The 113,146-nt window shown below is 71.0% G+C and carries 104 protein-coding genes; 57 read left to right on the plus strand and 47 right to left on the minus strand.

Features of this window, described 5'->3' with window-relative positions:
- Positions 1–365 precede the first annotated feature (365 nt).
- The 3 genes from ABZU43_RS27965 to ppc all read left to right on the plus strand — a co-directional run bounded on the left by ABZU43_RS27965 (position 366) and on the right by ppc (position 5,449).
- Positions 366–1,301, plus strand: a complete 936-nt coding sequence (locus ABZU43_RS27965; RefSeq protein ID WP_355009426.1) for a cyclase family protein — start codon at positions 366–368, stop codon at positions 1,299–1,301.
- Between the two features lie 179 nt (positions 1,302–1,480).
- Positions 1,481–2,533, plus strand: a complete 1,053-nt coding sequence (locus ABZU43_RS27970) for a hypothetical protein (RefSeq protein WP_355009427.1) — start codon at positions 1,481–1,483, stop codon at positions 2,531–2,533.
- Positions 2,534–2,662: 129 nt separating this feature from the next.
- Positions 2,663–5,449 carry a phosphoenolpyruvate carboxylase gene (gene ppc / locus ABZU43_RS27975; RefSeq protein ID WP_355009428.1) on the plus strand — a complete coding sequence of 929 codons (2,787 nt, stop codon included), beginning with the start codon at positions 2,663–2,665 and terminating at the stop codon, positions 5,447–5,449.
- A 68-nt stretch (positions 5,450–5,517) separates the two neighbouring features.
- On the opposite strand, the gene ABZU43_RS27980 is transcribed toward ppc, so the two are convergent.
- Entirely contained in the window at positions 5,518–6,336 is an 819-nt protein-coding gene (locus ABZU43_RS27980; RefSeq protein WP_355009429.1) for a hypothetical protein, read from the minus strand.
- A gap of 54 nt (positions 6,337–6,390) precedes the next feature.
- On the opposite strand from ABZU43_RS27980, the gene ABZU43_RS27985 reads away from it, so the two are divergent.
- Complete coding sequence (locus tag ABZU43_RS27985) at positions 6,391–7,566, plus strand: DNA recombination protein RmuC (protein WP_355009430.1); 1,176 nt, start codon at positions 6,391–6,393, stop codon at positions 7,564–7,566.
- 137 nt (positions 7,567–7,703) lie between these two features.
- The gene (locus tag ABZU43_RS27990) at positions 7,704–11,000 is read left to right on the plus strand and encodes a S8 family serine peptidase (RefSeq protein ID WP_355009431.1); all 3,297 of its coding nucleotides are present in this window, start codon (positions 7,704–7,706) and stop codon (positions 10,998–11,000) included.
- A 73-nt stretch (positions 11,001–11,073) separates the two neighbouring features.
- Here the strand turns inward: ABZU43_RS27990 and ABZU43_RS27995 are convergent, their stop codons facing one another.
- A complete protein-coding gene (locus tag ABZU43_RS27995) occupies positions 11,074–11,508 on the minus strand; it encodes a hypothetical protein (RefSeq protein WP_112581935.1) in 435 nt (144 codons plus the stop codon).
- 40 nt (positions 11,509–11,548) lie between these two features.
- Positions 11,549–12,535 (minus strand): 4-hydroxy-3-methylbut-2-enyl diphosphate reductase, encoded by a 987-nt coding sequence (locus ABZU43_RS28000; RefSeq protein ID WP_355009432.1) that lies wholly within the window; start codon positions 12,533–12,535, stop codon positions 11,549–11,551.
- A gap of 172 nt (positions 12,536–12,707) precedes the next feature.
- On the opposite strand from ABZU43_RS28000, the gene xseA reads away from it, so the two are divergent.
- Complete coding sequence (xseA, locus tag ABZU43_RS28005; RefSeq protein ID WP_355009507.1) at positions 12,708–13,955, plus strand: exodeoxyribonuclease VII large subunit; 1,248 nt, start codon at positions 12,708–12,710, stop codon at positions 13,953–13,955.
- Positions 13,956–14,000: 45 nt separating this feature from the next.
- A complete protein-coding gene (locus ABZU43_RS28010) occupies positions 14,001–14,222 on the plus strand; it encodes an exodeoxyribonuclease VII small subunit (protein WP_030328827.1) in 222 nt (73 codons plus the stop codon).
- Between the two features lie 43 nt (positions 14,223–14,265).
- On the opposite strand, the gene ABZU43_RS28015 is transcribed toward ABZU43_RS28010, so the two are convergent.
- Positions 14,266–15,111, minus strand: coding sequence for a hypothetical protein (locus tag ABZU43_RS28015; protein WP_355009433.1), 846 nt, complete (start codon positions 15,109–15,111; stop codon positions 14,266–14,268).
- A 206-nt stretch (positions 15,112–15,317) separates the two neighbouring features.
- Complete coding sequence (locus tag ABZU43_RS28020; protein ID WP_355009434.1) at positions 15,318–15,965, minus strand: DUF4245 domain-containing protein; 648 nt, start codon at positions 15,963–15,965, stop codon at positions 15,318–15,320.
- Positions 15,966–16,124: 159 nt separating this feature from the next.
- Here ABZU43_RS28020 and glpX point away from each other — a divergent pair, with 159 nt between their 5' ends.
- The 7 genes from glpX to ABZU43_RS28055 all read left to right on the plus strand — a co-directional run bounded on the left by glpX (position 16,125) and on the right by ABZU43_RS28055 (position 22,996).
- Positions 16,125–17,156, plus strand: coding sequence for a class II fructose-bisphosphatase (gene glpX, locus ABZU43_RS28025; protein WP_238661612.1), 1,032 nt, complete (start codon positions 16,125–16,127; stop codon positions 17,154–17,156).
- A gap of 2 nt (positions 17,157–17,158) precedes the next feature.
- On the plus strand, positions 17,159–18,127 hold the full coding sequence (locus ABZU43_RS28030; protein WP_355009508.1) for a DMT family transporter: 969 nt from the start codon (positions 17,159–17,161) through the stop codon (positions 18,125–18,127).
- A gap of 207 nt (positions 18,128–18,334) precedes the next feature.
- Complete coding sequence (locus ABZU43_RS28035) at positions 18,335–18,631, plus strand: DUF4190 domain-containing protein (protein ID WP_355009435.1); 297 nt, start codon at positions 18,335–18,337, stop codon at positions 18,629–18,631.
- A 369-nt stretch (positions 18,632–19,000) separates the two neighbouring features.
- Complete coding sequence (locus tag ABZU43_RS28040; protein WP_355009436.1) at positions 19,001–19,390, plus strand: hypothetical protein; 390 nt, start codon at positions 19,001–19,003, stop codon at positions 19,388–19,390.
- A 143-nt stretch (positions 19,391–19,533) separates the two neighbouring features.
- The gene (locus tag ABZU43_RS28045) at positions 19,534–21,051 is read left to right on the plus strand and encodes a hypothetical protein (protein ID WP_355009437.1); all 1,518 of its coding nucleotides are present in this window, start codon (positions 19,534–19,536) and stop codon (positions 21,049–21,051) included.
- A gap of 20 nt (positions 21,052–21,071) precedes the next feature.
- On the plus strand, positions 21,072–21,767 hold the full coding sequence (locus tag ABZU43_RS28050) for an ABC transporter ATP-binding protein (protein ID WP_355009438.1): 696 nt from the start codon (positions 21,072–21,074) through the stop codon (positions 21,765–21,767).
- Positions 21,764–22,996 carry an FtsX-like permease family protein gene (locus tag ABZU43_RS28055; RefSeq protein ID WP_355009439.1) on the plus strand — a complete coding sequence of 411 codons (1,233 nt, stop codon included), beginning with the start codon at positions 21,764–21,766 and terminating at the stop codon, positions 22,994–22,996. The genes ABZU43_RS28050 and ABZU43_RS28055 overlap by 4 nt, the downstream gene beginning before the upstream one ends.
- A 113-nt stretch (positions 22,997–23,109) precedes the next feature.
- Here the strand turns inward: ABZU43_RS28055 and ABZU43_RS28060 are convergent, their stop codons facing one another.
- The 6 genes from ABZU43_RS28060 to ABZU43_RS28085 all read right to left on the minus strand — a co-directional run bounded on the left by ABZU43_RS28060 (position 23,110) and on the right by ABZU43_RS28085 (position 28,439).
- Positions 23,110–24,078, minus strand: coding sequence for an NAD(P)/FAD-dependent oxidoreductase (locus ABZU43_RS28060; RefSeq protein WP_355009509.1), 969 nt, complete (start codon positions 24,076–24,078; stop codon positions 23,110–23,112).
- A 106-nt stretch (positions 24,079–24,184) separates the two neighbouring features.
- Entirely contained in the window at positions 24,185–24,838 is a 654-nt protein-coding gene (locus ABZU43_RS28065) for a rhomboid family intramembrane serine protease (RefSeq protein ID WP_355009440.1), read from the minus strand.
- Positions 24,839–24,943: 105 nt separating this feature from the next.
- Positions 24,944–25,621 (minus strand): lytic transglycosylase domain-containing protein, encoded by a 678-nt coding sequence (locus tag ABZU43_RS28070; RefSeq protein ID WP_355009441.1) that lies wholly within the window; start codon positions 25,619–25,621, stop codon positions 24,944–24,946.
- Positions 25,622–25,898: 277 nt separating this feature from the next.
- The gene (locus ABZU43_RS28075; RefSeq protein WP_355009442.1) at positions 25,899–27,314 is read right to left on the minus strand and encodes a PhoH family protein; all 1,416 of its coding nucleotides are present in this window, start codon (positions 27,312–27,314) and stop codon (positions 25,899–25,901) included.
- A gap of 413 nt (positions 27,315–27,727) precedes the next feature.
- Positions 27,728–28,063, minus strand: a complete 336-nt coding sequence (locus ABZU43_RS28080; protein ID WP_355009443.1) for a hypothetical protein — start codon at positions 28,061–28,063, stop codon at positions 27,728–27,730.
- 31 nt (positions 28,064–28,094) lie between these two features.
- Positions 28,095–28,439 (minus strand): hypothetical protein, encoded by a 345-nt coding sequence (locus ABZU43_RS28085; protein WP_110562608.1) that lies wholly within the window; start codon positions 28,437–28,439, stop codon positions 28,095–28,097.
- A 264-nt stretch (positions 28,440–28,703) separates the two neighbouring features.
- Here ABZU43_RS28085 and ABZU43_RS28090 point away from each other — a divergent pair, with 264 nt between their 5' ends.
- The 3 genes from ABZU43_RS28090 (at position 28,704) to otsB (ending at position 30,555) form a co-directional block, all read left to right on the plus strand.
- Positions 28,704–29,147, plus strand: a complete 444-nt coding sequence (locus ABZU43_RS28090) for an XRE family transcriptional regulator (RefSeq protein ID WP_091394342.1) — start codon at positions 28,704–28,706, stop codon at positions 29,145–29,147.
- 162 nt (positions 29,148–29,309) lie between these two features.
- On the plus strand, positions 29,310–29,663 hold the full coding sequence (locus tag ABZU43_RS28095; protein WP_210784414.1) for a hypothetical protein: 354 nt from the start codon (positions 29,310–29,312) through the stop codon (positions 29,661–29,663).
- Between the two features lie 67 nt (positions 29,664–29,730).
- Complete coding sequence (gene otsB, locus ABZU43_RS28100; RefSeq protein WP_355009444.1) at positions 29,731–30,555, plus strand: trehalose-phosphatase; 825 nt, start codon at positions 29,731–29,733, stop codon at positions 30,553–30,555.
- Between the two features lie 42 nt (positions 30,556–30,597).
- Here otsB and ABZU43_RS28105 read toward each other — a convergent pair whose 3' ends face one another.
- From ABZU43_RS28105 to ABZU43_RS28120, 4 genes are all read right to left on the minus strand, one after another.
- Complete coding sequence (locus ABZU43_RS28105) at positions 30,598–31,368, minus strand: isoprenyl transferase (protein ID WP_091394347.1); 771 nt, start codon at positions 31,366–31,368, stop codon at positions 30,598–30,600.
- 31 nt (positions 31,369–31,399) lie between these two features.
- Entirely contained in the window at positions 31,400–32,542 is a 1,143-nt protein-coding gene (locus tag ABZU43_RS28110; RefSeq protein ID WP_355009445.1) for a geranylgeranyl reductase family protein, read from the minus strand.
- Positions 32,543–32,901: 359 nt separating this feature from the next.
- Positions 32,902–33,771 carry a hypothetical protein gene (locus ABZU43_RS28115; protein ID WP_355009446.1) on the minus strand — a complete coding sequence of 290 codons (870 nt, stop codon included), beginning with the start codon at positions 33,769–33,771 and terminating at the stop codon, positions 32,902–32,904.
- Between the two features lie 37 nt (positions 33,772–33,808).
- Positions 33,809–35,653 (minus strand): phosphoenolpyruvate carboxykinase (GTP), encoded by a 1,845-nt coding sequence (locus ABZU43_RS28120; protein ID WP_355009447.1) that lies wholly within the window; start codon positions 35,651–35,653, stop codon positions 33,809–33,811.
- A gap of 427 nt (positions 35,654–36,080) precedes the next feature.
- On the opposite strand from ABZU43_RS28120, the gene ABZU43_RS28125 reads away from it, so the two are divergent.
- From ABZU43_RS28125 to ABZU43_RS28135, 3 genes are all read left to right on the plus strand, one after another.
- Positions 36,081–36,629 (plus strand): GtrA family protein, encoded by a 549-nt coding sequence (locus ABZU43_RS28125; protein ID WP_355009448.1) that lies wholly within the window; start codon positions 36,081–36,083, stop codon positions 36,627–36,629.
- 63 nt (positions 36,630–36,692) lie between these two features.
- Positions 36,693–37,400: a GtrA family protein gene (locus tag ABZU43_RS28130; protein WP_355009510.1), complete on the plus strand. Its 708-nt coding sequence runs from the start codon at positions 36,693–36,695 to the stop codon at positions 37,398–37,400.
- Positions 37,397–38,053, plus strand: coding sequence for a MaoC/PaaZ C-terminal domain-containing protein (locus ABZU43_RS28135; protein ID WP_355009449.1), 657 nt, complete (start codon positions 37,397–37,399; stop codon positions 38,051–38,053). Before ABZU43_RS28130 ends, ABZU43_RS28135 begins: the two co-directional genes overlap by 4 nt.
- 45 nt (positions 38,054–38,098) lie before the next feature.
- On the opposite strand, the gene ABZU43_RS28140 is transcribed toward ABZU43_RS28135, so the two are convergent.
- On the minus strand, positions 38,099–38,671 hold the full coding sequence (locus ABZU43_RS28140) for a PH domain-containing protein (protein WP_355009450.1): 573 nt from the start codon (positions 38,669–38,671) through the stop codon (positions 38,099–38,101).
- 107 nt (positions 38,672–38,778) lie between these two features.
- Positions 38,779–39,654: a biotin--[acetyl-CoA-carboxylase] ligase gene (locus ABZU43_RS28145; RefSeq protein ID WP_355009451.1), complete on the minus strand. Its 876-nt coding sequence runs from the start codon at positions 39,652–39,654 to the stop codon at positions 38,779–38,781.
- 84 nt (positions 39,655–39,738) lie between these two features.
- On the opposite strand from ABZU43_RS28145, the gene ABZU43_RS28150 reads away from it, so the two are divergent.
- Positions 39,739–41,322: an acyl-CoA carboxylase subunit beta gene (locus tag ABZU43_RS28150; RefSeq protein ID WP_355009452.1), complete on the plus strand. Its 1,584-nt coding sequence runs from the start codon at positions 39,739–39,741 to the stop codon at positions 41,320–41,322.
- Between the two features lie 85 nt (positions 41,323–41,407).
- On the opposite strand, the gene ABZU43_RS28155 is transcribed toward ABZU43_RS28150, so the two are convergent.
- From ABZU43_RS28155 to ABZU43_RS28170, 4 genes are all read right to left on the minus strand, one after another.
- Positions 41,408–42,271 (minus strand): hypothetical protein, encoded by an 864-nt coding sequence (locus tag ABZU43_RS28155; RefSeq protein WP_355009453.1) that lies wholly within the window; start codon positions 42,269–42,271, stop codon positions 41,408–41,410.
- Complete coding sequence (locus ABZU43_RS28160; protein WP_355009454.1) at positions 42,264–42,764, minus strand: SigE family RNA polymerase sigma factor; 501 nt, start codon at positions 42,762–42,764, stop codon at positions 42,264–42,266. The genes ABZU43_RS28155 and ABZU43_RS28160 overlap by 8 nt, the downstream gene beginning before the upstream one ends.
- Positions 42,765–42,825: 61 nt before the next feature.
- The gene (locus tag ABZU43_RS28165; protein WP_355009455.1) at positions 42,826–43,809 is read right to left on the minus strand and encodes a 2-dehydropantoate 2-reductase N-terminal domain-containing protein; all 984 of its coding nucleotides are present in this window, start codon (positions 43,807–43,809) and stop codon (positions 42,826–42,828) included.
- A 36-nt stretch (positions 43,810–43,845) separates the two neighbouring features.
- Entirely contained in the window at positions 43,846–44,580 is a 735-nt protein-coding gene (locus ABZU43_RS28170; protein WP_355009456.1) for a M50 family metallopeptidase, read from the minus strand.
- A 101-nt stretch (positions 44,581–44,681) separates the two neighbouring features.
- Here ABZU43_RS28170 and ABZU43_RS28175 point away from each other — a divergent pair, with 101 nt between their 5' ends.
- Together ABZU43_RS28175 and ABZU43_RS28180 are read left to right on the plus strand one after the other, a co-directional pair.
- Positions 44,682–45,233: a Uma2 family endonuclease gene (locus ABZU43_RS28175; protein ID WP_355009457.1), complete on the plus strand. Its 552-nt coding sequence runs from the start codon at positions 44,682–44,684 to the stop codon at positions 45,231–45,233.
- A 126-nt stretch (positions 45,234–45,359) separates the two neighbouring features.
- Entirely contained in the window at positions 45,360–46,112 is a 753-nt protein-coding gene (locus ABZU43_RS28180; protein WP_355009511.1) for a GH25 family lysozyme, read from the plus strand.
- 83 nt (positions 46,113–46,195) lie between these two features.
- Here the strand turns inward: ABZU43_RS28180 and ABZU43_RS28185 are convergent, their stop codons facing one another.
- Together ABZU43_RS28185 and ABZU43_RS28190 are read right to left on the minus strand one after the other, a co-directional pair.
- Complete coding sequence (locus tag ABZU43_RS28185; RefSeq protein ID WP_355009458.1) at positions 46,196–46,423, minus strand: hypothetical protein; 228 nt, start codon at positions 46,421–46,423, stop codon at positions 46,196–46,198.
- Between the two features lie 65 nt (positions 46,424–46,488).
- Positions 46,489–48,516, minus strand: a complete 2,028-nt coding sequence (locus ABZU43_RS28190) for a protein kinase (protein WP_355009459.1) — start codon at positions 48,514–48,516, stop codon at positions 46,489–46,491.
- Between the two features lie 90 nt (positions 48,517–48,606).
- Between ABZU43_RS28190 and ABZU43_RS28195 the strand changes: the two genes are divergently transcribed.
- The 5 genes from ABZU43_RS28195 to ABZU43_RS28215 all read left to right on the plus strand — a co-directional run bounded on the left by ABZU43_RS28195 (position 48,607) and on the right by ABZU43_RS28215 (position 53,360).
- Positions 48,607–48,801 (plus strand): acyl-CoA carboxylase subunit epsilon, encoded by a 195-nt coding sequence (locus ABZU43_RS28195; protein WP_355009460.1) that lies wholly within the window; start codon positions 48,607–48,609, stop codon positions 48,799–48,801.
- Between the two features lie 91 nt (positions 48,802–48,892).
- Entirely contained in the window at positions 48,893–49,351 is a 459-nt protein-coding gene (locus tag ABZU43_RS28200) for a hypothetical protein (RefSeq protein ID WP_124858015.1), read from the plus strand.
- Between the two features lie 1,456 nt (positions 49,352–50,807).
- Positions 50,808–51,890, plus strand: a complete 1,083-nt coding sequence (mycP, locus tag ABZU43_RS28205) for a type VII secretion-associated serine protease mycosin (protein WP_355009512.1) — start codon at positions 50,808–50,810, stop codon at positions 51,888–51,890.
- A gap of 151 nt (positions 51,891–52,041) precedes the next feature.
- Entirely contained in the window at positions 52,042–52,710 is a 669-nt protein-coding gene (locus ABZU43_RS28210; protein ID WP_355009461.1) for a Maf family protein, read from the plus strand.
- Positions 52,707–53,360: an O-methyltransferase gene (locus tag ABZU43_RS28215; RefSeq protein WP_355009462.1), complete on the plus strand. Its 654-nt coding sequence runs from the start codon at positions 52,707–52,709 to the stop codon at positions 53,358–53,360. Before ABZU43_RS28210 ends, ABZU43_RS28215 begins: the two co-directional genes overlap by 4 nt.
- A 66-nt stretch (positions 53,361–53,426) precedes the next feature.
- On the opposite strand, the gene ABZU43_RS28220 is transcribed toward ABZU43_RS28215, so the two are convergent.
- The 3 genes from ABZU43_RS28220 to ABZU43_RS28230 all read right to left on the minus strand — a co-directional run bounded on the left by ABZU43_RS28220 (position 53,427) and on the right by ABZU43_RS28230 (position 55,893).
- Positions 53,427–54,182, minus strand: a complete 756-nt coding sequence (locus ABZU43_RS28220; protein ID WP_355009463.1) for an ABC transporter permease — start codon at positions 54,180–54,182, stop codon at positions 53,427–53,429.
- A gap of 18 nt (positions 54,183–54,200) precedes the next feature.
- Positions 54,201–55,160 carry an ATP-binding cassette domain-containing protein gene (locus ABZU43_RS28225; protein ID WP_355009464.1) on the minus strand — a complete coding sequence of 320 codons (960 nt, stop codon included), beginning with the start codon at positions 55,158–55,160 and terminating at the stop codon, positions 54,201–54,203.
- A 121-nt stretch (positions 55,161–55,281) separates the two neighbouring features.
- Positions 55,282–55,893, minus strand: coding sequence for a PadR family transcriptional regulator (locus ABZU43_RS28230; RefSeq protein ID WP_355009513.1), 612 nt, complete (start codon positions 55,891–55,893; stop codon positions 55,282–55,284).
- Positions 55,894–56,043: 150 nt separating this feature from the next.
- Between ABZU43_RS28230 and ABZU43_RS28235 the strand changes: the two genes are divergently transcribed.
- On the plus strand, positions 56,044–57,795 hold the full coding sequence (locus tag ABZU43_RS28235; protein ID WP_355009465.1) for a biotin carboxylase N-terminal domain-containing protein: 1,752 nt from the start codon (positions 56,044–56,046) through the stop codon (positions 57,793–57,795).
- Positions 57,796–57,811: 16 nt separating this feature from the next.
- On the opposite strand, the gene ABZU43_RS28240 is transcribed toward ABZU43_RS28235, so the two are convergent.
- A complete protein-coding gene (locus ABZU43_RS28240) occupies positions 57,812–58,705 on the minus strand; it encodes a LysR family transcriptional regulator ArgP (protein WP_355009466.1) in 894 nt (297 codons plus the stop codon).
- A gap of 70 nt (positions 58,706–58,775) precedes the next feature.
- Here ABZU43_RS28240 and ABZU43_RS28245 point away from each other — a divergent pair, with 70 nt between their 5' ends.
- Together ABZU43_RS28245 and ABZU43_RS28250 are read left to right on the plus strand one after the other, a co-directional pair.
- Complete coding sequence (locus tag ABZU43_RS28245; RefSeq protein WP_355009467.1) at positions 58,776–59,372, plus strand: LysE/ArgO family amino acid transporter; 597 nt, start codon at positions 58,776–58,778, stop codon at positions 59,370–59,372.
- Positions 59,373–59,527: 155 nt separating this feature from the next.
- Positions 59,528–60,967: a GuaB1 family IMP dehydrogenase-related protein gene (locus tag ABZU43_RS28250; RefSeq protein WP_355009468.1), complete on the plus strand. Its 1,440-nt coding sequence runs from the start codon at positions 59,528–59,530 to the stop codon at positions 60,965–60,967.
- Between the two features lie 124 nt (positions 60,968–61,091).
- Here the strand turns inward: ABZU43_RS28250 and ABZU43_RS28255 are convergent, their stop codons facing one another.
- Positions 61,092–61,652: a TetR/AcrR family transcriptional regulator gene (locus tag ABZU43_RS28255; RefSeq protein ID WP_355009469.1), complete on the minus strand. Its 561-nt coding sequence runs from the start codon at positions 61,650–61,652 to the stop codon at positions 61,092–61,094.
- A gap of 83 nt (positions 61,653–61,735) precedes the next feature.
- Between ABZU43_RS28255 and ABZU43_RS28260 the strand changes: the two genes are divergently transcribed.
- From ABZU43_RS28260 to ABZU43_RS28275, 4 genes are all read left to right on the plus strand, one after another.
- Positions 61,736–62,182: a DoxX family membrane protein gene (locus ABZU43_RS28260; RefSeq protein ID WP_355009470.1), complete on the plus strand. Its 447-nt coding sequence runs from the start codon at positions 61,736–61,738 to the stop codon at positions 62,180–62,182.
- A 25-nt stretch (positions 62,183–62,207) separates the two neighbouring features.
- Complete coding sequence (locus tag ABZU43_RS28265) at positions 62,208–62,690, plus strand: MarR family transcriptional regulator (RefSeq protein WP_355009471.1); 483 nt, start codon at positions 62,208–62,210, stop codon at positions 62,688–62,690.
- Positions 62,684–64,417 (plus strand): ABC transporter ATP-binding protein, encoded by a 1,734-nt coding sequence (locus ABZU43_RS28270; protein ID WP_355009472.1) that lies wholly within the window; start codon positions 62,684–62,686, stop codon positions 64,415–64,417. The genes ABZU43_RS28265 and ABZU43_RS28270 overlap by 7 nt, the downstream gene beginning before the upstream one ends.
- Before the next feature lie 179 nt (positions 64,418–64,596).
- Positions 64,597–66,522, plus strand: coding sequence for an ABC transporter ATP-binding protein (locus ABZU43_RS28275; protein WP_355009514.1), 1,926 nt, complete (start codon positions 64,597–64,599; stop codon positions 66,520–66,522).
- A 39-nt stretch (positions 66,523–66,561) separates the two neighbouring features.
- Here ABZU43_RS28275 and thrS read toward each other — a convergent pair whose 3' ends face one another.
- Positions 66,562–67,779 (minus strand): threonine--tRNA ligase, encoded by a 1,218-nt coding sequence (gene thrS, locus ABZU43_RS28280; protein WP_355009473.1) that lies wholly within the window; start codon positions 67,777–67,779, stop codon positions 66,562–66,564.
- Positions 67,780–68,287: 508 nt separating this feature from the next.
- On the opposite strand from thrS, the gene ABZU43_RS28285 reads away from it, so the two are divergent.
- The 3 genes from ABZU43_RS28285 to ABZU43_RS28295 all read left to right on the plus strand — a co-directional run bounded on the left by ABZU43_RS28285 (position 68,288) and on the right by ABZU43_RS28295 (position 70,284).
- The gene (locus ABZU43_RS28285; protein WP_112732530.1) at positions 68,288–68,917 is read left to right on the plus strand and encodes a DedA family protein; all 630 of its coding nucleotides are present in this window, start codon (positions 68,288–68,290) and stop codon (positions 68,915–68,917) included.
- A 261-nt stretch (positions 68,918–69,178) separates the two neighbouring features.
- Entirely contained in the window at positions 69,179–69,511 is a 333-nt protein-coding gene (locus ABZU43_RS28290) for a helix-turn-helix transcriptional regulator (protein WP_355009474.1), read from the plus strand.
- Between the two features lie 152 nt (positions 69,512–69,663).
- Positions 69,664–70,284: a DUF998 domain-containing protein gene (locus ABZU43_RS28295; protein ID WP_355009475.1), complete on the plus strand. Its 621-nt coding sequence runs from the start codon at positions 69,664–69,666 to the stop codon at positions 70,282–70,284.
- On the opposite strand, the gene ABZU43_RS28300 is transcribed toward ABZU43_RS28295, so the two are convergent.
- The gene (locus ABZU43_RS28300) at positions 70,262–71,665 is read right to left on the minus strand and encodes an NAD(P)H-quinone dehydrogenase (protein WP_355009476.1); all 1,404 of its coding nucleotides are present in this window, start codon (positions 71,663–71,665) and stop codon (positions 70,262–70,264) included. The two genes, ABZU43_RS28295 and ABZU43_RS28300, sit on opposite strands and share 23 nt — an antisense overlap.
- A 106-nt stretch (positions 71,666–71,771) precedes the next feature.
- Here ABZU43_RS28300 and ABZU43_RS28305 point away from each other — a divergent pair, with 106 nt between their 5' ends.
- Positions 71,772–72,227 carry a gamma-glutamylcyclotransferase gene (locus tag ABZU43_RS28305; RefSeq protein ID WP_355009477.1) on the plus strand — a complete coding sequence of 152 codons (456 nt, stop codon included), beginning with the start codon at positions 71,772–71,774 and terminating at the stop codon, positions 72,225–72,227.
- 75 nt (positions 72,228–72,302) lie between these two features.
- On the opposite strand, the gene ABZU43_RS28310 is transcribed toward ABZU43_RS28305, so the two are convergent.
- The 4 genes from ABZU43_RS28310 to ABZU43_RS28325 all read right to left on the minus strand — a co-directional run bounded on the left by ABZU43_RS28310 (position 72,303) and on the right by ABZU43_RS28325 (position 75,784).
- Complete coding sequence (locus tag ABZU43_RS28310; RefSeq protein ID WP_355009478.1) at positions 72,303–73,262, minus strand: GNAT family N-acetyltransferase; 960 nt, start codon at positions 73,260–73,262, stop codon at positions 72,303–72,305.
- A gap of 62 nt (positions 73,263–73,324) precedes the next feature.
- A complete protein-coding gene (locus ABZU43_RS28315; protein ID WP_355009479.1) occupies positions 73,325–74,059 on the minus strand; it encodes a hypothetical protein in 735 nt (244 codons plus the stop codon).
- 104 nt (positions 74,060–74,163) lie between these two features.
- Positions 74,164–75,147: a hypothetical protein gene (locus tag ABZU43_RS28320; protein WP_355009480.1), complete on the minus strand. Its 984-nt coding sequence runs from the start codon at positions 75,145–75,147 to the stop codon at positions 74,164–74,166.
- 4 nt (positions 75,148–75,151) lie between these two features.
- Complete coding sequence (locus tag ABZU43_RS28325) at positions 75,152–75,784, minus strand: MBL fold metallo-hydrolase (RefSeq protein ID WP_355009481.1); 633 nt, start codon at positions 75,782–75,784, stop codon at positions 75,152–75,154.
- Positions 75,785–75,877: 93 nt separating this feature from the next.
- Here ABZU43_RS28325 and ABZU43_RS28330 point away from each other — a divergent pair, with 93 nt between their 5' ends.
- Positions 75,878–76,840 (plus strand): DUF4349 domain-containing protein, encoded by a 963-nt coding sequence (locus ABZU43_RS28330; protein ID WP_355009482.1) that lies wholly within the window; start codon positions 75,878–75,880, stop codon positions 76,838–76,840.
- Here the strand turns inward: ABZU43_RS28330 and ABZU43_RS28335 are convergent.
- Positions 76,797–78,056 carry an amidohydrolase gene (locus ABZU43_RS28335; protein ID WP_355009483.1) on the minus strand — a complete coding sequence of 420 codons (1,260 nt, stop codon included), beginning with the start codon at positions 78,054–78,056 and terminating at the stop codon, positions 76,797–76,799. The two genes, ABZU43_RS28330 and ABZU43_RS28335, sit on opposite strands and share 44 nt — an antisense overlap.
- A 483-nt stretch (positions 78,057–78,539) precedes the next feature.
- On the minus strand, positions 78,540–80,123 hold the full coding sequence (locus tag ABZU43_RS28340) for a methylmalonyl-CoA mutase family protein (protein WP_355009484.1): 1,584 nt from the start codon (positions 80,121–80,123) through the stop codon (positions 78,540–78,542).
- Positions 80,124–80,329: 206 nt separating this feature from the next.
- Between ABZU43_RS28340 and ABZU43_RS28345 the strand changes: the two genes are divergently transcribed.
- Together ABZU43_RS28345 and ABZU43_RS28350 are read left to right on the plus strand one after the other, a co-directional pair.
- Positions 80,330–82,399: a serine/threonine-protein kinase gene (locus ABZU43_RS28345; RefSeq protein WP_355009485.1), complete on the plus strand. Its 2,070-nt coding sequence runs from the start codon at positions 80,330–80,332 to the stop codon at positions 82,397–82,399.
- A 48-nt stretch (positions 82,400–82,447) separates the two neighbouring features.
- Positions 82,448–84,112 (plus strand): phospho-sugar mutase, encoded by a 1,665-nt coding sequence (locus ABZU43_RS28350; protein ID WP_355009486.1) that lies wholly within the window; start codon positions 82,448–82,450, stop codon positions 84,110–84,112.
- Positions 84,113–84,277: 165 nt separating this feature from the next.
- On the opposite strand, the gene ABZU43_RS28355 is transcribed toward ABZU43_RS28350, so the two are convergent.
- Both ABZU43_RS28355 and upp read right to left on the minus strand, forming a co-directional pair.
- Positions 84,278–84,955 carry a GPP34 family phosphoprotein gene (locus ABZU43_RS28355; protein WP_355009487.1) on the minus strand — a complete coding sequence of 226 codons (678 nt, stop codon included), beginning with the start codon at positions 84,953–84,955 and terminating at the stop codon, positions 84,278–84,280.
- Positions 84,956–85,028: 73 nt separating this feature from the next.
- Positions 85,029–85,661, minus strand: a complete 633-nt coding sequence (gene upp / locus ABZU43_RS28360) for a uracil phosphoribosyltransferase (RefSeq protein ID WP_355009488.1) — start codon at positions 85,659–85,661, stop codon at positions 85,029–85,031.
- A gap of 133 nt (positions 85,662–85,794) precedes the next feature.
- Here upp and deoC point away from each other — a divergent pair, with 133 nt between their 5' ends.
- The 10 genes from deoC to ABZU43_RS28410 all read left to right on the plus strand — a co-directional run bounded on the left by deoC (position 85,795) and on the right by ABZU43_RS28410 (position 97,714).
- Entirely contained in the window at positions 85,795–86,754 is a 960-nt protein-coding gene (gene deoC / locus ABZU43_RS28365; RefSeq protein ID WP_355009489.1) for a deoxyribose-phosphate aldolase, read from the plus strand.
- A 6-nt stretch (positions 86,755–86,760) separates the two neighbouring features.
- Positions 86,761–88,191 (plus strand): aldehyde dehydrogenase family protein, encoded by a 1,431-nt coding sequence (locus tag ABZU43_RS28370; protein WP_355009490.1) that lies wholly within the window; start codon positions 86,761–86,763, stop codon positions 88,189–88,191.
- Positions 88,184–89,008: an aldehyde dehydrogenase family protein gene (locus ABZU43_RS28375; RefSeq protein WP_355009491.1), complete on the plus strand. Its 825-nt coding sequence runs from the start codon at positions 88,184–88,186 to the stop codon at positions 89,006–89,008. Before ABZU43_RS28370 ends, ABZU43_RS28375 begins: the two co-directional genes overlap by 8 nt.
- 311 nt (positions 89,009–89,319) lie before the next feature.
- A complete protein-coding gene (locus ABZU43_RS28380; RefSeq protein ID WP_355009492.1) occupies positions 89,320–89,793 on the plus strand; it encodes a BlaI/MecI/CopY family transcriptional regulator in 474 nt (157 codons plus the stop codon).
- Between the two features lie 10 nt (positions 89,794–89,803).
- Positions 89,804–90,709, plus strand: a complete 906-nt coding sequence (locus ABZU43_RS28385) for a M56 family metallopeptidase (RefSeq protein ID WP_355009493.1) — start codon at positions 89,804–89,806, stop codon at positions 90,707–90,709.
- Between the two features lie 446 nt (positions 90,710–91,155).
- Positions 91,156–92,409, plus strand: coding sequence for a cytochrome ubiquinol oxidase subunit I (locus ABZU43_RS28390; protein ID WP_355009494.1), 1,254 nt, complete (start codon positions 91,156–91,158; stop codon positions 92,407–92,409).
- Positions 92,410–92,419: 10 nt separating this feature from the next.
- Complete coding sequence (locus tag ABZU43_RS28395) at positions 92,420–93,427, plus strand: cytochrome d ubiquinol oxidase subunit II (RefSeq protein ID WP_355009495.1); 1,008 nt, start codon at positions 92,420–92,422, stop codon at positions 93,425–93,427.
- A complete protein-coding gene (gene cydD, locus ABZU43_RS28400; RefSeq protein WP_355009496.1) occupies positions 93,424–95,100 on the plus strand; it encodes a thiol reductant ABC exporter subunit CydD in 1,677 nt (558 codons plus the stop codon). Before ABZU43_RS28395 ends, cydD begins: the two co-directional genes overlap by 4 nt.
- Positions 95,097–96,971: a thiol reductant ABC exporter subunit CydC gene (gene cydC, locus ABZU43_RS28405; RefSeq protein ID WP_355009497.1), complete on the plus strand. Its 1,875-nt coding sequence runs from the start codon at positions 95,097–95,099 to the stop codon at positions 96,969–96,971. The genes cydD and cydC overlap by 4 nt, the downstream gene beginning before the upstream one ends.
- A gap of 68 nt (positions 96,972–97,039) precedes the next feature.
- Complete coding sequence (locus tag ABZU43_RS28410; RefSeq protein ID WP_355009498.1) at positions 97,040–97,714, plus strand: permease prefix domain 1-containing protein; 675 nt, start codon at positions 97,040–97,042, stop codon at positions 97,712–97,714.
- 55 nt (positions 97,715–97,769) lie between these two features.
- On the opposite strand, the gene ABZU43_RS28415 is transcribed toward ABZU43_RS28410, so the two are convergent.
- The gene (locus ABZU43_RS28415) at positions 97,770–98,108 is read right to left on the minus strand and encodes a helix-turn-helix transcriptional regulator (protein WP_355009499.1); all 339 of its coding nucleotides are present in this window, start codon (positions 98,106–98,108) and stop codon (positions 97,770–97,772) included.
- A 160-nt stretch (positions 98,109–98,268) separates the two neighbouring features.
- Here ABZU43_RS28415 and ABZU43_RS28420 point away from each other — a divergent pair, with 160 nt between their 5' ends.
- On the plus strand, positions 98,269–99,225 hold the full coding sequence (locus ABZU43_RS28420) for a DNA primase (protein WP_355009500.1): 957 nt from the start codon (positions 98,269–98,271) through the stop codon (positions 99,223–99,225).
- Between the two features lie 39 nt (positions 99,226–99,264).
- On the plus strand, positions 99,265–101,709 hold the full coding sequence (locus ABZU43_RS28425; protein ID WP_355009515.1) for a transposase: 2,445 nt from the start codon (positions 99,265–99,267) through the stop codon (positions 101,707–101,709).
- A 280-nt stretch (positions 101,710–101,989) separates the two neighbouring features.
- Here the strand turns inward: ABZU43_RS28425 and ABZU43_RS28430 are convergent, their stop codons facing one another.
- The 4 genes from ABZU43_RS28430 to ABZU43_RS28445 all read right to left on the minus strand — a co-directional run bounded on the left by ABZU43_RS28430 (position 101,990) and on the right by ABZU43_RS28445 (position 107,112).
- The gene (locus ABZU43_RS28430) at positions 101,990–102,583 is read right to left on the minus strand and encodes an ATP/GTP-binding protein (protein WP_007455465.1); all 594 of its coding nucleotides are present in this window, start codon (positions 102,581–102,583) and stop codon (positions 101,990–101,992) included.
- 1 nt (position 102,584) lies between these two features.
- Positions 102,585–102,959, minus strand: coding sequence for a DUF742 domain-containing protein (locus ABZU43_RS28435; RefSeq protein ID WP_124820399.1), 375 nt, complete (start codon positions 102,957–102,959; stop codon positions 102,585–102,587).
- A gap of 98 nt (positions 102,960–103,057) precedes the next feature.
- A complete protein-coding gene (locus ABZU43_RS28440) occupies positions 103,058–103,462 on the minus strand; it encodes a roadblock/LC7 domain-containing protein (RefSeq protein ID WP_030329023.1) in 405 nt (134 codons plus the stop codon).
- Complete coding sequence (locus ABZU43_RS28445; protein WP_355009501.1) at positions 103,459–107,112, minus strand: nitrate- and nitrite sensing domain-containing protein; 3,654 nt, start codon at positions 107,110–107,112, stop codon at positions 103,459–103,461. The genes ABZU43_RS28440 and ABZU43_RS28445 overlap by 4 nt, the downstream gene beginning before the upstream one ends.
- A gap of 502 nt (positions 107,113–107,614) precedes the next feature.
- Here ABZU43_RS28445 and ABZU43_RS28450 point away from each other — a divergent pair.
- Entirely contained in the window at positions 107,615–107,908 is a 294-nt protein-coding gene (locus ABZU43_RS28450) for a hypothetical protein (protein WP_238690831.1), read from the plus strand.
- A gap of 2 nt (positions 107,909–107,910) precedes the next feature.
- Here the strand turns inward: ABZU43_RS28450 and ABZU43_RS28455 are convergent, their stop codons facing one another.
- Together ABZU43_RS28455 and ABZU43_RS28460 are read right to left on the minus strand one after the other, a co-directional pair.
- Positions 107,911–108,984, minus strand: a complete 1,074-nt coding sequence (locus ABZU43_RS28455; protein ID WP_238680481.1) for an adenosine deaminase — start codon at positions 108,982–108,984, stop codon at positions 107,911–107,913.
- Between the two features lie 52 nt (positions 108,985–109,036).
- Positions 109,037–109,495, minus strand: coding sequence for a PPOX class F420-dependent oxidoreductase (locus ABZU43_RS28460; RefSeq protein ID WP_355009502.1), 459 nt, complete (start codon positions 109,493–109,495; stop codon positions 109,037–109,039).
- 57 nt (positions 109,496–109,552) lie between these two features.
- Between ABZU43_RS28460 and ABZU43_RS28465 the strand changes: the two genes are divergently transcribed.
- Together ABZU43_RS28465 and ABZU43_RS28470 are read left to right on the plus strand one after the other, a co-directional pair.
- Positions 109,553–110,041, plus strand: coding sequence for a MarR family transcriptional regulator (locus ABZU43_RS28465; RefSeq protein ID WP_355009503.1), 489 nt, complete (start codon positions 109,553–109,555; stop codon positions 110,039–110,041).
- Between the two features lies 1 nt (position 110,042).
- Positions 110,043–110,951 (plus strand): putative RNA methyltransferase, encoded by a 909-nt coding sequence (locus ABZU43_RS28470; RefSeq protein WP_355009504.1) that lies wholly within the window; start codon positions 110,043–110,045, stop codon positions 110,949–110,951.
- A gap of 2 nt (positions 110,952–110,953) precedes the next feature.
- Here the strand turns inward: ABZU43_RS28470 and ABZU43_RS28475 are convergent, their stop codons facing one another.
- The gene (locus tag ABZU43_RS28475; RefSeq protein ID WP_355009505.1) at positions 110,954–111,634 is read right to left on the minus strand and encodes a DUF4272 domain-containing protein; all 681 of its coding nucleotides are present in this window, start codon (positions 111,632–111,634) and stop codon (positions 110,954–110,956) included.
- Positions 111,635–111,744: 110 nt separating this feature from the next.
- Positions 111,745–113,025 carry a thymidine phosphorylase gene (locus ABZU43_RS28480; RefSeq protein ID WP_355009506.1) on the minus strand — a complete coding sequence of 427 codons (1,281 nt, stop codon included), beginning with the start codon at positions 113,023–113,025 and terminating at the stop codon, positions 111,745–111,747.
- Positions 113,026–113,146 lie beyond the last annotated feature (121 nt).

The following is a 113,146-nucleotide window of genomic DNA, read 5'->3' on the forward strand; positions in this document are numbered from 1 at the left end:
CGCCCCGCGCCCCGCGCCCCGCGCCCCGCGCCCCGCGCCCCGCGCCCCGCGCCCCGCGCCCCGCGCCCCGCGCCCCGCGCCCCGCGCCCCGCGCCAAGATCGTGCTCGAACCAGGATGTAGTGGCATCAGCGACGCGCCGAGACCACTACATCCTGGATATTGCGCGATCTTGGGTCCGAGTCGGCCTTCTTCTCGACAAGATCCGCTCAACTTCGGGGAACTTGCGGCGTCACAGCGCGCCGAGGCAGCACTTTCCCTGCAATTGAGCGGATCTTCACGGACCCGCCGGACCAGACTGCGGATCCCGCCGGGCCGGACACCCGGCGGCCTGCCGTTGTGTCTCGCGGATCTTGACGGTCGCCGGATGGCGTGGTCGGGTTTCGGAATGGGTGAGCAGTGGCGGGCACAGTTCGACGCGGAGGTGAGCTTCGCCAACGGCGGCGGGCTGCGTACCGAGGGGTTCCGGCTGGACATTCCCGGTCGGGAGATCACCGACGACGAGCTGGCGGCGTTGTTCGTCCGGCACCTCGGGCTGCTGATGGTCGCCGACGTCCGGATCAGCGCCAGGACGATCATCGAGGAGCCGCACAAGGGCGGCCGGGGGGTCGCGGTCGACGGATCCGGCACCGAACGCCGGCTGGTCGAGCTGAGCCACGTGATCCGCGGCGGGATGACCACCCTGCCGGGCTGGCCGGGTCCCCGGATCACCGACTGGCTGACCTTCGCGGCATCCCGCGAGCGGTACGCCCCGGACACCGAGTTCCACGTGGCCCGGATCGAGATGATCGCCAACACCGGCACGTACCTGGACACGCCCGCCCACCGCTGGGCCGGCAGGGACGACCTGACCGCTGTGTCGCTGGACCGTCTCGCCGACCTGCCGGGGGTGGTGGTCCGGGTGCCGGCCGGCATCCGCGCGGTGGACCGGCTGATGCTGGCCCCATACGAGGTGAGCGGCCGGGCGGTGTTGCTGCACACCGGGTGGGACGCGCACTTCGGCACCGAACGGTACGGCGCTCCGGAAGCGCCGTACCTGACCGGCGACGCCGCCCAGGCGCTTGTCGACGCGGGGGCGGCCCTGGTCGGCATCGACTCGATCAACATCGACGACATGAGCCCGACGGCCGCCGGCGTACGCCCCGCGCACAGCGCGCTGCTCGCCGCCGGCATCCCGATCGTGGAGCACCTGACCGGCCTGGATGCGTTGCCGCCGAGCGGGTTCCGGTTCACCGCTGCCCCGCCGATGGTGGCCGGCATGGGCACCTTCCCGGTTCGCGCCTTCGCCGTCGTCAACCCCTGACACCGCCCGCGACCCCTGCCGCAACCTGCGACGCGACCCGCGACCCGCGACCCGCGACCCGCGACGCCTACCGCCACCCGCGACGCCTGCCGCACGGCCAGCGGCGGTCGCGACCGGGCCGCCGGGGCGACGAGTTGGTTCCACCCTGCGGTCCACAAAACGGACCATAGGCTAACAACGTGGACAAGGAATCGCGCGGCACAGCTCGCGACTGGGCGCCGCGCAGCATCGGACTGCTCCTCGGCACCCTCGTACTGGCCACGGCGTTCATCGCGGCCTACGTCGGCGCGTTGCACCAGCCCACACCCCGCGACCTGCCGATCGGCGTCGTCTCCAGCGACCAACGCGCCCAGGCGACGCTCGACGCCGTGCGCGCCCAGACCACCATCCTCAAACCCATCGGGTACGACGACCCGGCCGCCGCCGAGCACGCACTGCTCAGCCGCGCGGTGTACGCCGTACTCAGCACCGGAGAAGACAACGGCCTGCTCCTCACCGTGGCGAGCGCCTCCGGCCCCTCCGCCACCAGCGCGATCAAGGAGGTCCTCGGCACCGCCACCACCCGTACGGGCACCTCGCTCCGGATCGTCGACAAGGTGCCGGTCACCCCGGCCGACCCGCGCGGGGTGGTGCCCTTCTACCTGAACGTCGGGTACGTCCTCGGCGGCTATCTCGCCTCGACGGTGCTCGGGATATCCGCCGGCACCACCCCCCGTACGGCGCGACGAGCCGGACTACGCATCGCCGCCCTGGCGGTCTACAGCGTGCTGCTCGGCATCGCCGGCGCGGTGGTGGTCGGACCCGTTCTGGACATCTGGCACGGCGACGTACCGACGATCGCCGCCATCGGCGCGCTGGCCGTCTTCGCCGCCGCCATGTTCGCCAGCGCCATTCAGGGCTGGCTCGGCGTCGCGGGCACCGCGCTGGTCATCCTGCTGTTGGTGGTGCTCGGCAACCCGGGCTCCGGGGGCATCTACGCGCCCGAGTTCCTGCCCGGGGTGCTGCGCGGCATGCACCGCTGGAACATCCCCGGGCTCGCCAACGACTTGACCAAGGCCGCTGTGTACTTCGACTGGCGGTCGGCCGGCTGGCCGGCTTCCGCCCTCGGGATCTGGGCGGTGCTCGGAGGGCTCGGACTCGTCAGCGCGAGCCTGGTCCGGGGTCGCCGGACCGCCCCCTCCGGCCCTGCAACGACCCGCACGGCCCTCTCGCCGGACCGCGACGGTGGTTGAGATCACCCCGGAAAACACCCTTCCCACGGCAGTGGATCATCAGGGGGCCCTCCAGACATCCGCTGCGCGCGGATACCATCCAGTAAGTCGGACAGCGCTGTCCTTCGTATCCACGTAAGGGAGCGCATCGTGACCGACCAGCACGACCACGACGGCCCGGACGCCGCACTGCGCGCCGACATTCGCCGACTCGGCACCCTGCTCGGCCAGACCCTGGCCCGCCAGGAGGGTCGCCCGCTGCTCGACCTCGTCGAGGAGATCCGCGCCCAGGTCCGCTCCGACGCCCCGGCGGCCGCCCAGCGCCTCGGCGGGCTCGACGTGACCACCGGCACCAAGCTGGCTCGCGCCTTCTCCACCTATTTCCACCTGGCCAACATCACCGAGCAGGTGCACCGGGCACGGGACCTGCGCCGCCGCCGCGCGGTGCAGGGCGGTTGGCTGGACCAGGCCGCCAAGATGATCGCCGAGCGCGGGGTGCCGGCCGAGGAGATCGCCAACGCGGCTCGCCGGCTGGCGGTGCGACCGGTCTTCACCGCGCACCCGACCGAGGCGGCTCGTCGCTCGATCCTGTCCAAGTTGCGGGCGATCGCCGACGAGTTGGACACCGAGACCGCCAACGCGATCCTCTACGGCGCCAGCGACGAGGGCCCGGCCAACCGCCGGCTGGCCGAGTTGTTGGACCTGATGTGGCAGACCGACGAGCTGCGGCTCGACCGGCCGGACCCGACCGACGAGGCCCGCAACGCCATCTACTACCTGCGCGACCTGTACGCCGAGGCCGCCCCGCAGGTGCTCGACGACCTGGCCGACACGTTGCGCACGCTCGGTGTGGAGACCTCACCGACGGCCCGGCCGCTGAGCTTCGGCACCTGGATCGGCGGCGACCGCGACGGCAACCCGTTCGTCACCCCGGCGGTCACCCGCGAGGTGCTGACCATCCAGCACGAGCACGGCATCGCGGCCACCGAGAAGGCGATGGACCACCTGATCAGCGAGGTCTCGGTGTCCCGCCGACTCCGCGGGGTCTCCCTGGACCTCTCCGCCAGCCTCGCCGCCGACCTGGACGCGCTGCCCGAGGTGGCACAGCGCTTCCGCCGGGTCAACGCGGAGGAGCCGTACCGGCTCAAGGCACGCTGCGTGAAGGCGAAGCTCGCCAACACCCGGCTGAGGTTGCGCCAGGGCACCGCACACGTACCGGGCCGGGACTACCGGGGCTCCGCCGAGCTGATCGCCGACCTGGACCTGCTGCGCGCCTCGCTGGCCCGCAACTCCGGGCAGCTCACCGCGGTCGGCCGGCTGGCCTCCACCATCCGTACGGTCTCCGCGTTCGGCCTGCACCTGGCCACCATGGACGTCCGGGAGCACGCCGAGGCGCACCACGCGGTGCTCGCGCAGCTCTACGAGGCGGTCGGCGAGGTCTCCGACTATCCGGCGCTGACCCGGCTGGAACGCACCAAGCTGCTCGCCGACGAGCTGACCGGTCGCCGTCCGTTGTCGACACTGGACACGTCGCTGTCCGAGCCGGCCCGCAAGACGTTCGACGTGTTCAGCACCATCCGGGAGGCACAGGACCGGTTCGGCGCCGAGGTGATCGAGTCGTACATCATCTCGATGACCCTGGGTGTCGACGACGTGCTGGCCGCGGTGGTGCTGGCCCGCGAGGCCGGCCTGGTGGACGTGCACAGCGGGCGGGCCCGGGTCGGGTTCGTGCCGCTCCTGGAGACCCCGGCCGAGCTGAACTCCGGCGGCGAACTCCTCGACGAGTTGCTGTCGCTGCCCGCGTACCGGGCGCTGGTGACGGCCCGGGGTGACGTGCAGGAGGTCATGCTCGGCTACTCCGACTCGAACAAGGAAGCCGGCATCACCACCAGCCAGTGGTCGATCCACCGGGCGCAGCGCGCGCTGCGCGACGTGGCCGCCCGGCACGGTGTGCACCTGCGGCTCTTCCACGGCCGGGGCGGCACTGTCGGGCGCGGCGGCGGGCCGACGCACGAGGCGATCCTGGCGCAGCCGTACGGCACCATGGACGGCGCCATCAAGGTGACCGAGCAGGGCGAGGTGATCTCCGACAAGTACACCCTGCCCTCGCTGGCCCGGGAGAACCTGGAGCTCACCCTCGCCGCTGTGCTCCAGGCGACCCTGCTGCACACCGCACCCCGGCAGCCCGCCGAGATGTTGGAGCGCTGGGACGCGACGATGGACGTGGTCTCCGAGTCGGCGTTCCGGTCCTACCGGTCGCTCGTCGAGGACCCGGACCTGCCCGCGTACTTCTGGGCGTCCACCCCGACCGAGCTGCTCGGCGCGCTGAACATCGGCTCCCGGCCGGCGAAGCGCCCGAACACCGGCGCCGGGCTGTCCGGGTTGCGGGCCATCCCGTGGGTGTTCGGCTGGACGCAGACCCGGCAGATCGTGCCGGGCTGGTTCGGCGTCGGCTCCGGGCTGGCCGCCGCCCGCGAGGCCGGTCTGGCGGACGTGCTGGCCGAGATGCACCGCAACTGGCACTTCTTCCGCACGTTCCTGTCGAACGTCGAGATGATGTTGACCAAGACCGACCTGAGCATCGCCCGCCGGTACGTCGAGACGCTGGTGCCGAAGAAGCTGCACCCGATCTTCGAGCAGATCGAGCAGGAGTACGAGCTGACCAAGCGGGAGGTGCTGGCGGTGACCGCCTCACCGGCCCTGTTGGAGAACTCGCCGGTGCTCCAGCGCACCCTGGCCGTCCGCGACACCTACCTGGAGCCGCTGCACCATCTCCAGGTGGCGCTGCTGCGGCAGTACCGGGAGTCGGGTGCCGCCGGCCGGGCGGTCGCCACCGCACCGGGCGGCCGACGCGCGCCGAGCGACGGCACCGCCCTGGAACGCGCGCTGCTCACCACTGTGAACGGCATCGCGGCCGGGATGCGCAACACCGGCTGATCAAGAGGTACGACAAACGGGCCCCGGTCGTTGCGACCGGGGCCCGTTTCGGTGGGTCTGAGCGACAGTCAGAAGTCGCCGCCGCCGAAGTCCCCGCCCCCGAAGTCGCCACCGCCGAAGCCGCCGCCACCGAAGTCCCCACCGGCGTAGTCGCCGCCGCCGAAGTCGCCGCCCTGGTCGCCGCCGCCGAAGTCCCCGCCCTGGTCGCCGCCGTCGCCCCCCTGGTCGACGCCGTCACCGAAGCCCTCCTGGTAGCCGGCGTCGTAGCCGTACCCGGGGTCGGCGAAGGCGGGCGAGAAGAGCGCGTCAGCGATCAGGATGCCGCCGAGCACACCGGCACCGGCACCCAGCGCCGTCTTCCACCAGGGCGTCGAATACCAGCCGGCGGGCACCGGTCGACCCTGATAACGCCCACCCGGGTAGTAGTAGGGCGTTTCCCGGCCGGGTTGTGGCCCGGCCCGGAAGGTCTGCCCCTGCACATCGACCTCACGCTCCTTGGTGAGCTGCCCCACGCCGCGGGCGGCGGCCAGGGTCGGCACCTCGGGGCCCGGATCGATGCCCAGCGCCGTGCGCGCCGCCCGGATGTACGCCAGACCCTCCAGCGCGGTCTCCCGGGCCAGCCCGAACTGGTGCGGCGTGGACGCCTGTTCCAGCTGGGAGCCCGCCGCGTTGTACCGCTCACCGGCGTCGGCAAGCGCCTGGCGTACCGCCGGGTCGTCGCCGTGCAGGTTCATCAACTGACCGCCGAGGCGCTCGTACCACCGCTGCGCCTCCGCGCGGGCGTCGGCGAGCTCGGTGCGCCGACGGGCACCGGCCTGAGCGCGGACGAGCGCGGCGGCGCCCAGCGCGCCGACCAGCACAACGGCGAGACAGAGCACAAGTTCCATGTCATCGAACGTACCCCCGGTCCGCACGTCGTATCCGTCTGGCAAGCTCCGGTGATGGACGTCTCGACGCTGCTCCTGGTGATCGTGTGCCTCGGCACCGGCGGGGCGGTGGGCTGGCTCGCGGCCCGGTCCCGGTCGGCCGCCGACATCGCCCGACTGGACGCCACCCTGGCCGCCACCCGGGAGGGCGAGGGTCGGCTGGAGCAGTCCATGCGGGCGCTCAGCTACGAGGCCACCGCACAGTCCCAGGAGGCGGTGGCCCGGGCGGTCGCGCCGCTGCACGACACCCTGCGCCGCTACGAGCAGCGGGTGGCCGAGCTGGAGCACGACCGCGTCGACGCGTACGCCGAGCTGCGTGAGCAGGTCCGCTCGATGAACGCGGTCTCCGGTGAGCTGCGTACCGAGACCAAGCAGTTGGTGGCGGCGCTGCGCGCACCGCAGGTGCGGGGCCGCTGGGGCGAGCACCAGTTGCGCCGGATCGTCGAGGCTGCCGGGATGCTGGAGCACTGCGACTTCTCCGAGCAGGTCACCGCCGACAACGACGGGCAGGTTGTCCGCCCCGACCTGGTGGTCCGGCTGCACGGCGGCCGGTCGGTGGTGGTGGACGCCAAGGCCCCGTTCGACGCGTACCTGACGGCCATGGAGGCCCGCGACGAGCGCGGCCGGGACACCCACCTCGACGCACACGCGCGGCACCTGCGGGGGCACGTCGACGCCCTGGCCGCCAAGTCGTACTGGTCGGCGTTCGACAACTCGCCCGAGTTCGTGGTGCTGTTCGTCCCGGCCGATCCGTTCCTCGACGTCGCGCTCCAGCGAGACCCGTCGCTGCTGGAGCACGCCTTCACCCGCAACGTGGTGCTGGCCACGCCGGCCACACTGGTCGCGCTGCTCCGCACCGTGGCCTACTCCTGGCGGCAGGAGGCACTGGCCCGCAACGCGCTCGCCGTGCACACTCTCGCCCGGGAGCTGTACGGCCGGCTCTCCACCCTGGGCGACCACGTGGGCAAGCTCGGGTCCTCGCTGGCCGGTGCGGTGACCGCCTACAACCGGGCGGTCGGCTCGCTGGAGGCCCGGGTGCTGGTCAGCGCCCGCAAGCTCGCCGAGTTGGGCGTGTCGGACGACGAGTTGGCCACCCCGGCCCAGGTCGAGTTGACGCCCCGGCAACCGCAGGCACCCGAGCTGGCCGATCCGGCCGACGACGAGGCCTCGAACCGCTCGCCGATCATGTGACAGTACGTATATCCGCATGTCACGAACTGGTCACAAGGGACTGACCAGTAGTGACAGTGCTCGCCGCTACCACGAAAGATTCTGCTCACCCGAGCGCCCTTCTCTGAAGGGCCCTGTTCTCTGGAGGTAAAGAGAACGTGAGCAGACTCCGAAATATGAGCCGGCGCACCTCAGCCGCGCTCTTCGCGTCGGTCCTGGCGGCGAGCGCCATGACGACGATGGGTGGTGCCGCCACCGCGGCCGCCGCTCCCGCCACCACACCGGACGCTTCCCCGGCCACCGCCGCCGAGACGCTGGGCGCCCACGACGCCAAACTGCTCAGTGAGGCCCGCGCCAAGAAGGCTCCGACCGTCACGTTGATCGTCGCCACCGAGAAGGGTGAGGCGGGGGACGTCGCCGACAGCCTCACCAAGCTCGGCGGCATTGTCAGCCAGCGGCAGGACAGGGTCGGCTTCGTGCTGGCCAAGGTTCCGACCGACCGGGTCCTCAAGGCGGCGCGGCTGCCGGGCGTCTCGGCCGTCGACCTGGACGAGGTCATCCAACTGCCGGACCCGGCCCCGGAGCGCACCGCCACCGGCACCGCCGGCGCGCGGCAGGCCACCGTCGCGGCGCCGGGAGAGACCACCCCGGCCGACAACCCCTACATGCCGACGAACGAGACCGGCGCGGTGGCGTTCACCGCGGCCCACCCCGAGTGGGACGGCCGGGGCGTCACGATCGGCATCATGGACTCCGGTGTGGACCTGGCCCACCCGGCGTTGCAGCAGACGACCACCGGCGAGCGCAAGATCGTCGACTGGGTCACCGCTACCGATCCGTTGGAGGACGGCTCGTGGCGGCGGATGCAGGCCGAGGTCACCGGCCCGTCGTTCACCATCGCCGGCGGCACCTGGACGGCACCGGCCGGCACGTACCGGTTCAACCTGTTCAGTGAGTCGGTCACCACAGCAAGCGACGCCCGGGGTGACGTCAACCGCGACGGCGACACGACCGACACCTGGGGTGTGCTCTTCGACCCGGCCACCAACAACATCCGGGTGGACGCCAACCAGAACCTCAACTTCACCGACGACCCGGTCATGCGGCCGTACAAGGAAAAGTACGACATCGGCTACTTCGGTACCGACAACCCGGCGACCCCGGTCGCCGAGCGGCAGCCCTTCGTCGTCGAGTTCCGCAAGAACGTGAACACCACGCCGATCGGCCTGCCGGGCACCTACGACTACGTCAACATCGGCATCGTCGAGAGCACCCACGGCACCCACGTCGCCGGCATCACCGCCGCCAACGACATGCTCGGCAACGGAGCCTTCGACGGCGCCGCGCCCGGTGCCAAGCTGGTCTCCGCCCGCGCCTGTTCCTGGGGCGGCGGCTGCAGCGCGGCTGCCCTCACCACCGGCATGATCGACCTGGTGGCCAACCGTGGCGTCGACATCGTCAACATGTCGATCGGTGGCCTTCCGGGCCTGAACGACGGCAACAACGCGCGGACGAACCTCTACAACGAACTGATCGAGACGTACGGCGTGCAGTTGGTCATCTCGGCCGGAAACTCCGGCCCGGGTCTCAACACCGTCGGCGACCCGTCGGTGGCCAGCAACGTGATCAGCGTTGCCGCCAACATCAGCAAGGACACCTGGCTGGCCAACTACGGCTCGGTCGTGAAGAAGAAGAACGCCCTGTTCAACTTCTCCTCCCGTGGCCCGCGCGAGGACGGCGGCTTCAAGCCGAACATCGCCGCCCCCGGCTCGGCCATCTCCACCGCACCGACCTGGCAGCTCGGAGCCCCGGTCCCCGAGGCCGGTTACGCGCTGCCCTCGGGCTACGCGATGCTGAACGGCACCTCGATGGCGTCTCCGCAGACCGCCGGCGCCGGCGCGTTGCTGCTCTCGGCGGCCAAGGCCACCGACCGGGGCGTCAGCCCGGCCGCACTGCGGCGGGCGCTGTTCAGCTCCGCCAAGCCGATCGCGGACGTGCCGACGTACGCGCAGGGCTACGGCATGGTCAACGTTCCGGGCGCCTGGCAGTTGCTGCGCCAGGGCGTCGAAACCCGGTCGTACGTCTCCGACGCGCCGGTCTGCAGCCCCCTGGCGGAGCAGCTGACCATTTGGAACGGCGTGAAGTTCGTGCCGAACCCGGGCCGGGGCACCGGCGTCTACAACCGCTGCACCTCGTCCGAGGGCGGCCAGAAGGTCGGCCAGAGCAAGACGTACCCGGTCAAGCTCACCCGCACCAGCGGCCCGGCCGGCACCATCAAGCACACCATCACGCTCCAGGGCAACGACGGCACCTTCAAGGCGCCGAAGACCGTCGCGTTGCCGCTCAACAAGGCCGTCACCATCAGCGTCACCGCCAAGCCGGCCACCGAGGGCGCGCACGGCGCGATCGTGCGGATCGACGACCCGGCCACCAACGTCGTCGACTTCGAGGTGTCCACGGTGGTGGTGGCCTCGAACGACGTGAAGAAGCCCACCTTCTCGTACGCGAACGAGGGCTCGGTCGACCGCAACGGCTTCACGTCGTACTTCGTCACGGTGCCGGAGGGCGCCAAGGCACTCCAGGTGAACCTCTCCGGAATCGCCACCGATTCGCAGACCCGGTTCATCGCGATCAACCCGTTGGGTGTGCCGGTGGAGGCCACCACCAGCACCGTCTGCTACACCAACTTCTCCGACGTCAACGTCTGCAAGCCGCAGGAGCGTGACTACCAGAACCCGCTTCCCGGGGTCTGGGAGATCGAGGTGGAGGCGCGGCGGACGTCCCCGGCGCTGAACAACCCGTTCAAGCTCCAGGCGCGGGTGCAGGGCCTGACGGTCGAGCCGGCGCTGGTCGAGCTGCCCAGTGTCGAGGCCGGCGAGCCGACCCCGGTGAGCTGGACGGTCACCAACGCCTTCGGTCCGGTCTCGGTCAGCGGCCGCAGCGGCGCGCTGACCGGTGTGCGGACCGAGCGTCCGACCATCACCGAGGGCGGCCCCAACCAGGAGTGGACCGTCGAGATCCCGGCGGGTACGTCGACGTTCACCGCCCGGATCGGCAACCCCGCCAACGCGGGCGCCGACCTGGACCTGTTCGTCTACCGGGGTACCACCGAGGTCGGCCGGGCCGCTGACGGCGACTCGGAGGAGGCGGTCACGCTGACCAACCCGGCCGCCGGCACCTACCGCGTCGTGGTGGAGCCGTACGGGGTCGACGGGCCGGGGACCAGCACCGCCTACGACTACTACGACGCGTTCGCGTCCGCGTCGCTGGGCACGATCACCGCTCCGGCCGTCGCGGTGCCGCTGATGCACGGCGAGTCGGCCACCATCACCGGCACGGTGACCGCGGTGGCCGTTCCGGCCGACGGGCGTCAGCTCTCCGGTGAACTGGCGATCGTCACCAGCGAGGGTGCGATCGTGGGTCGCGGCAACGTGTCCATCGGTGCGGTGAACTGATCCGCTCGTAACACCGGCAGGAGCCCGTCCCCACGTTCGGGGGCGGGCTCCCGCATGTCAGGGGTGGAAAGGGTCAGGACCGGTGGGCTGCCGTCACGACGAACGGGGTGCCCTGCTGGCAGGTGGTCATCATGCCGGGCTCCACCCGACCGGTGACCTCGACCCGGGCACCCGGCGTCAGCACCTCACGCGGGCCGCCGAGCAGCAGGTAACCGTCGAGCAGCACGCAGCCGGGCTCCACACCGCCCTGCACGGTGCCGCTCAGGGTGGTGGCCCCGACGCCCGGCGGCGTGCTCGGGCCGCCCGGTTTCGGAGTTTTCAGTCCGGGCGGCACGCTCCGGGTGCCGGTCTCCGGCGAGGGCGTCGGGTCGGGCGTGGGCTGGCTGGTCACCGGCTGTGCTCCCGTCGGTGTGGGGGTGGGTGTGCCGCCCCCGACACCCTGGCCGCCGCAGGCGCTCAGCGCCACGCAGACGGCCAGCGCGGGGACGGCGAGCCGAAGAGTCCTCATGCCGAATCCGACGTACGCCGACCCGAGTTCGTTCCGTGCTTCAGCCGCGCGCCGCGGCGGCCTTCATGTCCCGCCTGAGCTCCTGCGGAAGCGAGAACGTGAGCCGCTCGTTGGCGGTGGTGATCTCCTCGACGTCGGCGAAGCCGCGGGCGGCGAGGTGGACCAGCACCTCCTGGACCAGGTCGTCCGGGACGCTCGCGCCCGAGGTCAGGCCAACCGTGGTGGCCCCCTCCAGCCAGGCGTCGTCGATCTCGTGCGCGAAGTCGACCAGGTGACCGGCGCGGGCGCCGGCGTCCAGGGCGACCTCGACCAGGCGGACCGAGTTGGAGGAGTTCGTCGAGCCGACCACGATCACCACGTCACAGTCGGCGGCGATCTCCTTGATCACGTGCTGCCGGTTGGAGGTGGCGTAGCAGATGTCGTCGCTGGGCGGGGACTGCAACAGCGGCAGCCGCTGCTTGAGGCGGGCCACCGTCTCCAGCGTCTCGTCGACCGAGAGCGTGGTCTGGGAGAGCCAGACCACCTTCTCCGGATCACGTACGGTGATCTTGTCGGCGCCGTCCGGGCCGTCCACCAGCTGGATGTGCGCGGGGGCCTCACCGGCGGTGCCGATGACCTCTTCGTGCCCCTCGTGGCCGATGAGCAGGATGTCGTAGTCCTCGGCCGCGAAGCGCCGCGCCTCGTGGTGCACCTTGGTGACCAGCGGACAGGTCGCGTCGATCGCCTTCAACGAACGCGCCTTGGCCTGCTCGTGGACCTCCGGTGCCACACCGTGCGCGGAGAAGATGACGGTGGCGCCCTCCGGCACCTCCTCGTTCTCCTCGACGAAGATGGCGCCCTGGGCCTCCAGGGTCTGCACCACGTACTTGTTGTGCACGATCTGCTTGCGCACGTAGATCGGAGCGCCGTAGAGCTTCAGCGCCTCCTCCACGGTCTGCACCGCACGGTCGACGCCAGCGCAGTAGCCGCGGGGCTTGGCCAGGAGCACGCGTTTGCCGGTCCGGTGAGTCGCCTGAGCCTCAGTCACCACCCCATCGTACGTGCCACCGCTCCACCCGCCACCGGCCCGCGCCCCGCCCATCCCTGCGTTGATCATGAAGTTATTGCTGTGACACGCCGGCACGGAGGGCAATAACTTCATGATCGACGGGCCAGGCGGGGGAGGTCCGTAGGGTGGGCGGGTGAGCGAGGGCGGGCGGGTGGGAAGCGGCGGGGCCAGCGGCGGGGGCGGCGGCGGGGGCGGCGGGGCGAGCAGCGCTGAGGAGCCTTGGCCGGTACGGGTGGTCAGCCAGAAGGTGGGGGCCTGGATCGCCAAGCTGGGCTGGGTGTGGGTGGACGGGCAGGTGGCGCAGATCAGCCGCCGCCCCGGGGCCAGCACTGTCTTCCTCACCCTGCGTGACCCATCGGCCGATCTGAGCCTGACCGTCACGACCAACCGGGACGTCCTGGACTCCGGCGCGCCGGAGCTACGCGAGGGCGCACGTGTCGTGCTGCACGCCAAGCCCGAGTTCTACGCCGCCCGGGGCACGCTGAGCCTGCGGGCCGACGAGATTCGTCAGGTGGGGCTCGGGGAGCTGCTGGCCCGACTGGAGAAGCTCAAGAAGCTGCTCGCCGCCGAAGGGCTCTTCGACCGCGCCCGCAAGCGTCGACTGCCGTTCCTGCCCGGCCGGATCGGGCTCATCACCGGTCGCGCGTCGGCGGCCGAGCGGGACGTGCTGACAAATGCCCGGCGGCGCTGGCCGGCCGTGGAGTTCCGGACGGTCAACGTGGCCGTGCAGGGCCCGTCCGCGGTGCCACAGATCGTTGACGCGCTCAAGGTGCTGGACGCCGACCCGAGCATCGACGTGATCATCATCGCCCGGGGTGGCGGCGGCATCGAGGACCTGCTGCCCTTCTCCGACGAGGCGCTCTGTCGCGCGGTGTTCGGCTGTCGTACGCCGGTGGTCAGCGCGATCGGCCACGAGACGGACGCGCCGTTGATCGACTATGTCGCCGACGTCCGCGCGTCCACCCCGACCGACGCGGCGAAGCGGGTCGTCCCCGACCTCACCGAGGAGGTACGCCTCATCGGTCAGGCCCGGCACCGCCTCGAACGGGCGGTGCGCAACCTGGTCGACCGGGAGACGCACCGGCTGGACGGGCTGCGTTCCCGACCGGTGCTGGCCCGACCCCAGGTGATGGTGGAGCATCGGGCTACCGAGCTGACCGCGTTGCGTCAGCGGGCCGGCCGCTGCCTGGAGCACCGGCTCGGGGCCGCCGAGGACGACCTGCGGCACACCCTCGCCCGCCTGCGCGCCCTCTCCCCCGCCGCCACCCTCGACCGGGGGTACGCGATCGTGCAGCGCACGGATGGCCACGTGGTCCGCGCGGCGGCGGAGGTCGGAAAGGGCGACCCGCTGCGGGTACGACTGGCCGACGGCGAGCTGGCCGCCACTGTCGATGGCTGAGTGGCGACGCGGCGCGGTGGGGAGTGGTGTGCTGAGATGAACGCGATGACTGATGACACGAAGGCCGGGCCGGATGAGCGGCTCAGTTACGAGCAGGCCCGCGCCGAGCTGGCCTCGGTGGTGGAGCGGCTGGAGGCCGGCGGCACGTCCCTGGAGGAGTCGCTGGCCCTCTGGGAGCGCGGTGAGGCGCTGGCGGTGATCTGTCAACGCTGGCTGGATGGTGCGCGGGCGCGGATCGACGCCGCCCGGCAGGAGCCCGCCTCCTGACCGACCGCCGGTGGGGCGGCCGGAGCCGCCCCACCTCGGCACGTCAGTTGAACAGGCTGTACAGCTCGGCCGGCGCCTCGACGACCTGGTCCGCCGGCGGCTTCTGCGCGGCGGTGGCGGCACCGTAGTCGGAGTACGTCATCTTGATCTCCTGGGCGGTGGTCTGCCCGGCGGCCGGCAACTGCAGCACCAGCTCGCTGAGCCGGCCCTGCGGGTCGACCTTCGCGGTGAACGGAACGGTCTTCGCCTGGGTGCCCAGCGCGGCGATCGTGGCGGCATTCAACGAGCCCGCCTCGGCGGCCTTGGTGACGTCGATGGTGCCGGCGTACGCGCCGGTGCCGGTGCTGCGGACCTCGGTGATGCCCTGGGTGAGCACCGCGCTGCCGGCCGGGTCGACCTTCTCGAAGTCGAAGCCGAGGCTGCGGTTGCCCTTGATCCGGGTCTGGTCGAGGTGCTGGTACTTGCCGAGATTGAGCTGCTTGATGGCGGGCAGGCTGTTGGCGGTGGGGCCGCTCAGCTCCAGCTTGACCCAGCTGTCCGGCTTGAAGTGGATCACATCGAGCTTCATCGCCAGGTCGGACGAGGGGCCGCCGATCGAGATCTTCATCGCCGCGCTCTGGCTCGGCTGGTGCACGAGCCCCTCCGCCGTCGAGCCGGCGCCGGCGAGGGTGAACCGGAAGTTCCCGTTGCTGATCTCCTTGGTGGAGTCGAGCAGGGCCTGCTTGGCGTCGCCCGCGACCGGAGCACCGGACGGGCTCGCGGTCCCGGACGCGCTCACCGTCGGGGAAGGCGTCGATCCGGCGGTGCCGGTTCCGCTGGCGCAGGCGGCCAGTGCGGGCGTGATCAGGGCGGCGGCTACCAGGCCGGCGCCGAGTCGTCGAACAGTCATACGTGTCTCCCAAGGGGGTCACCCGACGACCTGGACGGCGCCGGAAACTCCGGCGACGCAGCAGCACCGTCGGCTGCGTCGCGCGACCCGGGCCGAGCAACGCGCCCGGATCACCCCTTCCTTCTTCCCTGTCGACGCGTCGGACAATCACCCTTCGGGCCTGTTGCCCAGATTCCGCGCCGACGGGGCCATTCCACCGGGTCCGGTCAGCGCAGCGAGCCGGCCAGTTCGCGGAGTTCGTTGTCCCGGGCGTCGCCGACGACGATCACCGTGCGGGTCGGCTCCAGCAGGACCAGCGCCTGCTGATTCCCCCGGGCCGTGTAGAGCTGCCAGGAGCGCCCGGCCAGCTCGGTGGGGCCCTGCGGTTGGCCCTGACTGGTCAGCTCGGCGGGGAGCAGACGGTCCGCCGGGACGCTGCTCTGCAGCAGTTGGACGCCCCGACCCTCCGGCGTGAGGTAGCCGAGTCGCAGGTTCGCACCGCCCTCGACGGTCTGGTAGCGGGCGCTGACCGTCTTCCAGTCGGCGCCGAGCCCCTGCGGCTGGCTCACCGGGAAGACGTTCGCCGAACGTGCCTGCTCGATGGCGGGCGCAGGATCGACTGTGGTGGCCTGGTCGCCGCCGAGGAATCCCCGGTAGAACGCCAGGAGCAGTGCGATCGGGACGAGCAGCACCAGCAGCGAGATCGCCATGTCCTTCGGCGACCGCTCGGACTTGCCGGACACCGCTGGTGGCGGTGGGGTCGGGTCGGTCGCGGCGGGCTCACCACTGCGGCCGGCGGGGGCGTCGGCCGGCGGCTGACCGTCGGGCGGCGTGCTGTCGGCGGGTACGCGGTCGGCAGGCTGTGCGGGTTCCACCCCGTTATCTTCGCAGCCGCCCGACCGGCGGTATCCAGGCCATCACCGCCCCGCGCCGCCGCCCGGTCGGCCATCGTGTGAGGATCAGCGACAAAGCCGGCAGTGGGGGCCTCCCCGTCGCCGGTCGTCCCCGCACCGTCGCGAGGAGGAGTAGCCGTCATGACGAACACCAGGACGCGGATCCCACAGGATCTCGACCGAAACCTTGCCCTCGACCTGGTCCGGGTCACCGAGGCCGCGGCGATGGCCGCCGGCCGTTGGGTCGGTCGGGGCGACAAGGAGGGCGGCGACGGGGCCGCGGTCGACGCGATGCGCAAGCTGATCAACTCGATCCAGATGCGCGGTGTGGTGGTGATCGGCGAGGGCGAGAAGGACAACGCCCCGATGCTCTTCAACGGCGAACACGTCGGCGACGGCACCGGCCCGGAGGTGGACGTCGCCGTCGACCCGGTGGACGGCACCACCCTGATGAGCAAGGGCATGCCGAACGCGGTGGCGGTGCTCGCCGTCTCCGAGCGCGGTGCGATGTTCGACCCCAGCGCCGTGTTCTACATGGAGAAGCTCGCCGTCGGGCCCGCGTACGCCGACGTGATCGACATCAACGCCGGTGTCGCGGAGAACCTGCGCCGGATCGCCAAGGTCAAGGGCACCGACGTCTCCGAGGTGACCGTCTGCGTGCTGGACCGGAGCCGTCACGACGACCTGGTCACGCAGATCCGCCGGACCGGGGCGGGGATCCGGTTCATCTCCGACGGCGACATCGCGGGCTCGATCGCGGCGGCCCGGGGCGAGTCGGACGTCGACGTCCTGATGGGCATCGGCGGCACCCCGGAGGGCATCATCTCCGCGTGCGCGCTGAAGTGCATGGGCGGTGCGATGCAGGCCAAGCTGTGGCCGCGCGACGAGCAGGAGCGGGAGAAGGCGATCGCCGCCGGGCACGACCTGGACCGGGTGCTGGGCACCGATGATCTGGTCACCGGCGACAACTGCTTCTTCGTGGCGACCGGGGTCACCTCGGGCGACCTGCTGCGCGGGGTGCGTTACCGGGCGGGCGGCGCGTACACCCAGTCGATCGTGATGCGCTCGAAGAGCGGCACCATCCGGGTGATCGACTCGTACCATCGGTTGGAGAAGTTGGCGCTCTACTCCGCCGTCGACTTCGATGGTCGTCCGCTGGCCGAGCAGGAGTGACAATCACCGACACGGCGACCCCGCAGACCCTGTCGGCCGCCCGCCGGATCACCGGCGTCGCGCTGGCGTCGGCCTCCGGGGTCGCGGTGGCGGTGCAGTCGCGCATCAACGGCGAGCTGGGGGTACGCCTCGACGACGGTTTCGCCGCCGCCGTGGTCTCGTTCGGCATCGGCCTGCTGGTGCTGCTGGTGCTGGTGCCCGCGACCCCCGGTGGTCGGCGCGGGCTGGTCGCGACGCGGCAGGCCCTGCGGACGGGCTCGCTACGGCCGTGGCAGTGCCTCGGCGGGATGTGCGGGGCCTTCCTGGTGGCCACCCAGGGCCTCACGATCGGCACGTTGGGCGTGGCGGTCTTCACCGTGGCGGTGGTCGCCGGCCAGACCGGCAGCAGCCTCGCCGTGGACCGGGCCGGAATCGGGCCGACCGGCCGGCAGCCGGTCACCCGGCAGCGGCTGGCCGGAGCGGTGCTCACCGTGCTGGCGGTCGGCCTGGCGGTCGGCGACCGTCTTGGCGACCTGGGCGCGCTGGCGCTGGCCCTGCTACCACTGCTCGCCGGGGTGGGTATCGCCTGGCAGCAGGCCGTCAACGGTCGGGTCCGGGCGGCGGCCGACAGTGCGCTGACCGCCACGCTCGTGAACTTCGCCGTCGGCACCGCCACCCTGCTCGTCGCGTTCGCGATCGACATCGCCGTACGCGGCTGGCCCGGCGGTGAGCTGCCGTCTGAGCCGTGGCTCTACCTGGGCGGCCCGATCGGCATCGTGTTCATCGCGATCGCCGCCGCGATCGTGCGCTTCACGGGTGTGCTGCTGCTCGGCCTGGCCACCATCGCCGGGCAGATCGTGGGCGCGGTCCTGCTGGACCTGATCCTCCCCACGGCGGCCTCGCACCCGGGTGTGAACACCCTGCTCGGGGCCGCGCTGACAATGGTGGCGGTGCTGATCGCCGCGCTGGCACCCCCCGTCCGTCGACGGTGATGCCCGAGTGTGACGACCGGGAGCCGACCAGTCAGTGACAGCTTGGCAAGAGCTGACCATTTGAGTGGACTTAGTACGGTCGATCTAAGCTGCAGACAGAGGGTGCTCAACGCGAGAGGCGCGGCCACCTCCAGCCAAGAGGTCCGCCCTACCTGTCGGGGTCGAGCACCAGGCAGCCTGGAATTCGGCTATCTGAAGGGGTTATCCGTGACTCAGCAACCACATTCGCCTGCCCCCAGCGCCCCAGCCCTCACCACACAAGGACGGACCAACCCAACCGCGCTGTCGGCGGCCGTCTTCGCCGCCCTCTCCGTCGTGTTTCTACCGCTGGCCTGGCTACTCGGCGCGGCGGCCGTCCTGACTGCTCGCCGAGCGCGCGCCGAGATCACGCGAACCGGGGATCGTGGCGAATCCCTTGCCACAATTGCGCTGACCACCGGCTGGGCAACTATCGCCATCGTGACGGTCATCTATTCGGGCGTCTTGCTGTCGGCAGTCTTCTAGAGGTCCCCCATCCCTCTAAGGGCCCTCGTGGCACCGACGGCCAGCACAAGCACCACCGACCTCTAGAGACATCGACGCGCAAGGGACTCCAAGCGGCGGTCTCGTCGCCTGACGCAATAGACCGAAGTTAGCCCCAAGTCAACATCATGTTGCGGTTGAGTTACTCCTTGTCGCGTGACGAGCTTATCTCTCACACGGGGGTGTGGTTACGGCGCGGGAACGCCGTAACCACGTGTCCCCCACACCACACCTTGGGAGGAACATGTGAGGGACAGAGGGATTGTATCCAGGCTGTCTAGGTACGGCGTAGCGGCCTCCGCCGTCGCGCTCGCCGTCGTCGGCGGTGCAGCACCAGCTCAGGCTGGCGACATGACGCCCATGGCCAGCGGCAGCGCCTCAACGACGTTCGCCAACGGTGCCAAGCTGACCGGCAACGTCTGGATCGCTACCTGGGCCAGCGGTGGTTGCGCCGACTGGACCAGCTCAGCCGTCATCTCCGGCGGCTCGAACCCGGTTTCGGGCAATGACTGGGTCAAGAACACCACAAAGTTCGACCCGTGGGGTGTTTCCCCGTCGGTCACCGCGTTCGGAAAGAGCGGTGATCCGGTCTCTGCCAGCTGGACGAACAACAACGGGTCCCGCGGTTCGTACCAGTCGGGCAACCTGTGCACCAACTGGCGGACCATCGGCGTCGAAGGTTCAGAGACCGCGCAGGCCTTTTACTACGGCCAGACCAAGACGGTCACCGCGGTCACCTGATTGTGAGCACCACAATCGCTAGTCGACGGAGCCGCAGCCGCTGGCTGCGGCTCCGTTCGCGAAACGCATTGACCTGGTTAATTGTGGCGGCAATTGTCGCCGGTGGAATCGGCCTTTTCGTCATGAGAGGCGATGAGGGGCCCGTGCGGTCGCGCGAGCAACGCGCGTTGATCGACACCCTGCGCACGTTGGTAGCTGAGAACGGGCTGATCATGCGGCCCGGCCTGTCCTCTGACGGCCCTTCGTCGTGGCCGGCCAGCGGGTACGGCTTGGCGGCCATAGCAGCCATCGAGGCAGCCCACCCCCATCCGGCCGTTGGTGGCTCGGCTGAAGTACAACGGTCACTCAAGGAACAGATCGATGAGGAGCCGATCTGGGGGCGCTGGTACGGCGCTCTGGTCGAGAAGAGCACTGGGCAGGTCATCCCTGGGGACTGGGCCACCGGCATCCTGGACGACCCGGTGCTCCCGAAGGACGGAACAGCACAGATCGCTGCCATCGCTGCCATCACCGATGTCGTAGCGGTGAAGTCGCTACCTCTGCCACCGTCGACGGCGGCCAGCTTGGTTGCGCGACTGAAGGCCGCGGCAGCAGCCACTGACGAGTCGTACGCCAAGTGTCGGGCACTGGAGAGCGCGGCGGTGCTCGGCGACAGGACGATCGCCACGACCATCCGCCCCGTCGCCGCGCCCGACCTCGGGCAGCCGATGTCTACCAGGTCGATCGTCGACCTGCACGGAGTGCTGTGCGCCCGGAGCCAGCTCGGGCAGAAGCCGGATGCCAGTCAGTTGGCGCGGATCCGAACTTGGCTTGAACCACACCTGCAGATGACAGTGGCGGGTGCGGAATTCGAGGCGTACTACCTGTCGCAGAGTTGGCTGCTCGCCGGCGGTGAGCCGGCGCGGCTCCAGCCCTTGGCAGCGAGCCTCCGTGCCAGGATCGACCCCGCGACCGGGCTGCTGCGAGGCCACGCCGTGCGACTGGGGACCTTGGAGAACACCTACTTCGCTGCGGTCCTCGCCGAGAGCGTCGACGCGGCAGACGAACTGTTCAGCCAGGACACGATCCGTGCGGTACGGGCGCAAATTCCCGAGCTCCGGAGCCGCGGAAACGGCCTTGACCTGCTGATGTGCGCAGTAATCCTGCGATACTCGGGCCAGGCGGATCGGGCGCTGGAGGATGAGGCCGCTTCCCTTGCCACCCAGAAGCTCGGCGGCAGGGCAGATCGGAGCAGCGTCGTCGTCGCCGCCCGCGTCATGACCTTGCTCCAGCAAATCGGCCGGCAGGCACCCCGGGTCACGGCCAGCCTGTTTCCGGTCAGGGATGCGGAAGACCGCTACCTGTCGTGGACCATGCTTTCCCTTGCGCCTCACCTGAGCAACCCTGACGCTGTCCGCGAACACTTCAAGGCGCAGATGGCCGAGGCCGGCCAGGCGCTGGCCAGCCCGGATCGGCTGATGGCCAAAGAGGTCATCGTCGCCCTCGTCGCCTCTGGGACGTCGGTGAACCGCGACGCGCTGCCGCCGCCTCTTGAACAATGGGCAAGAGCCGTGCGCGGCTGCGATGGGTTCCCCCTGCTCTATCGACCGCTGCTATCCGAGTCGAGATGCACTCTCGAAGCCACGGTGCAATTGCTGGACGCAGGCCTCAGCAAACTTTGACGATTGCGAGACGAGGGAAATTGGTCTACGCCCTAGAGTTGACGAATATTGCGAAAGGCTATGCTCGCGGCGATGAACTGGTGCCGGTCCTGACGGATGTGCACCTCTCGGTGACACCGGGAGAAATCGTTTGGCTGCGAGGGCCGTCCGGAGCAGGCAAGAGCACTCTGCTCAACATTGCTGGACTGCTTGCCGTTCCGGACGCCGGCCGCGTGAGAGTTGCCGGTCAGGACGCCTCAGGAATCAGCAGCCGACAAGCCGCCGCGCTACGGGCAACGAAGCTCGGATTCGTCTTTCAGGAGCACAATCTGTTCGGGCATCTCACCTCCATCGATAACATCATGCTCCCCTCCTTGGACTCCGCACGCGTAGCCCGGTCCAAAGCTATCAGCATGGTGGCGCAGTTGGGGCTCGCGGACAGAGCACATTTTACGGCTAATCGCCTGTCCGGCGGGGAACAGAAACGCATAGCCGTCGCGAGGGCGCTTATCAACAGACCTGCGATCGTGCTCGCAGACGAACCAACTGCCGGCCTCGATTCCGAGGCGATCCACGAGGTGTTGGCGCAGTTCACCAGCGCCGCGAACGACGGCCTGGCGGTGGTAATCGCCTCTCATGACGACGTCGTGTCCGGCATCAGCCAACGTACCGTCGCGCTGAGCGACGGCGTGTTGTCGGAAGCTCGCCCCACACATCTGGACGGGATCGAATCATGAAGATTATCCCGGACTGGCGACTGGCAGGCCAGAACACTCGCCTGACCGTGCGTCGGAGCAAGTCTTTCGGCCTGTTGGTGGCCGCCGGAGTTGCCTTCGCGCTACTCTGCGATGCCCTGGTGGGGCAGGCCGGTGCGGCAGTGGAACATCAGGTCCGCGAGAGCTCGATTATGCGCACGATCGAGGTAAGCAACTTCGGTGTCAGTAAACCTCTACCGCTGACCGCCAACCGAATAGCGGACATATCCCAGATGCCCGGTGTGACGTCGGTTCGGCCGTGGATTCAGGCAGGCTGCCTCGTCACCAGTGCCGATCTTGAGGTTCCCGGCGCGCTCTGGGCCACTCCGCGGATGCCCGCCGGTCAGCCTCCAATCGTCGCGTCGTCCCGGCCTGACCTGATGACACTGACCGGAGACGAAGCCGTGCTGCCCGCTCATCTTGCAGGAGCGGACCTCGAAGGCCTCATTGGTAAACGCGTCACGGTGGAGTACACCCGTCGTGTAGCGGCTGAGGCAGGTGAAGCGGCTTACCTCGACCTGCAGATCGTCGGCGTGTACAACGAAGCGATCGGCGGACGCGACGGCCCCACGGCTATCTACCTGAGTCAGGAGACCGTCCTAGCGATGGCAGCGGCGCGTGAGGGTGTGACGCCGGAGTCGTTCGGCCGCAACCTCGGGTATCCGAAGGTGATCGTGGAGGTCAGCGACTCCGAGATGGTCCCGGACACCCAGCAGAAGCTCAGCGATCAGGGCTACAACGCGTCGAGCATTCAATCGCAGCTTGACGCCCTCCCCCCAGCGATGAACTTCCTCCGAGTGCTGGGGCAGTTGATCACCGGCGCACTGCTGCTGATGTGCCTGCTGGCCGGCCTTTCCATCGGTGCTGGCCTCGTGCGCGCACGACTGCGGCAGATTGGGCTCCTCAAGGCGCTGGGCTTCAGCGACATGCGGGTAGCCCGTCTCTTCGCGATGGAGCTCGCCTCATTCGGCGTCCTGGCCACCAGTATCGGACTTCTCGTCGGTGGTATCGGGTTCCTGCTTGCGCAGTACCGACTCGCTGGAGAGACCTTCCTCGACGTACCGATGGCGGAGACGATGGCGTTTCCCGCCATCACACGAGTCGCGGCTCTCCTTCTGGCCCCCGCAATCGCCATGCTGGCCGGAGCGGTATATCCCCTGTGGCGCGCAGCCAGAGTCCCCCCGGATCTTGCCCTACGCGACCCAGCCTGACCGACCCAGGGATCGCCGGCATCATCGGCGAGCCCGGCGGTTGGTGCAGCGCCCGGACGTGCCGGCCCCGGCCTCCGCGCGGACGCCGGCTGCTTGGCCCTCGACGGCGAATGTCAGCCGGCGTCGGAGGAGTGCCCGGGGAAGAGGTGTGCGCTCGGGTCAATGGCCACTGCCGCGTTGTTGACAGCCGTCGCCGCCTCACCGAAGCCGGTGGCGATCAGCCGGACCTTGCCCGGATATTCGGTGATGTCGCCCGCCGCGAAGACCCGGGGCAGGTTGGTGGCCATCGCGCTGTCGACCAGGATGTGCCGGCGGTCCAGCCGTAGCCCCCACTCGGCGAGCGGGCCCAGGTCGGCGGTGAAGCCGAGGGCGGCCACCACGACGTCCACCGGCAGCGTCTCGGTCGCGCCGCCGCGCACCGTCACCTCGGCACCGGTCACCGCGCCGTCCCCCAGCAGCCTGGTGACCTCGGCGTTGACCACCACCCGCACCGGCAGGGAGAGCACCCGGGCGACAGTCGAGGCGTGGGCCCGGAACTTCTCCCGGCGGTGCACCAGGGTCACCGACCGGGCCAACGGTTGCAGCGCCAGCGCCCAGTCGAACGCGGAGTCGCCGCCACCGACGATCAGCACGTCCCGATCGGTCAGCTCGGTCGGCTCGGTGACGAAGTAGAGGATCCCCGAGCCGGGGGCGCCGTCGGCGCACGGCAACGGCCGAGGGCTGAAGCTGCCGAGCCCGCCGGTGACCACGACCGCGCCGCACGCGAGCTGCTCTCCACCGGCCAGGCCGAGCACCGGGCGGCCGTCGGCGTACGCGAGCTTCTCTGCCCGGGTGCCGAGCAGGTACTGCGGATTGAACGGTGCCGCCTGGGCCACCAGGTTGGCCACCAGGTCGCGGCCCTTGACCGCGGGGAAGCCGGCGACGTCGAGGATCAGCTTCTCCGGGTACATGGCGGTGACCTGGCCGCCCGGCTCGGGCAACGCGTCGATCACCGCCACGGACAGCCCCCGGAACCCGGCGTAGTACGCGGCGAAGAGGCCGGCCGGACCGGCCCCGATCACGGCGACATCGACCTCGCGCATGGCGTACCGTCGCTTTCCGCTCACGGATCAACGCTTGCTGATCTCGACCGTAAGCGGGCGACGACGGTCGGGCAAGCATGTCCCAGAGGCGCGCCGGAGAATCGCCTCAGGGCAGGCTGAGCGTGGAGCCCGAGTAGTCCGGGCCGCCCAACGCGGGTCGCCGCCGACGGAACAGGATCGCCGCCACCACCCCGCCGAGCAGGCCGAACAGGTGCCCCTGCCAGGAGATCCGCTCGTCGGTGGGGAGGATGCCGACCAGCTGCCAGCCGTAGAGCAGACCGACCAGGAGGAAGACCGCGAAGTTCCACCAGCTGCGCTCGACGATGCCTCGGGTGAGCAGGATGCCCAGGTAGCCGAAGATGACACCGCTGGCGCCGACCACCACCGAGTTGGGTGAGCCGGTGAACCACACGCCGAGGCCGCTGACCAGGATGATGACCAGTGTCGACCAGAGGAACCGGCGGGCGCCGGCGGCGAGGACGAAGGTGCCCAGCAGGATCAGCGGGATGCTGTTGCTGTAGAGGTGGTCGAAGCCGTGGTGCAGGAACGGGGAGAAGAAGACCCCGTCCAGCCCCTCGATGCGCTGCGGGATGATGCCGGCGGTGGCGTCCAGGCCGAACGCGAGCCCCTGGTCGACGGCCTCGATGAGAAAGAGGAACGGCACCACCGCGCACATGGCGACGAACGCCCGGCCGAGCGAGGCGTAGAACGCCTCGGTGCCGAACCGGAACGGGTCGCCGCTTGACGGGTGCAGTGTCACTCCACAACTGCTATCAGCAAAAGCGGCCGACCGCCACTCACGTCCCGTCCGGGGTACGCGCGACAGCGGGGCGGGTGGTCGCCCACCCGCCCCGCGTCGACAGCGTCAGTAGTGCCCGTTGTTCTGGAAGTAGGTCCAGGCGCCGCAGGGCGTCTTGTACCGGCCCTTGATGTAACCCAACCCCCAGATGATCTGGGTGGCCGGGTTGGTGCGCCAGTCGGACGCGACCGAGGCCATCTTGCTGCCCGGCAGGGACTGCGGGATGCCGTACGCGCCGGACGAAGAGTTGGCGGCCTTGTGGTTCCAGCCGCTCTCCTTGGTCCAGAGCTTCTCCAGACAGGGGAACTCCGCGATGCCAAAGCCCTTGTCGATCATCAGGGCACAGCCGACCTTGCGGTTGCCGCTGTATTCCGCGCAGGACGCCGGGATCGGCCCGTCGTACGGCTTGGCGGTTGCGTTGGCTGCGGCGCGCTCACGCTTACGGGACGCCGCGGCGGCCTCGGCCCTGCGGGCCCGCTCGGCGGCTTCCTTGGCGGCCTGCTTCGCCCGCAGCTTGGCCTGGTACTCGGCGGCCCGCTGCTTGGAGAACTGCACCTGGTGGGCGGCCTGCCGCTCGCGCTGGTACGCGAAATCGGCCCGGTCGACCTCGAGACTGACCTGCTCGGTCAGCCCCTGTTGCTGGGTTTCCCGGTCTTCGCCCAGGTAGAAGCCACCGGCAACGCCCACGGAGAGCAGCGCGACAGCAGCCGTACGGGCGCCCAACCGGCTCCACAGCCGACTCACGAAGTGGTCCCTTCGTCGGGAGCAAGGACGCGGCGCGGCGCAGACCACAGGTGGGCCGTCAGCCGTGCCACGAGCGCCCCGACCGGTTGCCGGTCGCGCCGCCGCACCGACCTTCGCCGATGTCGTCCGTCTCGCGACGTTCGATCACCAACGATTCCGGTGGTGCGTGGACGCTCGTGGGACACGATTGCGCACAGTGAGGCTGATGGGAAACCAACCAGGCCTTTTGTGATCTGCGCCACTCCGATAATGCGGACAAAAGCCCGCATATCACCCGTCAGATCGGGATGTCCTCCAAGAGGTCCGTGACCATCGCCGCGATCGGAGATCGCTCCGAACGGCTGAGGGTGACGTGCGCGAAGAGCGGATGACCCTTGAGCGCTTCGATGACAGCCGTCACCCCGTCGTGCCGGCCGACCCGCAGATTGTCCCGCTGGGCCACGTCGTGGGTGAGCACCACCCGGGAGCCCTGCCCGATCCGGGACAGCACGGTCAGCAGCACCCCGCGCTCCAGCGACTGGGCCTCGTCCACGATCACGTAGGCGTCATGCAGGCTGCGCCCGCGGATGTGGGTCAGCGGCAGCACCTCGAGGATGCCCCGCGAGGTGACCTCCTCCAGCACGTTCTCGTGCACCACCGCGCCGAGCGTGTCGAAGACCGCCTGGGCCCAGGGCGACATCTTCTCCGACTCCGAGCCCGGCAGGTAGCCCAACTCCTGGCCACCGACGGCGTAGAGCGGGCGGAACACGATCACCTTTTTGTGGCGGCGGCGCTCCATCACCGCCTCCAGCCCGGCGCAGAGCGCCAGCGCCGACTTGCCGGTGCCGGCCCGGCCACCCAGTGAGACGATCCCGATCGACTCGTCCAGCAGCAGGTCGAGGGCGATTCGCTGCTCGGCCGAGCGGCCGTGCAGCCCGAACGCCTCCCGGTCGCCCCGGACCAGACGTACCGACTTGTCCGGCAGCACCCGACCGAGCGCGGAGCCACGCCCCGAGTGCAGCACCAGACCGGTGTGGCAGGGCAGCCCGGCCGCCTCGTCGAGGTCGAGCGTCTCGCCGGCGTACAACTGGCCGATCTGCTCCTCGCTCAACTCCATCTCCGACATACCGGTCCAGGTCGGGTCGCTGGCCTGGCCGTGGCGGTACTCGTCGGCGCGCAGTCCAACCGAGGCCGCCTTGACCCGCAACGGCATGTCCTTGCTGACCAGGGTCACCTCCCGCCCTTCGGCGGCGAGGTTGAGCGCGACGGAGAGGATCCGGGCGTCATTGCTCTCGTTGCGGAACCCGGGCGGCAGAACACCGTCGTCGGTGTGGTTGAGCTCCACCCGCAGGGTGCCGCCGACATCGTTGGCGGGCACCGGGCGGTCGAGTCGGCCGTGCCGAACCCGCAGGTCGTCGAGCATCCGCAGCGACTGCCGGGCGAACCAGCCCAGCTCCGGATGGTGCCGCTTTCCCTCCAACTCGGTGATGACCACGAGAGGCAGCACCACTTCGTGCTCCGCGAACCGGTGGAACGCCGCCGGATCGGAGAGCAGTACCGACGTGTCCAGGACAAAGGCCTGGCCGGCTGGTCGTGGCTCCTTGGGGTCGGCCGGCGCGGCGGCCGCCGAACGGCGGCTCCTGGTGGCTCGGCGGGGCGTGGCAGTCGCGGCCGGGGTCTGGTCGGCACCGGCGATGGTACGGCGAGTCGTCACAGGCCTGCTCCGACGGATGGGCACCCGCCACCCGTGTTCCGCCTCCTCCGGTGCCCGGGGACACGGGGTCGGATGCGGAACCCCATGCGCGAGGTCGCAGATCCGGGCGGACCGGCTGGCTCGGGAGAACCCCGTGCCATGCCTAGACGCTAGCCCCGCCGGACCTTCCCGGCTAGGGGCCGAACGTGGATCTCCCAAGACGCGCTCGTGAACAGCGCTCCGTCGGCGCCCGCACCAGTCGAAAGGCACTGTCGCGCACGCGGCGGACCCGGCCGGGATGCATGCCCCCTGCGCGCATCCCGGCCGGTGGGGCCACCGTCACCGGTCTGACGTGACCCCGACGGTGCGTGTCCGCCGCGGACGACGCACCGCGCTCGTGGCGCCGGTCGGCGGGGCAGGCCCGCCGACCGACCTCAACCGGTACGTCGGACGAGCGTGCCGATCGGGTGCCGCCCGGTGATCGGGGCGGCCGGCGCGCTGAACGACGAGCCGGTGTACGTGGTGCCGGGGCGTTCGACAGCACCGGCGGTGCGGACCACGCCCGCCGGCGAGACCGACAGGGCCGAGGCGATCGCCGCCTGGGCGTCCCGACGACGCCGGTTCCAGGCGCCCCGGTCACCGTCGAAGTAGCCCTGCCGGTAACCGAAGCGGTAGCCGATGCGGTAGCTGAGCTGCCCGTGCAGACGGCCGGCCGCGTAACTGGTGGCACCGAGCACCAGGACGAGGAACACCGCGAGAAACGGGCTCATCGGGCAGCTCCGGCCCAGCCGGGACGCCAGGTCATCGCTCCTCCGGCTCGATCGTGGTGGGGTCGGCGACGAGCAGCCGGTCCAGGTCGTCGGTGCTGACCTCCTCGACCAGCTCGACGCTGATCCGGCAGCCGTCCAGCACGACTTCGGCCATCGAGGACCGACGGATCTCGCCGCCGGCGTCGTAGACCCGGACGCTCAGCTCCGGGCAGCCGAGATGGGTACGCCAGGCGTTCCACTCGGCACGATCACCGACGCTCAGCGACAGGTAGCGGCAGCCTCGGGCCAGATAGAGGCGCCAGGGGGCGGTCAGCCCTGCGGCGACCCCCTCGGCGATCAGCCCGAAGGCCTGGGCGCGGGTGGCGAGCTCGGTCACCACGACCCCCTGGCACCGGGGGCGTGACGCATGTGAGCACCAATCGTCTCATGCACGTGACACACCGTAGATTGTCCCATGGGCGTGACAGTATCAGCTTTTCGTCCGCTTACGTTCGCCTCTACGTTCGTCTATTCTGCCCGCGTGACACCCCTCAACAGTGGCACTGACTCGTTTACCGGAAATCCGAACCCTTCGTCACGTCCGCGTGACAGTGGCGAGCCGGGGCGCGCACCCGTAGCCGGCTGGTCGTACCGTCACGGAGTGACCGAGACGGCCAATGCGCGGAAGATCGCCTTCGCCACCTTCGTCAGGCGGGCCCTGGACGAGGCGCGGGCTACCCGAGCCTGGAGCGGCACCGAGGTGTCCCGGCGCACCGGCGTCTCCCGGCAGACCATCAACCGCTGGGTCCGGGGCGACTGGGCCAGCGACCCGGAGGCCGAACGGGTGGTCGCCTTCTGCGAGGGCCTGGGGTTGAACCCCGCCGCGGCCTTCGCCGCGCTCGGCTGGGACCGCGCCGCAGCCGGCCCCCGCACCGGCCAGGCCGCCCCTCCGATGGACCCCGACGTGGAGGCGCTGCTGCGCCGTCTGGTCGACCCGCAGGTGTCGGACGCGGAGAAGTTCCACATCCGGGAAACCATCAGATACCTCGCATACCGCCCAACGTTGCCGGTCGATGTCCGAAAAAGGGGCAATCAGGCAGGCTAGTTCCTCAGATAGCGAAAGAACGCCTGGTCAGGTTCATTCGTTTGCCTCCGGGGCCGGAACGGGCACGCTAGCGTCCCTACTCGTACTGCTTGGGCTCGTCATCGGCGGGGGGACGGGACAAGGCCGAACCCAGCCCTGCGGGACAGAAGGAGGGGTCTGTCCATGACCCTGAAGTGGTTGGCAGTCGTGGTCGCAACGGTGTCGGTGACACTGTGGGCGACCGGCAACACGGTGACCCTCGCGGTCGACGGCGGGCAGCTGCCGCTGCTCGTCAACCTCTTTGCGCTCATCACCGCCGGCACCGCGGTCGTCCTGGCCGTCGTCGCCGAGCTGCACGAGCGTCTGAACAACCGAATCAGCGCGCTCACCGAGTTCCTGGTGGCACGGCTCAACGAGATCGACAACCACACCGGCGATCGCAACACCGGGTTCGTGGAGGGCTACCTGTTGAGCCACGGCCAGGAGGCCGCGGTGGTGCCGTTCGGCCGGCGCGGACGAGGAGCCGCCGAACGCTGATCGCTTACCGCTCAATGGGTCCGCTCGGCCAGGAATGAGCCTGGATCGCCGGGGTACGCTGACGCGCGTGCCGCCGTTGAATCTGGGCAATCAGCAGCCGAGGACCCCGTTGAACGCCGACCAGGCCTGGCGGGTAACCGCCAGCCGGGCGGCCGGGACCGTGCTCTTCTTCGACTTCGACGGGACGCTCGCGCCCGTCGACGACGATCCGACCGCGGTACGCCCGGCGCCCAAGGCGTTGGCCGCGATCGAGGCGCTCGCCCCGGTCGTGCAGCGGGTCGCGATCGTCTCCGCCCGACCCGTCGAGTTCCTTCGGGATCAGCTCGGCGGGCTCGCTGGCGTGGACCTCTACGGCCTCTACGGGCTGGAGCACAGCCATTTCGGCGGCGAGACAGTCACCGAACCGGCCGCGCTGCCCTGGGTGCCGACCATGTCGGAGCTGGCCGACCTGGCTCGGGCGGAACTGCCACCCGGCACGCTTGTGGAGTACAAGCGGCTCTCGGTCGCGCTGCACTGGCGTACCGCCCCGCAACTCGGCCCGACTGTGCAGCAGTGGGGGCAGGCGCAGGCCGACCGTCTGGGGTTGCGCTCGCAGGCCGGGCGGATGGTGCTGGAACTCAAGCCACCTGTCGACAGGGACAAGGGCATGGTGATCGGCGAGGCGATCAAGGGTGCCACCGGCGCCTGGTACTTCGGCGACGACGTCTCCGACATCAAGGCCTTCGCCGCGCTGCGCGCTCGCGCCACCGCCGACCCGGACTTCCTCGGCGTCTGCGTGGCGGTGGCCAACCCGGAGACCGGCCACGAGGTGGCCAACGCCGCCGACCTGACCATCGAGTCGCCGGCCGCCCTGGGTGACTTCCTCACCCGGGCGCTGACCCACCTGTCCTGAACCGACCTGACCCCAGCGGCGGCCGACGGCGTCGCCGCCGGGTCAGGCGCCGTAGCGGCGTTGCCTGGTGGCGTACGAGCGCAGGGCCCGCAGAAAGTCGATGTGCCGGAAATCCGGCCAGTTGAGCTCGCAGAAGTAGAACTCCGAGTGCGCGGACTGCCAGAGCATGAAACCGGAAAGCCGCTGCTCGCCGCTCGTGCGGATGACCAGGTCCGGGTCGGGCTGGCCGCGGGTGTAGAGGTGCTCGGCGATGTGCTCGACGTCCAGCACCTCGGCCAACTCCTCGATCGTGCCTCCGGTGGCGGCGTGCTCCAGCAGCAGCGAACGGACCGCGTCGGTGATCTCCCGGCGGCCGCCGTAGCCCACCGCGATGTTGACCTCCGCGCCACCGGTGCGCTCACGGGTGCGCTCCTCGGCGCCCTTGAGTGCCGCCGCAGTCTGCGCCGGCAGCAGGTCGAGCGCTCCGACGATGCGCAGTCGCCAGGGGTTGCCCTCCTCGGAGAGCTCCACCACCAGGTCCTCAATGATCTTGAGGAGTGGGTCCAGCTCGGCGGCCGGACGGCGCAGGTTGTCGGTGGCCAGCAGATAGAGGGTCACGTGCCCGACGCCGGCCTGGTCACACCAGCCGAGGACATGCTTGATCTTCGCCGCGCCGACCCGGTGCCCGTCGTTCGGGTCGACGAAGCCCATCTCCCTCGCCCATCGGCGGTTGCCGTCGCACATCACCCCGACGTGCCGGGGCACCGGCTTACCCGCGAGCTTCGCCGTGAGCCGGCGCTCGTACACGGAGTAGATAAGGTTCCGCAGCGTCATCACCTAGCAGCGTAGCGACCCTTGCGCCAGTTCACTGCCTCGGAGCCCCATCCCCGCCGCCCAGACCGACGCCGATCAGTGCGAGCGTACGAGCGGTGAGGCGTCCGTCACCCAGCCCCAGCTCGACCACGTCGTAGAACACCCGGTCGTCCCGATGGGCGGCCCGGACCGCCGCGTCCACCACCCGACGTCGCCGGGCCAACCAGGCCGCCACCGAACTGTGCCGCAGGTGGGTGCCGAGGCGGCGACGCAACCCGTCGGCGTAGCGGCCAGCCGCGCCCTCGGGCGACCGGGCCGCCGCCGACCCGGCGAGCGCGCCGGAGAGCAACGCGTAGAAGATCCCCTCCCCCGTGAACGGATTGATCAGTGACAGAGCGTCCCCGGCCAGCAGGGTGCGCCCACGGCCCGGCGACGGCCGGTGGGTGGAGAGTGGCAGGTGATGCGCGCGCAACGCGGTCACGGTCGCCAGATCGGTGCCGGGCAGCAGCGCGGCCAGCCGGTCCAGCAGGTACGCGCGGCTCAACGGCTCACCGCGCAGGACCTCCCCGTACCCGACGTTCGCCCGTCCGTCACCGATCGGAAACGACCAGGCGTACGCCGGCCAACGCGCCTTCGAGGTGACGATGAGCTGCTCGGACGGGCCGGGCAGAGCCGGGGCGTACCCCCGGATGGCCAGCGCGAGGTGTCGGTCGGGGTTCTGCGGATGGCCGAGCGCCCGACGTACCACCGAGCCGGCGCCGTCCGCGCCGATCACCACCCGGCCGGACACCTGCCCGTCGAGCACCACCCGGTCCGCGCGCTGTTCGACCTGGCGCACCGTGTGCCGGCGCAACTGCGCGCCGGCGGCCACCGCGGCCGCCACCAGCCGCGCGTCGAAAACCTCCCGGGGCACTGTGTACGCGGGTCGGGGCAGCGCCCGAGCCACCGCACCGCCACCCGGCGAGACCATGCGTAACGCCGGCAGCGGTGCGTAACCCGCCACCGCCTCGGTCACCCCCAGCTCGGCGAGCACGTCCACCGAGTGCGCAGCGATCCCGTCGCCACACGCCTTGTCCCGGGGAAAGTCGGCCCGGTCCAGCAGCAGCACGCTGGCACCGGCCCGGCGCGCCGTCAGCGCGGCTGCCGCCCCGGCCGGTCCCGCCCCCACCACCACCACGTCGAACTCGTCGCCCACCACGAGCCTCCTCCCAGTCCGCCGGTTCGCGGCCGCTCCCGCCGGGCGACCCGGTCGGCCCTGCGGCCGGCCGCCGCGACATCTCCGCAGCTCGCCCCGACGTCGACGCTGTGACCGACGCCACCCGCCATCCTGCCCCCTGGCCGCCCGCGAAGACCGCTCCCGCACCCGGCCGGCCAATCTCACCCACCCCACCTTTGCTCTGCACCCGCGGATGCGACGGTTACCGTCCGCGACTGTCGCCTATCGGGGTGCAGAGCAAAGGACGGTGCAGAGCAGACGAGGGGATGGGCAGGTGCTGGGCCGCGGTCGGCCGCTGGGTCGGCACCCGGCGGCGTCGGTGCGGGGCTCCGCCGCGGTCAAGGTCGGGGTTCAGGTCCGGCGTCGTCGGGGGCGCGAGCGGCGCGGCGAAGGCCGTACAGGGTCAGCCCGGCAGCGGCGAGCAGCGGGGCGCCGTCGCGGATCAGGCCGTCCACGCCGAGCAGCCACCAGCACAGCGGCAGATCCACGGCGAGTACGGCCACAGTGACGACGACCAGCAGGCCACGCGCCCAGTCCTTGCCCCGCATCAGGAACGCTGTGCAGAACAGCACCGCGTAGCTGGCCGTGATGCCCGCACCGAACCAGAACAGCACGGCCGGCACCGCGGTCAGTCGACCATCCAGGATGGAACCCCCGGCGACCAGTGCCGGCACCAGCATCAGCGGGCTGTAGGTGAAGGCAGCCACCCGGCTGGTCAACAACCAGGCACTGGCCTGTGGTCGGCGTGGCGGGGTCTCCCGCCAGGAGATGCCGCCGGAGTCGATGACGAGGCGTGGACGGTGCCGGACCAGGTGCGCGGCCAACGCCGACGAGCGGTAGAGCAGCCAGACCACCGCCACGCAGAGCGCCGTGAGAATGGCGAAGCCGAGCAGGCCGGGCAGCGGCGGCACGCCCTGCCGGGGCACGATGAGCCGGCCGACCGCGAAGATCGTGGTGACCGCGAGGATCAGCCCGAACGGACGGGCCGCCGTACGACCCCGTCGCACGTGCCCGATCAGCAGCAGGAAGCCGAACGAGCGCAGCATGGCCCAGCCGGTCCGTACGGCGAGCCCGAACCCCTGCTCCGGGGCGTACCACCAGTTGAGCAGCTCGACCACGACGGTGGCCGCCGCGGTCGTCGCCAGCAGGATGGTGAGCACCCGGACGGCGGACGGCCGCCGGACCTGTGTCTCGGCGGCCGTCCTCATGAATTCCGATGTTGCCCGCGAACTGTCTCGTTCACACCTACCGCTGCGGTTGGGCGGCGTCCAGGCGGGCGCGCAGCGCGTCCAACTCGGCCCAGAGCACGCCGGGCAGCTTGTCACCGAACTTCTCGAACCACTCGGTGATCATCGGCAGCTCGTTACGCCACTCGTCCGGGTCGACCTTCAGCGCGATCCGAACATCCTCCGGGGTCATGTCCAGGCCCTCGACGTCCAGGGCGTCCGGCGCGGGGACCATGCCGACCGGCGTCTCGACCGCGTCGGCAGTGCCCTCGAGCCGCTCGACGACCCACTTGAGCACCCGGGAGTTCTCCCCGAAGCCGGGCCAGAGGAACGAACCGTCCGGGTCCTTGCGGAACCAGTTGACGTAGTAGATCTTCGGCAGCTTCGCCTCGTCGCCGTCGGTGCCCTTGCCCATCTCGATCCAGTGCCGGAAGTAGTCCCCGGCGTGATAGCCGATGAACGGCAGCATCGCCATCGGGTCCCGCCGGACCACGCCGACCGCGCCGGACGCGGCGGCGGTGGTCTCCGAGGAGAGCGTGGCGCCCATGTAGACCCCGTGCACCCAGTCGCGGGCCTCGGTCACCAGCGGGACGGTGTCCTTGCGGCGTCCACCGAAGAGGATCGCGTCGATCGGCACGCCGTTCGGGTCGAAGTACTCGTCGGCGAGGATCGGGCACTGCGTGATCGGGGTGCAGAACCGGCTGTTCGCGTGGGAGGACAGGCTGTCGCTCTCCGGCGTCCAGTCGTTGCCCTTCCAGTCGATCAGGTGTGCCGGCGGCTCACCCATGCCCTCCCACCAGACGTCGCCGTCATCGGTCAGGCCGACGTTGGTGAAGACGGAGTTGCCCCGGTCCAGCGTGCGCATGGCGTTGGCGTTGGTCTTCCAGTCGGTGCCGGGCGCGACGCCGAACAGGCCGTACTCGGGGTTGACGGCGTAGAGGCGGCCGTCCGGGCCGAACCGCATCCAGGCGATGTCGTCGCCGATGGTCTCGACCTTCCAGCCAGGAATCGTCGGCTCCACCATGGCGAGGTTGGTCTTGCCGCAGGCGGACGGGAAGGCGCCGGCGATGTGGTAAACCTTGCCCTCCGGCGAGGTGATCTTGAGGATCAGCATGTGCTCGGCGAGCCAGCCCTCGTCCCGGCCCATCACGCTGGCGATCCGCAGCGAGTAGCACTTCTTGCCCAGCAGCGAGTTGCCGCCGTAACCCGAGCCGTACGACCAGATCTCCCGGCTCTCCGGGAAGTGCGAGATGTACTTGGTGTCGTTGCACGGCCAGGCGACATCCTGCTGGCCGGGGGCGAGCGGGGCGCCGATCGAGTGCAGCGCGTGCACGAAGTCCGCGTCGTCGCCCATGGCCTCCAGGACCCGGGTGCCCATCCGCGTCATGATGCGCATCGAGGCGACCACGTACGGGCTGTCGGTGATCTCGACGCCGAACATCGGGGACTTGGCCTCGACCGGCCCCATGACGAACGGGATGACGTACATGGTGCGACCGCGCATGGAGCCCCGGTACAAATCCGTCATCGTCCGCTTCATCTCGGCCGGCGCCATCCAGTTGTTGGTGGGGCCGGCGTCCGCCTCGTCGACGGAACAGATGTAGGTGCGCTCCTCGACCCGGGCGACGTCCGTCGGGTCGGTGCGCGCGTAGAACGAGTTGGGCTTCTTCTCCGGGTTGAGCCGGATCAGGGTGCCGGCCTCGACCAGCTCATCGGTGAGGCGGCGCCACTCCTCGTCGGACCCGTCCACCCAGACGACACGGTCGGGGGTGGTCAGTTCCGCGACCTCACGGACCCAGGCGAGCAGTTTCGGATGGGACGTCGGGGCCTGATCGATACCCCGCACAACAGCCGGAGCAACCATGACACATCTCCTTGTGGTCGACGCTGACCGATCTATGGGATGCACGAGACTCAGCGGCGCGATGCGTCGCCTTCGTGGAAACCTGGGATTGGCCTCAGCGTAAACCGGGCAGCCTTCCGAGTCAGTGGGACAGGTTGTGAAGAACTGCACAAGCTACGGCCTCGCTGCGGCATCACGAGCTGATACCCGCTTTCCCGCGCAGTTTCACGCAAATCTTGTTGTGCACCCCGGCGGACGCTTGTTGCGGTCGGGCCGTTGACCTGCCCCGCCGACCGATGCGGTGATTCCCGTTCCGCAGCGGCTCAGTCCTCCCAATTGGCTACGCTCTGTGCAGTGGTTGAGTACACGGCGCTGGGCCCCTCCGGGAGACCACGCCCGCTTGCCGTTGCTACCCCTCTGACTGGCCGGCAGCCGGTAGGCTCCCCCCGTGGCCGCCACGATGACCGGGGAACAACCGGGTCCCCGGCAGACCCGACGGGGTCTCGTCGGCTTACTCCTCGACCGCTTCGGTCACCTCATCCGCGAGATGGGCAAGTTCGCCACAGTGGGTGGTTTCGCGTTCCTCGTCGACTTCGCGCTCTTCAACTACCTGACGAGCAAGCACGGCGTCGAAGAGTTGACGGCGAAGACGATCTCCACGGTGATCGCGGCGTCCGTCGCCTTCGTGGGCAACCGGTTCTGGACGTGGCGGCACCGTCAGCGCAACAACGCGGCCCGCGAGTACGCGCTCTTCTTCTTCTTCAACGCGGTCGGTCTCGGCATCACCGTGGCCTGCCTCGCGCTCAGCCGCTACGGGCTCGGGGCCATCTGGCCGGCCGTGTTCCAGACGCGCCTGGCGGACAATCTCGCCAGCTACATCGTCGGTACGGGATTCGCCACGCTGTTTCGATTCTGGTCGTACCGGCGGTTCGTCTTCGTCGAAGCGGGAACCCCGACCCTTCCGCAGGTCGATCCCGACCGTGACCACGGGGCGTGACCTGCCGCCCACCTCGTTCGGCCGGTGATCGCCGGCCGCACCGACTGCCCTAAGGTGTTTCGCATGCGTCTTGTCCGCCTGCTGCCTGAGCGCTGGCAGAAGTTCATCCACGAGGCGCTCAAGTTCGGCATCGTCGGCGGCATCAACACCGTCATCAATTACGCGGTGTTCAATGCCCTTGCACTGACCGTTTTCGTCAATGGTCAGTTGAAGGCGACAGTGATCGCGACGATCGTCGCCACCATCACGTCGTACCTCATGAATCGGCACTGGACGTACCGTGATCGTCCGAAATCGGCACTTCGCCGGGAATATCTGCTTTTCTTCCTATTCAACGGCGCTGGCCTGCTCATTGAGCTGGGGGCTGTGGCGGCGGCGAAGTACGGTCTCGGCGTACACGGCCTGCTGGCACTGAATCTGGCCAAGACCGTCGGCGTCCTGCTGGCCACGCTGTTCCGGTTCTGGTCGTACCGCACGTTTGTCTTCCAACCCGTCGCGCCGTCCGAGGACGAGCCCGCGAAGCCCGACTCCACCTGGCACAGCATTCCGCGCGATGAGTGGGACACCATGGCGGAGATGGACCCGGTCGCCGAGTTGGCGGAATCGGTGTCCGAGCTGGAGGAGGCGGAGTCCGCGCAACGCAACGACCCGCCGGCCGGCGCACCGACTCAGGGTCGGCTCCCGCGGCTGAGCGTCAGCCCCGCCGTCGACCTGGACGCGGAACTCGCCGCGGAGCTGCACGTCGGCACCCGTCGCGCACCCCGCCGGTGACGACACCCGACGCCCGCTCCGGCACGGGGCGACCCGCCGAGCTGTTCTTCGAGGATCTCGTCCCGGGGCTCACCGTCGATCTTGGCGTGGTCACCGTGGACGGCGACGAGATGGTCGCCTTCGCCCGCCGCTTCGACCCGCAGTGGTACCACGTCGACCCCGAGCTGGCTGCGGCGAGCCGACATGGTGGTCTGATCGCCAGCGGCTTCTACACGGTCAGTCTGTTCATGCGCGCGTACGTCGACCACCTGCTGTCCCGGGCCGCCGCGGACGCCTCCCCCGGCCTGGAGGAGCTGCGTTGGCTCGCCCCGGTACGGGCCGGCGACCGGCTCGCGGTCCGGGTCGACGTGATGGGCGCCCGGCCGTCGACCGCCCGCCCCGGGCTCGGCACCGTCAGCCTCACCGGCGCCATGCTGCGCCTCGGCCCGGACGACCGGCCCGAGCAGGAGGTGCTGCGGACCCGCTTCCGTGGCTGGTTCGCCGTGCGACCGGTCGAGGCCGACCCCGCCGAAACCACTCCGACCGACGCTGACCGGCCCGGAGCTGACCAGGCCGGAGCTGACCAGCCCGACAGCGGCCCGACCGCGGCAGTCCCGTCCACCGTCGGGTCGTCCGAGACCGACCCGCCGAAGAGCAGCGGCCCACCCGACTGACCCGCCCCCGACTGTGTGCCAGGGGCGGGTCTCCACCGGCCCGGATCAGGTAGTGGTGTCGCGCAGCGGCTTGCCGTCCTGCATGTCGGCGAGCATGTCGCGCATCTCGCCATCGCCCAGCGAGTGCTTGTCGTGCTGTGCCTCGACCAGCTCGTACAGGGTGGTCTGCACCTTCCCGACGTCCGGCACGTCGGCGAGCACCGACTGGCCGCGCTCACCAGCCGACTCGATGGTGAGCGTCCCGCAGCCGAGCAGACGCTCGACGAAACGCTGGTTCATCGAGTGGTCGTTGATCCGGGCGAGCGGGAGGTCCCGCCGGTCCCGGGAGAGCACGCCCTGCTGAAGCAGGACTCGCTCGTTCGTGAACAGGTAGTGGGTGGTGCGCCAGACCAGGAACGGCCACAGGCCGAGCCAGAGCACCGCGACCAGGGCGATCGCCCCGATCACGGCCAGCGCGACCGAACCGCCACCACTCTCGGGCAACAGGAGCACGCCGACCACCACCGCGGCGATGGCCAGCACCAGCACCGCGATCGGCCGGATCAACGCCTTCCAGTGCGGGTGCAGGTGCAGCACGACGTGCTCGTCCTCGGTGAGCACGTCTTCGGGAAACGCCACGGGAACCTCCAACGCGATTTTCTGGACGCGCAGACGGTAAACCCCCCAGGCCCCACCACAACATCCGCCGCGCGGGCCCACTCGGCTCTACGTGATCTTGCCCGTCCTCAGCGGAGGTGCAGGACGTCGCCGGCGGCCAGGGTTCGGACGCCGGTCGACGTGGTGACCATCAGTTGGCCGTCCGGGTCCACCCCGGTGGCGGTGCCGGTCAGGGAGTCGCCGTCGGGGAGCAGGACGCGTACCTCGCGCCCGATCGTCGCGCAGGCCGCCAGGTAGGCGTCGCGCAGGCCGCTGGCCACCGCGTCGCCGCCCGCCGAACGCCAACGGTCGTACCAGTCGGCCACCGCCCGCAGCAGCGCCCGCAGCAGCGGATCCCGATCGGTGGCCACCGCGCCGGCCAACTGGAGCGAGGTGGCCGGCAGCCCGGTCGGATTCACCGGCAACTCGTCGGCGCGCAACGTCACGTTGAGCCCGATGCCCAGCACGATCGCCGGCGGTTGGTCCGGCGCCCGTCCAGGCACCGCCTCGGCCAGCACGCCCGCGCACTTCGCGTCGTCGATCAGCAGGTCGTTCGGCCACTTGAGGGTGGCTTCCAGCTCGGCCAGCCGGGCCACCGCCTCCACCAGCGCCACGCCGGCCAGCAACGGCAGCCACCCGTACCCGGTGGGTGTCGCCGGCAGCCAGCCGCGGTCCGGCACGGCCTCACCGGGCCGCAGCAGGACGCTCGTCGCGATGCCGGCCCGCGCCGGCGACTGCCAGACCCGCCCGCGCCGGCCGCGCCCCGCGGTCTGCCGCTCGGCGACCACGACCAGGCCCTCGGGCTCGTCGGCCCGCGCGGCCTCGGCCACGTCGGCGTTCGTGGAGCCGGTCTCGGCTCGCAGCTCCAGCCGGGCCCACGGCCCGTTCGGCGCTGTCAACGCGCGGCGCAGCCGGGCCGCCGAGAGCGGCGGCCGGTCCAGATCGGTGTACGGGGAGCCCGGCATTCCGCCAGCCTACGGCGGTGCTCCGGTCGACACTGAGGCGTACTGCACAGCGGCACCCACCTGAACCATCGTTATATTCCCTGGGTGACTACCGAGACCGGGACCAACATGCACAGCACCGCGGGCAAGCTGGCGGACCTGGAGCGCCGGGTCGACGAGGCGGTGCACGCCGGGTCGGCCCGCGCCGTGGAGAAGCAGCACGCGCGCGGCAAGAAGACCGCCCGCGAGCGGATCGAGATGCTGCTCGACGAGGGCTCCTTCGTCGAGCTCGACGGGCTGGCCCGGCACCGGTCCACTGCCTTCGGGCTGGAGCGGAACCGCCCGTACGGCGACGGTGTGGTCACCGGCTACGGCACGGTGGACGGCCGGCAGGTGTGCGTCTTCGCGCAGGACTTCACTGTCTTCGGTGGCTCGCTCGGTGAGGTCTTCGGCGAGAAGATCGTCAAGGTGATGGACCTGGCCATGAAGATCGGCTGCCCGGTGGTCGGCATCAACGACTCCGGCGGCGCGCGCATCCAGGAGGGCGTCGTCTCGCTCGGCCTCTACGGCGAGATCTTCTTCCGCAACGTGCGGGCCTCCGGCGTCATCCCGCAGATCTCACTGGTGATGGGGCCCTGTGCCGGCGGCGCTGTCTACTCCCCGGCGGTCACCGACTTCACCGTGATGGTCGACCAGACCTCGCACATGTTCATCACCGGCCCCGACGTGATCAAGACGGTGACGGGCGAGGACGTCGGCATGGAGGAGCTGGGCGGCGCGCGTACGCACAACACCCGCAGCGGCAACGCGCACTACCTCGCCAGTGACGAGGAGGACGCCGTCGACTACGTCAAGGCGCTGCTGTCGTACCTGCCGTCGAACAACCTCGACGAGCCGGTCGTCGTCGAGGCCCCCGCTTCGCTTGAGATCAATGACGAGGACCGGGAGCTGGACACCCTCATCCCGGACTCGGCCAACCAGCCGTACGACATGCACACCGTCCTCGAACACGTCCTCGACGACGGCGAGTTCCTGGAGGTCCAGCCGCTCTACGCGCAGAACATCGTGGTCGGCTACGGCCGGGTCGAGGGACGGCCAGTCGGCGTGGTGGCCAACCAACCGATGCACTTCGCCGGCACCCTGGACATCGCCGCCTCGGAGAAGGCCGCCCGGTTCGTCCGCACCTGCGACGCGTTCAACATTCCGGTGCTGACCTTCGTGGACGTGCCCGGCTTCCTGCCCGGCACCGGTCAGGAATGGGACGGCATCATCCGCCGGGGCGCGAAGCTCATCTACGCGTACGCCGAGGCGACCGTCCCGAAGGTCACCGTGATCACCCGCAAGGCGTACGGCGGGGCGTACGACGTGATGGGCTCCAAGCACCTCGGCGCGGACCTGAACTTCGCCTGGCCGACCGCGCAGATCGCGGTGATGGGCGCGCAGGGCGCGGTGAACATCCTCTACCGCTCGGAGTTGGCCGGGGCCGAGGATCCGGCGGCCGTCCGGGCCGAGAAGATCGCCGAGTACGAGGACACCCTGGCCAACCCGTACGTGGCCGCCGAGCGTGGATACATCGATTCGGTGATCGCTCCGCACGAGACACGCACCCAGATCGTCCGGGCGCTGCGCGTCCTGCGGACCAAGCGGGAAACCCTGCCGCCCAAGAAGCACGGCAACATCCCGCTCTGAGGCCGGTCGATCCGCGCAACGTCACGAGAAGTGCTGCCTCCGGGCGGCGGGCAACAGCCCCTGAGGTTGCGCGGATCGACAGTGGTCAGCAGGCCGGGTTGGCGGCGACGCACATCCGGCGGGCGGCGACCTCCGCCAATCGGCGCAGGTCCATCTCGGTGCCCGTCTGTCGGAGGCTGAGCACGGTGATCAGGTCGCCCACCCGAACCACGGCGGTAATGGTCGGCCGAGGTGGCGCGGCGATGGGCTTGCCCGTCTTCTGGTCGACGGGTTGCGAACCGGTGTGCCGCAGCAGCGCAGCCCCGTCACCGGCGAAGTCCCGCTGGATCACCGCCCAGCGGTGCGTCGCCGACGCGGTGCCTGTTGCGCCCTCAGCCTTCTTGTAGTCGCCGATGCTGGTCCATTCGGCACACGGTGCGACCAGGTCGTCCATGGTGGCGAGAAGCTGGATGGCCGCGTCCGGAGGTAGCCGGTAGAGATCCTGCGTGAATAGACCATCGGACTGGGTGAGGACTGCCGCGGCGCGCTTCGGTACCAGGGTCTGCGAACGGGACAGGATCGAATGCAGCCAGCCATTCGATCGCCCCTGACTCGTCCGGCAGGCACCGAGCATGTGATCCAGCAGGACCGGCTCGCCCAGGCCCGACTGGCTGAGCTGCACGTCGAACTGCTGCGGCAGGTCAGCCGGCTGCAACAGGGCGTCGGTGCTGATCTCGTGCCGGGTCGGCGAGGCGGAGGGCGTGGCGGCCGGCGGGACCGGCGGCGCGGACTTCCTCGGGGCGGCGACCGCCACTGCGGAGACCCCGGCGAGGGCCAGCACGACGGTGGCCACCACGATCTTGCGCTGGTTGCGGCGGCGGGCCCGGGAGCGGATCTCCTCCGGGCCGAGCCACCGCACGTCCTGCAGGTCCCGCTGGATCTGTTCGACGAACGTCGGGTCGTCACGCATCGGTGGCCTCCTCCAGGTCAGAGACGGCGAGCAGGCCGGCGAGCGCGGTACGCCCCCGGGAGAGACGGGCCTTGACGGTGCCCACCGGGGCCTCGGTCTCCCGCGCCACGTCGGCGACCGGCATGCCCACCAGGTAGTACAGGGCGATGGCGACGCGTTGCTCCTCGGGCAGTCGACGCAGGGCGGCGACCACCGCGACGGTGTCGGTGCCCGGCCCGGGAACGGTCTCGATCGCCCCGTGTCGCAGGTACGCGCGGGCCCGGCTCCGCAGACTGCGCCACCGGCTGACCGCGATCCGGCTGGCCACCACCCGTACCCACGCCTCCGGGTCGTCGTACCCGCTGATCGTCGACCAGCGCTGCCACGCCCGGACGTACGCCTCCTGCACGGCGTCCTGGGCCTCACCCCGATCACCGGTGAGGGCGTAGACGAACCCGAGGAGTCGTTGCCGACTCCCCCGATAGAACTCGTCGAACCCGTCGACGTCCGGCACCCGCTACCTCCCCGTGTCGGTCGCTGGGAACACGCACCGGCTAGGGCCGTTGGTTGCCCGGTCAGGCGATCGACTTTTCCAGTTCGTCGAGCGGGAACGCGCCGGCCCCGATCCGCTCCCGGACCGCCCGGCGCACGGCCCGCTGCACGGCGACGTTGACCGGCGTCGGTACCCCATGCAACCGGCCGAGCAGCGCGATCTCACCGTTGAGGTGGTCGACCTCGGTCGAGCTGGTGCCCCGGGCCAGGCTCTGCCAGGTGGAGCCGCCGGAGCGGGCCTCGCCGTCGACCGGGCGCTGCCCGACCAGGTCGCCGCGTTCGGCCTTCTCCTCCTCTGGCGAGGTGTGCGCGATGCCGGCGGCGGCGAGCGCGGCGACGCCCTCGGCGCGTACCCGCTCGACCAGCGCGTCCGGGATGTCCCGGCCGAGCAACGCCTGCAGGCCGTTACCGAGGTTGCTGAGCAGCTTGCCGTACTTCCAGCGCAGCACGTCGGTGCGGACCGGTGCGACGAAACCGGCGGCGGTCAGGTCGGCGGCGACAGCCCGGTCGGTGGCGTCGGCGCCTCCGGGGTAACGCCCGATGTGGAGCATCCCGGGATGCGGGTACCCGTTGGCGACCACCACACCCGGGTCCAGGTGGGTGGCCGGCAGCCAGACGCAGACCGGGTGCACGTCGGCGAAGAGGCGCAGCGCGGCCCGCTCGTTGGCCACCCCGTTCTGCGCGGTCACCAGCGGCAGACGTTCGCCCGCCGTGCCGCCGCCGACCACCGGAGCGTCCACCCAGGCGGCCAACGCGTTGGCGGTGTCCTGTGACTTGACGGTGAGGATCAGCACGGTGTCCGCCGGCAGCGGCTGGTCGGTGGGCCGGTCCACCGCCGCGAGCCGGGCGGTGACCTCACCCTCGGGCTGCCGAAGGGTCAGACCCCGCGCTCGGATCGCCTCCAGGTGCGCACCGCGGGCCACCACCGTCACGTCCCGGTCGGCCTGGGCCAGCCGTACCCCGATGGTCCCGCCAACCGCACCCGCGCCGATGATCACGTATCGCATTGCCTCATTCTGCCCGGATCGACCGGAGCGAGGCGGCTAGGGCGATGTGGGGAGGAACGGGCCGGCGAGCAGGAGCGCTCCGGCGATCAGCGCCGCCACGTTGACCAGGGCGAAGAAGCCCACCCAGAAGAGCGGCGGGAACGGGGTGAGCCCGGCGAGCTGGTCGGCGTCGGAGGCGGGCATCCGGCCCCGCGAGCGCAGCCGTTGCAGCTCGACCACCGGTCGCACCCCACCGAGCAGCAGGAACCACACCCCGGTGTACGCGAACGCGGCCTGGACCTGCGGCGTCGCGTACCAGGAGACGGCGAACACCAGCGCTCCGGTGACCAGCAGCGACACCACACCGAACGCGTTGCGGATCATGACGAGCATGGCCAGCAGAAGCGCCACGGCCACCCAGAGCAGCAGGGTGATCCGGTTACCGCCGAGCAGCCAGGCCCCGGCCAGCCCGACCAGCGGCGGTGCGACGTACCCGGCGAGCAGAGTGAGAATCATGCCCGGCCCGGTGGGGCGGCCGGCGGAGAGCGTCAGCCCGGACGTGTCCGAGTGCAGTCGAATGCCGCGCAGCTTGCGGCCGGTCAGCAGGGCGACCAGGGCGTGCCCGCCCTCGTGCGCGATGGTGACGGCGTTACGGGCGATCCGCCACGGCAGCCGGGTGGAGACCACCACCAGTGCTACGGCCCCGGTGATCAGCACCAGCAGCGCGGGCGGGTCCGGCTGCGCGCCGAACAGCGTGTCCCACTTCTCGCCCAGTCCGTCGATCGACATCATGGGGCGCGAGCCTACCGGCGGCGTTCCGTGTCGTTCCCAAGGCACCGGCTCGTATCCTGTGAGACTGATCGGGTGGCGAGCGAAGCGGGAGGTGACCGTCGGTGAGCACTGCCCCACTGGAGCCGCACGTCGGTCTGTGGACCGAAGCCGACTACTTCGCCCTGGGCGAGACGCCTGACCGGATCGAACTGCTCGACGGGAGCCTGTTGGTGAGCCCTGCCCCGAGCCGACGGCACCAGCGGGTGTCGCGTCGGCTGGCGAACAGCATCGAGGCGGCAGCAGAGCCTCGCGGTTTCCTGGTCTATGACGCAATCAACGTCCGGCTCGGCGTCGACCGGGTCGTGATCCCGGATCTCGTCGTCACCGATGCCGACGACGACGGCACTTATCTCGACTCCGACCGGGTGTCTCTCGTCGGGGAGGTCGTCTCGCCGGGGAACGCGGCCGCTGACCGTCTGCTCAAAATGCAGCTCTACGCCATCGCGCGAATCCCCTGGTACCTGCTTGTCGAGCAGGACGGGGACGGTCACTCATTGCGGCTGTTCCGGCTCGACGGCGAGCACTACGTCGAGGACCAGGTGGCCAAGCCCGGTGAGACGCTGAGCGTCGTCGAGCCGTTCCGCTGGCAGCTCGACCCGGCCGCACTGCGCTGATCGGTTCCGCCTCGTCCAGGGGTCCTACGCGCCCCGTGATTGAAGCTTTTATTCAGCCGCACTTGCGATCTAGGGCACTTACCTCCAAAGATGGATGTCGATAGAGCGATCCTCTTGGAGGCACTCATGGCCCGTACCTCATCATCGCTGCGCCGCGCGCTCGCGGCCGGCCTCACCGTCCTCGCCACCGCGGCGGCGGCCCTGGTCGCGACCGCCGGACCGGCGGCCGCCGCCACCACACCCGGTGTCGACGTGTCCCGCTACCAGGGCAGCATCAACTGGACAAGCGTCCGCAACGCCGGCATCCAGTTCGCCTTCATCAAGGCGACCGAGGGCACCAGCTACAAGGACCCGAACTTCAACGCCAACTACGTCAACTCGTACAACGCCGGGGTGATCCGCGGGGCGTACCACTTCGCCCGCCCGAACATCTCCGCCGGCTCCACCCAGGCCAACTACCTGGCCTCCAACGGCGGCGCCTGGTCCGCGGACAGCCGCACTCTCCCGGCCGCGCTGGACATCGAAGGCAATCCGTACGCTGGCGGCTACTGCTACGGGCTCAGCACGACCGGGATGCGCAACTGGGTGCAGGACTTCCTGAACACCTACCGCTCCCGCACCGGCCGGTACGCGGTCATCTACACCACCACCAGCTGGTGGAACCAGTGCACCGGCAGCTGGACCGGCCCGTGGGCGAACCACCCGCTCTGGCTGGCCCGCTGGTCGAGCACGCCCGGTGCCCTGCCGGCCGGGGCTTCGGTGTGGAGCTTCTGGCAGTACACCAGCACCGGCGCGGTCTCCGGGATCAGCGGCAACGTGGACCGCAACTACTGGAACGGCGACCGGAGCCGCCTGATCGCGTTGGCCAACAACACCTGACCAGGCCGTTGGCGGCAGCGGGATCGACGATCACCATCACGGTCGACAATCGGTCCGGCTGCCGCCACACCACCGGGTACGGGTCAGGCCCGCCGCCGGCTCAGGGCCGGCACCACAGCGTTCTCACGAGCCAGCGCGCCCCTGCGGGTCAAGCGCCAGGCAGCAACACCAAAGCCGGCAACGATCACGACGCCGAGCAGTGCGACGAGCACCGAAACCCCCGCGCTGACCAGCAGCAGGATCGCGTCGCCGAGCGCCACGAGCATCCACAGTGCCAGCCGGGGCCGAGCGTCCCTCCGTCGGTAACGCATGTCGTGCCTCCTTCCGTCGTCGAAGGTCAATTACCCAGGACGACACAAGGTCATGCGAATCAGTTTCAGTCTTTGCGGTCGGGCACGAAACCCTTGGCGATCCGGTCGAAGTTCGGCAGGTTGGCCTGCCAGTCCTTCTCCGGGATCTCCCACCGCAGCGCGTAACCCCGGTCCTTGGCCGTCACGAACCCCCGGTTACGGACGTGGATCCGGGTGTTGTCGCGGGTCTCCAGCCACTCCCAGTCACCGCAGGTCTTCCAGAAAGTGCATTCCTTGATGCTGAGGTACTGGTAGTTGATGACGCGGCTCGCGCGATTCGGCTCCTGCTCCCGCCAGTCGGCGACCGCATCCTTCGCCGGCCTGGGGGTCCACTGCACGAGCAGCTCACCCGGCCCGTTGGACTGGTCGAAGACGACAGTCACGCTGTCGACCTCGCGACGCACCCAACCATCGGGAATGGGCAGGGAGAAGCCTGCGGGATCCTTGTGCAGCTTCCAGCCCGCCGGCAGCACGTTCGGGTCGACGGAGGGAGTGGCCGAGGCAGACGGACTCGGGGCACCGCTGGTGGGCGGCGGAGGCGCCGCAGCCGAGGTCGGCGCGGGCGCGGAGGTCGTGGCAGCGCTGGTCGGGTTGGCCTGCGGGGTCTTGTCGTCGTCAGTGGTCAGCATCGGCACGACCACCACGAGGCCGATCAACAGGAGCGCGACCACCGCCCCGATCAGCACGTTGCGTCGGGTGTTGTTCGGCTTGGTGCCGTCCGAGGGCGGCACCGGCGCACGGCCGGCCGGACTCAGCGGCGGCATGAGCGACGTCGGCGTGGTCGGCTTGCGTTGCTCCGGAGCCACCGGCGGACCGTCGACAACAGTCGGCTCGTCGTCGACGTTCGTCGTACCGCCGCCGCTCGTTCCGCCGCCGGTCGTGTCGGGCGCGGCCGTGACCTTCGCGGTCGGCTCGGCGTCGGACTGGTCGGCGTCGGACGGTCGGTCGATCGTGGCGGTCGGCTCGGCCGGGGCCGCTGCCGCCGACTCGGCCGGCACGACCGCGGTCGGGTCGGCGACCGCACCGGAAACGACAGCCGTCGGCGTGGCATCGGCGGCGCCAGTCGCCGCTGCGGCAGAGGTGGCGGCGGAGGTGGTCGCGGCCGGCGGCGGCGACACCGGCCGGTCGACACTCTCGGCCGGTCGCGGGGCCGGCACCACCGGCAGGCGCGGCTCACGCGGACCGTTCGGCCCAGGCCGGCGTACGCCATCGAGCAGGGAGATGCCGCGCGACCGCTTGCCCCCGGCGCGGCGCAGCAACCGCTCCGCCACCTCGGCGGTGATCCGCTCGTTCGGGTCCTTGCGCAGCAGCCCGTTGAGGACGGCCTTGAGCGGGCCGGCGTTCTTCGGCGGCGGAATCGGCTCGGTGGCCAACGCGGCCAGGGTGCCGATCGCCGACGGCCGGGCGTACGGCGACTTGCCCTCGACCGCCGCGTAGAGCGTCGCGCCCAGCGACCACAGGTCGGCCTCCGGCCCGGCGGTGCCGTCCCGAGCCCGCTCCGGCGAGATGTACGCGGGCGAGCCGAGCACCATGCCGGTGCGGGTCACGTTGGGGTCACCGGGGATCGTGGCGAGACCGAAATCGGTGAGCACCACCCGACCGTCGTCGCCGAGCAACACGTTGCCGGGCTTCACGTCGCGGTGCATGACGCCGGCCTTGTGCGCGGCGCTGAGCGCACCCAGCACGCCCAGGCCGATCTCCACCGTGCGGGCAACCCCCACCGGGCCGTCCTCGGCGAGAGTGTCCTGCAACGACTTCGACGCCACGTACTCCATGACGATCCACGGATCGCCATCGGTGCGCAGCACGTCGAAGATGCGGACCACGTTGGCGTTGTTGAGCCGGGCGATGGCCCGCGCCTCCCGCAACGAGCGCTCCCGCATCTCGCGGCGTTCCTCGTCGGTGAGACCGGGCGGCGGCACCAACTCCTTGATGGCGACATCCCGGTGCAGCACCTCGTCGCGCGCCTTCCACACCCTGCCCATGCCACCCTGGCCGAGCGGCGACAGGAGCCGGTATCGGTCAGCGACGAGTTGGGGAAGCGCGTTCGACATCGGTGAGACGGTACCCGGACCGACTGACGCTCACACCGCCGGCACGCCACTGTGCGCTTCGGGTAACTTCGCGCCGCGTACCCTGGCGGCATGTCTGCCGAAGAGCCGCTGTTCCGGGTCGTCCGCGGCGTGCCCACCGCCGAGGAGTTGGCCGCTCTGGTGGGGGCGATCATCGTCCGAACCCGTCCGGCCGCCGCCCCCGTCCCGGCGACCGCGTCCGCCTGGGCACGCAGCGGTCGACCCGGCGGCTCACGCGGGTGGCGCGCCGCCGGCCTGCCCCGCTGACCCCGAGACCTGCCGTACGGGGGCTGTCAGGGTGGCGTTGAGCCGTTAACCTCACTCAGGGAAACGGTGCCGTTACGGGTAGGGAGGATCCATGATCCCCGAAGAGGACCGGCCAGCACCCTGGCTACGCGGTTACGGCGGCATCGAAGCCGACATCAGCCAGCTCAGAGAGTTCGCCGACCGGCTCGCCGCCGAGGTCGAGAGCAACTACGCGCCGCACCTGTCGTACATCGCCGAAGACATGTCGGCGAAGCTGCCCAACCCGTGTGACGCCTTCATCGAGCTGGTCACCTTCCTGCACGCCCACCACGAGACGCAGCAGGCCACCGCCGACATGGTGTACGCCGTACGAGGCGCCACCGGTCACCTGGCCGCCGCCGCCGATCAGGTCGCCACCCACTACGCCGACAGCGACGCATTCACCGCCGCCCGAGTGGTCGACGTGCAACGAGCCCTCGCCAACCCTCTGAACATGCTGCCCGGGGGCCCAACGTCGATGCTGACCGACCCGACCGGTCCCGACGCCGAAGGTCCGGTGGTGCTGCCGTGATCGAACGGGGCACCGGCCGCACCTCCGGCCTCACCGACTGGCACCTCATGGACGTCAACAGCATGTGGGCCTGCCTCCAGGACCACGACACCGCCAACCACTGGAAGCAGGTCGCCGGCTGGCGCAAGGTCTGCGACCTGGCCCAGACCCACCTCGGCCGCCTCCAGCAGTACCGACGCGGACTCGCCGAGGCATGGCCCCCCGAAACCAGTGCCGCCTCCCGCACGTACCTCGCCGAACTCGACGAACTCATCGACAAGGTGCAGCGCACCCACGACGCCGCCGCCGCGAACTACACAGCGCTCTCCGCCGCAACCCAGGCCATCGGCACCACCCGCGCCGCACTCCACAAGGTCTATGAGGAGTACGCGACCAAGTTCCAGCAGAAGCAGGCGTACGAGTCGATGGTCGCCGACCCGAAAGCGGTGATGGGCAACCGGGCGACCGAGCCGCCTGTCGCTGACGGGGAACTGGAACGGCTGAACGTGCAGGCCCGCTCCATGATGTTCAACCTGAGCGGCGAACTCCAACAAGCCCAAGCAACCCTCCAAAAACCCCCCGTGGCGCCTAAGGCAAATCCCGGGATCGATCAGAGCGAGGTGAATGTTTACGGCGGAAGTTCTGCTGCTCCTGTAATTCCTCCAGTGATAGCGGTACCTCTCCCGAAGGCTCCTACAACTCGCCCTCGGACTTCCGCAGGTCAAGGCTGGCCAATAACAAGCCCAGGCGTGGGCCCAGTTCTTGGCGGAACAGGTAACGTAATCACTCCTGGCTCCACAACCCCTGTCCCGCCAATCGGAGCTACACAGCCAGCAGTGTCCGGTTCAACGCCTGGAGTCGGGGTGACACCCCTACCGCCTGCAAGAGCCGCGCGTGGTGATGCTTCTGGGGCATCGCGTTGGCAGCCTCACTCAGTGAACCCTCCAGCCAGCGCCACAGGCTCCGCGGGCAAACCTGCAGCACAACCGCGCCCGATGCCTCCTGGCGGCCTAATCGGCGGGGTGCCTGCGATGGGATTTGGCCCTCCTGCATCCGGTACCGGCGCACCCCGTCGCATTAACCCGGTGGGCGGTGTAATAGGTGGCGGCAGCGCCGGGACAGGGCCCACGGGCGGCGCGGGCTCGCGCCCTGGAGGCGGCCGAGGCTCGAACGCGCTTCAGGGAACCCCTCCCTTCGGCTTCGGCTCCAGCGTCGGTCACAGCGCCGGCCAAAACCCCAATGATGGAGCACCCTCACGGCCCGGTTTCCGGATAGATCCAGACGCGGAAAGGCGCCGCCGGGATCCTGACAACCCCTGGACCACAGACGAAGGCGTCGCGCCAATCGTTCGACCACCGAACGATGAGGGCCCCATCGACCCTGGCCCGACTATCGGTCTAGACCGTTGACCCTGCATGCCTCTGGAGTGCTGCTAGCCAGTCTCAGCCTCACATTCACGCTACTTCCAGCCCCGGCGTTGGCTCAGAACAATCCTCAACCGAATGGTGTCGATCGGATACGCAAGGATCAGTGGCACCTGGGCTATCTAAAGACCCACGAAGCTCAGAGGTTAAGCAAAGGCGAGGGCGTAATTGTGGCCGTGCCGGACACGGGCGTCGCACCGCACCCCGACCTTCGCGATAATCTCCTAACCGGTACCGATATCGTCTTTCCCGACGGCGACGGCTGGCAGGACGACAGCAGCCACGGCACCGGAATGGCCGGGCTAATCGCCGCTCACGGACAGTCTGTAAATCTCGGTGCCCTTGGCATCGCACCAGAGGCCAAAATTCTGCCAATCCGGACCAGCCGAACAGATCAAGATGGTGACAGCGACAACCTTGCGGCCGGGATCGACTTTGCTGTCGCCAAGGGCGCTTCGGTTATTAGCGTCTCCTCCGTGGCAGGACCAAATAATCGACTAAGACGCGCCATCGAAATGGCAGCGCAAGCGAATGTTGTCGTGATTGCAGGAGCAGGCAATGGCCCTCGGGACAAATATGTTAGCTTTCCGGCGGCCTATCCGGGCGTGGTAGCTGTAGGCGGCATAGATCGAAACGGAATTCGCGCCAGCTTTTCGGTGACTGGGCCGGAGATTGACGTGGTTGCGCCCGCCGTTGATATCTATAGCACGAGCATCGACGGCAAGTACCGCAAAGGCACCGGCACCTCTGACGCGACGGCGATCGTTGCGGGCGGGGCTGCGTTGATCAGGTCCAAGTACCCGTACCTGCCGGCCCGAGAGGTGGCGCACCGGCTCACGGCTACCGCCGTCGACAAGGGCCCTCCTGGGCGTGACGACGAGTACGGCTATGGAGTGATCGATCTTGTGGCGGCGCTGACGGCAGACGTACCGCCGCTTGGGTTTGAATCGGTGAGCGCTCCGGCCGGTGCTGGCCCGACCACGACGGCTGACGCTCAGCCGGGTGGGGAGAGCGGCAGCGCGACCGCGCGTGGGTTGGCCACTCTCGGGGTGATCGTGGCTGCCGGGGTCGGGTGGGCCGTGATAGCGCGGCGGCGTCGACGTGGTGATGATCCGCCACCCAGAATCAGTCGCTGAACGATCGGCGAAGCAGTGATCCACTCGGCTTGCAGGAAGTCGCGGTGTCCGGGGTGATGGGATAGCGCGTTTTCCTGCAAGCCGAGTGGATCAAGGGCGCGAGCCGCGGGGTGTCGGTCTTGGTGGGTGGCTGGGCGGTAACGTCGGGGTGGTGTCTGAGACTTTGCCGCTCCGCCTCGTGCTCGCATCGGCGAGCCCTGCCCGTCGTAAATTGCTCCAGGCTGCCGGCGTCGAGCCGGAGGTGCTGGTCAGTGGGGTGGACGAGTCCTTGGTGGTGACCGAGCGGGCCGAGGAGTTGTGCCTGGAGTTGGCTCGCCTGAAGGCGCAGGCGGTGTTGACCCGGCTTAATGCGACCGCCGATCAGCGGACGTTGGTGATCGGCTGCGACTCGGTGCTCGCCTTCGACGGGGAGATCCTCGGCAAGCCGGCGGATGCCGCGGACGCTACCCGGCGGTGGCTGCGGATGCGGGGACGCAGCGGCGTTCTCCACAGCGGGCACTGCCTGGTCGACGTTACTGCGGGCCGGCGCGCGGAGGCCGTCGCGTCGACGACGGTCCACTTCGCTGACATCAGTGACGACGAGATCGCCGCCTACGTGGCCACTGGTGAGCCGCTGGCGGTGGCCGGCGCGTTCACGATCGACGGGCTGGGTGGGCCGTTCGTCGAACGGATCGAGGGTGACCCGGGGACGGTGGTCGGGCTGTCGATGCCGCTGCTGCGCCGGCTCCTCGCCGAACTGGATCTGCGGATCACCGACCTGTGGACGACTGTCGCGCCGGGCGGCCAAATGATCGAGCCGCTCGGTAACGTCCGGTCATGACCATCAAGTCGATCCCGCTCACCAACGAGCTGCACGCCTATCTGGTCGCACACGGCTCCCCGCCGGACGAGATCATCCGTGACCTGGCCGAGGAGACCCGGTCGGTGCTGCCCGAGCACGCCACCATGCAGGTGGCTCCGGAGCAGGCCGCGTTCCTGACGTTCCTCACCCGGCTGCTCGGCGTGCGGCAGGCCGTCGAGGTCGGCACGTTCACCGGGCTCTCGTCTCTGGCGATCGCCCGCGGGTTGCCCGAGGGTGGGCAACTGACCTGCTTCGACATCTCCGAGGAGTTCACCGGCATCGCCCGGCGCTACTGGGCTCGGGCCGGCGTGCAGGATCTGATCGACCTGCGCATCGGCCCGGCCGCGGACGGGCTGCGGGAGTTGCCGCACGAGCGGCACCTGGACTTCGCGTTCATCGACGCGGACAAGACCGGCTACCCGATCTACTGGGCCGAGTTGGTGCCCCGGATGCGGCCGGGTGGGGTGATCGCCGTCGACAACGTCCTGCGGGGCGGGCGGGTGATCGCCCCGCAGGACGCCAATGACCGGGCCATCGCCGCGTTCAACGACGAGGTTCTCGCGGACGTACGGGTGGACCCGGTGATGCTGGCGATCGCGGACGGCCTGACCCTCGCCCGGGTCCGCTGACCGTCGACACCCGCGGCGACAGGGGTGTCCCCACCAGAGGGACACCCCGGTCAGCGGGAGCTGGCGTCAGCGGACGCTGCGGGCGAACTGGCGGGCAGCCCAGTAGACACCCAGCGCGGCGAGGACAGCGGTGATGCTGAGGCCCTGCCAGACCTTGTCGCTGCCCAGGTCACCGGCGAAGAGCGCCCGGGTGCCGTCGACCGCCCAGGAGAACGGGTTCCAGTTGGCGATGCCCTGCAACCAGCCGGGGGCGAAGGTCAGCGGCAGCAGGATGCCGGAGAGCAGCAGCACCGGCTGCGCCACGGTGTTCATCAGCGGGGCGAGTGCGTCCTCACTCTTGACCTTGAGGGCGACGCCGTAGGAGACGGCCGAGGTCATGAGGGCGATCAGGGCGAGCATCAGGTACGCCAGCAGCAGGTCCCCGAGGAACACCCGAAGGTCGAAGAGGAGCGCCAGGAGCGTGATGATGACGGCCTGCACCAGGAGCGAGACCACGTCGCGCAGCGAGCGGCCGAGCAGCAGGGCGAGCCGGCTGATCGGGGTGACCCGGGAGCGTTCGATGACGCCGGCTCGCAGCTCGGCGATCAGGCCGAAGCCCTGGAACAGGCCGCCGAAGATGGCCAGGAGCACCAGCAGACCCGGTACGAAGATCTTGTAGGCGGCCGCCTGGGTGGGCGCGTTCAGTGCGGGCTTGAGCAGCGGGGCGAAGAGCAGCAGGTACATGACCGGCTGGAACACGCCGACGAAGACCCAGACCGGGTTGCGTAGCAGGAGTTGGATCTGGCGCTGGAAGATCAGCCACGTGTCGCGGGCGAATTTCATGAGAGTCGTCTCCGGTGGTCAGGACTCGCGCAGCGAGCGGCCGGTCTTGGTGAGGAAGACGTCGTCCAGGCTGGGTCGGTGCAGCTCGATCGAGCGCAGCTCCAGCCCGGCGTGGTCGAGTCGGCGCAGCACCTGCGGGATGGCGGTGGCGCCCTCGTCGACGTAGAGGCGCAGGCCGCCCTCGTCGACCGTCTCCAGCTTGTTGACGTACGGCTCGCCGTCGAGCGTCTGGGCGGCCTGCGGGGTGGCTGCCAGGTCGAGCCCGACCAGCACCACGTCGCCGGAGATCTCCCGCTTGAGCTCGGCGGGGGTGCCCTCGGCCACCACCTCGCCGTTGTCCATGATCGCGATCCGGTCGCAGAGCGCGTCGGCCTCGTCCAGGTAGTGGGTGGTGATGAAGACGGTCATGCCGTCGGCGCGGAGCCGGCGGATCTCGTCCCACATGTGTGCACGGCTCTGCGGGTCGAGGCCGGTGGTCGGCTCGTCCAGGAAGACGATCTTCGGCTCGTGGATGATGCCGAGGGCGATCTCCACCCGGCGACGCTGGCCGCCGGAGTAGGTCTTGCACTTGCGGTCGGCGTACTCGGTGAGCTGGAAGGCGTCCAGGGCGCGGGCGGCACGCCGCTGCGCGTCGGCCTTGCTGATGCCGTACATCCGGGCGTGCAGCACCAGCTCTTCGCGGGCGGTCGACTCGTCCCAGGTGCTGCCGCCCTGCGGGACGTACCCGATGCGGCGGCGCACCTCGGCCGGGTCCTTGCGCAGGTCGGCGCCCGCGATGGTGGCCTCGCCGCCGTCCGGCTCGATCAGCGTGGCGAGCATCCGCAGCGTGGTGGTCTTGCCGGCGCCGTTCGGGCCGAGGAAGCCGAAGATCTCACCCTTGGCAACGTCAAGGTCGACGCCCCGCACGGCGTCCACCGTCTTCGTCTCTCGACCCGCGCGGGAGCGGAACGACTTCCGCAGCCCCCTGGTCTCGATCATCTCTGCTCCTGGTCGTTCGGGCCGGTCGGGCCGGCCGTCGAGTGGGTCGACGCCGGACGGCGCAATCCCCCGCTGTGCCGTCAGTAGGCTAACGCGATATAGCTTTCTTAGTCAACGTTGATTATTCCGCGTTGGAGCCGGGCGACTCCAGGCCGTCCCTCCACCCCGTCCAACCCTGCGCTTCGTCCAGCTCAGCAGGCAGGTACGACACTCCGGAATCGATCCGCTCCGCGATCCGCTCGCACCAGGTCATCTCCGCCTCCGCGCGCGCCGACCACAGCTCGAACATCCAGGCCACGTGCACCGGCTTGCGGTTGCGCACCCAGTCCGACTCCAGCGAGGCGCGCATGGACTCGACGCCGGCGCGCAGCAGGTTGGCCCGGTTACGCAGGGCGGCGGCCGCCTCGGCGCGCGGCATGGCGGGCAGGAAGGAGAAGGCAGCCACGAACGGGTCGACGGGCTCGCTGATGGTCCACCACGAGTTGCGCAGCAGCGTCTCGAACTCGTCCTCCCCCTTGACCGTCACCTCGTACGTGGTCCGCGCGGGACGGGCGCCCACCTGCTCGGTCGCGACGGCGCGGAGCAGCCCTTCCTCGGTGAGCTTGCGCAGGGCGTGATAGATCGACCCGGGTTGCACGTTCGCCCACTTGTCGGCGCTCCAGCTCAGCAGCTCACGGCGCACGTCGTAGCCGTGCACGGGCTGCATCCACCGCACCAGACCGAGAATCATCATCCGAGTCGAAGACACCCGATAAGCGTAATAGCCAAGTTTGACTAAACCGTGGCGGGTGCAGTGCGCCATCCCACACTGAGCGATCGTTAGGGTCGCCGTGGGCGGCCGATACACTCCCCGTCAGTAACCTGCCCGGGAGGAGCCACGAAGGTGCGCAAGGTACTCATCGCCAACCGCGGCGAGATCGCCGTCCGGGTGATCCGCGCGTGCCGCGACGCCGGCCTGGGCAGCGTCGCCGTGTACGCGGACTCCGACCGCGACGCCCTGCACGCCACCCTCGCGGACGAGGCGTACGCGCTGGACGGGGACAGCGCGACCGAGACCTACCTGCGCATCGACAAGCTCCTCGACGTCGCCGCTCGGGCCGGCGCCGACGCCGTACACCCGGGTTATGGCTTCCTCAGCGAGAACGCCGACTTCGCCCAGGCCGTCACCGACGCCGGGCTGACCTGGATCGGCCCCACCCCGCAGGCGATCCGTGACCTGGGCGACAAGGTCACCGCCCGGCACATCGCCCAGCGGGCCGGCGCACCGCTGGTCCCCGGCACCCCGGACCCGGTGGCCAGCCCGGACGAGGTGATGGCCTTCGCCGTCGACCACGGCCTGCCGGTCGCCATCAAGGCCGCCTTCGGTGGTGGCGGGCGCGGCCTCAAGGTCGCCCGCACGATGGAGGAGATCCCGCAACTGTTCGAGTCGGCCACCCGGGAGGCGGTCGCGGCGTTCGGTCGGGGCGAGTGCTTCGTCGAGCGGTACCTCGACCAGCCCCGGCACGTCGAGGCGCAGGTCCTCGCCGACCAGCACGGCAACGTGATCGTGGTGGGCACCCGGGACTGCTCGTTGCAGCGGCGTCACCAGAAGCTCGTCGAGGAGGCGCCCGCGCCGTTCCTCACCGACGCCCAGCGCGCGCAGATCCACGAGAGCGCCAAGGCGATCTGCCGCGAGGCCGGCTACCACGGCGCCGGCACAGTGGAATACCTGGTCGGCGTGGACGGCACCATCTCCTTCCTGGAGGTCAACACCCGACTCCAGGTCGAGCACCCGGTCACCGAGGAGACCGCCGGCATCGACCTGGTCCGCGAACAGTTCCGGATCGCCGACGGCGAGAAGCTGCGGATCACGGAGGACCCGACGCCGCGCGGGCACGCGATCGAGTTCCGGATCAACGGCGAGGACCCGGGCCGCAACTTCCTGCCCGCCCCCGGCACTGTCACCGCGCTGCGCCTGCCCAGCGGGCCGGGTGTGCGGGTCGACACCGGCATCTCGGCCGGCGACGTGATCGGCGGCAACTTCGACTCACTGCTCGCCAAGGTGATCATCGTCGGTGAGACGCGGACCGAGGCGTTGGAGCGCGCCCGCCGCGCGCTGGACGAGATGGTCCTCGACGGGATGGCCACCGCGCTGCCGTTCCACCGGCTCGTCGTGCGGGACGAGGCGTTCACCGCCGAGCCCTTCACGGTGCACACCCGCTGGATCGAGACCGAGTTCCACAACACGGTGCCGCCGTTCACCGCCGCCGCCGGCACCGCCGAGGCGCCGGCCGAGCGCGACACCGTCGTGGTCGAGGTGGGCGGCAAGCGCATCGAGGTCAGCCTCCCCGCCGGCTTCGGCGGGAGTACGACCACCGCGGCACCCGCAGCTCGCAAGCCGACCCGGCGCGGTGGCGGCGCCAAGGCCGGTGCCCCGGTCGGGGGCGACTCGCTCACCTCGCCGATGCAGGGCACCATCGTCAAGATCGCAGTGGCGGACGGCGACACGGTGGCCGAGGGTGACCTGGTCGTGGTGCTGGAGGCGATGAAGATGGAGCAGCCGCTGCACGCGCACAAGGCGGGTACGGTCAGCGGCCTCAGCGCCGAGGTCGGCGCCGTGATCACCGCCGGTGCCCCCATCTGCACCATCGCCTGAGCCGTCCGGCGGACGATCAGCGCAGGGTTTCGGCGGCGACCTCGCGGACGGCGACGGTCAGGGCGTTCAGCACGTCCGACTCCAGCCGCCAGTGCTGCCAGTACAGCGGAACGTCGAGGTGTCGGCCCGGCGCGAGGTCGACACAGCGACCTGCGGTCAGGTCAGCCTGGGCGATCTGTTCCGGCACCAGACCCCAACCCAGCCCGAGCCGGATCGCCTCGCTGAACGCCGGCACCGACGGTACGTAGTTCACCGGCGGGTCGAGCGGTCGACCGACCACCGCCCGGATGAACCGATGTTGCACCCGGTCCTTCCGGTCGAAGACCAACAACGGGGTGCTCGCCAGCGCGGCGGCGGTGAATCCTCCGGGAAAGTGGGACGCCGCGAATTCCGCTGTGGCCAACGCGCGGTAGCGCACGGCCCCGAGTCGCAGCACCCGGCAGCCCTGCACGGCCTCCCGCTGGGCGGTGACCGCCGCCGTCACCGAACCGTCGCGCAGCAGCTCGGCGGTGTGGTCCTGATCGTCCTGCCGCAGGTCGAACGAGAGCCCGGCCCGCTGCGGCAACCGGGCCAGCGCGGCGGGGAACCAGGTGGCCAGCGAGTCCGCGTTGACCACCACGGCGACCCGGATCCGGCCACCGCCGGCCAGCGGGCCGCGGGCATCGCCGAGGGCCTCCCGTTCGAGCAGCGCGAGCTGGCCGGCCAGGCGCAGCAGCGGGCGGCCGGCGTCGGTTGCCACGCATGGACGGGCACGGCGGACCAGCACCTGGCCGACGGTCTCCTCCAGCGCCTTGATCCGTTGGCTCACCGCTGACGGCGTGACGTGCAGCAGCCGGGCCGCCGCGTCGAAGCTGCCCTCCGCCACCACGGCCGCGAGTGTCCGAAGCTGCGTCGAGTCGAGACCGTCCATCAGCTCAGCTTAAGTTGCGTGAGAATCTTTAGTTGGACTGGTGGCCTTCGACGGTCCTAGCGTCGACTCCGTGCTCACCTCCGCCGTCGCCGGCTTCTCGGTCTCCATCGCGCTCATCGTCGCCATCGGCGCCCAGAACGCCTTCGTCCTGCGTCAGGGCCTGCGACGCGAGCACGTCGTACCCGTGGTGCTGACCTGCGCCGCTTCGGACGCACTGCTGATCATGGCGGGGGTGGCCGGGGTCGGTTCGCTGGTGACCGGCCGACCGGGCCTACTGACGGCGATCCGCTGGGGCGGAGCCGCCTTCCTGCTCTGCTACGCGGGGCTCGCCGCCCGCCGTGCCCTGCGTCCCGGCGCCCTGCTGCCCACCGAGCGGCCGCCGGCCACGTTGGGGGCGACCCTGCTCGCCTGCGCCGCCTTCACCTACCTGAACCCGCACGTCTACCTGGACACCGTGCTGCTCCTCGGCAGCGTGGCCCAGCAACACCCGCACCGGTGGGTCTTCGGCGCCGGCGCCGTTCTGGCCAGTGTGGCCTGGTTCACCGCGCTCGGCGTCGGTGCACAGCGCCTCGCGCCACTGCTCGCCCGCGCCGTCGCCTGGCGGGTGCTGGACGCGGTCATCGCCGTCGTGATGGCCGGGCTCGCCGTGGCACTCCTGCTGGGCTGACCGGTTCGTACCCGGACTAGCCGTGGCACCCCCACCGGGCCGCCCGGCTCCTCCGGCGAGCACCGCCTCGCCACCGGGACCAGGACCGACGACGATGCGAGTGTTTTCCGCGACCACCGGCGGTGGAACCGGCCGCGAGCGGGAATGATTGCCGGGTGCGGTTCCTTCACGGCGCGGCTCCCGCGCACGACCTGACCTATACCGACGTCTTCATGGCGCCGGCCCGCTCCGACCTGGGCTCCCGACTCGACGTCGACCTCTCCACCGGCGACGGCACCGGCACCACGATTCCGTTGGTGGTGTCGAACATGACAGCGGTCGCCGGACGGCGGATGGCCGAGACGGTCGCCCGCCGGGGTGCCATCACTGTGATCCCGCAGGACATTCCGATCGAGGTGGTGGCCAACGTCGTCGCCTGGGTCAAGCAGCGCCACCTGGTCTACGACACCCCCATCACGCTGGGCCCGACCGAGACCGTGGGCGATGCCATCCACCTGCTGCCCAAGCGCTCGCACGGTGCGGTGATCGTCGTCGACGACGACGGCCGGCCGATGGGTGTGGTCACCGAGGCGGACACCACTGGCGTGGACCGCTTCGCGCAACTGCGTCACGTGATGTCCACCGAGCTGCACACCGTTCCGGCGGACGCGGATCCTCGTACCGGTTTCGATCTGCTCTCGGCGGGCCGTCGCCGACTCGCCCCGGTGGTGGACGCCGAGGGTCGGCTGGTCGGGGTGCTGACCCGACAGGGCGCGTTGCGCGCCACCCTCTACACACCGGCGGTGGACGACCGGGGCCGGCTGCGGATCGCGGCGGCCGTCGGGATCAACGGGGACGTGACCGGCAAGGCGGCGGCGCTGCTGGAGGCGGGGGTGGACACGTTGGTAGTGGACACCGCGCACGGCCATCAGGCACGGATGATCTCCGCACTTCAGGCGGTCCGGAAGCTGGGCCCGGGGGTGCCGGTGGCGGCCGGCAACGTGGTCACCGCCGAGGGCGTACGCGACCTGGTGGAGGCGGGGGCGGACATCATCAAGGTCGGCGTCGGCCCGGGGGCGATGTGCACCACCCGGATGATGACCGGCGTGGGTCGACCGCAGTTCTCCGCCGTGCTCGACTGCGCTGCCGCCGCCCGCCAACTGGGCCGGCACGTGTGGGCCGACGGCGGGGTGCGGCACCCCCGGGACGTGGCGCTCGCGCTCGCCGCCGGCGCGTCGAACGTGATGATCGGTTCCTGGTTCGCCGGCACCTACGAGTCCCCCGGTGACCTCTACACCGACGCGGACGGCCGGCGGTACAAGGAGAGCTTCGGAATGGCCTCGGCTCGGGCGGTCAGCGCCCGAACTGCCGACGACAGCCCGTACGACCGGGCCCGCAAGGCGGTGTTCGAGGAGGGCATCTCCTCGGCCCGGATGCACCTGGACCCGGCCCGTCCCGGTGTCGAGGACCTGATCGACGAGATCATCGCGGGGGTACGCAGCGCCTTCACCTACGCCGGAGCACGGGACCTGACCCAGTTCCACGAGCGGGCGATCGTCGGCGTGCAGAGCGCCGCCGGCTTCACCGAAGGAATGCCCCTCCCCACGAGTTGGTAACCCACCCCACACCACCGGCCCCAGCCCTGGCAGAGTTGATCATGAAGTTATCGCCTCCCGCAGCGGCGTGTCGTAGCAATAACTTCATGATCAACGCCCTGGGGGGCCGGGGTCGGCGGAGGGGTCAGGTCGGCAGTCGGCCGAGCACGGCGCGGGCTGCCTCGCGGGGGTTGTCGCCCACGCGGTCGGGCAGCGCGCCGGCCAGCCAGAGGGTGGCGAAGCCGTGCGCGATCGACCAGGCCGCGAGCGAGTCCCGGTCGGTGTCGGCGGGCGCGCCACCGTTCGACAGCGCCGCCACCCCGGAGCGGAGCGCCGCGCCGGCCCGGCTCCGCGCCGCGATCAGCTCGGCGTCGTCGGCCCGGTAGAGCTCCGGTCGGAACATCACCTCGAAGTACGCCCGGTGCGTGACCGCGAAGTCGACGTACGCGACGCCGGCCTCCAGCAGGTCGTCATCCGCCGAGGTCAACGTCTCGGCCAGCAGGTCGAAGCCCTGTGCGGCGAGCGCGGTGAGCAGGCCCGCCTTGTCGCCGAAGTGGTGTGCGGGCGCGGCGTGCGAGACACCGGCCCGGCGGGCCAGGTCGCGCAGGCTCAGCGCGGCGGGTCCGACCTCCCCGACGACCTCCAGCGCCGCGGCGAGCAGGGCGCGGCGCAGATCGCCGTGGTGGTAGGCGCGGGTTCCGCTCATTCACGAAGCCTATCTTGCCATTGACAAGATGAGCATCTGACGCGCAATCTTGTCACTGACAAGTTTCCCCGAGGAGGATTCCGATGGCACCCCTGATCGCCTTGATCGCCGGCGCCGCGCTGGCCCGGATCGCCGGCCTGGTCGGCATCTCCGCACTGGACGGATGGCACCCCGCGCTGCGCGTCGGGCTGGCCGTGATGTTCACGCTCACCGCCGTCGCGCACTTCGTCGGCCAGCGTCGCAGCGACCTGATCGCGATGGTCCCGCCCCGCCTGCCCCGCCCGGACCTGCTGGTCACCGCCACCGGCGTGCTGGAGCTGGTCGGCGCGGTCGGCCTCCTGGTGCCGGCGACCGCCCGGGTCGCGGCGGCCGGGCTCGGCCTGCTCATGCTCGCCATGTTCCCGGCCAACGTCTCGGCCGCCCGCCGCGAGTTGACCCTCGCCGGCCGCCCGGTCACCCCGCTCGCACAGCGAACCGCCCTGCAGATCCTGTTCGTGGCCACCGCTGCGGCAATTTCGTTTGGCCCCTGACTATCAGGGGGCTAACCTGCTTGTCGTGGAACTCGTGACCCTCCAGGACGTGCCGCTCGGCCGACTGCTGGTGGTGGCCGGGCACCTGGTCGGGCAGCGGTGGAACCGCTACCTCGCCGAGGAGCACGGCCTCACCCAGGCCGGCATGATCACCCTGATGACGCTCGCCCGGCACGGCGAGTTGCCGCACCGAGCGGTCGCCGAGAAGGGGTTCGTCCGCCCGGCGACCCTGACCGGCATCGTCGACACGCTTGAGCGCGACGGCCTGGTCGAGCGGCAGCGCGACGACAACGACCGACGCAGCATCCGACTCGCCATCACCCCCGCCGGGCGGGAACGGGTGGCAGCGCTCGACGCGCTCATGCACTCCGGACGGCCCCTCACCTCGGTCGACGCCGACCCGGCGAAGGCCCAGGTGATCCGGGAGTTCCTGCTTGAGGTCATCGGCAGCGGAGACGACCCGCGGATGACCGGACGCCCTACCGAAACGAAGGACCCGGCGTGCTGATCCGACTCCTGCGCGGCCAACTGCGCACCTATCAGAGACCGTTGCTGGCGGTCGTGCTGCTCCAGTTCGTGGGCACCATGGCCTCGCTCTACCTGCCCAGCCTCAACGCGGACATCATCGACCAGGGTGTGGCCCGGGGCGACACCGACTACATCGTGCGCACCGGTGGCTGGATGCTGCTGGTCAGCCTGATCCAGATCGTCTGCTCCATCGCGGCTGTCTACCTGGGTGCCCGGGTCGCGATGGGCTTCGGCCGTGACGTACGCGCCGAACTGTTCGGGCACGTCAACCGCTTCTCCGCCCGCGAGGTGGCCCGGTTCGGGGCACCGTCGCTGATCACCCGCAACACCAACGACGTGCAGCAGGTGCAGATGCTCGTGCTGATGAGCTGCACGATGCTCGTCGCCGCACCGATCATGAGCGTCGGCGGCGTGTTCATGGCGTTGCGTGAGGACGTCGGGCTCTCCTGGCTGATGCTGGTCAGCGTCCCGGTGCTGGCCATCACCCTCGGCGCGATCATCCGTCGGATGGTGCCGGGCTTCCGGCTGATGCAGACCCGCATCGACACTGTCAACCGGGTGCTGCGGGAGCAGATCACCGGCATCCGGGTGGTCCGCGCGTTCGTCCGGGAGCCGTACGAGACGGACCGCTTCGCCGTCGCCAACGCCGACCTGACCGCGACCGCGCTGCGTACCGGCCGGTTGCTGGCGTTGATCTTCCCGGTGGTCATGCTGGTGCTGAACGTCTCCAGCGTGGCCGTGCTCTGGTTCGGCGCGCAGCGGGTGGACGCCGGCGCGATCCAGATCGGCGCGCTCACCGCGTTCCTCCAGTACCTGATGCAGATCCTGATGGCGGTCATGATGGCCACCTTCATGCTGATGATGGTGCCGAGGGCAGCGGTCTGCGCCGAGCGGATCGTCGAGGTGCTGGACACCGACTCCTCGGTGGTCCCGGCCACCGTGCCGGTCACCGAGCTGCCCAGCCGAGCCGAGTTGGAGTTGCGCGGGGTGCGCTTCCAGTACCCAGGCGCGGTGGAGCCGGTGCTGCGCGACATCTCCTTCCGGGCGACGCCGGGCACCACCACGGCGATCATCGGCAGCACCGGCGCGGGCAAGACGACGCTGCTGTCCCTGATCCCCCGCCTGGTCGACGTCACCGACGGCGCGGTGCTGGTCGACGGGGTGGACGTGCGGGAGTTGGCGCCGGACGAGCTGTGGCGACGCATCGGCCTGGTGCCGCAGCGGCCGTACCTGTTCACCGGAACGGTCGCCAGCAACCTGCGCTACGGCAACCCGGACGCCACGGACGAGGAGCTGTGGTCGGCGCTGGAGATCGCCCAGGCCCGGGACTTCGTGGCCCAGATGCCCGGCGGGCTGGACGCCCCGATCGCGCAGGGCGGCACCACCGTCTCCGGTGGGCAGCGGCAGCGCCTGGCCATCGCTCGGGCCCTGGTCCGGCAACCGGAGATCTACCTCTTCGACGACTCGTTCTCCGCGCTCGACCTGGGCACCGACGCGCGGCTGCGAGCGGCCCTGCGGCCGGTCACCGCGCAGGCGGCGGTGGTGATCGTCGCCCAACGGGTCTCCACGATCATCGACGCCGATCAGATCATCGTCCTGGAAAACGGAGGGGTCGTCGGAGTGGGACGACATGCGGAGTTGTTGGACACCTGCCCGACGTACGCCGAGATCGTGGCCTCGCAGCAGACCACGGAGGTGGCGGCATGAGCGAGCGTGACGAGCCGCGCGCCGCGGCCGTACCCAGTCAGAAGCCGGCCGGCGACGGACGGACGCCGGATGAGACCGCGCGGCAACCCGGCGGGGAGACCGCGCCGGGGACCGGCGGGGAGACCGCGCCGACGCCGAAGCGGCTGCCACCCGGCCGTCAGGGCGGCGGTCCGGGATGGATGAGCGCCGGAATGCCCGCCGAGAAGTCGATGAACTTCGGCCCGTCGGCCCGGCGGTTGCTCGGCCGGCTGCGCTCGCACCGGCTGCACCTGGCCGCGATCATCACGTTGGCCCTGGTGAGCGTCGGGTTCAGCGTGGCCGGGCCGAAGATCCTCGGCCACGCCACCGACCTGATCTTCACTGGGGTGATCGGCCGGCAACTGCCCGCCGGCACCACCGCCGAGCAGGCCGTCGCGGCGGCCCGGGCCAGCGGCAACGACAGCTTCGCCGACATGCTGGCCAGGATGGACGTGGTGCCCGGGGCGGGCATCGACTTCCACGCACTGAGTCGGGTGCTGCTGCTGGCGCTCGGGCTGTACCTGGCGGCGAGCCTGCTGTCCTGGTGGCAGGGTTGGCTGCTCAACGGGGTGGTCCAGCGCACGGTGCTGCGGCTGCGCGCCGAGGTGGAAGAGAAGCTCAACCGGCTGCCACTGCCCTACTTCGACAGGCAGCCGCGCGGTGAGCTGCTCAGCCGGGTCACGAACGACATCGACAACATCTCCACAAGCCTCCAGCAGACCCTCAGCCAGCTGCTCACCTCGCTGCTGACCGTCGTCGGCGTGCTGGCCGTGATGTTCTGGATCTCGCCGGTGCTGGCCCTGGTGGCCCTGGTCGCGGTGCCGTTGTCGGTGCTGGTGACCCAGCGCATCGCCAAGCGCTCGCAGAAGCAGTTCATCGCCCAGTGGACGCACACCGGCGAGTTGAACGGCCAGATCGAGGAGGCGTACACCGGCCACGAGCTGGTGAAGGTCTTCGGCCGGCAGCGTGAGGTCGAGGCCGCGTTCCACGCGAAGAACGAGGAGTTGTTCCGGGCCAGCTTCGGGGCGCAGTTCATCTCCGGGATCATCATGCCGTCGATGATGTTCATCGGAAACCTGAGCTACGTGGCGATCGCCGTGGTCGGTGGGCTGCGGGTCGCCTCCGGCACGATGAGCCTGGGCGACGTGCAGGCGTTCATCCAGTACTCCCGCCAGTTCACCCAGCCGCTCACCCAACTCGCCTCGATGGCCAACCTGCTCCAGTCCGGGGTGGCGTCGGCCGAGCGGGTCTTCGCGGTGCTCGACGCGGACGAGCAGACCCCCGACCCGGTCGCGCCGGCCCGGGTCACCGACCCGCACGGTCGGGTCGAGTTCGAGCACGTCTCGTTCCGCTACGAGCCGGACAAGCCGCTGATCGACGACCTTTCGCTGGTCGCCGAGCCCGGACACACAGTGGCCATCGTCGGCCCGACCGGCGCCGGCAAGACCACCCTGGTCAACCTGGTGATGCGGTTCTACGAGCTGGACGCGGGCCGGATCACGCTCGACGGGGTGGACATCACCACGATGCGCCGCGACGACCTGCGCGGCCGGATCGGCATGGTGCTCCAGGACACCTGGCTGTTCGGCGGCACCATCCGGGACAACATCGCCTACGGGCGACCGGACGCCACCGAGGAGGAGATCCTCGCCGCCGCCCGGGCCACCTTCGTGGACCGGTTCGTGCGCAGCCTGCCCGACGGTTACGACACCGTCATCGACGAGGAGGGCAGCAACGTCAGCGCCGGCGAGAAGCAGCTCATCACCATCGCGCGGGCGTTCCTCGCCGAGCCGTCGCTGCTGATCCTCGACGAGGCCACCAGCTCGGTGGACACCCGTACCGAGGTGCTGCTGCAACGGGCGATGGCCGCGCTGCGCTCGGACCGGACCAGCTTCGTCATCGCGCACCGGCTCTCCACCATCCGCGACGCCGACCTGATCCTGATGATGGAGGACGGCCGGATCGTCGAGCAGGGCACCCACGAGCAGTTGCTCGCCGCCCAGGGCGCGTACCACCGGCTCTACCGCTCCCAGTTCACCGGCGCTGTGGTCGACGAGGAACCGGCCGCCCAACCGGCATCGGTCTGAGGTCGGGCGGCCGTGCGCGCGAGACGATCGGTGGGCGGGTCAGTCCGACGGCAGCAGGTCGGGCGCGCGGGCGTCGACCTGCCCGCCGATCAGGGCGAGAGCCGCGTCGGCGGGCATCGGAGCCAGGGCGCGGCCGCCGCGCAGGCGCAGCGCGAGGTGCCCGTCGGCCACCTCCCGGGCCCCCAGCACTCCGAGGTACGGGACGCGGCGGCGGGCCGCGTCCCGTACCCGGGCGCCCAGCGAGCCGGCGGCGTCGACCTCGACCCGCAGGCCGGCGTCGCGAGCCCGTCGGGCCAGGTCGGCCGCCGCGTCGGCCTGGCCGTCGTCGACCGGCAGGAGCACCACCTGGACGGGCGCGTACCAGGCCGGGAACGCCCCCTCGTGCACCTCGATGAGGTACGCGAACAGCCGCTCCATGCTGCCGACCAGGCTGCGGTGCACCATCACCGGGCGACGCCGGCTGCCGTCCGAGTCGGTGTACGACAGGTCGAACCGTTCCGGCTTGTCGAAGTCCAGTTGGATGGTGGAGATGGTCGACTCCCGGCCGGCGGCGTCGACGATCTGGATGTCGATCTTCGGACCGTAGAAGGCAGCCTCCCCCGGTGCCTCGACGTACTCCATCCCGGCCAGCGCCTCCCGAAGCAACTCCTCGGCGCGGGCCCACTGGGCGTCGTCGCCGACGTACTTCTCGCCCGGCCCGCGCAGCGACAGCCGGAACCCGGCCGGCCGGACACCGAGCGCGGCGTGCGCGGCACGGATCAGCCCGAGGATCTCGACGACCTCCGCGCCGACCTGCTCGGGGGCGCAGAAGGTGTGCGCGTCGTTGAGCGAGATGGCGCGTACCCGGGACAGCCCGCCGAGCACACCGGAGCGCTCCGAGCGGTACATCCCGCCCAGCTCCGCGATCCGCAACGGCAACTCCCGGTAGGAACGGCCCCGCGCCCGGAAGACCAGCGCGTGGTGCGGGCAGAGCGCCGGCCGGAGCACGAACTCGTCGTCGGCGCTCAGCCGCATCGGCGGGAACATGTCGTCGGCGAAGTAGCCGAGATGACCGGAGAGTTCGAAGAGTTCCCGCTTGCCCAGCGGCGGCGAGTAGACGTGCTGGTGGCCGGAGCGGCGCTCCAACTCCCGGACGTACTCCTCGACGGCATGCCGGGCGGCGGCACCGGCCGGCAGCCAGATCGGCAGGCCGGCGCCGGCCAGCGGGTCGGAGACGAAGAGGTCCAGCTCACGGCCGAGCCTACGGTGGTCGATCATGTCGGGCTCCTGGATCGGGTACGACCCGGAGGCGACCTGAGCTCCGTTCGGCGCGCTGGCCTCGGGGCGGATCGCCCCGGGGCCTGGTCGACTGTGGTTACGTCAGAGCGGCGCGCCGGGGACACCCGGCGTCGTGGTCATCACTACCGCGCTGCGCATGTGGCGACCGTACCCGCGCGACCATCGGGAATGCACCCGGATTTCGCGGCGGAGGGGTGGGCCGCCGGCGCGGGACCCGCCGGCGGCCCTGGCGGCCGAATCGTCAGGAACGGGGGACCCGACGGGCGTGGCCGCGCCGACAACGGTACGCCGACGAACGGCGTTCTGCCGCCCGCCTCGAACGGGTGGAACCGCCTCCGAAACCGTCACCCGGCACCGATCGGGCTCGTTGTAGCTGGGTGGCCCAGTCGTGTCGACGGTCACGACGGGCCGGGGCCGTCCACCGTGACGCCGGACACGACGTCAGGCTCAAGACACCCAATCGGCCGCATTCGGCGAGGTGGCAGGCGTGCCCGAACTTCTGACTGACGTAGCGTCGCCGACGTGGGCGTACCTGGTGCTGCTCGCGCTGCTGATCGCGGACGCCTTCGTGCCGGTGATCCCCACCCAGATCGTCATGATCACCAGTGGTGCGCTCACCGTCTACGGCGGGCTCAGCCTGCCGGTCACCATCGCCGTCGGCGCGCTCGGCGTATTCGCCGGCGACCTGGCCTGCTACCTGCTGGGGCGCAGCGCACCGGATCGGCGGCCACCCCGGCACGCCGAGCTGAGCCGCGCCCGCCGGGTGGCCAGCCGAGTCACCCAGGGGCTGCGACAACCTGGGCCGCTGGTCATCCTGCTCTGCCGGTTCGTGCCCGGCGGGCGGATGGCGGCCTGCTTCTCGGCCGGGCGCAGCCGCTACCCGTACCGCCTGTTCGTGCTCTACGAGGCCGTCGCCGCGCTGGGCTGGGCCACCTACGGCGCGCTGGTCGGGCACCTGGGCGGCACCGCCCTGACCGAGTCGGCCTGGCGGCTGGCCATCATCGCCACCGCCGCGGCCGCCGGCTTCGCCGCCGCCGGGTGGGCGATGACAGTGGTCAGCGCCCGCCACGCCCGCGCCGCCGCCGCAGTCGCCGCCGTCGACGTCCCCATCGACTGAGTGTCGTTGGATCTGCGGCGCTCGGGCGTCCCCTGGTTGACCGCCTCAAAGGCAGCATCTTCCACCATATGAAGGAGCTGCGACCTGGGTCGACTGGCTCCACGGAGGTCCGCATGATCTTCGCTTTTGATCCGTTCGAGAAGCTGTTTTTCTGGTCGCTGGCGACAAGTCGGGCCAGTGGCAGACTTGGTACAAGACGGCGGTCCCGTTGGCGGACGACCGGTTTCAGGAGCACCTCTCCAGGCTGAGGGAAACACAGAGATGACCGATGGAGCTGACTGGCAGGAAGTCAAGGCGAAGGCCCGCGCGCTCGATCCATCCTGGGCAGATCCGGACAGGACCTCCCGGCGCGCTCAGCACCGTGAGCAGATGCTGGCAGCGGTCAGTGGGGCGCAGCTGGCAGAGATCCGCAAGCACCTGGGTATGACTCAGGTGCAGTTGGCCGAGGCGGCAGGGCTGACGCAGGCGAGGATCAGCCAGATCGAGAATGGCGAGCACACCAGCCTGGGATCACTCCGCGCCTACGTCACCGGCCTGGGTGGTCATCTCGACGTCGTCGCCCGCATTGGGAACATCCAGCTGAACGTCGCCTGACCTGGCGAGGGTCGTCGCGACCATCGGAAGTTCACGGATGCGCAGAAGCACGTGACAGCCAAATGCCGGAAGGCCTCTAGGGGTGGTCCCGGGGGTCGATTTCGGTGGCTGTCCCGGATTCGGGTGGGGTGTCCGCGGCGACAGGCTGAGGTATGCCTGTTACCCGGAGTACCGGCCTGCTGGCCCTGGGCGGGATCGCCCTGGCGGCGCTGCTCACAGTGATCGGCCACCTCGAAGTCAACGACGACCTCAACCCGTGGGCGTTGACCATCAGCGACTTCGCGGTCTCCGACCGCGGCGGCGTCATCGACATCGCCATGGTGGTGCTCGCGCTCGCCACCGTGGCGTTGCTCTACGGACTGCGCCGCGCCAGCCCACCCCGACCGCACTCCGGTCGAACGGCAGAGCTGCTGCTCGGCGCGTGGGTGGGTGGGCTGCTGCTGGCCGCCGTGGTGCCGACGAACGAGCCGGGCACCGCCATGACCACCGCCGCCTACCTCCACCGGTACGCGTCGGTGATCGCCTTCCTGGCGCTGCCGGTGGCCGGTTGGTTGCTCGCCCGCCGACCCGACCTGACGCCCGCCGCCCGGACGCTACGCGCCCTGGTCCTGTTGAGCCTGGCCCTGGCGGCGGCGATGATCTGGTCCGCCTACCCCGGCGACCGGATGCTCATCGGCCTGGCCGAACGCCTCCTGATCCTCGCCGAGGTGGCGGTCCTGGTGACGGTGGCGATGAGCCTGACCCGGCGGGTCACTCCAGCTCGTGCAGCATGAGCTGACGGGCCGCCTCGGTGATGGAGCCGGACAGGCTCGGGTAGATGGTGATGGTCTGGGCCAGCTCGTTGACAGTGAGGTTGTTCTCCACCGCCATCGTGATGGGCAGGATCAGCTCGCTGGCCTTCGGAGCGACCACCACACCGCCGATCACCTGACCGCTGGCGGGACGGCAGAACAGCTTCACGAAACCGTCGGAGAGGTCGTCCATCTTGGCCCGGGCGTTGCCGGACAACGGCAGCATCACCTGCCGGGCCGGCACCTTGCCCGCGTCGACCTCGTCCTGCGAGACACCCACGGTGGCCAGCTCGGGGTCGGTGAAGACGTTCGCCGCGACGGTACGCAGCCGCAGCGGGCGGACCGCCTCACCGAGCGCGTGCCACATGGCGATCCGGCCCTGCATGGCGGCGACACTGGCCAGCAGCAGCACGCCCGTGCAGTCGCCGGCGGCGTAGATGCCGGGCACGTTGGTCCGGGAAGCCCGGTCGACGGTCAGGTAACCGCCCCGGCCCAGCTCCACCCCGTACTCGGTCAGACCCAGGTTGGCGGTGTTCGGGATCGAACCGACGGTGATCAGCGCGTGTGAGCCGGTCACCTTGCGGCCGTCGGAGAGCTCCACCTCGACGCCGTCGGCGGTACGCCGGACCGCGTCGGCCCGGGAGTTGTTGAGGATCTCCATGCCCCGGTTGCGGAACACCCGCTCGATGGCGGAGGCGGCGTCGGCGTCCTCGTGCGGCATCACCCGGTCCCGGCTGGAGACCAGGGTCACCTCGACCCCCATCGCCAGGTACGCGCTGGCGAACTCGGCGCCGGTCACGCCGGACCCGACCACGATCAGGTGCTCGGGCAGCTCCGGCAGGTCGTACACCTGTCGCCAGGTCAGGATGCGCTCACCGTCCGGTACGGCGGTGGGCAGCTGACGGGGCGTCGAGCCGGTGGCCACCAGCACGGTGGACGCGTCGATCGAGTATTCCTCCGCGCCGTCGGCGGGGGTGACGACGACCCGGTGGGTGTGCCCGAGGGAGTCCTCGCCGAGCCGGGCGGTGCCGGCCACGAAGGTGACTCCCGCCTTCAGCAGCTTGGCGTGGATGTCCGCAGACTGCGCCAGGGCCAGCCGCTTGACCCGCCCGTGCACCGCACGCGCGTCGACGGTGACCGCCTCCAGGCCGTCCGAGTGCACCCCGAACTCCTCGGTGTCGCGGTAGCCGGTGACCACCTGCGAGCTGGCGATGAAGGTCTTCGACGGTACGCAGTCGGAGAGCACGCAGGCACCGCCCGCACCGTCGGCCTCCACCACTGTGACATCGGCGTCCAGCTGGGCGGCGACCAGTGCCGCCTCGTACCCGGCCGGCCCCCCGCCGATGATCACGATCCGGCTCACAGCGTTCGCCCTTCGTTGATGCTCACAGTGACTTTCTTCTCCCGAGCGCATTCGACACGCACTGTCGTATTCTCCCCCACCCGTCGGCCGGGCTATCGTCATCGCCGTGCGTCATCACGCCGCCTACGGCTCAAATCTCGATCCCGCCCGGATGCGCGCCTACTGTCCGCATTCGCCGATGGTCGGCACCGGCTGGCTGGAGGGCTGGCGGCTGACCTTCGCCGGGGCGGACATGATCGGCTGGGAGGGCGCGGTGAGCACCCTCGTCGAGTCTCCCGGTGACCGGGTGTTCGTGGCGCTCTACGACATCCACCCCTACGACGCCGGCCAACTCGACGAACTCGAGGGGGTGACCGCCGGCACGTACCGCAAGCTGCACGTCCGGGTCTCCACCCTCGACGGCGACGTGACCGCCTGGATCTACGTCTTCAACGGGTACGAGGGTGGCCTGCCGACCTCCTGGTACCTGTCCGAGATCGCGAACGCCGCCGAGAAGGCGGGCGCCCCGGACGACTACGTCACCGAACTGCGGGCCCGCCCCACCGGCACCGCCTCGGCGTAGCAGCGCGTATCGCACGCCCCCAGTGTGCTACCGCTGTCGAGCGAGGCGCCGGTCGGGCCGGACCGGGGTCGTCAATCACACACCGGCCGCCGGCACGGAAAGTTCGTACATGTCGATCCACTGGGTCTCCCGCAGGCCCACCGAGCGGTACAGCGACAGCGGGGCGGTCGGGTTGGTGAGGTCGACGCCCAGGCCGACCGCGCGCCGCCCCTTCTCGGCGTAGCGGGCGAAGGCGCGGCGCAGCAACGCCGCACCCACACCCCGGCGACGGTACGCGGACCGCACCGACAGGCTCTTCACCCAACCCGACTGCTGGTCGAGCGCCTGGTCCGAGGACTGCAACGCGCCGACCGGCACCCCGTCCACCTCGGCGACGAACCACTCGTCCCAGGCGGTCAGGTCGCCGATCCGGGCCCGCCACCGCTCGTACGACAGCGGCTCGTGGTCCGGGGTGTCGCAGAAGGCGTCCTCGTAGATCCGGTGGAACTCCACCAGATCGGTCTCGTCGTCCGGGCGGACCGACCGCACCGTCACCGCCGACGGCCCGGCCGGCTCGTCAGGCAGGTCGTCCAGCGGCCGGCTCATCCGGACGTACCGCTTGACGAGGGCGAACCCGAGCCCGCGCAGGGCGTGTTCCCAGTCACGTTCCGGCGCGAAGACCGCGCAGCGGACGGTGAGTGACGGCAGCCCCCGCTCGGCAGCGCGCTCGGCGACGCGGTCCAGTTGGCGCAGCAGCAACGGCGTGCGGACGGCGGCGGCCCGTACCGGATCGACGTAGACCTCCACGAACTCCCGGCCCACCCCGGTCGGGTTGTCCACCGTCGCCCAGCCGACAACCGTGTCGTCGGGGTCGATGGCCAGCCAGGAGTCCCGGGTCCGGTCGAAGTGGGGGGCGGTCAGTGACGCCGCGACGTCCTCGGCGTCGAAGTCGGGATGACCGATGGCGAAGGTGTCGGCGGCGTGCACCACCGCGAGGATCTCCGGCACGTCGTCGAGGGTGGGTCGGCGCGTCGTCCAACCAGCGGGAAGGGTCACGGCAGGACATCCTGGCAGCCGATCCGCTTCGACGCCGCCCATTTTTCCGGCCGACGGGAGGCTCAGCCGAGGTCGACCCGGGTGCGGTGCAGCAACTCCACCAACTCCGCGCCGTCGGCGGGCCCGAGGGCCGTGAACGCCGGCGCGGCCAGTCGGTTGGTCACCGCCTCCGCCCAGAGCCGGCGGCGCACCAACGGCCCGATCGGCGGGTACGGCGGCGGCCAGCCACAGGCCACCGCCCCGGCCTCGCCCTCCGGCCCGGACAGCACGGCCTCCAGCGGGGTCATCCCGGCCGCGCGTACCGCCAGCAGGTAGGCGCCGGTGAAGTGTTCCCGGAGCAGCCGCAGCCCGGCGGCGCTGCGAGCCCCGGGTGAGAGATCCGGAAGCGGCATGGCCCGCCACGCGGCGAAGAGCGGCATCCCACTGGCCTCCGCCGCCGCCACCGCCCGCTCGACGAGCACCGACAGGCGCTCGGTGCCGGGCAGCGGGCCGAGCTGCTGCGCCCCCCACCTGCAGCATTCGGCGAGGCTCGCGGCGGCCACCTCGAACGGCGCAACGACCCGGGCGGCGGCGTCCCAACCGTCGGCGACCGCGTCCGGGGCGATGAACCCGAGGGCGGCGGCGGCCGTCTCGGCCCGCACACCGCCGAGCGCGCCGGCCCGGCCGCTGATGTAGAAGGCCCAGCCGGAGATGCCGAGCAGTCGGGCCCGGCGCAACGTGGTCGGGTCCCGACTGAAGGCGTCGCCCAGGTCGAGCACGACAGGCTTACTGGCGGCGGCGACCTGCTCCGGAGTCACCGCGCCGCCCCGCTCGGGCAACCCGGCCCGGCGACCACGACCACGCCCCGACCCGGGGCCACTCGCCGTGTACGGCGCGCACACTCGTCGTCGTCCATCGATGCTCAGTCTGCCGCGCCACCGCCCGCGTCCGCATCCCCCTCTTCGGCCGCCAGCGCCTCGACCGCCGCCTCGACCTCACCAGCGCGCCGCCGGGCCACGGTGACCGCCCGCTCGGCGGCACGCCGGGCGAGCTTGGCCCGGCTGAGATCCTGCTCGGCGACCGCGCGCCGCCGCTCCAGCTCGGCCAACTCGGCCTCAAGGCGATCGAGTACGGCCACACCGTCGCGCTCCTGCCCGGTCGCCTCGGTCAGCTCGGTCTCCGCCCGCTCCTGGTCGGCCTGGGCCTTCGCCAACTCCCGGTCCAGGGCGCGGCGCTGCCGGGCCCGCTCCGCTCGGGCCGCTCGCTGTGCGGCCCGTTCGGCCTGCTCGGCACGCTCGGCCGCCCGGTCCGTACGGGGTGCCGCCTCGGGACGGCCCCGTTGGGGGCCGGGTCGGCGGGCCGGGCGTTCCTCCTCGTGCTCCTCTTCATCGTCGGTGACCAGTCGCAGTTGCGGCCGGGGCACCTCACCGAAGCCGGCGTAGCTGGCCGCCCGCAGCAGGCGGCCCGCCCGCACCTGCTCGGCGACCTCGACGTCGGAGAACGCCGCGTTCAGCGTCGCCTCCACCTCGGCCAGGGGCAGCCGGCTCGCCGGTGGCGCGTCCGGCTCGGCCGCGGCGAGCTTGCGAACCTCGGCGACCAGGGCGCCGACCACCGCCCGGCGTTGCGCTGACAGCTCCCGCAGTCGGGGCCCCCGCAACTCACGCTGGGCGACTCGCAGGGCGTCGGCGAGCTGCACCAGATCGGCGACCAGCTCCGGGCGTCCGATGGCGAGCAGGTTCACCAACCAGGCGGCCACGGTCGGGCGACGCAGCCGGGCCAGTTGCCGGGCGGTGGTCGCGTCGCCGGCCCGGCGGGCCTCGGCCACAGCGGCGTCCCGGGCGGCCACGAACCGGTCCGGTGGGGTGCGGTAGAGCTGCTGCACCAGCTCCGCGGAGAGGCCGGGCATCGGGTCAGACGTCCACCCGGCTACCGGGCTCCAGTCGCTGGTACTCGGTGCCGGACAGCGCTGTGTACTGCCTGTCGAGCACGCCCAGCCCTTTGTCGTTGAGCAACGCGTCGTGCAGGGCGTACGCGCGCCGCGGCGCGACCGCGCGGATGAAGTCGACCACCTCGGAAAACTTCGACCAGGGGGCGTGGATCGGCGCGAAGAGCGTGTCGACGGGGGTCTCTTCGGGCACGACCAGGGAGTCGCCCGGGTGGTAGACCACGTCGTTGATCAGGTAACCGAGGTTGTCGACCACCGGGATGTCGGGGTGGATCACGGCGTGTCGTCCCCCGTACGCGCGCACGGCGATCCCGGCGGCGGTGAACGACTCACCGACGCTGACCGGGCGCAGCACGTCAGCCGCGTCGCCCAGGGCCTCGCCGAGCGAGGCGGGCCCGTGGATCGGGAACGGCTGTCGGTCGAGTTGGAGGCGCACCGCTGCCAGATCGAGGTGGTCGGGGTGTTCGTGGGTGATCAGCACCGCGTCCGCACCGTCCAGCGCCGCCGCCGCGTCGCTGAACACCCCGGGGTCGACGACGAGCACTCCCCCGTCGTGTTCCACCCGAAGGCAGGAGTGGGCGTACTTGGTGAGCCGCATCGTGACTCCTCGATTATCGAATCGTGACGTCCTCAGCGCAGTCTGCCGGAACCAGCCGGTGTGCGCGTCGCGTCCGAGCTATCGCCACACCGGTTGACGACGATGGGAGCGGGGATGGACGGACAGGTGGGACGACGCCGCAGTGCGCTGCTGGCGGCGACGACACTGGCGGCGGCCCTGGCGCTGGCGGGGTGCGGAGCCGGCGACAGCGGGGCGCAGGACAGCGCGGGCACGGCGGCCGAGGCGCCAGCCGCCAACGGCGGTGAGGTGAACCGGGACGCCGCCGCGGGCGCACCGGAGGGGGCTGGCGCCGGCGCACCCGACCTACGGGTCGACCAGCGGGCGATCATCTACACCGGAAAGATGCGGGTGCAGGTGGACGATGTGGACTCTGCCGCCCGCGAGGCCACCGCCGCGGCCGGTCGGGCCGGCGGCTTCGTCGGCGGCGACCAGCGGCACAGCGCCGACGCCGACGCGGTGGCGGAGTTGGAGTTGCGGGTGCCGGCGGCGAAGTTCACCGGCGTGGTGGAGGAGATCGCGAAGCTCGGTCGGCAGCAGAGCCGGGAGATCAACACTCAGGACGTCACCGAGGAAACGGTCGACCTGGAGGCCCGGATCACCAGTCAGCGAGCCCGGGTGGAGAGCGCCCGCCGGTTGCTGTCCCGGGCCACCTCGATCACCGACCTGGTGTCGCTGGAGAACGAGTTGGGTCGACGGGAGGCCGACCTGGCCTCGCTGGAAGCCAAGAAGCGACGCCTGGCCGACCTGACCGCCCTCTCCACGATCACCGTGTCGCTGGCCGGGCCGGCGGCGAAGGACACCGAGGAGAAGGCCGAGACCGGCTTCCTCGTCGGACTCAGGGGCGGCTGGAAGGCGTTCGTCGTCTCGATGACCGTCCTGCTCACGGTGCTGGGCGCACTGCTGCCGTGGCTGGTGGCGCTGGGCGTACCGCTGGTGGCGCTGCTGGTGGTGCTGCGCCGACGGCGCAAGCCCTCGGCTCTGGTCGCGCCGGTCAGCGCGCCGCCGCCAGTGCCCGCAACGCGGTCTGCACCATGACGCGGACGCCGACCGCTATGGACCGCTCGTCCACGTCGAAGCTCGCCCGGTGCAGGTCGACGTTGGGGCCGGCGCGACCCACGCCGAGCCGGGCGAGGGCGCCGGGGACGTACTCCAGGTACCAGGAGAAGTCCTCGCCGCCCATGCTCTGCGGTGTCTCGGCGATCCCGTCCGGACCGAGGGCGGCGGCGGTGGCGGCGGTCAGCACCTGGATGGCGCGGGCGTCGTTGCACACCGGCGGCCGGCCGCGCAGGTATTCCAGGTCGACAGTGGCACCGGTCGGCGCGATCACGTCCCGCACCACCTGAGCGACGATCTTGGGAGCCTTCTCCCAGGTGTCGCGATCCATCACCCGGAGGGTGCCGGACGCGCTCGCCTCGGACGGGATGACGTTGTAGCGGGTGCCGGCCGAGGCGTGGCCGAAGACCAGCAGCAGGCCGCTGTTGGCCGGCACCCGACGACTGACCAGGGCCGGCACCTCGGTGATCAGCCGACCGAGCGCGTCGACCATGTCGACGGTCAGGTGCGGGCGGGCGGTGTGCCCGCCCGGGCCGGAGAGTCGGACTGTCACGTTGTCGGCGGCCGCGGTGATCGGGCCGACCCGCAGGCCGACCTGGCCCACCGGCAGGTTCGGGTCGCAGTGCAGCGCGAAGATCTGCACCACGTCGTCCAGGCCGCCGGCCTCGATGACCTCCAGCGAACCGCAGGGCAGGATCTCCTCGGCCGGCTGGAAGATGAGCCGGACCCGACCGTCCAGCTCACCCAGGTCGGCGAGTTGGGCCAGCAGCATGCCGACGCCGAGCAGGACCGAGGTGTGCACGTCGTGCCCGCAGGCGTGGCAGACGCCCTCCACGGTCGACCGGTACGGGACGTCCTTGGGGTCGTCCAGCGGCAGCGCGTCGATGTCGGCGCGCAGCGCCACGACCGGGCCGTCCGGCCTGCCGTTGACGTCGCAGATCACGCCGTTGCCCTTGGGCAGCAGGCGCGGGCTCAGCCCGGCCAGCGACAGCTCCCGGGCGATCAGCGCGGCCGTCTCGAACTCGTTGCCGGAAAGCTCAGGGTGCGAGTGGAGGTGACGGCGCGTAGCGATCAGCCCCGGTACCCGGAGCGCGAGAAGGTGGTCCAGCTCGCGGGGCAGGGGCTCGGATCCCGGTGGCGTCTCCGGCCAGGACGACGCCAGCTGGCCACTCGTGGGCAGCGTCAACGCACTCGTCACGTCGAATTCTCGATCACTAGGAATGGATGGATCATCGGGGACAGCAGACAGCCTAGACCTCCGACGGTGACGCTGCGCAACCTCGTTACGGTAATGATCGGACCGCGCAGAGTCACGTATGCCCTGCTGGGGCCGCTCGTCAAGGTGGGGGACAGCAGGTAGATCACGGTCGAATGCCGTCATCAGCCCCTCACCTCCTACAACGCGTAACCGGTCGCGGCGGTCCCGAATCCCGGTCGACAGTCGGAGACCCGTTGCCAAATTGTCGCATTAGTCGGGGTGATGAACTGACACTCCGACAATTAGCCGACCACACAGCGCAACGAGCCGGATAAAGGACGCTCACATGCACCCACCCGCCGTGGGCGCACAGGGTGTGCGTCCCGGCTCAACCGACCGGATACCCGCTGAGAGCGCCGGACACACCGCGCCCCGAGGCCGCAGTCGCGGCGCGCCCCGAGGCACGCAGTCGCGGCTGGACGCTCAGAAACGGTCGGTGGGGCGGTACAACCCCCATACCTCACGCAACGTCCCGCAGACCTCACCCACTGTCGCCCGGGCCCGCAGCGCCTCCTTCATCGGGTACAACACGTTCTCCGTACCCTCGGCGGCGGCCCGAAGATCGGCGAGAGCCCGTGCCACCGCGTCAGCGTCCCGCTCGGAACGCAACCGGGCCAGCCGGTCGGCCTGGGCCGCCTCGATCGTCGGGTCGACCCGCAGCGGCTCGTACGGCTCCTCCTCGTCCACCGTGAACCGGTTGAGCCCGACCACCACCCGCTCCCCCGAGTCGATCTCCTGGGCGATCCGGTACGCGGACTGCTCGATCTCCCGCTTCTGGAACCCGGCCTCGATCGCGTCCACCGCCGAGCCGTGGTCGGCCACCCGCTCCATCAACTCGACAGCGGCGGCCTCGATCTCGGCGGTCATCGCCTCCACCACGTACGACCCGGCGAACGGGTCGACGGTGGAGGTCAGGTCCGTCTCATAGGCCAGCACCTGCTGGGTACGCAGCGCGAGCCGGGCCGCCTTCTCGGTGGGCAGCGCGATCGCCTCGTCGAAGCTGTTGGTGTGCAGCGACTGGGTGCCACCGAGCACGGCGCCCAGACCCTGCACCGCCACCCGAACCAGGTTCACCTCCGGCTGCTGGGCGGTGAGCTGCACGCCCGCGGTCTGGGTGTGGAACCGCAGCATCATCGACTTCGGATCCTTGGCGCCGAAGTCGTCACGCATCAGCCGAGCCCAGATCCGCCGGGCAGCGCGGAACTTCGCCACCTCCTCGAGCAGCGTGGTGCGGGCCACGAAGAAGAACGACAGCCGGGGCGCGAAGTCGTCGACGGCGAGCCCCGCGGCCAGCGCCGCCCGCACGTACTCCACCCCGTTCGCCAGCGTGAACGCGATCTCCTGCGCGGGCGTCGCGCCGGCCTCCGCCATGTGGTAGCCGGAGATGGAGATGGTGTTCCACTTCGGCACCTCGCTGCGGCAGTACGCGAACGTGTCGGCCACCAGGCGCAGCGACGGCTTCGGCGGGAAGATGTACGTCCCCCGGGCGATGTACTCCTTGAGGATGTCGTTCTGGATGGTGCCGTTGAGCGCCGTGCCCGGCACCCCGTTCTCCTCGGCGACGAGTTGGTAGAGCAGCAGCAGCACCGAACCGGGCGCGTTGATGGTCATCGAGGTGGACACCTTGTCCAGTGGAATGTCGGCGAAGAGCAGCCGCATGTCCTCGATGGAGTCGATCGCGACACCCACCTTGCCGACCTCGCCGTGCGCGATCGGCTCGTCCGAGTCGTAGCCCATCTGGGTCGGCAGGTCGAACGCGACCGAGAGGCCCATCGTGCCGGCCCGCAACAACTGGTGGTACCGCGCGTTGGACTCGGTGGCGGTGCCGAAGCCGGCGTACTGGCGCATCGTCCACGGGCGGGAGGTGTACATGGTGGGGTAGACACCCCGGGTGTACGGAAACTCGCCCGGGCTGCCGAGCCGGGAGTCCAGTTCTTCCGGAAGGTCGGCCTCCGTGTAGACGCCGTTGATCGGAAAACCGGACTCACTTGACCGCCGTTGGTTCATCCCCGGATGGTAGGACGCCCGGCCACGTCGTCGGGTGAGGGATACCGCACAGTGCGTCCCGAGCGGTCGACAGCAGGTGAACGACAGGGCACGTTCTGTCGACTTCGACAAACGTCCGCCGCGTCGGCTTTCGCATCCGGCGTCGGAACCAGCAAGATAGGGGGGTTGTGTCCCAGCCCCCCTCGATTTCCCCCGGTGGCTTTTCTGTGACTCAGATCCCGACGTGGAGCGGCGGACCAGTCAGTCCCGCCAACGGACGAGCGGCGCCCGGCACCACCATTGGTGACCGGTACTCGCTGCGGTCCTCGGTGGGCAACGGCGGCATGGGCACGGTGTGGCGCGCCACAGACACCCTGCTGCGCCGTGACGTGGCGGTGAAGGAGGTCGTCCTGCCCCCAGGGCTGGCCCCCAGCGACCGCGACGCGATGTACGAACGCACCCTGCGCGAGGCCCGCGCCGCCGCCGCCATCCAGCACCCCGCCGTGGTGCAGGTGTACGACGTGGTCACCGAGGCGGGCCGGCCGTGGATCGTGATGGAGCTGCTGGACGCCCGCAGCCTCGCCGACATGGTGATCGAGGACGGGCCGGTCGCGCCCCGGGCCGTCGCCAAGATCGGCATTGCGCTGCTCGGCGCGTTGGAGGTCGCGCACGCGATCGGCGTGCTGCACCGCGACGTCAAACCCGCCAACGTGCTGATCTGCACCGACGGGCGCTGCGTGCTGACCGACTTCGGGGTCGCCCGGATGCCCACCGACGTGCAGCTCACCACCCCGGGCATGGTGCTCGGCTCACCGCACTTCATCTCGCCCGAGCGGGCCATGGGCCAGGAGTTCGGGCCGCCGAGTGACCTCTTCTCGCTGGGTGTGACGCTCTACACCGCTGTCGAGGGGCGCCCCCCGTTCGACAAGGGCGACCCGATCGAGACCATGCACGCCGTGGTGGAGGACCCGCCCGCCCCACCGCAGCGCAGCGGCCCGCTGACCCGGGTGCTGATGGGTCTGCTCGAGAAGGACCCGGCGCGCCGACTCGACGTGCACACCTCCCGGGCCATGCTGCGCGAGCTGCTCGCCGGCCCGCTGGGCAGCACGGCGACGGCTGTGCACTCGGTCACCGACCCGTACGCCGTGGTGCCGGTGCAGCAGCGCCCCATCCCCGTCCTGCCGCCGCCCCAGCCGGAGCCGAAGCCGGACAGCCAGATCGGCGGCAAGGCGATGCTGGCCCCGGGCGAGTCCCTGACCGACCGGCTGGCCTCGCTGCGCCGGGGCGAGCGCCCGCAGGCGGCAGCTCGCCCGGCCGGCACCACCGGGGGTCTCGACGAGACCAGCGCCGACGCGTTGGCCGGCCCGCTGCACACGCCGACCGGCGCGATGCCGACGACGGGCCGACCGGCGGCCGGGCGCACCTACGGCGGCAACGCGGACGCCACCCAGCGGGTGGACGCCGGCGGGCACCCCGACGCCACCCAGCGGGTCAGCTACGGCAGCCCGGCCGATGCCACCCAGCAGGTCGGGTACGGCGGCGCAGCACCGGAGGCCACCCAGCGCGTCGGCGGCACCTACGGCGGCGGCAACCAGTGGTCGGTGCCGGGCACCGGCCAGCCCTGGGCGACCACGCCGGCCGCTTCGGGCGGCAGCGCGCTGGACAAGGCCAGGGCCACCGGAGGTCAGCTCGTCACCACGGTCAAGGGCTGGCCGCGCAAGGTGCAGCTCGCCGCGGCCGGCGGCCTGGTCGTCGTGCTGCTGCTCACCGCGGTGGCGCTCTCCGGCGGCGACGACGCCCCGCCGAGCACCCCTGCCGCGCAGCCCACCACCGCCGCCCCGGCGGCTCCCACCGTCGAAATGCAGGAGCACACGGCCCGCGGGATCCAGGTCATGGTGCCGAAGGGCTGGAAGAAGTCCACCGGCGGCTCGTACACCGATTACATCGACCCGGCCGACAGCGGCCGCAAGGTCCGCATCATCACCGAGAAGTGGACCAGCAGCTCCGTCCGGTGGGCCGAGACGGCCGAGAACGGCCTCAAGACCCGGAGCACCTCCTGCGTCAAGCCGTACAACCAGATCTCCTCCACGGAGACCGAACTGGCCAGCAGGCCGGCAGCCGAATTCGAGTACACCTGCGGCGCGGGTGACGCGATGCGGCACGGTGTCTGGCGGGGAGTCGCGCAGGACGGCAAGGCGTACTCGTTCTACCTCACCGCCACGGACGCCAAGTTCGCGGAGAGCAAGGCGATCTTCGACGAGATGGCACGGACGTTCCAGCTCACCGGGAACGGCTGAGCCGGAGGGAACCCACAGGGGTGATCCGTCGCCGTGCTATCAAGGGGCATGGCGGCGGACAGCACTGACATCGACGACATTCGCGAGCAAGCCCGGCGTTGGCTGGCCGACGACCCCGACCCGGCCAGCCGGGACGAGCTGACGGCGGTGCTCGACGGTCTCCCGGCGAGCGGCCCCGAGCTGGCCGACCGGTTCGCCGGCCCGCTGACCTTCGGCACGGCGGGCCTGCGCGGCCCGCTGCGCGCCGGCCCGAACGGGATGAACCTCGCCGTTGTCACCCAGGCCGCTTCCGGCCTGGTCACCTGGCTCGCGGCCCAGGGTGGCACCGGTCCCCTGGTGATCGGGTACGACGCCCGGCACGGCTCCCGGCAGTTCGCCGAGCGCACGGCCCAGGTGGCGACCGGCGCTGGCCGCCCGGCGCTGTTGCTGCCCCGCCCGCTGCCCACCCCGGTGCTGGCATACGCCGTGCGGCACCTCGGCGGTGTCGCCGGCGTCATGGTCACGGCCAGCCACAACCCGCCGCAGGACAACGGCTACAAGGTCTACCTCGGCGCGGAGCTGGGCGGCGAGTTGGGCGCCGGCGCGCAGATCGTGCCACCCGCCGACGCCGGTATCGAGGCCGCCATCCGATCGGTCGGGCCGCTGGCCCAGGTGCCGTTGGGCGAGCCGGGTCAGGTGCTCGGCGACGACCTGGTCGCCTCGTACGTCGAACGGGCCACCGCGGTGATCGACCCGGACGGGCCACGGGACCTGACTGTGGCGTACACCCCCCTGCACGGGGTGGGCGCGGCGGTGCTCACCGCCGCCTTCGCCAGCGCTGGTTTCCCGACCCCCGGGGTGGTGCCCGACCAGGCCGAGCCGGACCCGGCGTTCCCCACAGTGTCGTTCCCCAACCCGGAGGAGCCGGGTGCGGTGGACCGGCTGATCGCCCTGGCCGACTCCACCGGTGCGGACCTCGCCATCGCCAACGACCCGGACGCCGACCGTTGCGCGGTGGTCGTCCGGGACCGCGACGGCTGGCGGATGCTGCGGGGCGACGAGGTGGGCGTCCTGCTCGCCGATCACCTGATGCGCCGGGGGGTGACCGGGCTCTACGCCACCACCATCGTGTCGTCGTCACTGCTGCGGGCGATGTGCGCGGCCCGGGGCCTGCCCTACGACGAGACGCTGACCGGCTTCAAGTGGATCGTGCGGGCCGGCGGAGGAAGCGCGCCGCTGGTCTTCGGCTACGAGGAGGCGCTCGGCTACTGCGTCGCCCCGGAACACGTCCGGGACAAGGACGGCATCACCGCCGCGCTGACAGTGGCCGAGTTGGCCGCCGGCCTGAAGACGCAGGGTCGCACGCTGACCGACCGGCTGGACGAGCTGGCTGCCGAGTTCGGCGTACACCACACGGACCAGCTCTCCGCCCGGGTGGACGACCTGCGGGTCATCTCCGATGCGATGGCCCGGATCCGGGCGGCCACCCCGGCCACCCTGCTCGGGCAGCCGGTGGACAGCGTTCGGGACCTGCTGCCCGAGTCGGACGTGGTGATCCTGCGGACCGCGGCGGCCCGGGTGGTGATCCGCCCGTCCGGGACCGAGCCGAAGCTCAAGGCGTACCTCGAGGTGGTGGAGCCGGTCTCGGATGGTGACGTCCCGGCGGCCCGCAGCCGGGCGGCGCAGGCGGTCGTCGGGCTGCGGGCCGAGGTCGGCGCCGCTCTCGGCATCTGACGCCGCGAAGGACCCGTCCGCCCAGCACGTTCCCTTTGCTCTGCACCCGCGGATGCGCCAGGTGCCATCGGGGAGCCGACATGCGGCGGTCGCCAGACGCCGGCTGCTCGTGGTGCATCTTCGGGTGCAGAGCAAAGGATGGCAGGGGCGTGCTGGCTTCGACGGTCAGGCGCGCTTGCCGAGGGCCTGGTCGACGGCCTTGGCCAGGGCGGCGACGACCAGGCCGACCGACGGGCGGACCACCGAGTCGTCGGTGCTCACCTCGCCGGAGAACCCGGCGCCGGTGGCGATCTCCGTCAGCCGGCGGCGGGCGTCGGCGGCGGCCTCGCCGCTCACCCCGAGCGCGGACTCCATCCGGAGCACCACCACCAGGGTGGCCAGCGCGGCGGTCCGCTCGTCCGGGGCTGCCGCGCCGGTCAGCGCCTCGGCCAGCCGCTGCCGGGTCTCCGCCTCGACGGAGGTGTCCACGACCGGGTAACGGTGCACGTGGATGAAGCCCAGCTCGGTCTCGTCGACGTCCCGGACGACGCCCTGCCGGCACAGGTCGGCGAGGATCCGGTCGCGCAGGCCGTGCCGCAGACGCTGTACCCAGGACGCTGGGCTGTGCGGGGTGTCGGCCGCGATCCGGCCGAGGACATCGTCGCTGAACGGCTCGCCGGTGGGCGTCGGGTCGATCACCGCCAGGGACCCGTCTGCGTACGCGATCCGGCCGGTCAGGGCCAGCTCGACCAGCACCGCGGCGGCCATGCCCAGGTCCAGGCTGATCCGTGGCATCGTCGCCTTGCCGGTCGTGTCGTCGTAGGCGAGGAGCAGCAACTCCTCGGCGAGCGCAACACCAGTCATGGCCGGAGACGGTAGCGGGTCCGCGCACCCGGTGCACGGACCCCGCCGGACCCGGCACCGACCGGGTCTCCCGTCAGAAGCGGGGCATGCCGCCGAACTGGCGGTCGCCGGCGTCGCCGAGGCCGGGGACGATGAACATGTGGTCGTTGAGCCCCTCGTCGATCGAGGCCGTGACCAGGCGCAACGGCAGGCCGGAGCGCTCCAGCCGGTCGATGCCGACCGGGGCGGCGAGCACACAGAGCACTGTGATGTCAGTGCAGCCGCGGTCGGCCAGCAGCTGGCAGCAGTGCTCCAGCGAACCGCCGGTGGCCAGCATCGGGTCGAGCACCAGCACCGGCAGCCCGGCCAGGTCGCGTGGCAGCGACTCCATGTACGCGCGGGGCTCGTAGGTCGCCTCGTCGCGGGCCAGGCCCACGAAACCCATCGAGGACTCGGGCAGCAGACCCAGCGCGGCGTCCGCCATGCCCAGCCCGGCGCGCAGCACCGGGACCAGCAGCGGCGGGTTGGCCAGTCGGGTGCCCTCGGTGCCGGTGACCGGCGTCTGCACCGGGTACCGCTCGACGGGAAAGGAACGCGCCGCCTCGTACACCAGCATGGTGGTCAGTTCGTGCAGCGCCGCCCGGAACGTCGAGGAATCGGTGCGCGCGTCCCGCATGGCGGTCAACCTTGACTGGGCCAGCGGGTGGTCAATGACGTGTACGTCCACGATCGCTCAACCTACCGGTCCGTACCCCGCGACGGTGCGGGTGCGGTCGGACCAGGGACGCCGCTCACGTCGGAACCTCATCGAGCGGTCGTGAGCAAGATCACTCGGCGGTCTCGTGCGTAGACTTCTCGGCATGACGGCGACAACGACGTCGGCCCGGTCGGATCTCTCCGAGCTGGGACGATCCGAGACCGCTCTGCGGACCTTCCTGCACGGCCTGCCCGGCGTGGACCAGGTCGGCGCGGAGCAGCGGGCGGCACAGCTCGGCACCCGCTCCATCAAGACCACCGCCAAGGCGCAGGCGATCGACCTGGCGATCCGGATGGTCGACCTGACCACCCTGGAAGGGGCGGACACCCCGGGCAAGGTGCGCGCGCTCGCCGCGAAGGCCCTGCGCCCGGACCCGGCCGACCCGTCCTGCCCGCACGTCGGCGCGGTCTGCGTCTACCCGGCGATGGTCCCCCACGTGGCAGAGGTGCTGCGCGGCTCCGGTGTGCACCTGGCCAGCGTGGCGACCGCGTTCCCCTCGGGTCAGGCGCCGTTGGAGATCAAGCTGGCAGACACCCGGGCCGCCGTCGCGGCCGGTGCCGACGAGATCGACATGGTGATCAACCGGGGTGCCTTCCTGGCCGGGCGGTACAAGGAGGTCTACGACGAGATCGTGGCCACCAAGGAAGCCTCCGGGGACGCCCATCTCAAGGTGATCCTGGAGACCGGCGAGCTGGCCACCTACGACAACGTCCGGCGGGCCTCCTGGCTGGCCATGCTGGCCGGCGGCGACTTCATCAAGACCTCCACCGGCAAGGTCCCGATCGCGGCGACGATGCCGGTGAGCCTGGTGATGCTGGAAGCGGTGCGCGACTTCCGCGAAGCGACCGGGCGGCAGGTGGGCGTGAAGCCCGCCGGTGGCATCAAGACCACCAAGGACGCGATCAAGTACCTGGTGATGGTCAACGAGACCGTCGGCCCGGACTGGCTCGACCCGGACTGGTTCCGCTTCGGCGCGTCCAGCCTGCTCAACGACCTGCTGATGCAGCGCACCAAGCTGACGACCGGCGTCTACTCCGGTCCCGACTACTTCACCCTGGACTGATAGCCGATGTTCGAATACGCCCCCGCCCCCGAGTCCCGCTCGGTGGTGGACCTCAAACCCTCGTACGGGCTGTTCATCGACGGCACGTTCGTCGACCCGACCGACGGTGGCAGCTTCAAGTCGATCAACCCCGCCTCCGAGGAGGTGCTGGCCGAGGTCGCCGAGGCCGGCGCCCAGGACGTGGAACGCGCGGTGCGCGCCGCCCGCAAGGCGTACGACAAGGTCTGGGGCCCGATGCCGGGCCGGGACCGGGCGAAGTACCTGTACCGGATCGCCCGGCTCATCCAGGAGCGCTCCCGCGAGCTGGCCGTCCTGGAGTCGCTGGACAACGGCAAGCCGATCCGCGAGTCCCGCGACGTCGACCTGCCACTGGTCGCCGCGCACTTCTTCTACTACGCGGGCTGGGCCGACAAGCTCCCGCACGCCGGTTTCGGTGCCAACCCGCGCCCCATCGGCGTGGCCGCGCAGGTCATCCCGTGGAACTTCCCGCTGCTCATGCTGGCCTGGAAGATCGCCCCGGCGCTGGCCGCAGGCAACACGGTGGTGCTGAAGCCGGCCGAGACCACCCCACTGACCGCGCTGCTCTTCGCCGAGATCTGCCAGCAGGCCGAGCTGCCGGCCGGTGTGGTCAACATCCTCACCGGCGCTGGCGACACCGGCCGCGCGCTCGTCGAGCACCCCGGCGTGGACAAGGTCGCCTTCACCGGCTCCACCGACGTGGGCAGGGCCATCGCCCGTTCCGTCGCCGGCACCAGCAAGAAGCTCACCCTGGAGCTGGGCGGCAAGGCCGCCAACATCGTCTTCGACGACGCACCCATCGACCAGGCCGTCGAGGGCATCGTCAACGGCATCTTCTTCAACCAGGGGCACGTCTGCTGCGCCGGCTCCCGACTGCTGGTCCAGGAGAACGTGGCCGACCGGGTACTGGACTCGCTGAAGCGACGGATGGCTCAGCTCCGGGTCGGTGACCCACTGGACAAGAACACCGACGTCGGCGCGATCAACTCGGCCGCCCAGCTGGAGCGGATCCGTGAGCTGTCCGACGCCGGCTCGGCCGAGGGCGCCGAGCGCTGGTCACCGCCGTGCGACCTGCCCGACCGGGGCTTCTGGTTCGCGCCGACCATCTTCACCGGCGTCACCCAGGCACACCGGATCGCCCGCGAGGAGATCTTCGGCCCGGTGCTGTCGGTGCTGACCTTCCGCACCCCGGCCGAGGCCGTCGAGAAGGCCAACAACACGCCGTACGGGCTGTCGGCCGGGATCTGGACCGACAAGGGCTCCCGGATCCTGTGGATGGCCGACCGGCTACGCGCCGGCGTGGTCTGGGCCAACACCTTCAACAAGTTCGACCCCACCTCGCCGTTCGGTGGTTACAAGGAGTCGGGCTACGGTCGCGAGGGCGGCCGGCACGGGCTGGAGGGGTACCTCAATGTCTGAGCGGGTCGCGGTACGCAAGACGTACAAGCTCTTCATCGGCGGGAAGTTCCCGCGCAGCGAGTCGGGACGGTCGTATCTCGTGCAGTCCTCGAATGTGTCACTGGCCTCCCGCAAGGACGCCCGGGACGCGGTGGTCGCCGCCCGCGCCGCCGTCAAGGGCTGGGCTGGCGCGACCGCGTACAACCGGGGTCAGATCCTCTACCGGGCCGCCGAGATGCTGGAGGGCCGCCGCGAACAGTTCGTCGCCCTGGGCATCCCCGGCGACGAGGTGGACGCCGCTGTCGACCGCTGGGTCTGGTACGCCGGCTGGGCCGACAAGGTGGCCCAGGTGTACGGCGGCGCCAACCCGGTCGCCGGCCCGTACTTCAACATCTCCGCGCCCGAGCCGACCGGCGTGGTCGCGGTGGTCGCCCCGGAACGCCCGGCGCTGCTCGGCCTGGTCAGCGTGATCGCCCCGGCGATCGTCACCGGCAACACGGTGGTGGTGGCGGCATCCCCGAGCGAGCCCCTGGCGGCGGTGACGCTGGCCGAGGTGCTGGCCACCTCCGACCTGCCCGGCGGTGTGGTCAACATCCTCACCGGCGCGATCACCGAGACCGCGCCGACGCTGGCCGCGCACATGGACGTCAATGCGATCGACCTGACCGGGGTCACCGACGCCGCGCTCGCCACCGACCTGGAGGTCAAGGCGGCGGACAACCTCAAGCGGGTGCTCCGGCCGGCCCCGGCCGACCACGACTGGACCGGTGACCCGGGGGTGGCGCCGATGACCGCGCTGCTGGAGACGAAGACGGTGTGGCACCCCAAGGGGGTGTGATCGGCTTTTTCGGCCTCTGGGTTTCTGTCCGGGGCGGTTTTCCGGGGGGAGCCCGCCCACTCCGGGCGGTCAGGATCCACGGCGCCTTCAGGGATGTTGCTGCCTCCAGCGCCTCGGAGGCAGCAACATCCCTGTTCTTGCCCTGTGCTTGTCCTGTTCCGCCGATCTCCCCTGGTGATCATGGGGTTGGCGGGGGCTTTGATCTCTTTCGGCCCGGTCAATCCCATGATCGCTGGTGGCGAGGGTGGGTGGGGTTGGTGGTGGGTGGGGACGGGCGGGTGGGGGTCTACTACCGGGGGTAGGATTGGTTCGTGACTCGGTTGGGCGATCTTGAGCGTGCGGTGATGGACGTGCTGTGGGACGTGGTTCCCGGCACGTCGGACGGGGTGACCGTGCGCGAGGTGGCCGACGCGCTCGATGGCCGTGAGCTGGCGTACACCACTGTGATGACAGTGCTGGACCGGCTCGCCGGCAAGGGCATGGTGCAACGGGAGCGGGAAGGCCGGGCCTGGCGGTATCGTCCGGCGGCCAGCCGCGAGGCGCACATCGCTCAACTAATGCTCGACGCCCTCGACCTGGGTGGCAGCCGGGACGCCGCGCTGGTGCGCTTCGCCCGCTCGGTGACCGGCACCGAGGCCGAGGTGCTGCGAGCGGCCCTGGGCAATGAAGCCGGCCTGACCGGGCCGGGCTCCACCGGCGGCGACGCGGGCAGGGCCGACGCCCTGACCGACCGGGTGGACGGGCCGGCGGGCCGACGAGCCGCCGGCGAGACAGCGGAGCGGTAGGGCGCGCGCCATGGCCTACGCCGTGCACTTCGCCGCCACGATGCTGGCCTGCTATCTGACCGCCCAGGTGTTGGCCCGTTCCACCTGGACGTGGCGCAGCCCGCGGGTGGCGATCGTCTGCTGGCAGGCCGTCGGGCTGGCGTTGGGCCTCTCGGCGATGGGCCTGCCGATGGCGCTCGGGTTGAGCGCGTACGACCGGTCGACCGGTAGCGCACTGCTCGCCCTCGCCAACGACCTCGCCCACGGTGCCCTGCCGATCGGGGTGGGCACGTTCCACCTGGCCGGCGTCGGCGTGGGCTTCGGCATCGGGGCGGTGCTGGTCACGACGACCGTTCGCAGCATCCACGGCACCGTACGCGCCCAGCGTCGCCACCGGGACCTGCTCTCCCTGGTCGCCCGGAACGACCCGGCCGCGCCGGGCGCGCTGGTGTTGGATCATCCGAGCGCCGCCGCGTACTGCCTGCCGGGCGTGAAGCCGCAGGTGGTGATCAGCGCCGGCACCCTGAGCCTGTTGGACCGGGCCGAGTTGGCCGCGGTTCTCAGCCACGAGCGTGCGCACGCCCACGAGCGGCACGACCTGGTGCTGCTGCCGTTCACTGCGCTGTGCAGGGCGCTGCCGTGGTTCGGCTGGGTGCGCGACGCGCACGAGCGGGTCGCCCTGCTGGTCGAGATGCGCGCCGACGACAAGGCCCGCGAGCTGCACGCCGAGGCACCGCTGGCGGGTGCGCTGCGCCGGTTCGCCGCCGCCGGGCACCGGATCACCCCGGCCGGCGCGCTCGGCATGGGCGACCGGGATCTCGACGTACGGGTGCAGCGCCTGCTGGTCAGCGACCGGCCGCCCCGGGTGCTCGGCGCCACCGCCCTCGCGGTCGCCACCACGCTGGTCGCCCTCCCGGTCACCCTCTTCCTGAGCTGACGCCCACCGGGCACCTCGGCGGCAAACCGCTGCCCCGCACCGCAAGCCGACCACCAGATCCAGGCTGCCGCCCCTGACCGCCCCGCCCCGCGCCGCGCCGCGCCCACCCCCGCCGATCTTGCAGTTTCGGTTGTCGATAAGCCTCGAATGCGCCCTATGCCGGGACAGAAAGTGCAAGATCGCGGCCCGGTCGGGTCGATCATGGGGTTGCGGTGCCTGGTTTGTTTACTAAGGGGGACTTTGTCATCCACCACAACTCCATGATCGACGGGGTGGGGCGGTGACGGACCCGGGGCGCTACGGCACGCAGGGTCAGGGTTGAGCGCGAGCTTTATTACTACGTTACGTAGTAATATTTCTACGACGTGGCGTAGTAGACGTTACCAGTAGGCTAGCTACGTGTAGGGTGGCTACGACAAGGGAGCCAACGCTATGGAGGGCTGGTCATGGACACCCTGCTCCTCGCCCGCCTGCAATTCGCCACCACCACCTCGATCCACTTCCTGTTCGTGGTGGTCACGCTCGGGCTGGTCACCCTGCTCGTCGGCATGCAGACCGCCTGGGTGATCACCGGCAACCCGAAGTGGGAGCGGCTGACCCGCTACTGGGGCCAGCTCTACGTGATCAACTATGTGCTCGGCATCGCCACCGGGATCGTGATGGAGTTCCAGTTCGGGCTGAACTGGAGCGGCCTGTCGCGCTACGTCGGCAACGTGTTCGGCGCGCCCCTGGCCATCGAGACGCTGGTGGCGTTCTTCCTGGAGTCCACCTTCCTCGGAATGTGGATCTTCGGCTGGCACCGGCTCGGCAAGGGCGTCCACCTCGCGCTGCTCTGGGGCGTGGCGATCACCGCGTACGCCTCGGCGTTCTGGATCATGGTGGCCAACTCGTGGCTCCAGAACCCGGTCGGCTACGAGGTCCGCGACGGGATCGCCCACCTCACCGACTTCGGCGCGCTGCTCAGCAACCCCAGCCTCGGCATGGCCTTCGGGCACGTGGTCTCGGCTGCGCTGCTGGTCGGCGGGATGCTGATGGCGGCGGTCAGCGCCTGGCACCTGATCCGGCGTACCCCGGACTTCGCGCTCTTCCGCACCTCGCTGCGGATCGGCCTGGTCACCGCGGCACTGGCCATCACGATGGTGCAGGGCTTCGGTTTCGCCCAGTTCGGCCCGGTGGGCTCGGTGCAGCCGACCAAGTTCGGCGGCGACAGCCCGGAGAGCCAGGCGCTGATCGCCGAGTGGACCACGCGGTTCGGCCCCGGCGACTACACCCCGCCGGTGCTGGCCAGCGTCGGGTTGGGCTTCATGATCCTGATCGGCTTCACCCTCGGCTGCGTCTGGCTCCTGCTGCCCCTGCTCTTCCGGGACTGGGTCATCCGACTGCGCTTCCCGCTCTGGCTGATCCTGCTCGCCCTGCCGCTGCCGTTCATCGCGGTGATCCTCGGCTGGATCTCCCGGGAGGTCGGCCGTCAACCCTGGGTGGCGTACGGGCTGCTCCCCACCGAGCAGGCCGTCTCCCGGGTCAGCGCGCCGCTGATGCTCGCCTCGCTGATCGGGTTCAGCCTGCTGCTGGGCACCCTCGCCGTCACCAACTGGGTGCTGCTCGCCCGGCACGCCAGACGCGGCGCGGCCGACCCGGCGCTCGGCCGCCCACCGGTACCGCCCAGCGAGCTGGCCCACCCCGAACCCGCCCTCCTCTGAGGAGTAGACAGTGGACCTCGCCTGGTACGCAGTGCTCGGCTTCTTCTTCGCCAGTTACCTGGTGCTCGCCGGCTACGACTACGGCGTCGGGCTGCTGCTCGCCCGCGGCGTCGGTCCGGCCGGGCGCCGGGAGGCGCTCACCGCGCTCGGCCCGTTCTTCCTCGGCAACGAGGTCTGGCTGGTGGCCGCCATGGGCATTCTCTTCGGCGCGTTCCCCCTCCTGGAGGGCGAGCTGCTCGCCGGCTGCTATCCGGCAGTCGCCGGTGCCCTGGTCGGCGTCATCCTGGTCACCGTCGGGGTGCAGTTGCGCAGCCGGCCCAGTGACGAGCGGGTTCGCGCCCGCTGGGACCGCGTCGTGGTGATCGGCAGCGTCCTCGCCGCGCTGGGCTGGGGTGTGCTGCTCGCCGCGCTGTTGCAGGGCGTACCCCTGAAGGCCGACGGGCACGTCGCCGGGGTGACACACCTGGCCACCCCGTTCGCGGCCGCCGCCGGCCTGGCCATGGTCACCCTGGTCGCGGTGCACGGGGCGACCTTCCTCACACTGCGACTGTCGGCGGAGGCCGCCGCCGTGGTCGGCCGCACGGCCCGCCGGCTGGTGCCGGTGGCCCTCACCGCGGTCGCCCTGGCCACCGTCGTGGGCCTGCTCTCCGCCCGGGTACGCGACGCCGTGCAGCGACCGGCGGTGGCCGTACTCCTGCCCGTGCTGCTCGTGGCGGCGCTGCTGGCGGCCCGTGCGGCGCTGGCCCGGCGGCGGCCGGGGTGGGCTCTGGTCGCCACCGGCGCGGCCCTGGCGTTGCCGGTGCTGCTGGTCGGAGCAGCTCTCTGGCCCTACGTGCTGGTGTCCACGACCGACCCGGACGCCTCGCTGCGGGTGGCCGACGCGGCCGCCAGCACGCCGACCCTGCGGCTGCTGGGCTGGGTGGCGCTGCCGCTACTTCCGGCCCTACTAGGCTTCCAGGCGATGTGCTGGTGGGTTTTCCGAGGACGGACCGACGGTAGGGCACCGGTGTACTGGTGAGCCGCCGTCCGTTCGACCCGCGTCTGCTGCGCCGGGTCCCTGCGGCCCGGGGCGATCTTGCCGTGCTCGCGCTCCTGGGGGTGCTGGCCGCCGGGTTGATCGTGGCGCAGGCCACCGCGCTCGCGTCGCTGCTGGCCACCGCGATCGACGGCCGGTTGGATCGACCGGCGCTGGCCGGCTTCGTGGTCGCTGTCGCCGCCCGCTCGGCCCTGGTGTGGGCGCAGGGCACTGTCTCAGCGCGCGTCGCCGCCACGGTCAAGGCCACCCTGCGGGCCGACCTGCTCGGCGCGGTGGGCCGGCACGGGCCCGGGTGGGTGGCCGGGCAGCGGGCCGGTGAGATCGCCACACTGGCAGGGCGTGGGTTGGACGCGCTGGACGCGTACTTCACCGGGTACCTGCCGCAACTGGTGCTCAGCGTGACGGTGCCCCTCGCGGTGCTGGCGCGGGTCGTCTTCGCCGACTGGAGTTCGGCGGTGATCATCGCGCTGACCCTGCCGCTGATCCCGGTCTTCGGCGCACTGCTCGGCTGGCAGGCGCAGGCCGCCACCGAGCGGCAGTGGCGGCGGCTCGCGCTGCTCGGCGGGCACTTCCTGGACATGGTCGCCGGGCTGCCCACGCTGCGCGCGTTCGGGCGTGCCCGGGCGCAGACCGACGTGGTACGCCGGATGGCCGACGGACACCGCGTCGCCACCATGAAGACACTGCGGATCGCGTTCCTCTCCGCGCTGGTCCTCGAACTGGTCGCCACCCTCTCGGTGGCGCTGGTCGCGGTGCCGGTCGGCATCCGGTTGCTCGGTGGCGGGCTGGCCCTGCAGACCGCGCTGCTGGTGCTGCTCCTGACCCCGGAGGCGTACCTGCCGTTGCGGGCCGCCGGCAGCCGCTTCCACGCCAGCATGGAAGGGCTGGCCGCGCTGGACGAGGCGTTGACCGTCTCCGCCGCACCCACCGCGCCCCGGGCCGCCGAGGGTGCCTCCGTCCCCGACGCGCGGGCCGAGATCCGGTTCGAGGGGGTGACGGTGGCGTACGAGCGGACCACAGCGCTGCGCGACGTGACAGTGACCATCCGACCCGGCGAGCGGATCGCCATCATCGGGCCCAGTGGCGCCGGCAAGAGCACGCTGCTCGGCCTGCTGCTGGGTTTCGTGACGCCGACCAGCGGCCGGATCACCGTGGACGGGGTCGACCTCGCCACCGCCGACCCGGACGCCTGGCGCCGGCAGCTCGCCTGGGTGCCGCAGCGGGCGCACCTCTTCGCCGCCTCGCTGGCCGACAACATCCGCCTCGGCGCACCGGACACCCCGGCCGACGTACTCACCGCCGCGGTGCGCGACGCCGCACTGGACGACGTGGTGGCCGGGCTGCCCGACGGCCTGGACACCCTGCTCGGTGAGCGCGGCCACGGGCTGTCCAGTGGGCAGCGGCAGCGGGTGGCACTGGCCCGGGCGTTCCTGCGCTCCGCCCCGGTGGTGCTGCTCGACGAACCCACCGCCCGACTCGACACGGCCGCTGAGGCGGTGGTGCTCGACGCCACCCGTCGCCTGGTCGCCGGGCGGACGGCGCTGCTCGTCGCACACCGCCCGGCGTTGCTGGCCGACGCCGACCGGATCCTGCGCATCGAGGACGGTCAAGTCACCGAGTTGACGCCCGAACCGACCGGGAAGGCCGCCCGATGACCGGGCAGAAGGGGTCGGCACCGGCCGGGCGGGCCACCGCCGAGCGGGCGGTGCTGCGACTGGCCCGGCCGTACCTGGGCCGCCTGGTCGGAGCCGGGCTGCTGGCGGCCGCCACCGAGTTCGCCGGCCTGGCCCTGATGGCCACCGCCACCTGGCTGCTGATGAGCGCCGCCGGTCAGCCTCCGCTGGACCGCCTCACAGTGGCGATCGTCGCGGTCCGGGCGCTGGCGATCAGCCGTGGCGTGTTCCGCTACACCGAACGACTCGCCGGGCACGACGCGGTGCTCCGCATGATCACCGACGTCCGGGCCCGGGTCTTCGCCACCCTGGCGGCCCGCCGTGGCACGGCGCACCGCTCGGGGGACGTGCTGAGCCGCCTGGTCTCCGACGTGGAGGCCGTCCAGGACCTGCTGCTGCGGGTGCTGGTGCCCGCCTCTGCGGCGGCAGTGGTCGGTGTGTCGGCGGTCGCCGTGGCGGCGCTGATCTCACCACCGGCCGCCGGGGCGCTCGCCGTCGGGCTGCTGGTCGCCGGGGTGGCGCTGCCCGCGTTGGCCACCGCGGTCACCCGCCGCAGCGCAGCCGAGGTGGCCCCCCTGCGGGGCGCGCTGGCCACCGACGCGATCGACCTCACCCACGGTGCCGCAGACCTGGCCGCGTTCGGGGCGACCGACATCACGCTGCGCGCCGCCGAGCAGCGCGCCCACCGGCTGGCCAGGCTGGAACGGCGACTGGCCGCCACCGGGTTCGCCGTGGACGCGGCCGGCGTACTGGCCGCCGGCGTGACCGCCGCGGCGGTGGTGCTGGTCGCGCTCGCCGCCGACGTGCGGGGGGTGCTGGTGGGCGTCCTGGCCGTCGGCACCCTGGCCGCCGTCGAGGTGACGCTGGCGTTGGTAGCGGCGGCCCGGCAGTGGACGCAGCTGCGGCCCGGCCTGACCCGGGTGGCGGACCTGCTCGACGCCGACCCGCCGACCGCTCCGACGGCGACGGCGACGGCGACCGCGACGGCGACGGCGACCGCGACGGCGACGGCGACCGCGACGGCGACGGCGACGGCGACCGCGACGGCGACGGCGACGGCGACGGCGACCGGTTCAACGGACCTGACCGGCCCGCACGACCTCCGCTTCGTCGACGTGACAGTGCGGTACCGGGCCGGCGCGGCACCCGCCCTGGACGGGGTCAGCCTGGACCTGCCGGCGGGACGCCGGATCGCGGTCGTCGGCCCGAGCGGCGCCGGCAAGAGCACACTGGCCGCCGTGCTGACCGGCACCGTCCCGCCCGCGTCCGGCCGGGTCACCCTGGACGGTCAGGACCTCTCGGCGTACGCCGAGGAGGCGCTGCCGCGCGCTGTCGGCGGGCTGCTGGCCGAGGCGTACGTCTTTCATGCCACGGTGCGGGAGAACCTGCTGCTCGGGTGGGCCGCAGCGGGCGAGGAGGAGCTGACCGAGGCCACCGCCGCCGCCGGCCTGCTGGACTGGGTCCGTGCCCAGCCGACGGGCTGGGACACGCTGGTCGGCGAGGAGGGCGGGCAGCTCTCCGGTGGGCAGCGGCAGCGGCTGGCGCTCGCCCGGGCACTACTCGCCGCGCCGCCGGTGCTGGTGCTCGACGAGCCCACCGAAGGTCTGGACCCGGCCGCCGCGGACGCGGTGCTCGCGTCCGCCCTCGCCGCCACCCCCGCCGGGCACTCGGTGCTGCTGATCAGCCACCGGCTCAGCGGGCTGGCCGAGCTGGACGAGATAGTGGTCCTGGACGGCGGTCGGGTGATCCAGCGCGGTCGGCACGCCGAGTTGGTGGCGGCCCCGGGCTGGTACCGGGACCAGTGGCTGCTCCAGGCCGCGGCCGAACGGGGTTACCTGGCGCTCGCCCCCTGACCCGGCTCCGGGGCGGACCAGGGTTCTCCCGGACGTCGACCGGCCGGGGTCCGTGGCACTGTGGTGCCATGTGGCGCGGTGAGGACGTGATGGTCGACGAGCACCTGCGGGAGCTGGCCGCCCGGTTGCAGGGGCCGGCGCGACTCAAGTCCGACCTGCTGACCGAGGCCCGACACGGGTTGCTGGACGCCGTGGAGGCGTACCGCGAGAGCGGGGTGCCACCCACCGAGGCGCAGCGCAGGGCGGTGGCTGAGTTCGGCTCACCGGCGCAGGTGCTCCCGTCCTGGCAGGCCGAGCTGGCGGTGGGCGCCCTGCGTGGGCTCTCCCTGCGGATGCTGGCGGTCGCCGGTGTGGGGGTGGCCGCCGGCGATCTGACCTGGCGCGGGGCGAGCTGGAGCGACGGCCCCCGCCCGCCCGCCGGCTACCTGCTGCTCTCCAACTCGGTCGACTGGATCTGGATGAGCACGCTGCTGCTCGCGGTGGCCGGCCTGCTGGTGGTCCGGGCGAGCGCACGGGCACCCCGGCCGGGCCTGGCTCTGGCCCAGCGTGCCGTGGGCACCGGCCTGACCGGCGTCCTGATCCTCGGCATGGTGGCCGGCGGTGCCCTCTTCACCTGGTCGTTGAACCTCTGGGACGCGGCGCTGCACTGGCCCCCGATGATCATCGGAGCGGTGTTGGTGGGAGGCGCCTACTTCTCGCTCACCCGCGCGGCGCGGGGCTGGCTGCTGGCCACCACCCGCTGATCACCGGCCGGCGCGAACGGGCCAGCCCGGAGGGGGCGCTTCAGCAGTGGGCGCGTCAGGCCGGGGTGGGCGGGCTGCCGGAATCGAGGAACCGGCCGACGGTCAGTTGGAACTCGCGCCAACCGGCCCGCTCCCCGGCCAGCGCCCGCCGGCCGGAGTCGGTGAGCTGGTACGTCCGCCGTTCCCGGCCGCTGACAGTGCTCCAGGTGCTCGCCACGTGACCGGCGCGTTCCAGGCGACGGAGCGCCGGATAGATGGTGCCGGTGGGTAGATCCAGACTGCCGTCACTGCGGGCGCGCAGCGCCTCGATGATCGCGTAGCCGTGCAGCGCGCCCTGTTCGAGCACGGCGAGCAGCAGAGCATCGAGGTGGCCGTGCAGCTCCTGGGCCTTCATGCGTAGCTACGCTACTTGTCGAATCGTCACTTCGCCAGCGACGACGACCAGCAGGTCGGACCCGTGCCCCAACCGGCCACCGGGGTGCGGGCACCGGTCACCCAGGGCCGCCGACTAGGGTATGTGCCCAGAGTCACTCGCCGGTCAGAGACCCCGGTGGGTGGGCAACCCGAAGCACACGGAGGTCAGCGTGGCCCGCCAGTCGCCCCAACGGCCCGACGCCGACGAGCCCGAGCTCGACGACACCACCGGCGTGGCCGAGCCAGACGAGGTCGAGACCGACCGACCGTCGGCATCGATCGACCGTTCACTCTGGGACGAGCTGCGCATCGACCCAGTGGAGATCGCCCTGCCCGCCGGTACCGGCTTCACGCTCCGGGCGTACCGACCGGCCAGCTCGCTGACTCCGACCGACGTGACCGAGCGCGACCAGGACGACCCGTTCCTCGCCCGCCGCCAGGCGATCGAGGAGGAGGACGAGGACGACGAGACCGTCGTCATCCTCGACGAGGAACTGGCCCAGGAGTTCGCCGACGAGGACGACGAGTCGACGCGCCGCCGGGACGGCGCCGCCACCGACACCGGGACCGACGAGGAGTCGGACGAGGCAGTCGCGGACGAGGCGGACGACGAGGAGGTGCCGGTCTTCCTCAGCAACCGGGGCAAGCTGCTGCTGTTCAAGACCCCCGAGTCGCTTGTCAGTTTCATCCGATCCGGTGCGCCAAACGATCTGTCCCAACTGGACAGCTGGAATGAATTGTCCGAACGGGTGGAGCCGGCAGATATCGCTCCGCTGGACGAGGACACCTACGAGCTCGACCTGGTCGTGGAGAACCTGCGCGGCGGGCACGACACGTGGGATTCGACCCTGCTGATCGAGGCGGGCGAGGCCGCGCGTGACCTCTCGTACGCATTGCGGCTGCCTGCGGTACTCGACATGCTCTCGGCCGGCTCCAGCCTCGACGACCTGGACGAGGCTCTGCGTGGCACCGCCAACGGCGGGATCGGCGCGTTCATGGCTCGGCGACGGCTGAAGAAGATCGGGGCGCAGACCGCAAGTTTGGGTTGGCGCACCATTGTCGGCAAGATCTCTGCGGTGGTGGACTGGCGCGACTGACCCGTACCGGGGAGCATCAGTTGCTGGCAGAGGAAAGACCTGTCCCGGGAGGAGGACGACGCCGTGGCGCTCGTGCGCGTTTACTGCGGTCTGGCCTCGGCGGATCCAGCTGACCGACCGGCCTCCGCCGGTTCGACGCTGACGTCCGCTGTGGTCGACGACGCAGGCCGTCTGCTGCATGTCTGCGAGATCAGCGATGACGCCGCTGGCTACGCCCAGCTCGTCGCGCTGCTCGTGGAGCGGTCGGGCGGGCCGAGCGGTGCGGCCATCGCCGCCGACAGCGACGACCACACGGTCACGTCGCTGCTGAGCGCGGCGGGGCGACCCCTGGCGATCGCTGACGACGACTCGGTGGACGACTTCGCCGAGCGCTTCGCCGACGACGACTCCCTTGAGGAGATGCAGTCGCCTCCGGCCGAACGACGGGCGGTCGGCCTCGCCCGCGCATTGCAGGCGGGGGCGCTCTCCGCCGTCACCCTGCCGGCGCCCCGGGACCTCGCCGGATACAAGCAGGTGCTCTCCGCGCACGCCGCGCTGGCCAGTGGCCGGCACTCCGCCGCCGTGGCGCTGCGTGAGGTTCTGCGTGAGCTCTACCCGGCGGCCCTGCGCGCCTACCCGGACCCGGCCGAGCCGGTCTCTCTGGCAGTGCTGGACGCGCTGCCCGAGCCCGGCATGCTCGGCGGCACAGTGGCCCGGGGCCGCGAGGTGTCGGTCGCGGCGGATGCCATCGCCGCGCACCTCGCCGCGGACGGGGTCGCCGATGCCGAGGAGATCAACGAGGCGGTCACCGCCCTGCGGGTCGCCATCTCCGAGACACCCCGACGGGCCGCGGTCAACCGGGCGCTCACGTCCGCGGTGGCCGAGACGGTCCGCCAGGCCGTCGCCTCCGTACGAGCCTGCGACGCCGGGTGTGAGGCGCTGGTCAGCGCGCTCAGCTCGCGGGTCAGCACGCCGGTCCAGGCGCCCGGCCGCCGGGCTGCGGCCCGCCGCGGCGAGTCCGTCGGCGAGTTGACCGGCCTGGCCGGCACCAACGCCGGGTTGACGGGCCTCGCCGGCACCAACGCCGGGTTGCGGTCGGTGCGACCCACCCCGCCCGCCGCCGACCCGGCAGCCGCTGTCGGGCGGCGCAGCCGTCCAGAGCCGATCCCCGGCAACGCGCCGTTGGCGTCGCCCCGCCCGCTCGGGCCGCCGCCGGTCGCACCCGCGCCGGTCACGCCGCCGCCGGTCGCACCCGCGCCGATGACTCCGGCGGCGATGGCCGGTCCGCCGCCGTCCACGCTGCCCAGTCGCAGCGAGCCGCTTCCGAGCCGGATCGACGGCCCGACCAACCGGCCCGTCTCCGCGCCTCCGCCTCCGCCGCCCGGGATCACCCCGATCGCGCCGGCGCAGCGGGGCATGGTGCCGCCGGCCGAGGCCGGTGAGCCGTTCCGGCCGACGCTGACCACTGCCGCCATCAACAACGCGCGGGCCGAGCGGCAGCGGACGGTCATTCCGCCCCGCCCCAAGACCAACGGTGAGCCCCGGCCGAGCCACCTGCAACGCCCGGTCGACGAGCCACCCACCGGCGGGTTCAGCGCCACCGATCTCAGCATTCCGGTGCCGACCCCCCGACCGGGGCAGGAGGCCGCACCGCCCGGCTCCCGTGCGAACTGGCCGCTGGTCAACAACCCGGAGGACCCGTCCGACAGCTCACCGAACAACCCGGTGGCCTACTCGTACGGCGGCAGCCGCGGTGTCGAAGCCCCGACCGACCCGGGTCGGGCCGACGGTCGGGTCACCCCGCCGTGGTTGGCGGACGACCTGCCGCCGGAGCCGCCGATGCTGCGGCTGGTGGAACCGCCGCCGCTGGCCGACCGTGCGCTGCGCGAGGGGCTCAACCCTCCCCCGGACCAGCACCTGGAGACGCCGCCGCTGCGCCTGGTCGACCGCGAGCAGGCCGCTCGCAACGGTCGGGCGGCCGCCCGCACCGAGCGCGCCGCCGAGCACCGGCCGTCGCCCCCGGTCGAGCACCGGCCACCGCCCATGGAGCACCGGCCGCCGCCGGTCGCCGACGAGGGCGACGGGGATCTTCTGATCTTCGCGCAGGCCAAGTCGGCCTGGTTCGTCGGGCAGGCCGAGGAGTCCGACCTGGAATGGTCGACCACCGCCGACACCGGCTGGCAGGCCGCGGAGCAGGCCGCCCGCCCAGCGGTGGGCGCCGAGACCAACGCCGGGCTGCCGAAGCGCGTGCCGCAGGCCAACCTGGTGCCGGGTTCGCCGCTGCGCGAGGAGCGCCCATTGCGCATAGTGCGTGATGCGGCAAGCCTCGCGGAGAACACCACCGGCTACTTCCGGGGCTGGCGTCGCGGCCAGGAGATCGGCGGTTTCGCAGTGGGTGGTCGGCCCGGCCGCGAGGCGGCCGGCGGTTGGGACTTCAGCCGCGACCACGGGGACCGCGACGACGACCGGGAGTACGAGTACCGCTCGGCGGGCTACCAGTCCTGACCGACCCCCCTTCGCACACGCGGAAACGCCCCCAGCCGGCTGGCTGGGGGCGTTTCTGCCTGTGCGGGGCGGATCTCCCCGGGCACGCAAAAGCCGCCTCGTGAGGACGGTGGGTGGCCGGGGCCCCGGAAAGGGGCTGACGGCTTCCAGGATCGTCAGGAGGCGGCTCGGCGGCGCGCTGGCTCGTCCGAGCGACGAGCCAGCGCGGGGGCACTCACCCGGGCAGCTGGCAGCGCCCGATGGCGGCCGGAGCCACCACCGGGGCGTGCAGCGTCCCGGATCAGGCCGGGGCGACGGCGCGCGTACGGCGCATGGTCAGCACGTACTCGACCAGCGAGATCAGCACGTGCTTCGTCGACTCCCGGTTACGGGCGTCGCAGGCCACCACCGGCACGTCGCTCGAGATCGCCAAGGCGTCCCGGACGTCCTGCGGGTCGTGGTACTGCATCCCGTCGAAGCAGTTGATCGCCACCAGGTACGGCAGGCGTCGGTGCTCGAAGAAATCGATCGCCGCGAAGCAGTCGGCCAGCCGGCGAGTGTCCACCAGCACGACCGCACCGATCGCACCCCGCACCAGTTCGTCCCACATGAACCAGAAACGGGTCTGACCCGGCGTACCGAACAGGTACAGGATCAGGTCACGGTCGATCGAGATCCGGCCGAAGTCCATGGCCACCGTGGTCGTCGTCTTGCCCGGCACCTGCCGGGTGTCGTCGACGCCCACGCCAGCGGAGGTCATGATGGCCTCGGTGGTCAGCGGCGTGATCTCCGAGACCGAGCCGACCAGCGTCGTCTTACCGACGCCGAATCCACCGGCGATAACGATCTTCGCCGACGTCACGCGGCCGCTCGGGTTCGGCGGGCGGTGCGACATGTCAGAGCCTGCGAAGTCCACTCAGCACCCTCTCCAGCAGTTCAGTGCCCACCGCGTCGTCGGAGTCGTCCAAAATGGTCGGCTCGTGGACCGCGACCAGGCCGTCCGTCGCCATGTCGGCGATGAGCACCCGGGCCACACCGAGTGGGAGCTGCATCCGCGCCGCGATCTCCGCGAGCGATTGCACGCGACCGTCACACAGCGCGGCGATGTACTGGTGTTCGCGGCCACCACCGTTGCCATTGGCAGCGGTACGGCCGCGCACCGTCGTCTCGACGAGCGCCTCCAGCGCGATGTCGAGCCGGGGACGGGTGCGACCACGGGTCACGGCGTATGGACGGACCAACGCTCCGGTTGGTTCGTCACGATCGGCCATCTCGCCGCTCACCTCCTTCGCACCCGTTACCGGCTCCCACCGGTGAAACCCGTCGTTGTCGTTGTTGAAGTCGTGCCGACCTCACGATCGGCGAGACGTCAGCCCAGCATGCCCGCAGCCGCACGCGGCTGCGGGGTCAGCGCGTCGCCCACCCGGTCGACCAGCAGCGCCATCTCGTAGCCAACCTGGCCCACGTCGGAGCTGCGGGCTGCCAGCACGGCGAAGGACGAGCCGTCGGAGATGGACATCAGGAACAGGAAGCCATTGTCCATCTCCACGACGGTCTGCAACACCGCGCCTCCCTCGAAGCAGCGTGCTGCCCCCTGGGTCAGGCTGACCAGACCCGATGAGATCGCGGCGAGCTGGTCTGCCCGGTCGCGCGGCAGATCCCGTGACGACGCGAGGAGTAGGCCGTCCGCCGATACGGCGACCGCATGCGCGACGCCGGGCACCCGGTCGGCGAAGTTGGCCAGCAGCCAACCAAGATCCTGCGTAGTTGTCATCCTTCTTGCTCCTTCTGCCCGCTCCCGGCCACCGGGCCTGAGCCAGACTGCGAGGATTGCCCTCCCGGAGTCGCCTCCGGGCTGGTCGGGTTGTCCGAGGTGCTACGCCCTCGCTGCACGCCCCGGTGGTAGGCGGAGAGCAGGCCACGAACCGCCTCCGGGGAGCGCCGCTGGACCGAGGTGGTGGGCTTCTCCACCGCACCAGGTACCAGCTGCGCCATCGGCTTGCGCTTCGGCAGACCGGTCGTGGTGGTCTCGCTCACCGGCGCCGCGCCGGCCGCCGCGGAGGCAGCACGCCAGCCGTCGTCGGCGGCGGTCTGCCAGCCGTTGCTCTGCGATTGGGGCCGGCGGTTCGGCAGGCTTTCGGCGAGGCTGGGGCGGGTGCCCTCGTTCGCTGTGGAGCCGTTGTCCCGCGGCGCTCCTCCGACCGTCGGAGTGTCTGCCATCGGTGTGTTACCTGTCGTCCCGGGTGGTGTCTTGTGGACTGCCCGACCGGTGGCCTCGACCGCGGCGAACTGCTGGGTCGCGGAGTCGCCGTTCGTCGCTGGCTGACCGCCGGCCGCGGTCTCCTCGGAGCCCGGGCGACGGGTACGGAACCAGGCCGACTCGAGCTCCCGGAAGATCGGCAGCTCCATCGTCTCATCCGCGTACCGCTGACGGTTCTGCGCCTGCGGCTGCTGCGGCGTCGGCCGAGTCTGCGGAGCCGGAGCCGGAGCCGGCGCTGCTGCCGGGGTCGGCGCAGGAGCCGGAGGCTGGGCTGCGGCCGGCTGCTCGCCGGGTCGCGGCACCCGCGGCAGCTCCGTTGTCATGTCCAGCGCGGCGGCGAGCCGCTCGGGCACCGGCGGGGTGGCCGTGTCCCGGTCGCTGCCCGGCACTGGCGGCCAGGCCGGCGGCGCCGGGGCGTTGGGTGCCTGCGCGGGCGGGGCGGACCGGGGCGCGAAGCCGCTGAACGACTGGCTGGAAGCCGGCGGCGCCGAGTACGGCTGGTTCGCGTACGGCTGACCGGACGCCGGCGAGGCCGAGACCGGCGACGCGGACACCGGCGGACCGGCGTACGGCTGACCGGAGGCCGGAGCGGCGGACACCGGCGCGCCGCCGTACGGCGCACCCGAGTAGGGCTGCCCGGAGTACGGCTGGCCGGAGGCCGGCGAGGCGGAGACCGGGGCACCGGAGTAGGGCTGCGCGGAGACCGGCGGCGCCGAGTACGGGTGCGCCTCGGGGCTGCTCGGCAGCTGACGCGGAATGGTCGGCTGCTGGTCGGTGGTCGGGGTCTCGTCCCCGCCCCGGCGCTGCGGCAGCGGGTCGATGCCGTGGCTGTTGGCCGACCGGGGGGTGAACCCGTCGCCGCCGTTGACGCCGTTCGTTCCGGCCGCGCCGGTCAGGTCGGACCAGGCCGGCATCGACCGGTACGCGCCGCCGTTGGCGGGGGTGCCGGCACCGTTGCGCGTCGCGGGGTCGAACGGGCGACCGCCCAGGGTGACCTGGTTGCCGGACTCGCTCGGCCGAGGACCGTTGCCCAGCGCGGGCAGCGCGCCGAAGACCGGCGCGGGCCCACCGGACTGCGGACCACCGAACTGGGGAGCACCGGACTGCGGACCACCGAACTGGTGAGTACCGGCCGCCGGCAGCGCCGGAGGCTGCTGCACCCGACCGGAGAGCGCCCGGGGCACCAGCACCGAGGTGGGCAGGCTCACTTCGGCGACAGTGCCGCGATCGCTGCCGGGACGCAGCTCGACCCGGACACCGTGCCGGGACGCCAGCCGGGCGACCACGACCAGGCCCATCATCCGGGACACGGCCACGTCCACCTGCGGCGGCGTCGCGAGCCGCTCGTTGAGGTCGTGCAACTGGTCGGCGCTGATGCCGATGCCGCGGTCCTCGACGTACAGCGAGGAGCGGTCGCCGACCCGGCGAGCCTCGACCATGACCTGCGAGTCGGGCGGGGAGAACGCGGTGGCGTTGTCGAACAGCTCCGCGACGAGGTGCACCAGGTCGTTGACCGCGTGCGCGGCGACCTCGATGTCACGGTCGATGACACCGAACTCGATCCGGGTGTAGTGCTCAACCTCGGACTGCGCGGCGCGCAGCACGTCGATGAGAGCGGCCGGCTCACGCTGCACACGGGTGGAGTCGGCACCGGCGAGCACCAGCAGGTTCTCGTCGTTACGGCGCATCCGGGTGGCCAGGTGGTCGAGCTGGAACAGCTCGGCCAGCCGGTCCGGGTCCTCCTCGCCGCGCTCCAGCCGGTCGAGGTGCCCGATGAGGCGGTCGACCAAGATCTGGGAACGACGGGCCAGGTTGACGAACATGGTCGCGACGGAGGCACGCAGTGCCGCCTGCTCGGCGGCCGTGCGGACGGCTTCCAGGTGGACGGCGTTGAACGCCTCGGTCACCTGGCCGAACTCGTCCCTGCTGCGCACCGGCAGTGGTTCGGCGATCTGGTTGGCCAGCTGCACCGGCGAGAGCTGCCCGACGACCTGCGGGTCGCGCAGACGGGCCACCGCCTGTGGCAGGCCGTACTGGGCCACGGAGAGCGCACCCTGCCGCAGCTCACGCAGTGAGCGGGCCATCGAGCGGGCCACCAGGTAGGCGAAGAGGATGGCCAGCAGCAGCATGCTGAGCAGCAGGCCGGTCTCCAGGAAGACCTGGCGCTGGACGTCCGAGCGGAGCGTGTCGGCCTGGTCGACCACTTCGCTGTCGAGCTTCACCTCGACGGTGCGGATCAGCTTGGCGTTGGCCGTCATGGCGGCTTCCCACTGGTCCGGGCCGAACGGCGCGCCGCGCATGTTGCCTGTGGTGTTGCCGTCGATCCAGCCGGTGTAGTTCTGTGCCTGCCGGCGGTCGCCGCCCGCGACCGTCTGGTCGTGGAACTTGGCGTCGTCCGGGGTGGCGACGGCCTTGAAGCTCTGCAGGGCCTGCTGCTGGCCGGTGTCACTGGCGACGTAGTCCCGACGCAGGGCCGGGGTCAGGCGCTGACCGCCCTTGACACCCAGCGCGCGGTGCACCACGACCCGGCGTGCGGCGAGGAACTCCTTCTCCCGGGCGACCGCCGCGGCGGCGCGCATCCGGTCGCTCAGCTGGTTGTCACCGGCGAGCTGTGTGGACGAGTCGCGGATGGCGAGCAGGTCACTGATCAGCCCCTCGTACGCCTGCACGGTCTCGGTGAGCGCGAGCTTGCCGTTGAACACCTGGCTGCGGACGCCCGACAGGTCCTGAAGGTTCTGGTCGATGCTGTCGAGCAGACCTTCCAGGCTGCTCGGCAGGTCCTCGACCTCGGCCCGCTGCTGCCGGTAGGGGGCCGCTGCCTGGTCCACCCGGGAGTTCACCCGGTTGTAGGCCTCCTGGTACTGCGCCGTCGGCTGCGTTCCGTCCGCACCCAGCAGCAGTACGGCGGCGGTCCGCTCGTCCTGGAGGGTGTCGACCAGATCACCTGAATAGCTCGACAGATTCGCCAGGTCGCCAGCTCGGTTGGCATTGTTGAGCGTCTCCACGTGGTCGATGAGACCACTGGTGCCCACCACGACCGTGGCGATGGTCGGCACGATCATGATGAGACCGAGCTTGGACCAGATCGGCATGTCCCGGAGCCGGCTGGCCGGCCGGCGCAGCCGCGACAGGAAGGAGCCCGCCGTCTTTGGCCGTTTGCTCACGTCACCGCCCTCGCGATTACAGCTTGAACGCGTTGCCCCGGGCAACGCCCAGCGACCGACCCGGCGGGTCGGACCCCCGAGATTCCATCACGCCGGTCGACAAGAAGAAAGCCCAGGTTGTCCCAGACCGAAGGTGTGATGAGATGTTGATGCGATTTGATAGCAGTCTGTCTGGCCGGAGTAACTGAAGGTAATGGAACATCCGCACCGTGTTGTCCTACTGGCCGGCCCATCGGGGTCCGGAAAGTCGTACATAGCGCAGCAAACCGGTTTGCCGGTGCTTTGCTTGGACGACTTCTACAAAGACGGCGATGACCCTACGTTGCCGAGACGAAACGGCCAGGTGGATTGGGAATCGCCGCACTCCTGGGACGCCCTCAGTGCGGTGGAAATCATTGCCCAACTTGCCCGTGAGGGCCGAGCCGATGTGCCGGTTTATGCGATCGGCGCTGATCGACGGGTGGCCACCCGGCCATTTGATGTCGCCGGATCGCCACTTTTCGTGGCCGAAGGGATCTTCGCCGCCGAGATCGTCGAGGAGTGCCGCCGCCGCGGCCTGCTCGCCGGGGCGTACGCGCTGCGACGCCCGCGCGGGGCCACCTTCCTGCGCCGACTCGCCCGCGACCTGTCCGAGCAGCGCAAGGCGCCCCGGGTGCTGATTCGGCGCGGGGTGACGCTGCTACGGGCCGAGCCCGCCGTGCTGCGCCGGCAGATGGGCCTCGGCGCGGAGGCGGCCCGGGCCCGGGAGGTGCTGCGCCGGGTGGCCGGGCTGCTCGCCGGCCACCCACATGGTTGAGCTCAGGCCAGCAACTTCGCGTACGCCGGCTTGATCACGTCATCGATGATCCGCAGCCGCTCGTCGAACGGGATGAATGCGCTCTTCATCGCGTTGATGGTGAACCACTGCAACTCCTTCCAGCCGTAGCCGAACGTCTCCACCAGCAGCGACATCTCCCGCGACATCGAGGTGCCGCTCATCAACCGGTTGTCGGTGTTGACGGTGGCCCGGAAGCGCAGGTCCCGCAGCAGGCCGATCGGGTGGTCCGCGATCGAGGCCACCGCGCCGGTCTGCACGTTCGACGAGGGGCACAGCTCCAGGGGGATCCGCTTGTCCCGGACGTACGCGGCCAGCCGGCCGAGTGAGCCGTCGGGGGCGATGTCGTCGACGATCCGCACCCCGTGGCCGAGCCGGTCGGCCCCGCACCACTGGATCGCCTGCCAGATCGACGGCAGACCGAACGCCTCGCCGGCGTGGATGGTGAAGTGGAAGTTCTCCCGTTGCAGGTATTCGAAGGCGTCCAGGTGCCGGGTGGGCGGAAAGCCCGCCTCGGCGCCCGCGATGTCGAAGCCGACCACCCCGGCATCCCGGTGCCGCACGGCCAACTCGGCGATCTCCTGCGAACGGGCGGCGTGCCGCATCGCGGTGAGCAGGGTGCCCACCCGGATGGTGAGGCCCGCCTCGACCGCCTGGGCGGTGCCCTCGGCGAACCCGGCCAGCACCGCCTCGACCACCTCGTCCAGGCTGAGGTCCCGTTCCAGGTGCTGCTCCGGGGCAAAACGCACCTCGGCGTAGACCACGCCGTCGGCGGCCAGGTCCAGGGCGCACTCGCGGGCCACCCGACGCAGCGCGGGCGCGGTCTGCATGACGGCCACGGTGTGCGCGAACGTCTCGAGGTAGCGCTCCAGGGAGCCGGAGTCCGCCGCGTCCGCGAACCAGCGTCCGAGCGCCTCCGGGTCGGTGGTGGGCAGTTCGTGGCCCACCTCGGCGGCCAGGTCGACGATCGTCGCCGGCCTCAGCCCACCGTCGAGGTGGTCGTGCAGCAGCGCCTTCGGGACCTTGACGATGTCCTCGTACCGGATAGTTGCGACCATGCTCAGACCCTAGTCAGCGGCCTTGGCGGACGGGTACGGGACCGGCCGGGCGTCACGGCCGCCAGCCGTACACCCGGTGCACGTCGAGGCGGATGACCAACCGCCCGTCGGCGACCATGGCGGCCCGGTAGTCCGCCCAGTCCGGGTGGTCACCGCGAATCCGGCGGTAGACCTCGACCAGTTCGTCGACCGTCTCGTCGGTGGTGGCCATGGCCGGCTCGCTGAGCCTCACGGCCCCCTCCGCGACCGCGTACGCGCCGCCGTCCGGCGTGGTGACGTGAAAGCTGGCGCGGGGATCGCGGCGCAGGTTGCGGACCTTCGCCCGGTCGCCGGTGGTGGAGCAGCGGAGCAACCCCGGCTCGGCCAGGTAGTCGAGGTTGGACAGCTGGGGCCGCCCGTCCCGGCGCACTGTGACCAGCACTCCGCGCCCCCGTTGACCGAACAGCTCCCACAGTCGGTCACCAGCGGCGGCGGTCGGCGCACCAGGCCGCTGAGGAAAATTAGTTGACATGTCATCGAATCTAAGGGCACATCGATGACATGTCAACAAAAGCGTTAGACTCGACGGATGGACGCACCCCGGTGGCTGGACGAACGGGAGGACCGCGCCTGGCGCGGCTACCGCCGGATGCGTCGACTGCTCGACCTGGAGCTGGCCCGGGAGCTGACCCAGGACGCCGGCCTCTCCGAGGCCGACTACGACGTGCTGTCCGACCTCTCCGAGACACCGCAGGGGCGACTGCGCCTACGGGAGCTGGCAGACCGGATGCTGTGGTCGCGCAGCCGGCTCTCCCACCACCTGACCCGGATGCAGCAGCGCGGCCTGGTGACCCGTGAGGAGTGCGCCGATGACGCCCGGGGCTCCGTCGTCGTCCTCACCCCCGCCGGGCGGCAGGCCATCGAGTCCGCCGCCCCCGGTCACGTGGCCGCCGTCCGCCGGCACCTGATCGACCTGCTCACCCCCGCCGAGGTCGACGCCCTCGGCGCGCTCACCCACCGCGTGGTCGACCAGCTCGGCGGGCCGGCGCCCCAGCCACGGCACGACGCGGAGGTCTGACGTGGACTCCCGCATACTCGCCCGGCTGCGCTGCCCGGTCTGTGGCGAGCCGCTCGAGCAGGCCACCTACACGAGGGCGCTGCGCTGCCCACGCCGGCACAGCTTCGACATCGCCCGCCAGGGCTACGTCAACCTGCTCACCGGTCGATCCCCGCACGTCGGCGACACCCCCGAGATGGTCGCGGCCCGCGCGGACTTCCAGGCCACCGGGCACTACGACGTCATCTCGGCCGCCCTCGCCGCCGCCGCGATGGACGCCGTCGGCCGTCTCGGCGACACGGACGCCCCGCAGCCGGAATCCGCTGCGGCAGAGGTACAACCGCCCGACTTCGGGGCGTACCCCCTGGTGGTGGACGCCGGCGCCGGCACCGGCCGGTACCTCGGCGCGGTGCTGGCGGCGCTGCCGGACGCCGTGGGTCTGGCCCTGGACGTGTCCAAGCCGGCGCTGCGCCGCGCGGCCCGCGCGCATCCCCGGGCCGCCGCCGCGCTCGCCGACACCTGGCAGCGACTGCCGCTCGCGGACGCCTCGACCGCCGTGCTGCTGAACGTGTTCGCCCCGCGCAACGGCCCGGAGTTCCACCGGGTGCTCGACCCGGCCGGCACGTTGCTGGTGGTCACGCCCGACGCCGACCACCTCGCCGAGTTGGTGGACACCCTCGACCTGCTGCGGGTGGACCCGGACAAGGCCGACCGGGTGGCAGCCAGCCTGGGCGGGCACTTCACGCTGGTCAGCTCCGCAGTGCACCGGGCCGGGTTGGCGCTGACCCGGCCAGAGGTCGCCACAGTGGTCGGCATGGGCCCCAGCGCCTGGCACACCGACGCAGCCGCACTCACCACCCGACTGGCCGCGCTACCCGAACCGGTCCGGGTCACGGTGGCGGTCCGGCTCGACGTCCTGCGACCTCGCTGACCTCAGGTGGAGAGGTCGACCTCTTCCCAGCCGGGCGGCTCGTCGTGGTACGGCCCGCGCAGGATCACCGCCCACTCCAGCGCCCAACGCCGCTGCCCGATCGCGTTCGCGTCGACCAGGCCGGGTGCCCGCCGGCCGCCGCGCTCGGTCTCCAGGTACGCCCAGTCCAGGCAGTAGTGCAGGTCGAGCAGGGCTGCCGCGTCGGCCGGGTGCTGTGGCGCCGTGAGGATCCGGGAGCGCCAGTGCGAAAAGGTCTCCCCGTCGACGATGTGCGGCAGCCGCTCGACCAGCCGCTCGTCGACGGCCAGCGTCGGGTCGAGCTGCTTGCTCAACCCGAGCACCCAGGCCAGCGCGAAGAGCGCGTCGTGGTGCAGCACGAACGACCGGTGGTCGCCCTTGCCGCCCATCACGAACTGCCACTCCGGCGGGGTGACCATGTCGACCAGGTGCGAGCCGAGCAGCCAGCTCATCGCGGCCTGCGGGGGCATCCCGAAACAGCGGGCCAGGATCAGGTGCAGCACAGCGATCCGCGCCTCGATCTCCACGGTCGGGCGCAGGTCGATCTGGTCACCCGGCTCCCAGACGAGGGGAAACTGGGCCGGCGGCAACGGCAGGCCGAGCCTGGACAGCTCGTCCAGGCTCGCCTCGCGCACCTCACGGGGGTCGGGGGCAGCAACGCTCACGGCGGATCTTCCTGTCTGCTCGCGCCGGCGCAAGGCCGGTTGTCCCCCCTTGGCCTGCGACAATAGCGCTCCCACGTGACCGGCACCACGCCAGGGCGACGCCGGATCGATCAGCCGACGCGTTCGATGACCAACGACGTCGCCGCCGGGGCCGTCGGCGCGATCCGCACCGCGTTCGCGGCCTCGGTCAGCGCGGCCGGAATCCGCGTCGCGTCGTCGGCACGCAGCTCGTAGAGCGGATCACCGGCCCGCACCTCGTCACCCGGCCGCTTGTGCAAGACCACACCGGCCGGCACGCTGACCGGGTCCTCCTTGCGCGCCCGGCCCGCGCCGAGCCGCCACGCCGCAACCCCCATGGCGTACGCGTCGATGGCCGCGACGTACCCGTCCCGCTCCGCGCGGACCACCTCCACCTCGGCTGCCGCCGGCATCGGCGCGTCCGGATCGCCGCCCTGCGCCCGGATCATCGCCCGCCAGGAGTCCATGGCCCGGCCGTCGCGCAGCGCCGCGGCCGGATCGGCGTCCGGCAGACCGGCGGCGTCGAGCATCTCCCGGGCCAGTGCGAGGGTCAGCTCCACCACGTCGGCCGGTCCCCCACCGGCCAGCACCTCGACCGACTCGGTCACCTCGACCGCGTTGCCGATCGCCAGGCCGAGCGGGGTGGACATGTCGGTGAGCAGGGCGACCGTCCGCACCCCGTGCGCGCCGCCCAGCTCGACCATGGTGCGCGCCAACTCGCGGGCCTGGTCGACGGACTTCATGAAGGCGCCCGAGCCGACCTTGACGTCGAGGACCAGCGCCCCGGTGCCCTCGGCGATCTTCTTGCTCATGATCGAGCTGGCGATCAACGGGATCGCCTCCACGGTGCCGGTCACGTCCCGCAACGCGTACAGCTTGCGGTCGGCGGGGGCGAGCCCGGCACCGGCCGCGCAGATCACCGCACCGACCTCGTCCAGCTGGGCGATGAACTCGTCGTTGCTCACCGTGGCCCGCCAGCCCGGGATGGACTCCAACTTGTCCAGCGTGCCGCCGGTGTGCCCGAGACCCCGGCCGCTCAGCTGCGGCACGGCCGCGCCGCACGCCGCCACCAGCGGGGTGAGCGGCAGAGTGATCTTGTCGCCGACGCCGCCGGTGGAGTGCTTGTCGACCGTCGGCCGGCGTACCGCCGACAGGTCCAACCGCTCACCACTGGCGATCATCGCGGCGGTCCACCGAGCGATCTCCGGCCCGGTCATGCCGTTGAGCAGGATCGCCATCGCCAGCGCCGACATCTGCTCGTCGGCGACAACCCCCCGGGTGTACGCGTCGACCACCCAGTCGATCTGCGCGTCCGACAGCACACCGCCGCCCCGCTTCACCCGAATAACGTCAACAGCAGCAAAACTACTCATCAAATGATCTTCCTAGTCCTTTGGTGGAACCGACGCACGGCCTTGCCCACGCGGGGCGGGGGGCCGACCGTGCCCGGCGGAGGGATCAAGCCTGACCGCCCGGAGCCGGGCACGGTCGGCC

The sequence above is a fragment of the Micromonospora sp. NPDC005205 genome, from assembly GCF_040608275.1.
Lineage (GTDB): Bacteria > Actinomycetota > Actinomycetes > Mycobacteriales > Micromonosporaceae > Micromonospora.

What these genes read in the sequence shown, in the direction of transcription:
- ABZU43_RS27965 (WP_355009426.1), top strand. Translation starts at nt 366, where the DNA reads ATGGCGTGGTCGGGTTTCGGAATGGGTGAGCAGTGGCGGGCACAGTTC.
- ABZU43_RS27980 (WP_355009429.1), bottom strand. Translation starts at nt 6,336, where the DNA reads ATGGAACTTGTGCTCTGTCTCGCCGTTGTGCTGGTCGGCGCGCTGGGC.
- ABZU43_RS27985 (WP_355009430.1), top strand. Translation starts at nt 6,391, where the DNA reads ATGGACGTCTCGACGCTGCTCCTGGTGATCGTGTGCCTCGGCACCGGC.
- ABZU43_RS27995 (WP_112581935.1), bottom strand. Translation starts at nt 11,508, where the DNA reads ATGAGGACTCTTCGGCTCGCCGTCCCCGCGCTGGCCGTCTGCGTGGCG.
- ABZU43_RS28010 (WP_030328827.1), top strand. Translation starts at nt 14,001, where the DNA reads ATGACTGATGACACGAAGGCCGGGCCGGATGAGCGGCTCAGTTACGAG.
- ABZU43_RS28015 (WP_355009433.1), bottom strand. Translation starts at nt 15,111, where the DNA reads ATGACTGTTCGACGACTCGGCGCCGGCCTGGTAGCCGCCGCCCTGATC.
- glpX (WP_238661612.1), top strand. Translation starts at nt 16,125, where the DNA reads ATGACGAACACCAGGACGCGGATCCCACAGGATCTCGACCGAAACCTT.
- ABZU43_RS28040 (WP_355009436.1), top strand. Translation starts at nt 19,001, where the DNA reads ATGACGCCCATGGCCAGCGGCAGCGCCTCAACGACGTTCGCCAACGGT.
- ABZU43_RS28055 (WP_355009439.1), top strand. Translation starts at nt 21,764, where the DNA reads ATGAAGATTATCCCGGACTGGCGACTGGCAGGCCAGAACACTCGCCTG.
- ABZU43_RS28060 (WP_355009509.1), bottom strand. Translation starts at nt 24,078, where the DNA reads ATGCGCGAGGTCGATGTCGCCGTGATCGGGGCCGGTCCGGCCGGCCTC.
- ABZU43_RS28080 (WP_355009443.1), bottom strand. Translation starts at nt 28,063, where the DNA reads ATGAGCCCGTTTCTCGCGGTGTTCCTCGTCCTGGTGCTCGGTGCCACC.
- ABZU43_RS28095 (WP_210784414.1), top strand. Translation starts at nt 29,310, where the DNA reads ATGACCCTGAAGTGGTTGGCAGTCGTGGTCGCAACGGTGTCGGTGACA.
- ABZU43_RS28105 (WP_091394347.1), bottom strand. Translation starts at nt 31,368, where the DNA reads ATGACGCTGCGGAACCTTATCTACTCCGTGTACGAGCGCCGGCTCACG.
- ABZU43_RS28115 (WP_355009446.1), bottom strand. Translation starts at nt 33,771, where the DNA reads ATGAGGACGGCCGCCGAGACACAGGTCCGGCGGCCGTCCGCCGTCCGG.
- ABZU43_RS28120 (WP_355009447.1), bottom strand. Translation starts at nt 35,653, where the DNA reads ATGGTTGCTCCGGCTGTTGTGCGGGGTATCGATCAGGCCCCGACGTCC.
- ABZU43_RS28130 (WP_355009510.1), top strand. Translation starts at nt 36,693, where the DNA reads ATGCGTCTTGTCCGCCTGCTGCCTGAGCGCTGGCAGAAGTTCATCCAC.
- ABZU43_RS28145 (WP_355009451.1), bottom strand. Translation starts at nt 39,654, where the DNA reads ATGCCGGGCTCCCCGTACACCGATCTGGACCGGCCGCCGCTCTCGGCG.
- ABZU43_RS28155 (WP_355009453.1), bottom strand. Translation starts at nt 42,271, where the DNA reads ATGCGTGACGACCCGACGTTCGTCGAACAGATCCAGCGGGACCTGCAG.
- ABZU43_RS28165 (WP_355009455.1), bottom strand. Translation starts at nt 43,809, where the DNA reads ATGCGATACGTGATCATCGGCGCGGGTGCGGTTGGCGGGACCATCGGG.
- ABZU43_RS28170 (WP_355009456.1), bottom strand. Translation starts at nt 44,580, where the DNA reads ATGATGTCGATCGACGGACTGGGCGAGAAGTGGGACACGCTGTTCGGC.
- ABZU43_RS28180 (WP_355009511.1), top strand. Translation starts at nt 45,360, where the DNA reads ATGGCCCGTACCTCATCATCGCTGCGCCGCGCGCTCGCGGCCGGCCTC.
- ABZU43_RS28185 (WP_355009458.1), bottom strand. Translation starts at nt 46,423, where the DNA reads ATGCGTTACCGACGGAGGGACGCTCGGCCCCGGCTGGCACTGTGGATG.
- ABZU43_RS28190 (WP_355009459.1), bottom strand. Translation starts at nt 48,516, where the DNA reads ATGTCGAACGCGCTTCCCCAACTCGTCGCTGACCGATACCGGCTCCTG.
- ABZU43_RS28195 (WP_355009460.1), top strand. Translation starts at nt 48,607, where the DNA reads ATGTCTGCCGAAGAGCCGCTGTTCCGGGTCGTCCGCGGCGTGCCCACC.
- ABZU43_RS28200 (WP_124858015.1), top strand. Translation starts at nt 48,893, where the DNA reads ATGATCCCCGAAGAGGACCGGCCAGCACCCTGGCTACGCGGTTACGGC.
- ABZU43_RS28215 (WP_355009462.1), top strand. Translation starts at nt 52,707, where the DNA reads ATGACCATCAAGTCGATCCCGCTCACCAACGAGCTGCACGCCTATCTG.
- ABZU43_RS28220 (WP_355009463.1), bottom strand. Translation starts at nt 54,182, where the DNA reads ATGAAATTCGCCCGCGACACGTGGCTGATCTTCCAGCGCCAGATCCAA.
- ABZU43_RS28225 (WP_355009464.1), bottom strand. Translation starts at nt 55,160, where the DNA reads ATGATCGAGACCAGGGGGCTGCGGAAGTCGTTCCGCTCCCGCGCGGGT.
- ABZU43_RS28230 (WP_355009513.1), bottom strand. Translation starts at nt 55,893, where the DNA reads ATGATGATTCTCGGTCTGGTGCGGTGGATGCAGCCCGTGCACGGCTAC.
- ABZU43_RS28240 (WP_355009466.1), bottom strand. Translation starts at nt 58,705, where the DNA reads ATGGACGGTCTCGACTCGACGCAGCTTCGGACACTCGCGGCCGTGGTG.
- ABZU43_RS28255 (WP_355009469.1), bottom strand. Translation starts at nt 61,652, where the DNA reads ATGAGCGGAACCCGCGCCTACCACCACGGCGATCTGCGCCGCGCCCTG.
- ABZU43_RS28260 (WP_355009470.1), top strand. Translation starts at nt 61,736, where the DNA reads ATGGCACCCCTGATCGCCTTGATCGCCGGCGCCGCGCTGGCCCGGATC.
- ABZU43_RS28275 (WP_355009514.1), top strand. Translation starts at nt 64,597, where the DNA reads ATGAGCGCCGGAATGCCCGCCGAGAAGTCGATGAACTTCGGCCCGTCG.
- thrS (WP_355009473.1), bottom strand. Translation starts at nt 67,779, where the DNA reads ATGATCGACCACCGTAGGCTCGGCCGTGAGCTGGACCTCTTCGTCTCC.
- ABZU43_RS28290 (WP_355009474.1), top strand. Translation starts at nt 69,179, where the DNA reads ATGACCGATGGAGCTGACTGGCAGGAAGTCAAGGCGAAGGCCCGCGCG.
- ABZU43_RS28295 (WP_355009475.1), top strand. Translation starts at nt 69,664, where the DNA reads ATGCCTGTTACCCGGAGTACCGGCCTGCTGGCCCTGGGCGGGATCGCC.
- ABZU43_RS28320 (WP_355009480.1), bottom strand. Translation starts at nt 75,147, where the DNA reads ATGCCCGGCCTCTCCGCGGAGCTGGTGCAGCAGCTCTACCGCACCCCA.
- ABZU43_RS28325 (WP_355009481.1), bottom strand. Translation starts at nt 75,784, where the DNA reads ATGCGGCTCACCAAGTACGCCCACTCCTGCCTTCGGGTGGAACACGAC.
- ABZU43_RS28340 (WP_355009484.1), bottom strand. Translation starts at nt 80,123, where the DNA reads ATGAACCAACGGCGGTCAAGTGAGTCCGGTTTTCCGATCAACGGCGTC.
- ABZU43_RS28350 (WP_355009486.1), top strand. Translation starts at nt 82,448, where the DNA reads ATGGCGGCGGACAGCACTGACATCGACGACATTCGCGAGCAAGCCCGG.
- ABZU43_RS28355 (WP_355009487.1), bottom strand. Translation starts at nt 84,955, where the DNA reads ATGACTGGTGTTGCGCTCGCCGAGGAGTTGCTGCTCCTCGCCTACGAC.
- deoC (WP_355009489.1), top strand. Translation starts at nt 85,795, where the DNA reads ATGACGGCGACAACGACGTCGGCCCGGTCGGATCTCTCCGAGCTGGGA.
- ABZU43_RS28370 (WP_355009490.1), top strand. Translation starts at nt 86,761, where the DNA reads ATGTTCGAATACGCCCCCGCCCCCGAGTCCCGCTCGGTGGTGGACCTC.
- ABZU43_RS28375 (WP_355009491.1), top strand. Translation starts at nt 88,184, where the DNA reads ATGTCTGAGCGGGTCGCGGTACGCAAGACGTACAAGCTCTTCATCGGC.
- ABZU43_RS28385 (WP_355009493.1), top strand. Translation starts at nt 89,804, where the DNA reads ATGGCCTACGCCGTGCACTTCGCCGCCACGATGCTGGCCTGCTATCTG.
- ABZU43_RS28390 (WP_355009494.1), top strand. Translation starts at nt 91,156, where the DNA reads ATGGACACCCTGCTCCTCGCCCGCCTGCAATTCGCCACCACCACCTCG.
- cydC (WP_355009497.1), top strand. Translation starts at nt 95,097, where the DNA reads ATGACCGGGCAGAAGGGGTCGGCACCGGCCGGGCGGGCCACCGCCGAG.
- ABZU43_RS28410 (WP_355009498.1), top strand. Translation starts at nt 97,040, where the DNA reads ATGTGGCGCGGTGAGGACGTGATGGTCGACGAGCACCTGCGGGAGCTG.
- ABZU43_RS28415 (WP_355009499.1), bottom strand. Translation starts at nt 98,108, where the DNA reads ATGAAGGCCCAGGAGCTGCACGGCCACCTCGATGCTCTGCTGCTCGCC.
- ABZU43_RS28430 (WP_007455465.1), bottom strand. Translation starts at nt 102,583, where the DNA reads ATGTCGCACCGCCCGCCGAACCCGAGCGGCCGCGTGACGTCGGCGAAG.
- ABZU43_RS28435 (WP_124820399.1), bottom strand. Translation starts at nt 102,959, where the DNA reads ATGGCCGATCGTGACGAACCAACCGGAGCGTTGGTCCGTCCATACGCC.
- ABZU43_RS28440 (WP_030329023.1), bottom strand. Translation starts at nt 103,462, where the DNA reads ATGACAACTACGCAGGATCTTGGTTGGCTGCTGGCCAACTTCGCCGAC.
- ABZU43_RS28455 (WP_238680481.1), bottom strand. Translation starts at nt 108,984, where the DNA reads ATGGTCGCAACTATCCGGTACGAGGACATCGTCAAGGTCCCGAAGGCG.
- ABZU43_RS28460 (WP_355009502.1), bottom strand. Translation starts at nt 109,495, where the DNA reads ATGTCAACTAATTTTCCTCAGCGGCCTGGTGCGCCGACCGCCGCCGCT.
- ABZU43_RS28465 (WP_355009503.1), top strand. Translation starts at nt 109,553, where the DNA reads ATGGACGCACCCCGGTGGCTGGACGAACGGGAGGACCGCGCCTGGCGC.
- ABZU43_RS28480 (WP_355009506.1), bottom strand. Translation starts at nt 113,025, where the DNA reads ATGAGTAGTTTTGCTGCTGTTGACGTTATTCGGGTGAAGCGGGGCGGC.